The following is a 111206-nucleotide window of genomic DNA, read 5'->3' as shown; positions in this document are numbered from 1 at the left end:
CGGTCTTCGCCCTGTCCCTCGCCTTCTCGATCTGGCAGACCACGCACCACCAGGCGGCCGCATACTTCGACACCCGGTCCCGGTTGTGGGAGTTCGCGCTGGGCTCCCTGATCGCGCTGCTGCTGCCATATGCCCGGTTCGGAATACGTACCCGGGTGGCGCTCGGCTGGGTCGGGCTGGCCGCCATGCTCAGCTGCGGGCTGCTGCTGCAGGTGCAGCAGCAGTTCCCCGGCTGGATCGCCCTGTGGCCGACCCTGGCCGCCGCCTGCATCCTCGCAGCCGGCTGCACCGGGAGCCGCTTCGGCGTCGACCGCCTGCTGAGCGCGGCACCCCTGGTGCGCCTCGGCGACAACTCCTACGCCCTGTACCTGTGGCACTGGCCGATCCTCGTCTTCTGGCTCCTGACCGCCCGCAAGCCCGAGGCCGGACTGCTCGACGGCGCGCTCGTGATCGCTGCGTCGCTGCTCCTCGCCTTTGCCACCACCCGGTTCGTCGAGGTACCCGTGCGCTCATGGTCCTGGCCCACGCTGCGCAGGCGCCGCACCGGGCTCGTGGTAGCCGCGGCCCTGGCCGTCGTCGCCGTGCCCCTCTCGGGGTGGGAGCTGCAGGTCCAGGCCCAGGAAGACGCCGCCCGGATGCAGACGGTGGACGACAACCCCGGCGCGCGGGCGCTGGCCCCCGGGTTCGAGTACCGCGGGGCCGAGGACGCCGTGATCCTTCCCCTCGCCAGCGCCCTGGGCGACGAGTGGGCCGAGTACGACGGCCCCTGCGAAGGCACCCTGGTCCCCACCGACCCCCGGATTGAATTCTGCTCCCAGGCCGGCAACGCCAAGTCGCCGGAGCGCACCGTACTGATCCTCGGCGACTCCCACGCCCAGGTGTGGCTGACCGCGGTGGGCGCCCTGGCCACCGAGCGCAACTGGAACGCCGTCCTGGTGCACAAGCCCGCCTGCCGGTTCGGGGCGGAATCGCCCACCACGAGCCCTGAGTGCAATGCGCACAACGCCGCGGCCCTCGACTACGCCCTCGACCTCGCGCCGGACGCCGTGCTGACGGTCGGATCCAAGACGGACTGGAGCTCGCCCGCGGAAACCGTCCCGGACGGCTACGCCGCCGGGGTGCAGCCCTTCCTTGACCGGGGCATCGAGGTCGTGGCCCTGCGCGACACCCCGCGGTTCGAGTTCGACATGGCCAAGTGCATCGAGCTCAACAGCGGCGATCCCGACGCCTGCGCCCTGCCCCGCTCCGAACTTCTCGCCCCGGAGTCCCCGCTCGAGCAGGTCGCCCGGGACAATCCCGGAATCGGCGTGCTGGACCTGACCGACCAGGTCTGCACCGACACCTCCTGCCCGGGCCTGATCGGGAATGTGCTCGTCTACAAGGACCGCGACCACCTCACCAGGACCTACGTCAAGACCATCCAGCCGGTCTTCAACGAGCGGTTCCTCGCCCTCACCGGCTGGTGAGCCGCCGACGGCTGGTGATCACCCGTCGCCAGGACGCCGTCGTGCGGTCGGGGGAAGTCGTGCGGTCGGGGGAATAGGGCGCGGCGAAGATTGGTTTTAGAATGGTTAACAGCCGGACGGCAGAGCCGCCGATGGCACCCCACCCGCGGTGACACCCCCCGAAAGAGGACTATCAGTGACCCTGTCTGAGCAGAACGAACCCCACGATCCCTTCGGATTCATTGGCCTCACCTACGACGACGTGCTGCTGCTTCCCGGCCACACCGACGTCATCCCGTCCGAAGCCGACACCTCCTCGCGGGTCTCCAAGCGGATCTCCGTCCAGACCCCGCTGCTCTCCGCCGCCATGGACACCGTCACCGAGGCGCGCATGGCCGTCGCCATGGCCCGCCAGGGCGGCCTCGGCGTGATCCACCGCAACCTCTCGATCGCCGATCAGGCCGAGCAGGTCGACCGGGTCAAGCGCAGCGAGTCGGGCATGATCACGAACCCGCTGACCATCGGCCCCGACGCCACCCTCGCCCAGCTCGACGAACTGTGCGGGCAGTACCGCGTCTCGGGCCTCCCGGTCGTCGACGACTTCGGCCACCTCCTCGGCATCGTCACCAACCGCGACACCCGCTTCGTCTCGGAGCAGGACTACCCGCACCGTCTGGTGCGCGAGGTCATGACCAAGATGCCGCTGATCACCGGCCGCGTGGGCATCAGCGGGGATGAGGCCATCGCGCTGCTTGGCACGAACAAGATCGAAAAGCTTCCCCTCGTCGACGACGAAGGGATCCTGCGCGGACTGATCACTGTCAAGGACTTCACCAAGGCCGAGCAGTACCCCCTGTCCACCAAGGACGACGACGGCCGCCTCCGGGTCGGTGCCGCCATCGGCTTTTTCGGTGACGGCTGGGAACGCGCGATGGCCCTCGTCGACGCCGGTGTCGACGCGCTCTTCGTCGACACCGCCAACGGCTACAGCGCCGGGGTCCTGGAGATGGTCGCCCGGCTCAAGGCCGAGAAGTCCCTGGCGCACGTTGACATCATCGCCGGGCAGGCGGCCACCCGCGCCGGCGCCCAGGCCCTGATCGACGCCGGCGCCGACGGCATCAAGGTCGGCGTCGGACCCGGCTCGATCTGCACCACCCGCGTCGTCGCCGGCGTAGGGGTGCCCCAGGTGACCGCCATCTACGAATCCGCCAAGGCGGCCATCCCCGCCGGCGTGCCCCTCATCGCCGACGGCGGCCTGCAGTACTCGGGCGACATCGGCAAGGCGCTGGTGGCCGGAGCGGACACCGTGATGCTGGGCTCGCTCCTCGCCGGTTCGGCAGAGGCCCCCGGAGAGCTGATCTTCGTGAACGGCAAGCAGTACAAGACCTACCGCGGCATGGGTTCGCTCGGCGCCATGCAGACCCGCGGGAAGAACACCTCCTACTCCAAGGACCGCTACTTCCAGGCCGACGTCAGCGGGGACGACAAGCTCATCCCCGAGGGAGTCGAGGGCAGGGTCGCGTACCGCGGGCCGCTGGCCTCGGTGGCATACCAGCTGGTCGGCGGGCTCCGCCAGACGATGTTCTACACCGGTGCACGTACCATCCCCGAGCTCAAGGCCAAGGGCAAGTTCGTGCGCATTACTCCGGCCGGGCTCAAGGAGTCCCACCCGCACGACATCCAGATGACAGTGGAGGCCCCGAACTACGGTTCGAAGTAGGTTTCCGGCCCACCCGGTCGTTTAAGCAGGAGGCCCCCGCCACCCACCAGGGTTGCGGGGGCCTCTTCGTGCGTAGGGGTCGGGGCAGCCCGCGCCTCGCCGACGCCGCCCGGACTCCTATTCGGGAATCGGCACCGCACTGCCGCTGACCGAAACGCGCGCGTCCGTGGGGGAGACGTCAATATCGAGGGTGCTCGGCCGTCCCATGTCCTGGCCCTGGAGGATCGTGATCCGCTGCGGTGCGGTGATGAGTCCCAGTTCCCGCAGGTAACCGCCCAACGCTGCAGCGGCGGCGCCGGTGGCCGGATCCTCCACCACCCCGCCGACGGGGAAGGGATTGCGGGAGTGGAAGGTGACGGGGTCCTCGCGCCAGATCAGCTGCAGCGTGGTCCAGCCCCGCTCGGCCATGAGCTTCCCAAGGCCGTCGAAGTCGTAGTGGAGGTCGGCGAGGCGTTCCCGGCTGCGGGCCGCCAGCACCAGGTGCTCGTTTCCGGCGAAGGCCACCTGGGCCGGAAGCGCTGGATCGAGATCATCCGGCGCCCACCCGAGTGCGGCGAGGGCCCCGGCGGTCTCCGCGGCGGAGGCCGCCCGGCTCCGCGTCGGTGCACTGACCAGGGTGGCCCGGTGGCCGGAGGCCGTGCCGGCCGTTGAGACGGCGATATCCCCGACGGGGGTGCCGAACATCAGGTCTCCGGGCCCGATCCGCTCCGCCAGCGCAACGCCCGTGGCGATGGTCGCGTGGCCGCAGAACGGCACCTCCGCCAGGGGGCTGAAGTACCGAAGGGTGTAGTTCCGCCCGTCTCCGGGCCAGACAAAGGCCGTCTCCGAATATCCCACGTCGGCGGCGATGCGCTGCATTCGGCTCTCGTCCAGTCCGGTGGCGTCGAGCACGACGCCGGCAGGGTTCCCGCCGGCGGGGTCGCTGGTGAAGGCGGCGTACCTCAGAATCTCCATGGCACTACTTTGCCCCACCGGCCCCGTCCCGGGGGAGTACCGCGGCCGGCGGGGCCGGCGGCGGTTCGGCCTCGGTTCGGTCGCCAGCGTGGCAAGGTGCTGCGCGGCGGCACCCCGACGGAGGCGCCGCGCACCGGCCTACTCCCTTCCGGCGAGGAACCGCTCCAGGGCAGCCAGGTCGTCGGTGTTGATGTGGTCGACGCCGGCGGTGAGCAGTTCTGCCCACACCGCCTCGCGGGCAGGTCCGGGCAGGTCCGGAGTTGCCCAGAAGCGGACCCGCGCGCCCTGTGCGTGGGCGGCCGCGACGTAGGCCGTCAGCTTCTCCCGCTCCGCGGCGGGCATTGCGCCGGCCCCCTGCCAGGAGAAGAGCTGCTGCCAGTTGTTGCTGATCAGCGGCATGAGTTCCGCGGGAAGGGCGCCGCCAAGATCCGCCGCCCGCCCATCGTAGAAGCCGAACCGCTGTTCGGCGGCGCTCATGACGGACAGCGGGCGGTTTCCGCTGATCACCGCGGTCACGGCCCCCGGTTTGGTCTTCCCGTGCGTGTAGCGGGTGAGCATCGTGCGGTGCTCGGCGAGTTCCTCCTCGATCGCGGCGTAGGTCGCCGGGCCCTCGCTCTTGATATCGATGAGCAGCTGAAACTCCCCCTCCCACCCCGGGTACACGCTGCCTCCATGGCCCTTGACCAGCGCATCGAGAGGCTCCAGGTACAGGCTTTCGAGGGTCGCCCCCGCGCGGACGTCCTCGCGGTCGTGCGCGACGAGGAGTTCGCCGTCGACCAGCCAGACATCGGCCTCCACGCTGGTGAACCCGTGCCCGAGCGCATCGTAGAGCGGGCGGTCGTGTTCGTAGTCATTGTGGGCGTGGGCGGCGGCGCGGGGCACGCCCAGGTCGACGTCGTCCTGTGCCGCCGGGGCCGGTGCGGTGCCCAGAGCGGTGAGGGCGGTGAGGGCTGCCGCCAGTGCGGCCGTCCTTCGAAGGAGCATGGTCTTCCCTTTCGTTGCTGGCCCCGGGTCCGGGGCACCCTCACGCTAGGAGCCAGGGATGATCGATTGGCCTCCAGCAGGTGACGCGCCGGTGAACTCGGGAAGGACGACGCCGATGCGGGAAGAAACCGGGTCCAAGGGCCCTGTCGAACGCTCGGTCCCCGGAGCAGGATATGCGCAGGGCAGGCAGCGGAGGAGGGTCCATGGCCATCGACAATGACATCTACAACCGCCTCGGCGAGACCTGGTGGGACGAGGACAACGTCCTGAACATCCTCCACGGCAGCTGCACCCCGGGACGGATGGCCTACTTCCGTGAGGTCCTGCGGACGTTGCTGTTCGGCACCTACGCCGGCCGAACAGCGTTGGACGTCGGCTGCGGCTGCGGCTTCCTGGCCGAGGAGTTCGCCCGGCTGGGCTTCTCGGTCACCGGTGTGGACCCGTCCGAGGTGGCCATCTCCGCCGCCCGGAAGCACGCAGGACAGGCCGGGCTGAGCATCCGGTATGTCGTGGGCACGGGGGAGGAGCTGCCGGTCGGCAGTTCAACGTTCGACGTCGTCTACTGCTGTGATGTGCTCGAACACGTCACGGACCTTCCGCGCGTCCTTGAGGAGGCCGCCCGGGCCCTTCGACCGGGGGGCCTCTACCTGTTCGACACCATCAACCGGACCCGGACCAGCAGGTTCCTCGGCATCAAGGTCATGCAGGACTGGTCCCTCACGAAGGTCACCGACGCCGCCCTGCACGACTGGAATCTGTTCATCACGCCGGATGAGCTGACCGCCCAGCTCTCCCAAACGGGGCTCGGCGTCGAGGAGATCGCCGGGCTGGCGCCCCGGGCCCCAAAGCCGGTGGTGCTCAAAAGCTTCTACGACGCCCGCAGGGGCCGGATCAGCTACGGGGAACTCAGCCGGCGCCTGGATTTCGGCAGGGTCAAGAACACCCGGGTTTCCTATATGGGCTACGCCCGCAAGCCGGCAGCGGCCGGGACCTAACAGCGCCGGGAGGCACCGATGGCAACGTATCTTCTCTGCAGCTCCCCGATCTACGGGCACGTAGTGCCCCTGGTCGAGATCGGCCGGTACCTGCGCAGCCAGGGGCACCAGGTGGGCATGCTCACCGGTGCCCGGTTCGAGGATACCGTCACGGGTGCCGGCCTGAGGTTCCTCCGGCTGCCGGAGGCCTGCGACTTCGACGACCGGGACCTTGACCTCTCCTTCCCGGGGCGCGTCGGGAAGAAGGGGCTGGCCCGGCTCCGCTTCGACATGGCGGAAGTCTTCATCAAGCCCATGCCCCAGCAGTACCGCGCCCTGCGGGAGGAGCTCGACCGGACCCCCACCGACGCCGTCCTGGCCGAATCCAGTTTCACGGGCGCCGTCGTCCCGCTGCTGCGCGCGGAACCGCGCCCGTCGATCCTCTTCAGCGGGATCATCCCGCTCGCCTTCTCCAGCAGGGACACCGCCCCCTTCGGTCCGGGCCTGCCGCCCCTGCCGACGAAGGCCGGGGTGCTCCGCAACCTGATGCTCAACACCCTGATCCAAAAGGTCGTGTTCCGGCCCACGCACCGGGCGGCGAACCGGCAGATGAAGGCCGCCGCGGGGGTGCCCCTGCCCGTCCACTTCCTGGACGCGGCCTCCCTCGCGGACCGGTTCCTGCAGTTCACCTGCCCCGGCTTCGAATACCCCCGCAGCGACCTGCCGGCCAGTGTGCGCTTCGTGGGCCCGGTCCTTCCCACCGGGAGCGCTGATTTCACCCCGCCGTCCTGGTGGGGCGACCTCCGGGCCGGGCGCCCGGTCATCCACGTCACCCAGGGCACCATTGACAACAAGGACCCGGGCCGGCTCATCCTGCCCACGCTCCGGGCCCTGGCGGACCTGGACGTCCTGGTGGTCGCCACCACCGGCGGTGCGCCCCTGCCGCCCGGTGACGTGCCGCCGAATGCCCGCGTCGCCGGTTCCCTACCGCACGAGCACCTGCTGCCTCTGGTGGACGTGATGATCACCAACGGCGGATACGGCGGAACCCAGCGCGCGCTGGCGGAGGGCCTGCCGGTGGTCGTCGCCGGGGACCGCGAGGACAAGCCCGAGGTCGCGGCCCGGGTGGCCTGGGCCGGGGTGGGGATCAACCTGCGCACCGGCTCGCCGTCGCCTCGGGCGATCCGCAAGGCCGTCCGGCGGGTCCTGTCCGACCCCTCCTACAAGGAGGCGGCTGGACGGCTGGCCTCGGAGTATGCGCGGTATGCCGCATTGCCGATGATCGCCCGCGAACTCGAGACGGCCGAGGCAGGACCGCCCCGGGGCCGCGGTGACGCGGCCCGCCGGGGCCGTGGCCGGAAGGGTCTTGCCCTTGTCTCAGCGGCCCAGCTGGCCCTCGGTGTCGCAGGATTGCACCGGGCGTTGAGGAAACGCACGGCCTACGACATAGGATTTCTCCGTGGCTCAACGGACACCATCGAGCGTGACCAGTGGTTGACCGGCACCAACCTCTCGGCGCCCGGTGGAATGCTCGTGCTCCAGGCGGTCTGCACCGCCGCCCTGTTCCGGCGGCCCAGCCGCGCTGCCGCGAGAACCCTGGGCATCCTTGGAGCCATCATGACGGGCGGTTACCCCGCGGAGCGGTCGGTCCGGGCCAGTTGGCGGCGGCCCGACGACGGCGTGGCGCCCCTGACGGCGGCGGCGGCACTGCTCGCGGCGCTCATGGCGGCCCTGGGCTTCCGGACCGCCGGGAGGTAGCCCCGGCCGGCGGCGGGTGCGCACGCCGTGGCTGAGCGCTCCACCTCGCGCCTGGCCCTCGTCCCGTACGCCCGCGCTGTCGGGCGCATCCTGGCGCTGAGCGCCAAGGCTTCGCCGGGCGCCGTCGTCATGAAGGTCCTCGGCTCCCTGATCGGGGCGGTGCTGCCGTTGGTCACCACCTACTTTGCGGCGCTGACGACGACGGCGCTCGCCGAGGCCTACGCCGGTGAGCCCGAGGCCGGGCAGCGGGCCGTTCTCTATGTGGTGATCACCGCTGTGCTGGGGCTGTTCTGGGGCGCCTTCACCAGCGTCGACCGGTACATCCAGCAGGTCCTCAGCTTCAGGGTCGGCGCCATCGTGGGCGATTCGATGTACGAGAGGTTCCTCGCGCTGGAGTTCTGGCGTTACGACGACAAGGAGACGGTGGACCTCTACGACCGGGCGCGTCGGTTCTCCGACTCCTACCCCCGGGTCCTCGACCGGATCGCGGCCATCTTCACCCAGCTGGTCTCGGTGGTGCTGGCCATCGGGGCGCTGCTGCTGGTCAGCTGGTGGGTGGCGCTGATCGTCCTGATCGCGATCGTGCCCAGCGTGTATCTGCAGTTCCGCCTCTCGCGGGAGCAGATGGCGCACTGGAACACGCAGGTCGACTCCCGCCGTCAGCGCCGGATGATCGAGACGAACATCATGCGCCCGCAGTACATCGCCGAGATCCGGTTGTACGGGGTGGTGGACTATCTCATGCAGCTGCGGTCGCGGCTGCGTGACGCCGATGAAAAACGGCGGCTCGACTTCCAGCGGCGCTATATCCCCAAGCAGTTGCTCGCCGACGCGCTCCAGTACGGCGCGGAGGTCATCGCGCTGCTCTGGGTGGTCGGGCAGATCATTGCGCGGGCGCAGCCGGTGGGCCAGTTCCTCTACATTCAGCAGATCGTCAGCCGGGCCCTGAGCACAGCCAACGACCTCGTCAGTTCGCTCAGTTCCATTGACGAAGACCTGGCGAACCTGAACGACTACGAGCTGTTCATGGGGCTCCCGGTCCCGGCCGCGACGGGTGAACCGCTGTCCGGGCCGCCTTCGCGCGTCGAGCTTGAGGACATCCACTTCACCTACGCGGGCAGCGACCTGGAAGTGCTCAAGGGCATTTCGATGACGATCGAGCGCGGCCGGCATATCGCCATCGTGGGGGAGAACGGGGCGGGGAAGTCGACGCTGATCCGCATCCTCGCCGGGCTCTACGTACCGAGCGCGGGCAGTGTACTGCTCGACGGGCGGGACCTGCGCACCGTTGGCACGTCCTCCTGGCACCGGCACCTCGCGGTCATGTCGCAGGACTTCCTGAAGTACGAGTTCGCCACGGCGGGGAACAATATTTTCTTCGGCGACGTAGGTGCCCCCCGGGACGAGGAGCGCATCGAACGCGCGGCCGCCGATGCGGAGGCCGCGGACTTCATCCGCCGGCTGCCGAACGGATTCGAGAACCATGTCAGCAACTGGATGGAAGACCCGCGCGGGCGCAAGGGCAGCGGGCTGTCCGGCGGGCAGTGGCAGCGCCTGGCGATGGCCCGCAACTTCTACCGGGATGCCCCGTTCATTGTCATGGACGAGCCGACCTCGGCCATCGACGCCCTCGCGGAGCACCGGATCTTCACCCGGCTCTTCGAGGACCGGTCCCGCACCATCGTCGCCATCAGCCACCGGCTCGCCACGATCGAGAAGGCCGATGTGGTCTACATGTTTGAGGACGGGCGGGTGGTGGAGTCCGGGACGCACCGCGAGCTCGTGGAGCTGCGCGGCCGCTACTACCGGATGTTCGAGAGCCAGCTGCAGCCCACGGTTCCCTGAGGCCCGGCCGCAAGCCCACACCGACCCGCAGCCGAATTAAACCAAAAACCGGCCCCGCGCCGGGAAGGCGCGGGACCGGTTCAGGTGCTGCTGGGAGCCGGGTGCTGCTACGCGTCGACGACGATCGCGGTGATCACCGGGGTGCGGTTGTAGAACCGGCGCATCCAGTTCGCCGTGGCCCGCTCGATGACGGCCTCCGGGTCCAGATTGCGGGCTCCGCGGCCGCCCTGGCGGCCCGACGGGCCGTCGGTGAGGGCCTTCTCGACGGCGGTGCCTGCCTTGTCGAGGTCGGCCGGATCGCAGGAGAAGCCCTGGATGAAGAACTCCGGGGGCTCGGCCATGGTGCCGGTCTCGGCGTCGATGATCGCCAGGACGGTCACCGAGCCTTCCTCGGCGAGCCGGCGGCGCTCGCGCAGGGTCTCTTCCGTGATGCCTCCGACGCTGGCGCCGTCGACGAACACAAGCCCGGCGGGCACCTTGCCCGAGACGGTGGCGCGTCCGCGCTGGAGGTCGACGGTGACGCCGTCCTGGGCGATGATCACGTTGCGGGGCTCCACGCCCGTCGCGACGGCGATCTCGGAGTTGGCACGCAGGTGGCGCCATTCGCCGTGGACCGGCATGACGTTGCGCGGCTTGACGATGTTATAGCAGTAGGCGAGCTCGCCGGCGCTGGCGTGGCCCGAGACGTGCACCTTGGCGTTGCCCTTGTGGACGACGTTGGCGCCGATCTCGGTCAGGGCGTTGATGATGCCGTAGATGGCGTTCTCGTTGCCCGGGATCAGCGAGCTGGCCAGCAGGACGGTGTCGCCCTCGCTGATCTTGATGGCGTGGTCGTTGTTGGCCATCCGGGACAGTGCCGCCAGCGGCTCGCCCTGGGAGCCGGTGCAGATCAGCACGACCTTGTGGTCGTCGCTGCGCTCGAGCTTCTTGAAGTCGACGAGCAGGCCCTGCGGGATCTTCAGGTAGCCCAGGTCCGCCGCGATGGTCATGTTGCGGACCATCGAGCGGCCCACGAAGGCGACCTTGCGGCGGTGCTGGTGGGCAGTGTCGATGATCTGCTGGATCCGGTGGATGTGGCTCGCGAAGCTCGAGACGATGATGCGCCGCGGAGCGGTGCGGAACACGGCGTCGATCGCGGGGGCGAGGTCCTTCTCCGAAGTGGTGAAGCCCGGCACGTCGGCGTTCGTGGAGTCGGTGAGGAACAGGTCCACGCCCTCCGCGCCGAGGCGTGCGAAGGCGCCGAGGTCGGTGATGCGGCGGTCAAGCGGGAACTGGTCCATCTTGAAGTCGCCCGTGTGCAGCACCATGCCGGCGGCGGTGCGGATCGCGACGGCGAGGCTGTCGGGGATCGAGTGGTTCACCGCGACGAACTCGAGGTCGAATCCGCCCAGAGTGCGGCGGTCGCCTTCCTTGACCTGGATGGTCTTGGGGGTGATGCGGTGTTCCTTGAGCTTGGCCTCGATGAAGGCCAGGGTCAGCTGGGAACCGACCAGGGGGATGTCCGCACGTTCGCGCAGCAGGTACGGAACGCCGCCGATGTGGTCCTCGTGGCCGTGGGTGAGCACGACGGCGACGACATCGTTGATGCGTTCGCGGATGTAGGAGAAGTCGGGCAGGATCACGTTGACGCCGGGCTGGTGGTCCTCGGGGAACAGGACGCCGCAGTCGACGATGAGCAGCTTGCCGCCGAATTCGAAGACGGTCATGTTTCTGCCGATTTCGCCGATGCCGCCCAGGGCGACGATGCGCATTGCGCCCTTGGCGAGTGTCGGGGGAGTTTTCAGTGCGGCGGGTGTTTTATTCACGAATTGGTATTCTCTCGTCGATGTCGCGGCGGGCGGGCCGCCGCGTGGAATGGTCGTGCTCGAAGGGTGTTGCTCTAAAAATAATTCCGCGCAGTCCGCGGGACCGGTCGGTGCTGTTCCACCGGGTGGAGCGGTGCGAACCTCCGGGGCCCGGTGGCTGCGCCGGGTCGAATGGCCGAGGGAAACCGCCCGCTTCGTTGCGGTGCGGGGGTGCCGGCGCCCGCAGTTCTGCTGCCCGGCCGGTGTTTCACAGCGGTGTTCCTTTTTGCAACTCTATTCCGTACGGGGGTAAGAGGGTTAATTGGGTCGGCCCGGCGGGGGCACGGGAGGGGGCCGGAGGTCGGACAATATGCCCTGATGAGAGTGCCGCGCGGGGCTGGGATAACCTAGAGCAGTGACTTACGAGATTGAAATTGGCCGGGCCAAGCGTGGACGCAGGGCGTACTCCCTCGACGATGTCGCCGTGGTGCCCTCCCGGCGCACCCGCGACCCGCTCGATGTGTCGGTGAGCTGGCAGATCGACGCCTACCAGTTCGAGATGCCCGTCATCGCGGCGCCCATGGATTCGGTGATGTCGCCGGCCACCGCGATCGCCCTGGGCCGGCTCGGCGGGCTCGGCGTGCTCAACCTCGAGGGCCTGTGGACCCGCTACGAGGATCCGCAGCCGGTGCTCGATGAGATCGCCGGGCTCAGCACCGAGAACTTCAGCCCCGCCGCGACCGCGCGCCTGCAGGAAATCTATGCGGCGCCCATCCAGGCCGACCTCATCACGAGCCGGCTGGCCGAGATCCGCGAGGCCGGCGTGACCGTCGCCGGGTCGCTGACCCCGCAGCGCACCCAGCAGTTCTACAAGACCGTCCTCGCCGCCGGCGTCGACATCTTCGTCATCCGCGGCACCACCGTCTCCGCCGAGCACGTGTCGAAGAACGAGGAGCCGCTGAACCTCAAGCAGTTCATCTACGAATTAGACGTCCCGGTGATCGTCGGCGGCGCCGCCGGCTACACCCCGGCCCTGCACCTGATGCGCACCGGTGCCGCCGGGGTCCTCGTGGGCTTCGGGGGAGGGGCGACGACGACGACGCGGCGGGCCCTCGGCATCCACTCCCCGCTCGCCTCGGCCATCTCCGATGTGGCCGCGGCCCGCCGGGACTACATGGATGAATCCGGCGGACGCTACGTCCACGTCATCGCCGACGGCGGCATGGGCGCCAGCGGCGACATCGTCAAGGCCATCGCCATGGGCGCCGACGCCGTCATGCTCGGTTCGGCCCTGGCCCGCGCCGAGGAGGCGCCGGGGAAGGGCTGGCACTGGGGCCAGGAGGCCCACCACGCCGAGCTTCCCCGCGGCGACCGGTTCAACCTTGGAACCGTCGGCCCGCTGAAGGAAGTGCTGTGGGGCCCCTCCCACCACACCAACGGCACGTCAAATTTGATCGGGGCGCTGCGCCGGGCCATGGCGACCACGGGATACTCGGATCTCAAGGAGTTCCAGCGGGTGGAGGTTGTCCTTTCACCCTATGTTTCGAACGATTAAGTGCGTTCCGGGCGGTTGAGTGCCTAAGGTTGGGGTACGCAGAACTCAACGTTTCGGAGGGTTACGGCCATGGCAGCAGGCGCACTCAGTCCCCAGTACCGCAGCGAGGCGCTTGAGGCGCTGAAGGCCACGAGCCGGCCCGGCGGAGAACTCGACATCCTGATCGTCGGCGGCGGGGTGGTGGGCGTCGGCTCAGCCCTGGACGCGGCGACGCGCGGACTGACCACCGGCATCGTCGAGGCCCGCGACTGGGCCTCCGGGACTTCCTCGCGGTCCTCGAAGCTGATCCACGGCGGCCTGCGCTACCTCGAGATGCTCGACTTCGCCCTGGTGCAGGAGGCGCTGAAGGAACGTGGGCTGCTGATCCAGCGGATCGCCCCGCACCTGGTGAGGCCGGTGCCGTTCCTTTATCCGCTGGGCAAGCGCTTCGTCGAACGCCCCTACGTCGGGGCGGGCATCGCCCTCTACGACGCCCTGAGCATCGGCGGCGGGCACTCCCGAGGGGTGCCGTTCCACAAGCACCTCACCCGGCGCGGCACGCTGCGCGCGGCGCCCAGCCTGAAGAAAGACGCGATGGTCGGCTCCATCCGCTACTACGATGCCCAGGTCGACGACGCCCGGTACGTGGTGAACATGATCCGCACCGCCGTGCACTACGGGGCGCACGCGGCCAACCGGGTCACGGTGGTCAACTTCCTGCGCGAGGGCGAGCGGGTGGTCGGCGCCCAGGTCAAGGACCAGGAGACCGGCGAGGAGTTCAGCATCCGCGCCAAGCAGGTGGTGAACGCCACCGGAGTGTGGACTGACGAGACCCAGGCGATGGTGACGGACCGCGGGCAGCTCAAGGTCCGGGCCTCCAAGGGCATTCACCTCGTGGTGCCGCGCGACCGGTTCCAGTCCACCGTGGGCCTGATCCTGCGCACCGAGAAGTCGGTCCTGTTCGTCATCCCGTGGGGACGCCACTGGATCATCGGCACCACCGACACCAAGTGGGACCTCGATAAGGCCCACCCGGCGGCGTCGTCGCAGGACATCGACTACATCCTCGAGCACGTGAACCGGGTGCTGAACCGCCCGCTGACCCGCGAGGACGTCGAGGGCGTCTACGCGGGGCTGCGTCCCCTGCTGGCCGGGGAGAGCGACTCCACCGCGAAGCTCTCCCGCGAGCACATCGTCGCCCACCCGGTGCCCGGGCTCGTCGTCGTCGCCGGCGGCAAGTGGACCACCTACCGGGTGATGGCCAAGGATGCCGTCGACGAGGCCTCGCGCGCCCTCGACGAGCGGGTTCCCGAAAGCTGCACCGACTCCGTTCCCCTGCTCGGCGCGGAGGGGTACAAGGCAGCGTGGAACATGCGGGCGAGGATGGCCGAGGCCGCGGGGATCCATGTGGCCCGCGTGGAGCACCTGCTCCAGCGCTACGGCACGCAGGCCGACTCGGTCCTTGAGCTGATCAAGTCCGACCCCGCGCTGGGCGAGCCGCTGCCCGGCGCCGACGACTACCTCGCGGCCGAGGCGGTCTTCGCCGTCACCCACGAGGGCGCCCGTCACATCGAGGACATCCTCACCCGCCGCACCCGGATCTCCATTGAGTCCTGGGACCGCGGCGTGTCCGCGGCGCCGGTCGTCGCCGAGCTGATGGGGCCGCTCCTGGGCTGGAGCGAGCAGCAGGTCAACCGCGAGGTGAAGCACTACCTCGCCCGCGTCCAGGCGGAGCGGCTCAGCCAGGAACAGCCCGACGACGAGTCGGCGGACAGCGCCCGCACGGGTGCTGAGGACATCGTCCCGGTAAGCTAGGGAACGGCCGCGGCCGCGGTACGAACACCGCAGGGCATCGGCGGCCGCGGGCACGATGAGAGGCACAAATTGAGTGAGCTGTCCCTGGAGCTGCACGAGGCCGGGCTGACAACCCCGGACCTGGTGATCCTCGAAATGGAGGCCGAGTCCAAGGAGGACGCCAGCGCGCAGCTGGCCGCCCGCATGCACGCCGCGGGCAGGATCACGGACCTCGACGCGTTCCTCGATCAGGTCAACTCCCGGGAACACCAGATGGCCACCGGCCTGCCCGGCGGGGTCGGCCTGCCGCACGCGCGCAGCGAGTATGTCTGCCAGACCTCCATCGGGGTCGGCATCACCAAGTACGGGCACAGCCTCGACTTCGGCGCGGTTGACGGCCCCGCCACCCTGGTGCTGCTGATCGCCACCCCCGCCTCGTCGTTCTCCGAGCACCTGGAGGTGCTGGCCACCATCGCCCGCAGCCTGTTCAAGGAGAACTTCCGGGACTCCCTGCGGAGGGCCCACGACGCCGAGGTCATCGCGGAACTGATCAACTCCTCACTGGTGTTCTTCGACCACTGAGGGAGCCTGGCCGCGCCCGTTACTCGGTGCGCCAGGAGCGCCACAGCGAGGCGTAGGCGCCGTCGAGGGCCAGCAGTTCCTCATGGGAGCCGAGCTCGGTGATGTTGCCGTCCTCGACCACCGCCACCCGGTCGGCGTCGTGGGCGGTGTGGAGGCGGTGGGCGATGGCGATCACCGTCCGGCCTTCAAGGACGACACTGAGCGAACGCTCGAGGTCCCGCGCGGACTGCGGGTCGATGAGCGAGGTGGCCTCGTCGAGGACCAGGGTGTGCGGGTCGGCCAGGATCAGGCGGGCCAGGGCCAGCTCCTGCGCCTGGGCCGGGGTCAGCTCGTGGGCGCCGGAGCCGACCTCGGTGTCGATCCCCTCCGGCAGGGTGGCGGCCCAGGACAGCGCGCCCACCGACGCCAGCGCGCCGGTGATCTCTGCTTCGAGGGCATCGGCGCGCCCCAGCCGCACATTGTCGGCGACCGAGCCGACAAACACGTGGTGCTCCTGGGTGACCAGGGCGACCTCGCGGCGCAGGTCGTCGAGGGGGCGGTTTACCAGCGGCACCCCGCCGACGGTGACCGACCCTGAGGTGGGCGGGTGGATCCCGGCGATCAGGCGGCCCAGCGTCGACTTGCCGGCACCCGAGGGCCCGACGACCGCAAGGCGCTCCCCGCGCCGCAGGGCCAGGTCCACGCCGTGGAGCACGTTGTGCCCAGGCCGGTAGGCGTAGGTCGCCCCGGAGACGCGGATGTCCTCGTTCGCCGGCGCTTCGTCCGTCGCGGTGCGGTCCGGCGGCACCTCCTTCACTCCGATGATCCGGGCCAGCGACGCGGCCCCGACCTGGATCTCGTCGGTCCACATGATGAGCAGGTCGACGGGATCGATGAGGCGCACGGCCAGCAGGGCCACCGCCGCGACGGCCCCGGGGGTCACGATGTCGAGCGAGGCCAGCCAGCCGCCCCACACCAGCACCCCGGCGACCGGCAGCCAGAACGCGATGTCCGCCGCGGGGAAGAGGACGCTGCGCAGCCACAGCGTGTAGCGCTCGGCGCGGTAGCTGTCCGCCAGGGCGGCGTCGATGGTGGCCCTGCGCGCACCGCCCAGGCCCAGCGCGTCCACGGTCCGCGCCCCTTCGATGGTTTCGGTCACGGCACCGTTGATCACCGCGTAGGTCTCGCGTTCCCTCTGGTACCCGGCCGAGGAGCGGGTCAGGTACCACCGCGTCACCGGGTAGAGCAGGGGAAGGCCGGTCAGCAGGGCCACCGACAGCAGCGGGGAGGCGACGACGGCGGCCGCCAGCGTCAGCACGATGGTCACCGCCGACACCACGACCTGCGGCACGCCGAACCGCACCGTGTGCGACACGGCGTCGATGTCGTTCGTGGTGCGCGCCACCAGGTCGCCGGTGCCGGCCTTCTCCACCGTCGACAGCGGCAGTGCGGTGACCTGCTCCATGAAGTCCTCCCGCAGCCGGGCGAAAACGCGTTCGCCGAACACCATGCCGGACCGCACAGCAAACCGGCGCAGGAGGGACTGCAGGAGCAGGGAACCGAGCATCGCCAGCGAGACCCAGGTGATGAAGTCCCGGGTGGTGCCGGCGAGGACGGCGTCCACGACGACGCCCAGCAGCAGCGGACCGGCGAGCCCGGCCACGGCCGAGCCCACGTACAGGGCCACCACGGCCGCCAGGCCGCGGCGGTGGTGGCGGATCAGGCGGGCGGCCTCGGCTCGAACGGCACGTGCGCCGGCCACCGGGAGGCGGTCCGGTTCCCCGCCGCGCTGCACGGCGTCCGGGCCGGTGCGGGTTGCTGTATCACTCACTGCGGATCACAACATTTCGATAGTTCGGATTGCCTGCCATCAGGTCGCGGTGCGGACCGGCCGCGCTGACCCTGCCGTCCTCGAGGAAGACCACCGAGTCCACGACGCCCAGGAGCAGGGGACTCGCGGTCACCACCAGGGTGGTGAGGCCGGGGTGGGCCCGCTCCCTGCGGAAGCCGGCGGCGATCCGGGACTCGGTGTGAGCATCGACGGCGCTCGTCGGCTCGATCAGGATCAGGGTCTCCGCGCGGGTCAGCAGCGCCCGGGCCAGCACGATGCGCTGGCGCTGGCCGCCCGAGAACCCTCGGCCGCGCTCGGTCACCGCGGTGTCGAGTCCGTCCTCCACCCCGTCCAGGATGTCCAGGGCGCTGGCGGCCTGCAGGGCGTCGAGGATCGCGGCGTCGTCGTGGCGCTGCTGCGGGTCAAGCTGGGACCGCAGGGAACCGGTGAAGAGCTGGGGTGCCGCCTCGCTGACGACGATGCGGCGGCGGATCTCCGCCAGCGCCACCGCGCCCAGGCCCACGCCGCCCCAGCGGACGCCGTCCGCGCCGTCCGCGGCGTCGTCGAAGCGTCCGAGCCGGGTGGCGACGGCGGCTGCGCCGGCGGGGTCGGACGAGACCAGTGCGGTGATCCGGCCCGGCTCAAGGGCCAGCCCGCTCGCAGTGTCCAGCAGGGCCGCGCCGGGCGCCGGGGGCGGCACCGGCGCCGGGGCGTCGGAGACCGAGGATTCCACCCGGAGCACGGCGAGGATCTTCCGGGCCCCGACTTGGGCGCGGATGGTCCGCGACACGGCGTCGGCCGCGGTGCGGATCGGGGTCACGAGGAACACCGAGAAACCGTAGAGCGCCACCAGCTCACCGGGAGAGATGGTGCCGTCGAGCACCAGACCGGCACCGACCCAGGTGAACACCACGCTGAAGGCACCGGCGATGAACACCTGGGACGCTTCGAGGTCGGCGAGGGAGCGGGCCACGCGGATGCCCGAATCACGGGTCGCCGCGGAACGGGCACGGTAGCGGCGGACGAAGATGTGCTCACCGCCAATGCCGCGCAGCACGCGCAGCCCGGCGACGGTGTCGGCCCCCACCGCCGTCATCTTCCCCGAGTCGGCCCGCTGCTCGCGCTGGCGGGCCTGCAGCGGGCGCACCACGAACAGCAGCAGGGCGCAGCACGCCGGAACGCCGGCCAGCACCAGGAGCCCCAGCTCGGGGGAGGTGCCGAAGATCAGGGCGCTGACCACGAGCCACGCCGCGAAGGCGCCGGCCAGCCGGGCCGAGACGTCGAAGATCTCTCCGAGCCGGAAGGTGTCCGACGCGGCGGTCGAGACCACCTCGCCGGTGGAGAGGGTGTTCGGCAGGGCGTCACCGGTGCGGGTGACGTGGTGTCCGACCAGCTGGACCGACCGGAAGGAGGCCTGGAGCCAGTTGCTGACGGCCACGCGGTGCCCGAAGGTGTCGGCCGCGGCCTGCACCACCATCAACCCCAGCAGGATCAGGACCTCAACCGCGAGGGCGCGGGCGTTCCCGGCCAGGATGCCGCGGTCCACAGCCCGGCCGAGGAAGAAGGGCATGAGGGCCTGCGCCACCATCCATACGGCGCCGAGCAGGGCGCCGGCGGCCAGCGTGGCCTTCTGCTTCGAGGCAAGCCACACCAGGAACCGGGTGGGGGAGCGGAGGTCCGGAGGGCCGGAACCGGGGTAGGGAAAGGAGCGCACGAACAGTCATCCTAGACCGGTTTCCACCCCATTGATAGAGGTTTCCCAATCGCTTCGGCGGAGGCAGAAACGGGCGGCTCCCACGCTCCCTCCGGCGATGCTCTGGATATCCGCAGGATCGGCGCAGTATTTCAGTAGGAATTCCACGCTGTTTTTGCACCTCGCTATTTCGGCCCTGAACGTGGTCTTACTGTTGGAAAACCGGGAAATTCACCGGCCAACGCCTCCGGGGAACCGGGCCCCGGCCGGCGAAAATCCACAGCCACCGGCGCGGATTGCAAATCGTGTTTATGAGGGGATGTCCGAGTTGAACCGTGAAGAACGCAACAAGATGATTGTGGAGAATCTTCCGCTGGTTGGATATCTTGTCTCGGAAATCTGCGCACGGTCCCCGCACCTCTCCCGCGAGGACCTCGCCGGTGCCGGCGCCCTCGCGCTCGTCTCCGCCGCCCAGTCATTCGACCCTTCCTATGGCGTGCGGTTCGGCACCTTCGCCCGGCGGCGCATCCTTGGCGCCTTCGCCGACGACATGAGGGCCTCCGACTGGGCCAGCCGGGACACCCGCCGTCGGATCAAGGAGACCCTCGCGGTGTCCGAACTGCTCACCGGGGCGCTGCAGCGCAACCCCACGGTCGGTGAGATCGCCGAGGTGCTGGGCGTGGGACGGGACGCGGTGGCCGCGACCCTGGCCGACGCCTCACGCACCGTTTCCACACTCGACGAGAACGCGCCCGAGTCGCTCACCGCGGTCATGGCCACCCCCGAGGAATCCCTGCTGGTCTCCGAGCAGGCCCAGTATCTGCGGGCCGCGGTGCAGGCCCTGCCCGACAAGATGCGCTACATCATCGAGCAGACCTACTTCGAGGACCGCCCGGTTAAGGACCTGGCCGAGGAGTTCGGGTCCACCCACTCGGCGGTGTCCCAGCAGCGGGCCGAGGCCATCCGGTTGCTGCGCGACGGGATGGCTGCGGTGTATTCCGACACCGACGGCGCCGCACCCGCGCCGGAGTCCCGCGTCGCCCCCGCCCGGCGCACCGCCTATCTCAATTCCCTCGCGGCCCGGACCCGGGGTGGATCCACCCTGAGCGCCCCGGTGCGGCTGGCCGCCATGGCGCCTGTTTCCGCCTGAGGCCCCGGCGTATGCCGCAACGCCTGTTTTCGCCTGAGGCCCCGGCGTATGCCGCAACGCCCCCGGAGCCTGGAAGTCTAGGAGCGGGCGTCCGGCTCGGCGTCCGGTTCGGGGTCCCTACGGCCCAGCAGCGCCTTGAGCTGTGATTCGGCATCCGCATCGGAGACATTGGCCGAAAGATTCGCTTCGATCACGGCCTGGAGAATCTCGCCGCGCTGGATCTTAACGCCCCGCGGCGCCTCGATCCCAATCTTGATGCCATCACCGCGCGATTCGAGAATGGTAATGACGATATCCTCGCCGATATGAATTTTCTCGTTGAATTTCCGCGTTAGTACCAGCACAGTGAAAGCCTATCTTTGAATCCGCGTCGGAGGGAAAACTGCGGTCTGGTGGGCGGCCGAAGACGGGCCCGCGGGCCGCGCAGGAACCTCCGGGGCGTCGTCCACCCAACTGACCGGAAAGCGCAGCGCCTGAACCGTATCGGGGGTGGCGGTGTCCCGGCGGGAGAAGGCAGCAACGGCGTCGGGTTCGGCCACGGCCTCCACCGCCTCAACCCACGACACCGTGTCCCCGTGTTTGCGGGTGGCATCCACCGCCAGCCACAGCTGGTCGAATCCCACGAGGGCCAGCGCGGGCAGGTGGACAAAGGCCTCGGAGGGGTAGCCCAGCCCGAAGGCGACGACCACCGGCGCCCCGGCGAGCACCCCGGCGGCCCGCGCTTCGGTGGCCGCGCGCCGGTCGGCCACGTGCGCCAGCCCCTCGACCCGAAGCGCCCCGGCCGTCAGCAGGGCCGCCGGAGCCGCGGGAGCCAGCAGGGACCGGCCGGCCTCGAGGGCGTCGCGGCCGGGCCCTGCCACGACGATGAGGTCGCCCGGGCCGTCCAGCGGCCACGGCGGCCGGTGGGCGCCCGCGGCGGCAGTGGCCGGGGTCGACCCCGCGGCACCCGCGGCAGGGTCGACGGCGGACTCCAGGTCCTTCAAAAAGGAGGAGAACTCTCCGGATTCCGTTGACACCGGCACGGCGTTGAGCGCCGCCTCGGCGGTGTCCGCGTCCGCCAGCAGGGCGGCGATGCCGGTGCGCTTGACCACCGGAAGGGGATCGGTCGACGGGGCGGCGGCGTCGGGCAGTTCGACCGTGACCTCGTAGTGGTGGCGGGCCAGGAATCCGCCCAGCCCGCCCACCGTGACGGCCTCGGCCCGCACGATTACGGCCTCGGGTCCGTACTCGGCCCGGACCTGCCGGCGGAGCACCTCGATCGACGGGCCGCTAAGGTGAAACCTGTTCAGCGCCACGGACCACTCCTATCGTCTCGATGGGCACGTTGGCCGCCTGGGCCTCCTGATAGGACAATACCGGCAGTCCACCCACCCGGGCGGAGACCAGCCGGCGCACCGCGGGGCGGATCAGCGGCGCGCAGACCAGGACGGGCTCGTGTCCCTGGTGACCGGCCGCCGCCACGGTGGCGTGGAGGGAGGCCAGGACCGCCTCGATGCGGTTGGCGTCGAGGAGGATCTGGCTGCCTCCTTCAGCGGGGCGCAGGCCCTCGAGCATCGACTGTTCGAGGCCCGGCTCGATCATAACCACGCTCAGCTGGCCGCCGCTGAGATGACGCACCGCCAGCGCCGGCCCCAGGGCGCGCCGGGCCGCCTCGATGAGCCCCTCGGGGTCCGTTGAGACCTTGGCCCGAAGGGTGAGCGCCTCGAAGATGCGCGGCAGGTCGTTGATGGGCACATGCTCCTCGAGCAGGCCCTGCAGGACCCGCTGGACCTCGGCGAGGGAGAGCAGCCCGGGGACCAGTTCGTCGACCGCCGACGGGCTTGCCTCCTTGACGCTTTCGGTGAGCAGCCGGACGTCCTCGCGGGTCAGCAGGCGCGCCGCATTGGCCGTGACGATCGAGGAGAGGTGGGTGATGAGCACCGAGACCCGGTCGATGACCGTCGCCCCGGTCATCTGGGCGCTGTGCGCCATGCCGGCCGGCACCCATTTGCCGGGCAGCCCGAACACCGGTTCCATGGTCGCGGTCCCGGGGAGGGCGTCGAGCGCATCGCCCAGGGCGAGCACCTTGCCCGCCGGGGCCTCCCCGCGGCCGGCCTCCACCCCGCCGATGCGGATAGCGTAGGTCCCCGGCGGCAGGTCGATGCTGTCGCGGGCGTTGACCGGCGGCAGCACGAACCCGAGGTCCATGCCGATCTTCTGGCGCAGGCTGCGCACCCGGGCCAGGAGGTCGTCCGAGGCGCCGGTGACGGTGTCCACCAGGTCCGCCGCGAGCAGGATCTCCAGGGGCTGGACGCGGAGCCTGCGGATGAGCTCCTCGGGCGACTCCGGGGCGGGTTCGGCGGCAGCGGAAGCCTCCCGCTGGGCCGCGGCCGCGGCGGCGGTCTCGGTGGCCTTGATCTTCCGCGAGGCGAAGATCAGTGCCCCGCCGATGAGCAGGAACGGGAGTTTCGGCATGCCCGGGATCAGGGCCAGGGCCACGGCCGCCGTGCCGGCGATCAGCAGGGCGTTGCGGGACTGGGCCACCTGGTTCGAGGCGGTCGTGCCCATGTCGGCCTCGGCGTTGGAGCGGGTCACGATCATGCCCGTGGCCACCGCCATCAGCAGCGCCGGGATCTGGGTCACCAGTCCGTCGCCGATGGTGAGGATCGCGTAGGTGCGCAGCGCCTCGACGGCGGGCATGCCGTGCATGGCCATACCGATGGCGATCCCGCCGACCAGGTTGATGATCAGGATCACGATGCCTGCGATCGCATCGCCCTTCACGAACTTCGAGGCCCCGTCCATGGCTCCGTAGAAGTCGGCCTCGGCGGAGACCTCGGCCCGGCGCTCCTTGGCCTGTTCGTCGGTGACCAGGCCGGCGTTGAGGTCGGCGTCGATGGCCATCTGCTTGCCCGGCATCGCATCGAGGGTGAAGCGCGCGCCGACCTCCGCGACCCGCTCGGCGCCCTTGGTGACGACGAGGAACTGGATGACCACGAGGATCAGGAAGACCACGCTGCCGATGATGATGTTTCCGCCCACCGTGACCTGCCCGAACGCCTCGATGATCTTCCCGGCGTGGGCCTCCCCGAGGATCAGGCGGGTCGAGGCGACGTTCAGTCCGAGGCGGAACAGCGTGGCCACCAGCAGCAGCGAGGGGAACACCGAGAAGTCGAGGGGCTTCTGGACGAACATCGAGGTCAGCAGCACCACCAGCGCCAGCAGGATGTTTGCGGCGATCAGGAAGTCGAGCAGGCCTGCGGGAACGGGCACGATGAGCAGCATGATGATGCCGACCACGCCGATCGGCACCGCGAGGCGGGCGAGCTTGGAATTCATGGTGCGCTCCTTCGGGGGAGGACTCGGGGGTGGTGGTGAGGGGCGGGGGTCTCAGTCAAGGAAGGACCCCTTCCGGAAGGCCCGGTGGATGCCGGCCGCGCTGCCGCGCTGCTTCAGCCGCAGGACGAAGGCCAGGACCCCGGCGACGGCGGCGTAGAACTCGGCGGGGATCTCCTGGCCCAGGTCGCAGGCCCCGTGCAGGGCCCGGGCCAGCGGGATGTCCTGCACCAGCGGGACCTTCTCCTGTTCGGCCTTCTCCCGGATCTTCAGGGCCACCGGGCCGGCCCCCTTGGCGACGACCCTCGGCGCGGAGACCCCGGCCTCGTACTTGAGGGCGACGGCCACGTGGGTGGGGTTGACCAGGACGACGTCGGCCCCGCCGACGGCGGCGATCATGCGGTTCCGCGACAGGGCCATCTGCCGGGCGCGCCGCTGGGACTTGATCAGGGGGTCGCCGTCGGTGCTCTTGTTCTCGTCCTTGACCTCCTTGCGGGTCATCCGGGTCTTCTTCCGGTTCCGCCGGCCGACCACGAAGACGTCGGCGAGGGCGAGCACCACTCCGGCCAGGACGGCGAAGCGCAGCAGCGCGGCCACGCCCCCGCCGGTGGCCGAGAGCAGAGCGGCCACCGACATCCCGCCGGCGCTCATCAGGGTGGGCATGAGTCCCTGGACCACCCAGTACAGCACCGCTCCGAGGACGGCGGTCTTCAGCAGCGCCTTCACCCCGTTCCAGAGGGCCTGCGTTCCGAAGGTGTTCTTGACCCCGGTGACCAGGTTGAACTGCTCGAACTTGCCGCGGAACTTCTTGAACTGGATCCCGCCCTGGCCGGCCGCCCCGGCCAGGACCGCTCCGACGACGGCGAGCAGCATCGGAAGCAGCGTTCCGGCCATCGAGGCCAGGGCCTCGCCGAGGACGCCCAGGGCGATGCCGGGCTCCGGCGCCGCCGCGATGGTGCGGACGCTGAAGAGCTGGTCGGCGGCCGCGTCGGCGCCCCGGGAGATGGTCGAGGGAAGCATGACCGCGGCCGCGCCGATGCCGAGCCAGGCGGTCAGGTCGGAGGACTTGGACAGCTGCCCCTTCTCGCGGACCTCCTTCATCCGCTTTTCGGTGGCCTGTTCGGTCCGTTCCTGGGAGGAATCGTCGGCCATCTATCCCACACCTCCCAGCAGCGCCAGCGCCTCCTGTGTGAGCGCGGACACGACCCGCGGCAGGGCGAGCATGATGACAGAGCCGAGGACGAGGGCCAGCAGAATCTTCAATGGGAATCCGAGGGCGAACGCGTTGAGGGCCGGGGCGACCCGGTTGAGCAGGCCCAGGCCGACGTCGGAGAGGAAGAACACGACGAGCAGCGGCCCGGCGATCTGGACCGCGGCCAGGAACATCCCGGTGACCGCGGTGATGATCGCCGCGACGGGGTCGGTGAGGAAGACCCCGCCGCCCAGCGGGATGGCGGTGAAGCTGCGGATCAGCCCGCCGAGGATCAGCTGGTAGGCGTCGGAGGAGAACATCAGGGCCAGGGCGGTCATCTGGAACAGCCGGGTGAACTGGGCGCCGTTGATCAGCGAATGCGGGTCGAAGGCCTGGGCCATCTGGAACCCGCTCATCAGGTCGATCAGGCCGCCGGCGGACTGGATCGCGGCGAAGACCAGGTACACAAGGAAGCCCATGAGCACCCCGGCGCCGATCTCCAGCACGAGCGCGCCGAAAAACGCCGCCGTGCCGCGTTCGGTGTAGCCGGGGGTGACGGCGGGGGAGACGGCCAGTGCCAGCCCGAGGGCCAGCATGACCTTGATGCGCGCCGGAAACGCGGTATAGGAAAACGGCGGGGCGATGACCAGGAAGGACACCATGCGCACGCCGGCGAGCATCACCGGTTCAAGCCAGCCGAGGTTCAGCGCCAGTTCCACTCAGCCTCCCTCGAGCAGCGAGGGGATCTTGTCGAACAGGGCGTGGGTGAAGGACACCATCTCGGAGATCATCCAGTGTCCTGAGATCAGCAGCACGACGCCCACGGCGGCGGCCTTGGGGACGAAGGAGAGGGTGACCTCCTGGATCTGGGTGATCGACTGCAGCAGGGAGATCCCGAACCCCACGGCGAGCGCGGTGATCAGGACCGGCGCGGCGAGCTTGGCGGAGATCCACAGGCCCTGGAGGCCGATGTCGAGGACGGCGTTGGTGTCCATGGCTCAGGCGTAGCTTCGGATCAGTGCGGTGACGATCAGGCCCCAGCCGTCGACGAGGATGAACAGCAGGATCTTGAACGGCAGGGAGATGATCACCGGGGGCAGCATCATCATGCCCATGGACATCAGCGCCGAGGACACGACGAGGTCGATGACCAGGAAGGGGATAAAGATGACGAAGCCGATGATGAACGCGGCCCGCAGCTCGGAGATCATGAACGCCGGAATCAGGGTGGTCAGCGGCACGTCCTCGGGGGTGGCCGGGTTGTCCATCCCGGCGGCCCGGGTCATCAGGGCGATGTCCTCCTCGCGGGTGAACTGGAGCATCCACTGCTGGATCGGGCCGGCGGCCTCGGTGTAGGCCTCCTGGAACGTGAAGTCGCCGTCGAGGTAGGGCTGCACGGCGCCGCTGTTGATGTCCCCCAGCACCGGGCCCATGATGAAGAACGAAAGGAACAGCGCCAGCCCGGCGATCACCTGGTTCGGCGGGATCGAAGGCAGGGACAGGGCGTTGCGCGTCATTACCAGCACCACGAAGATCTTCGTGAACGAGCTCATCATCAGCAGCAGGGACGGCGCGACGGTGAGCAGCGTGATGCCCAGCAGCGTGACCACGGCCGAGGAGGGGGTGCCGTTGGGGCCGTTGATCACCACTGACCCGTCGCCGTCCGGCGCGGAAGGATCGGTGGGCGGGGCCGGAGGCGCCGGGTCCACCGGTGCTGTGGGGTTCAGCGGATCAGGTGAGGCCGGGGCGGGGGCCTCGGGGGCCGGCTGCAACGGGGCCGGATCGGCCGGGGCGGGGACCACGGGCGCGGGAACGGGCGGCTGCGGCGGGGGAAACTGGACGGCGGAGGCGGCGGGCGCCTGCAGGAGCAGCAGGAGCACCCCTGCGGCGAAGGCCAGCAGGGCCAGGGGCAACCGGAGTGCGGCGCGGCGCGGCGGCAGGCACCTCACCCCTTCGGCCCGCCGAGGCCAATGGTAAGGACCTGCTTCAGCGCCGCCGGCGACAGGATGGACCCGGTGGGCGCCGGTGAGCGGTGCTTGCCGGCGGTGGCCTGGTGCAGGACGCGCGAAAAGGCCTCGGCGCCCTGCCCGGCGGTCTCCGGGGCGGGGGCATCCGAGGTGGACAACACGGTGACCGAGTGTTCGGTGACGCCGAGCAGGAGGCGCTGGCCGCCGGTTTCGACGACCACGACGGAGGCCTTGGAGCCGACGCCCTGGCGGGCGAGGACCGTCAGCAGCTTCTCACCGGTCGCCGTACCGGCCGTACGCCGGGCGTACCGGTGCGCGAGCACAAGGACCGCCAGCACGGCGCCCAGGGCGAGCAGCACCCTCAGGATGAGGATGAGTGAATCCATCGTCAGTTGACGCCCTCTGCGACGTCGAGGATCTTGGTGATGCGCACGGCGAAGTCCTGGTCCACCACGACGACCTCGCCGTGGGCGATCAGCCGTCCGTTGAGCAGGACATCCGCGGGGGCGCCGGCCGACCGGTCAAGCTCAACCACTCCGCCGGGCTCGAGGTTGAGCACGTCGCGCACCGACATCCGGGTCCGACCGATCTCCACGGTCAGGGCCATCTCCACGTTGTTGATGCGGCCGAGCTTGCCGACCACCGAGTCCCCGGAGACCGGCGTGGGGTTGAGGGTTCCGTACTCGCGGACCCGGATGGCGAACCAGCCCGCCGTCCCGCCGCCGGAGGTCAGTTCGAACACCGTCGTCTCCGGGTCGGCGAACAGCGCCGACGCGTCCTCGATCAGGGCCTCGCCGAGCACTCCTCCGCCGAGCACTCCGGCCGCCGCCTCGAGGGCGGGGCGCAGCACGTCCTTGAAGGAGACAAGCGGGGTGTCGGTGCCGGCGGCAGCGACGAGGGATCCGGTGCCCTCGAGCACGACGGCGAGGTCCGCCGAGCGGCTCCCGACGTAGGCGGCGGTCACCGCGCCGGCCGCGCGGGCGGCAGCGGCGGTGCGGTCCGGGGCGGGAACCGCGCTGACCGGGGCTGCGGAGGGAAGCAGCCCGATCAGCGCTTCGGCGGCGGAGTCCTTGAGGGTGGCAACGGAAACGGTCATGCGGGGTTCTCCTCGGTATCGACGATCTGGGCCGCCAGGCGGGCGCCGTTCCGGCCCAGGCCGGCCCGGGCGATGCGCTGTCCGGCGATGCGGACCTCAAGGGGCCGCCGTTCGGGATGGTTCAGGGGAATCAGGTCTCCCACCGCGAGGCGGAGGATGGCCTCGGGCCTCACGGCCACCGGCATCAGGCCCACCGACACCTCGACGGGGACCCACGCCATCTGCTGGCGCAGCAGCTCCGCGGCGTTCTCGGGGGAAGTCGTCGGGTTCGTCGCCCCGAGCTGCGGCAGGACGGTCTCAGCCGGCAGGGCCACGGTCCCCTCGGCGGTGTTCTCCCCGACCCGAAGGGTGAAGGTGGCGACCACCATCAGGTCCGACGGTGCGGCAGCCTGGGCGAACTGGGCGTTGTACTGGATGGAGTTGAAATTCAGCGGCATGGGCAGCAGGGAACCGAAGGAGTAGCGCAGGTCCTCGAGGGCGTCTTCCATGAGCCGCTTCACGAGGGCCTGTTCGATCTGGGTGAACTTTCGGCCCGGCGCTGGCTGGCTGCCGTTGCCGCCGAGCATCCGCCCCACCCAGGCCAGCGCCGAGGAGGTCGGGAACTGGATGACCGCCTGCGACTCGTAATCCTCGAGCCGGCACAGCACCATGGCCGTGGTCGCGGGCAGGGAGGCGGCGTATTCGTCGTAGGTCTGCATCAGGACCTGGTGGGTGGTGACCTGCGCCTTGACGCGCACCTTCGCCGTCAGCTGCGTGCCCCACTGCCGGGCGAAGGTCTCGAAGGCCACTTCGAGGGCGCGGCTGTGCTCGCGGGCGAGCGTCGTGGGCCGGCGGAAGTCGTAAACCTCGACCGTGCGTGCGGGCTCGGGCAGGAGGGTTTCCTGAAGGTTGGAGGGGGTCACGATAATCACTATCGGCGGTCCGGCCCGGCCCGTAAGCCGTTGCCGCCTCCTCATCGGGCCGCAGCCCGTTCCGGGCGCCCGCCGCCGCCGTCGAGCTGCGGTCGAGCCGTCGCCGTCACCGTCAAGCCATGCCGGATGCCGGATGCCGGATGCCAGCGCCGGGGACACCTGCCCGCCCGCGGGCGGACATCCGCTGTCAGGGGCGCTGTCCGACAACTTCCGGGATCAGGGACCGGACGCTCTCCGGCTGGTCGGAGAGCACGACGATGTCGACCCGGCGGTTCAGCCTCAGGTCGGCCTCCGTGCGGCCCTCGTTCAGGGGCCGGGACTCGCCGTAGCCGCTGGCCTCCATGCGGGTGCTTTCCACCCCGCCCTGCTCGACCAGGTGCCGGACGACATTGACCGCACGCGCGGTCGACAGTTCCCAGTCGAGGACGTAGCGGTCGTCGGGGAGCTTGGCGGTGTGGCCCTCCACGGTGACCTCCCGCGTCGTCGTCTGCAGTTCCGGCGCGGTCGCGTCGAGCACCCGCTGGGCGGCGTCCGTCAGTTCCGCCCGGTCGGGGTTGAAGAAGGTCTCCGAGCTGACCATGCGGACGGTGAGGCCGCGTTCGTCGAGGGTGAAGCGGACGGTGTCCTCAAGACCCTCCTTCGTCAGGGCGGCCGTGATGCGCTCCTTAATGGCCTCGAGGTCGTCCACCTCCTGGATGGCGAGCTCGAGGTCGGTGAGGTCCTCGCCCTCCTCCTCGGCCAGCTCCGGCGGCAGGACGATGCCCTCGGCGGTGTCGACCTTGCCCACGTTCTCGACGCCGAAGCCGGTGGCCAGGGAGTTCTTGAGCTTCTCGAACTTCGCCACGTCCACCGAGGACATGGCGAACAGGACGATGAACAGGCACATCAGCACGGTGACCATGTCGGCGTAGGACACAGCCCAGCGCTCGTCGGCGTGGAACTCCTCGAGCTGGCTCGCGCGGTAGCCGCGGCGCGGGCCCCTACGGCTCACGCGGCCGCCTCAAGGTCGGAGGCGGTGGGGGGTCCTTCCTTCCGCTTCCCGCCCCGCTTATGGGGAGGAATCATGGCGGTGAGCCGTTCACCGAGGAGGATGGGCTGGGCCCCTTCCTGCACGGCGAGCAGGCCCTCCATCTGGAGGTTCATCTGTTCGAGCTCGAGCTCGGACAGCCGGGCGAGGCGCGCACCGATCGGCAGCCAGATGAAGTTGGCCGAGAGCAGGCCCCACAGGGTCGCCACGAAGGCCGCGGCGATCATGTGCCCGAGTTCCTCGGGGTTGGAGAGGTTCTCGAGGACATGGGTCAGAGACACGACCGTGCCGACGATCCCGACGGTCGGGGCGTACCCGCCGAGGCTGTTGTAGAACTTGGAGACGGCGTGGTTCGCCTTCCGGCGGGTGCTGATTTCGTCCTCGAGCAGGATGCGCAGGTCCTCGCCGTCGGTGCCGTCGGCGATGTTCTGCAGGCCGTTCTTCATGAAAGGATCGTCGGTTTCGGCCGCCTCGGCCTCAAGGGCCAGCAGGCCGTCGGCGCGGGCCTTCTCCGCGAACCGGATGATCTGGTCAACGCTGTCCTGCGGGGAGTCGGTCCGGCCGCGGAACGCCTTGGGCAGGGACTTCACCGCCTGGACGACATCCTTGATGGTCGAGCTGGCGATGCCGATGGCGATGGTGGCGCCAAGCACCAGGATCATCGGGGCGGGCAGCAGCAGGGAGCTGACGTGGGCGCCCTCCATGAAGATCATGGCGTAGAGGGAGCCGAACGCGAGGAGGAGACCGATCAGGGTTGCGGGATCCATGGCGCTACTTTCTGGGGCGCTGGCCGGCGGGACCGGGCAGGACGTCGTGCGGGTGGACAATGCTCAGGTGCGCCGGCTCCCGCCCGCTCTCGGCGCGGGCCTCCGTGCCGGTCGCCGGCCCGGTGAAGCTTCCCGCGGCGTCGCCGGCGTCGGCCAGGCGGTGGGCGTAGGTGAGGACCCGTGCGCGGAATTCCACGACGAGCGTGATCACCTCATCGAGGGACTCGGCGACGATGTGGCGCATCCCGTTGACCATGACGAGCGTGGTGTCGGGGCTGGCATGGATGCGCTCCACGAGATCGGGATTGATGCCGAACCGGTCTGTGCCGTTCAGCCGGGTCAGGACAATCATGGGTTCCGTTTCCGCGCGTTCTCGTGTCGGCGGCCCGGGCGGGCTGCTCCTTAGTAACAGTCGGCAGCCGAAGTGGTTTCGTAAGGTGCAGGGGCCCGGCCGGACGGCGGCCGTCGCATCCAGGGGTCGGCCCTGCGGGAGCGGTGCGGAGTCTCTGGCGTGCGCCCCGCCCTCCGCCGAAACTGCAGCTCTCCACGCATACGCGCCGCCGAAGGGTGGTTACGTGCCGTCTCGGCGGGCGGAGTCTCTGGCGTGCGGCGCGGAGGTGCCGAGCCGGGGCCTGGAATGCGCCGCTCCGGGGTGCCGAAAGTGCCATCTCCGGGAGCGTACGTGAGCGGTGCGCGTCATTTATGCTGAGCCGATGAGGAAGCGGGTGGTCTTCGCGGCGGCGGGATCGGTAGTTGCCGGACTCGCGGCGCTTCTGATTTGGCGAGGACCTCCTCTGCCGCCCGGCACCGTGAAAACAGTTGCTCGGATCCGCGCTGGCCCGGTGACGGGAGTCATCACCGGGGAATCCGGGTACGCCCGGTCCGGAGGGGTGCGGATCTGGTACGAGTCCATCCCTCCCGTTGGGCCCGAGAAGGGTGTTGTACTGCTCAACTCCTCCCTCGGAGTGGGCTCCCTATTTTGGCCGCCCGCGTTCCTCGGTGCCATGTCGGCGGCCGGATATCGGGTGGTCAGGTACGACCACCGTGGCGCCGGCGCGTCGAGTTGGATGACGGGCTGGAGCCGAAAGCATCCGTACTCTCTCATCGAGATGGCGAACGACGCGATTGCGGTGCTCGACGAACTTCGCATCGACCGCGTTCACGTGCTTGGACTCTCCCTCGGAGGTTTCGTCGCTCAGGAGGTTGCAATCGCGCACCCCGAGCGCGTCCTATCCCTCACCCTCATGTCAACATCCGCGGACCCAACCGACACCTCGCTGCCCGGACCCCGGACCTGGCCGCTGATCCGGTCCGCCCTAGCCAGTCTTCCTCTGCTCCGGTACCGCCTACTCGGCGGGGAATCGAATGTTGCGAAGGGGGTCCTCGCGGGGTTGGTCGCGCAAGGAAGTGACGAACCCGTCGACGTCGAGGCGTGGACCAGGATCGTTCTTTACGACCTGCGCGAACGCGGCGGGCTCAACCTCCGGGCGCTGAGGCAGCACCAGGCTGCCGTCGCCGTAACGCGCTCCCGATACCCGCTTTTGAACACGATTGCGGCGCCCACCCTCGTGATACATGGGACCGCCGATGCCTTCTTGCCGATCGAACACGGCCACCGACTCGCCGCAGCTATTCCCTCTGCCCACGGTCTCTGGCTGGAAGACGCTGGTCACCCGTTCCCATATCCAGGCATGCCCCGAGTGATGAGGGCAATCATGAGCCACCTCGACTCCGCGGCAACTGCGACTGGTTGCTCGGGCGCTCCTCTGTGAACTAGAGTGAGTAAGTACTCACTTACCACGTTCGGTCCGCCTTGGGTGTTTCTTCAAGACCCGCGGACAGAACATGGTCCAGTGCAACGAAGAGGAGATAGTAATGAGTAGTTCTGGAGCAGATTCGGGCACGGTTCTTGTGACAGGTGCAACAGGTACGACGGGGAGTCGGGTGCTCAGGCTCCTTCTCCGAGCGGGAGTAGCGGCTCGGGGTGCAACGAGGTCTCCTGGCAGCAACCGCGATCTCGTGAAGTTCGACTGGTCGGATCCGACGACGTACGCCGCTGCCAGCAAAGGGTGCAGTGCCCTCTATCTCGTTGCTCCCGTTGCCGAGCCGGCAGCGCTCGACCTGGTCAAAGCCTTCACTTCTGTCGCGAAGGCAAACGGGGTAAAACGGGTCGTTGTCCTGAGTTCTTCCTCGCTTCCGACCGATGATGAGTCCATCGGGCATCCTCTGATCGAGATCGCGCGGTACGTGCGCTCCGAGTTCGAACAAGTCGCCGTCTTGCGGCCCTCCTGGTTCATGTCCAACATGATCGGTTCCACACCGCTTGCACGCGCGATTCGTGACCGCGCCGTCGTTGTCTCCGCCACCGGCGAGGCGAAGGTGGCGTTCATCGATCCAGATGACATCGCCGAGGTCGCCGTGAAGATGCTGCAGGAGGACGAGGAAGCGTTCCCCGCCGGCGATGCTGTGCTGACAGGGCCCAGCACCCATAGCTTCCGTGAGGTGGCCTCGCTCATCTCGCGCGAGGTAGGGCACCAGATTTCTCATCTTGCCTTGGATATTGACGACTTTGCGTCGTTTTTGGTGGAGAGCGGTGTTCCCGCCATTCCTGCTCGTGAACTTGCCGCCTTGGACCGGGTCGTTGCCGCCGGCGCTGAGGATCGAGTCACAGACACCGTCGAACGGATCCTCGGGCGCCCGGCTCACCACCTCGAGCAGTACATCAGGTCACACGCCGATGAATTGCGGGACCAGGGAGGGGCGGGTCCCGACCGGGAAGCGGCGCGTGATGCACTGTCAACGATGGCGTGGCTCGTTGACCGGGGGCGGTGGCAGGACCTCGAAGCTCTCTTCACACAGGAAGTCAGCCTCGACTACTCACGCGCCCGAGGCACGAGCTCGATTATCAGCCGAACCGAACTCGTGAAGAACTGGCGGGAACGACTCGACCCGTTGGAGGCATCGCAGCATGTCCTCGGAGGCATTCGAGCGTCGGTGACTGGAGACGTTGCCCGCGTCTCGGCAAATGTACTGGCTTATCTCCTTGCTCGCCCGACCGACGGGGGAACCGGCGAACTTACAAAAAACGGAGGTCAGTGGGAAGTCGAAATGGTGGTCCGGGAAGGTAGTTGGAGAATTCAAAGCATGACGGCATCTCTGAGTTGGGCCGAGGGACGACAGGATGTCCTGGAGGGGGAACAGAGCCGCAGCTCACACGCCTGAGGCTCGAAGACTGTCGGCCCAGGCGCTCCTTTCTTCCGGGGTGGGATCCAACGCATTGACACTGTTGATGAGCTGACCGATGGCAAGATATTGCTGGATTTCTACGTCCGTCGCACCAAGGCGCCGACGGAGAAAATCGACCTGGTCGGAATAGCATTCAGCCACGGCCTGACGAAGCGCCGGCACCGAGGATGCGGCGGTCGCATGAAGCAGGACCATCGCCGCATTTCGATCAATCCCCGTACGCGCAGCGCGTTCTCGTAATACATCACCTGCCGAGAACGGGCGTCCGGACGCCTCGAAGCTTTCAAGGCTTTCCAGGATCGCTGCCCTCAACCGCAGCTTGACCTCCTCAAGGACCGCGACAAAGAGAGCCTCCTTGCTCGGCCAGATCTTGTAGAGGTAACCCTCAGACAGATTGGCTGCTCCGGCGATGGCGGCTGTCGTCGTGCCGTAATATCCACGAACACCGAATACCTCAAGAGCTGCATCGATGATCTCGGCACGCCGTTCGGTGCTTGTGGACAATCGACGCGACTTGGCTTCCATTCTGGAAGGGTAGCAAGTGTGGGAGGCGGTGCCCGCCACGCTGCTTGAGCTCGGAACTGCTGCCGATGGGACCTTCACCGCGCATCCCAGGCCCTCGCGGCCCTTCGCGGACCTCGTGAGAAGGCCCCGCCCTTATGGGCAGGGCCTTCTCACGCTGTCTTGCGCTCCGGTCGATGCTCAGATGCTGTTGGAGATGCGCTCGTAATCCAGTTCGCCGTCACGGGTCTGGACGCCGGCGGCGAGGAGTTTATCGGCCAGCTCGAAAACCTCGTCGCCGAATGCTGCGTATAGAGAGGTGTTTTCGACGGCGTAGGCGTCCAATGGCACTGCCGGTGCCATGGCGTTGACGGTTGTTTTAACTGCAGAGATGACCTCCGGGCGAAGCTGCGCGATGCGACGCGCAAGAGCATCAACGTGTGCGTCGATCGCATCGGCGGGCAGGGCCCGGTTGATAAGGCCGTACCGCTCGGCGAGCTCCGCGTCGACAAGTTCAGCTCCCAGGATGAGTTCCAAGGCTCGGGCGCGGCCGATGAGACGGGTCATATTCACGGTGCCGCCGCCGCCGGGAAGAATGCCCATCTGCACCTCGGGCTGGGCCTGTCCGGACCTGCCGATCGCCGCGAACCGCATGTCGAGGCTCATCAGGAACTCATTGCCCGCGCCGCGGGCGAAACCTGCGAGCTTGCCGATCGTTACCTGGGGCAGGTTCCGCACATCCTCGCTCAAAGCCTGGAGGATGTTCAGGCCCTCCGGGACATCCCAGCCGGGTGCGGCCGCGATGGCCGCGTTGGTGGCCGCTGGAAGGGCCTCGGGATCTGTCAGGTAGCCCATGTCCCCATGAGCGATGAAGAACTCCGGATCGGCCGACTGGAAGACGATGACCCGGACAGCGGCGTCGTCGTGCACCCGGTAGAGAAATCCGCGCAGCGAGGGCAGCAGGACACCATCCATCAGGTTCAGCGGCGGGTGGTCCATCGTCACCGTGGCAATCCCCTCGTCGACGGAAACGTGGAGTCCAGGCAGGTTGTCGTAAGTCAAAATATCTCGATTCGAAAGGGCCGCACGCAGCCGAAGGGTGGAGATGCCGCACCATGGGCACTCCAGCGTCATTCGTGACACTGAGTACCACTCTAGCGCGTGAATTCCATTCATGGAACACAGGGTAGAATGGAGGCATGCCTCCTAGTCCTGTCAGTGTTCGAGCCATCAGTAAGCACGCGGTCCGGGCAGAGCTCGCACGCGTTGCGTTCAACGAGTTCTGCGCAACCGGCTTCAATCAGGTCACTTTTGCTGACCTGGCGGGGGCTACCGGAGTATCGCGAAGCACGTTCCTGCGGTACTTCACGAACAAGGAAGACGTCGTCCTGTTTCTCTTCGATCCGATCGGCGACACCATCGTCGAAGCCCTGGCCTCCGATGCCCGGTCGGACGATGACTGGCATGCGCTGCGGCGCGCGTTGAATCCGGTAGTGGACTTCCTGCGGCGGGACACAAGCGAAGTCATGGCATTCCTGGACCTGATCTACGAGACACCAGCACTCAGCGCCCGGTTCCGGGAGAAGCAGTTCGACTGGCGGCCGAATATTGTCCGCGCACTGCAACAAACCCATGCCGCACGGGATGAGTTATTTGTCACCCAGGTTCGGGTAGCGGCGGCGATGGAGTGCTTTGCGGCGGCGCTGGCGGTCTGGCGGGAATCAGAAGGGCGGAAGGACCTCTCGACGCTGATCGACACTTCCTTCAGCGCCCTGGATCCCACCATCGCAGTTCAGACCAGTTAACCGGCTGCGCCGCTGCTGCCAACGTGCTGTAACCACCGTCAGCAGGTGCCCGAAGCCCACAAGTGCCGGGTCGTTGGCGCTGGATGCTGGTATCGGCGATGAACTGCGGCCAGGGCGGTCCCGGCGGCAGAATCCCCGGATCAATTACGGCTTGAGGCACCAATCATGCCGGGACCGACCGACCAGCACATCCTCATCCTGCAACGTGGCCTGGCTGTGACGAAGGCGACGGGGAGCCAGTGTGCATGCTCGCCGGTGTCGCTGCACGATCACGATCGGCCGGCGTCGGCAGGGTGAGAATGTCTGCGCCGCCCTCGGTGATGGCGATGGTGTGCTCGCTGTGCGCCGCCCGGCTGCCTGTCGCACTGCGCAGTGTCCACCCGTCGGCGTCGGTGATGAGCGTGGCGGTGTCGGCCATCACCCACGGCTCCAGTGCGAGCAGCAGCCCCGGGCGCAGTGTGTAGCCGCGGCCCGGCCGGCCGGTGTTCGCAACATGCGGGTCCTGGTGCATGGTTGATCCGATGCCATGGCCGCCGAACTCGGTGTTGATCGGGTATCCCGCCTCGCGGAGGACCGAACCGATGGCGTGTGAGATATCACCGATGCGGGCCCCTGGTCCTGCTGCGGCTATCCCTGCGGTGAGTGCCCGTTCGGTTGCGTTGATCATGGCGACGCCTTCCGGAGGCTTCGTGTCGCCCACGATGAAGCTGATGGCAGAGTCTGCTGCGATTCCGCCTTTGGTGATGGCAAGGTCCAGGGTCAGCAGGTCGCCGTCGGCCAGCGCGTAGTTGTGCGGCAGCCCATGAAGGACGGCGTCGTTGACCGACGTGCAGATGTAGTGGCCGAACGGGCCGCGCCCGAACGACGGTGCGTAGTCGACGTAGCAGGACGTCGCTCCCGCCTCGGCGATCATGGTCTTGGCCCACCGGTCGAGATCGAGCAGGTTCGTGCCGACCCTGCTGCGGTGCCGCAGCGTCTGCAGGACGTCGGCGACCAGGGCGCCGGTCTCCCTGGCTCGAGATAGTTCTGCCGGGGTGAGGATCTCGATCATGGGTGCACCTTCCGTGTGTGACCAATAACTATACCGGTAAGAGTATCCCGGATAGGATCGACGGCATGGTCAGGTTGCCGCTTACTCCCGAAGATCTCGAACGTGGACAGAGACTGGGCGCGCTGATGCGTCTCGCAAGGGGAGAACAATCCATGCTCCACACGGCCCTGGCTGCGGGTGTCTCACCGGAAACCCTCAGGAAGATCGAGTCGGGCCGTGTAGCGACTCCCGCTTTTCCGACAATCGCGGCGATCGCAGAGGTTCTCGGGCTGTCCCTCGATGCAGTGTGGGCAGAAATCAACCGCCCGGAGGGCGGTGCGGACCCGGCCCGGTAAGGACGATGCGCGCGAACCGCTCGCCTCCTGAGCTCCGTCTCCGCGGCGGTGCAGGAGGCACGCAGCGGAACACAAAAGCAGGGCTTCATGGTCACCTCATGTCCCGGACAGCCGAAGGGTGTGGTCCTGAGGGGCACTCTGCCCGTCCGGCCAATCCGGCAGGAGTCGAAGGCGCCGCACGTCAGTCGAGGATGGCGGTGGCTTCGACCTCGACGAGAACATCCGGTTCGAAGAGGGATTCGACTCCGATCAATGATGCGGGAGGCATCGGCAACGGCAGGGCGAGTTCCTCTGCGACGGAGTTGATGCCCGCCATGAAGGCATCAATCTTTTCAGGGGCCCAGCCCGTCACGTAAAAGGTGAGGCGGACGACGTCATCGAAGGTGGCGCCGGTGCTGGCCAGGCCTTGGTGGACGTTGCGGAGGGCCGAGGCGACCTGCCCGGCGAGGTCGCCTGAATTCTGTGGTCCTCCGTCCTGGTTCGTGGCAACCTGACCGGCGATGTGCACGTGGCGGGTGCCGGTGGCGACGGCGACGTGGTGGTAAGGGGTTGAGGGCATCATGCCCTTAGGCGATGACAGGCGAACGCTCAATGGAATCTCCTTCAGTGCGAATTGGTATCCTTAAGGTACTTGGTATGTTTTGGACACTTCAACGAGACTAGGTTTCATGTCGGATACTGATCCCCATCCCACGGAGCGCTTCGAGCTGAGTGCGCCGCATCGTGAGCTGCTAGATCAGGTGCTCGATAAGTGGTCGCTGCAGGTGCTGGGAGAGTTGTGTGAGCGGCCCTGCCGCTTCAATGAGTTGCGCCGGGCCATCCCGGCAGTCACGCAGAAATCGTTGACCGGCACCCTGCGCCGGCTTGAACGCAATGGCGTTGTCGAACGCGTCGTTCTCGACGCCCGGCCGGTGGCGGTGGAGTACCGCATCACGGCGTTGGGCAAGACCCTTCGAGCGCCCGTCGATACGATCCTGGAATGGGCGGCGGTTCATCTGCCCGGCATTGAGGCGGCGCGCGGCCGCTACGATGCGGATGTCCGCTGACGCGGAGACAGGAGAAGGACAGTACGCCGTTCCATCTCAAATCGGGCGTGACGAATCGATCGGTCACGGCTGGGAAGCGGCGAAACCGCCCCTGCGGTGGGCAGCTTGCCTCCCGCTGCGGTGTGGCTGGGCGCGCTGTCCGACCTGGGCGGTGGAGGGGTCTTTGGTCATCGCCTCGCCGGTTATCGAGATGGTGCCCCTTCCCGCGGGCTGCGCCGGGGTAGGGGGCACCATTGTGAGGAGACAACTCGGGCTCCGGACATAACCCTGGAGTGGAGCCATCCTCGTAGTTCCTCGGGAGACAGCCGATTCTTCCGGAAATCTACCGCTTGAGGTTCGTCAGTTCCTGAAGGACCTCGTCCGAGGTGGTGATGACGCGCGCATTGGACTGGAAACCGCGCTGGGCCACGATGAGGTTCGTGAACTCCTGCGACAGGTCCACATTGGACATCTCGAGGAAGCCACTGGCGATGGTGCCGAATCCCGGCGAGCCGGCCGTGCCGAGCGCCGGATTGCCGGAGTTGGCGGTGGCCCGGAAGGTGGAACCGCCGGCCTTCTCCAGGCCGCCGGGGTTGGTGAAGGTGGCCAGGGCGATCTGGCCGATGACAATCCGGCTGCCGTTGCTGAACGCGCCGGTGATGCTTCCGTCCTTGCCCAGGGCGAAGGACTCGAGGGTGCCAGCGGCGCGCCCGTCCTGCGCCGAGACCTTCACCGTGCTCAGGCCCGCGAACCCGGTCACCCCGGTGAGGTCGACGTCGACCCCGCCAACGGTCAGCGCGCCGCCTCCCGTGAGCTTGCCGTCGGTGAAGGTGAGGGCGGTGGTGCCCGTCGCGGCGCCGTCGGCACCGTTGACGTTCCAGCCACCGGCGGTGCGGGTGAAGGTCAGGGACAGGGTGCGTACGTTGCCCGATGCGTCGTAGACCTTGACGTCGCGCACCAGGGAGGACCCGACGGCGGATTCGGCCGGGAGGTTGCCGTCGATGGTCGCGCTGCTGGTCGCCACGGCCGGGGCGGTGTTCTGACCCAGGACGATGTTGCTGACGGCTCCGCCCTTCTGCACGACGCCGTTGACGGCAGGCCAGCCCTGGAGGAAGGCGCCGTCGGGGGTGACCAGGCGCCCGCGCTCGTCGAAGTCGGCGTCGAAGGAGCCGGCCCGGCTGTAGACCTGCTGGCCGCCGGAGTTCAGGACGAAGAAGCCGTCGCCGGAGATCATCAGGTCCGTTGCCTTGCCGGTGGCCTGAGCGGAGCCCTGGGCGAAGTTGGTCGAGATCCCGGCGACCTGCACACCCAGGCCGATCTGGGCGGGGTTGGTGCCGCCGCGGTTGTCGTCACCGCCGCCGGCTGCCTGCTGCAGCTGCGAGAGGGTGTCCTGGAACTGCACGGAGGAGGACTTGAAGCCGTTCGTGTTGACGTTCGCGATGTTGTTGCCGGTGACATCGAGCATCGTTTGGTGGGAACGCATGCCGGAGATGCCGGAGAAGAGTGAGCGGAGCATGGTGCTTCCTTCCGAAAGAGGGAGAGTGCGGGTGGATGGTGCTAGGAGACGATGCCGGAGATTTGGTCCAGGGGGACCGTAGCGTCACCGACCTTGACGCGGGGGACGGCGCCTTCGAAGGACACCGAGGACGCGGTGCCGGTGACCTCCGTGCCGTCCTCCTTGGCGTAGCTGACCTTCTTGCCGATGAGCGCGGCCGCGGCCGCGCGCATCTGCAGGCCGAAGGCCTCCTCGCCTTGAGCGGAGAGTTCGGTGAGCCGCTCCATCATGGCCAGCTGCGTGGTCTGGCCGATCATGGCGTTGGTGTCCATGGGGGAGCCGGGGTCCTGGTGCTGCAGCTGCGTGACGAGCAGGGTCATGAAGACCTTGCTGTCCATCTGCTGCTGCGGCGCGCGGGACGGCGCCGTGGCGTACATCCCGCCGGGGGCCGGCGCTGCTACTGGGTCGATGGGCACGAGTTCTCCATTTCTCAGGCCATCACATTCAGTGAGGGCGCGTCGTCGGAAAGGCGGGGGCGGCGGTCGGGCTGCGGGGCGTCGTCGTCCCGGCCCGCGGGGGACCGGCCCGGGTGCTGCTGGGCGGGACCGCGCCGCGAGCCCTCCGCCCCCGGTTCGCCGGGCTGGTTGCGGGAGGACAGGTCGAGGCTGGCGTTCAGGCCGGAGCCGGCCAGGTCCCGCTTGAGCTCAGCGAGCACCGCCTTCAGGGCGTCCCTGCCTCCATCGGTGGGAGCGAAGAGCTCAACCCGGACGCTGCTGTCCGCACCGATGAGTGCCCGGACCGTCACCGGGCCGAGGTCCTCGGGGGTGACCTTCAGCACCAGAACGTGCTCGCCCGGGGCCTTGCCCGCCAGGGCCGTCACCGGCCGGGACAGCTGGGTGGCGAGGGCGGCCGGCGGCGCGGCGGGGGCAGCAGGGTGCCCGGTGCCCGGAACTGGAGATACGGCCGGCGCTTGGAAGCTGCCGGCGGGGGGCTGAAGGCCCGGGGCCGGCCCCTGCAGGTGCGGCGCGGTTCCCGCGGGGGCGGCCGGTGCAAGGCCGTCGGGCGCGGGGGCACCGGGGGCCGGGGCCGCCGAGGTGGGCGTGCCGGGGGCAGTGCCTGCGGCGCCGCTGCCTGCCGGGCCGGGGTGGAACGCCGCACCGGCGGAGGCCGGTGCGGCGGGATCGGGAGCCACGACCGTGCCGGCTGCGGAGACCGGCTGCGCGCCCGTGGCCGGCACCGGTCCGGGGGCACCGGACGGCTGAGCCGCGGGTGCACCGGAAGTGGTGCCCGCTCCTGACGCAGCAGCATGGGATGCCGTGGCGGGTGCCTGCCCGGGCAGCACCGGGGGCGGTGGCGCCGGCGTCGGCATCCCGGATCCTGCGGCCGCTCCAGCGACGGCGGTTGCGGAAGCGGCTGCCGCGGCCGAGCCGGGAGCGGTTCCGGCGGGGGCCACCGTTCCAGTACCGGGCAGTACCGCTGTGGGCACCACGCGGTTGGCGGAGGGTGCCGCGTCCGCGTCCGCTCCGGTCGTCCCGGGTGCCTGGGTGCCGGCCGATGAATGCATGGTGTCGGTGGTTCCGGCGGCCGTGGTCCTCGCCGGACCGGTACCACCGCCTGCGGTGACGAGGCCCGGTGTGCAGAATTCGACCCCTGCCACCTCTGCTGACACCGTGCCGGCCGGAGCCGGATCGGCAGGAAGCGCGGGGGCGCCTTCGGTGGACGCGGCGGTGTCCTGTGATGGCTGCTCGGAACCGCCGTCAGCGGGTTCGGCCCCGCCGGCAGGTGCACCTTCCGGTGCGGTGCGACCGACCGCACCGGAAGTTTGCGGGCCAGTGCCGGGCCCGCTCACGCCTGCCTCACCGGGCGTCGTGCTTCCGGTGGGGCCGGTGCGGGAATCGGTAGGAGCGGAGAAGTCGGCCGGGCGGCGCGCTTCGGCAGGATCCGGACGCCCGGCATCGCGGTCGGCCAGAGCATTGCGGTCGGCCTGAGCATTGCGGTCGCCCGAGGGACGGGCGGCCCCGGCGCTGCGGTCGGACGCGGAACCCGGGCGCCCTGCAGGCCGGGCAAGCGCCTCGCCGAGGGCCGAGGCGAAGGCCCCGGCCTCGCCGGCACCCGACCCGCTGCGCGGCCGGGCCGCGGGGGCCGACGCCGGTGCGGACGCCCCTGCCGTCCCGCTCAAGCCCAGCGCCGTGCCGCTCATCCTGCGGCTCCGGCGGACGCCGCACCGAAGGAGGAACCGGCGGGCAGGATCCGCCGGATGGCCGTGACGTTCGAATCGTTCTCCCAGGCGTCCCGGATCTGGATGGTTGAGCCGGGCTGGGGGGCATCGACGGCCTTCCCGTTGCCCAGGTAGATCGACACGTGCCCGGTGTTGAAGGTGAACAGCAGGTCGCCGGGGCGCGCCTCGGCCATCGACGCCACGGGCGTGCCCTGGTTGACCTGGTCCCAGGTGGTGCGGGGCAGCTCGTAGCCGAGGTCCCGGAAGACGTGCTGGACGAAGCTCGAGCAGTCAAGGCCGGCCGCCGGGTCGTTGCCGCCCCAGATGTAGGGCAGGCCCAGGTATTTCCGGGCCGCAGCCTCCACTGAGGACGCCGACCCGCCGCCTGCGCCTCCCGCGGCCGGGGCGGCCGGACCGGCCGGACCAGTGAGGCCGGGTACGCCGGGGACCGCGGACGCACCGGCGCCGCCGGCGGTCACCCCGGCGTTCGACAGCGCCTCAGCGAACACCGAGGCGTTCGCCGCCGCCTCGGCGGCCGCTGCGGGGGAGGCCTGCCCGGCGCGGCCCGGGGCCTCTGCGGAGGCCGGGGTCCCCATTGAGGAATTGAGGGTACCGAGGGTGCCCTGGATCTGCTGGATCCGCTCGAGGGCGGTGGCCATGCTCATCGTCCGGCACCCCGCGCTGCATGCCGGGCCGACGAGGTGAGCTCATCGAGGAACAGCTGCTCGGCGCGGAGGTCGGCCGCGGCCTCGCGCACCGAATGCTTTGCCTCGAGTTTCTCAAGCCCGATCGAGCGCGCCCGGGCCGTCGAAAAGGCGGCCTGTGCCTGCTCGGCCGCTTCCCGGCGGGTGCGCTCGAGGTCCTCAAGATCCGCGAGCAGGGTGCGGGCCGCGGCCCGGGATGCGGCGATCGCCGCGAGGGTCTCGGGGCCCGTGGCCTCCGACGCGGTGGTCTCGAGGTCGATGCGTGCCTTCGCCTGCCGGTCGGCGGTTTCGGCGACCCTTGCGTTCGCCGCGGCGAGGTCGCCGGCGGCCTCGTCCTGTTCGAGCCGGCGCAGGCGGAGCAGCCCGGCGAGCCGGAAGGTCTGGGTCATGGAGTACCTCCGAGGGATTGGGCGAGGAGGGCGAGTCGGTTCCAGGCATCCGCCGTCGGCGTCTGGTCGTCCATGCCCTGCTGAAGGAAGGCGTTGATCTGGTTTTCGTGGGCCAGCGCCGCGTCGACGAGCGGGTTGGAGCCGCTGCGGTAGGCGCCGACGTCGATCAGGTCCTGGGCCTGGCGCCGGGCGGCGAGGACCTTCCGCAGGGTCAGGGCGAGGCTGCTGTAGTCCTTCGGGTTGACCTTCGAGGCGACGCGGGAGATGGAGCCGAGGACGTCGATCGAGGGGAAGTGCCCGGCCACGGCCAGCCGGCGGTCGAGGACGAGGTGACCGTCGAGGATGGAGCGTGCGGCGTCGGCGATCGGTTCGTTGTGGTCGTCGCCGTCCACCAGCACCGTGTACATGCCGGTGACCGAGCCCGAGGTGTCCGTGCCGGCGCGTTCGAGCAGCCGGGAAAGCACGGAGAAGGTGGACGGCGGGTAGCCGCGGGTGGCGGGAGGCTCCCCGACGGACAGGCCGATCTCGCGCTGCGCCATGGCCACCCGGGTCAGGGAATCCATCAGCAGGACGACGTCGGCCCCGCGGTCACGGAAGGACTCGGCGATGCGGGTGGCGGTGAACGCCGCCCGCAGGCGCATTAGGGCGGGTTCGTCCGAGGTTGCGACGACGACGATGGAGCGGGCCAGGCCCTCGGCGCCCAGGTCGTCCTCGAGGAATTCGCGCACCTCCCGGCCGCGCTCGCCGACGAGCGCGATCACCGAGACCTCGGCGTCGGTGCCGCGGGCGATCATCGACAGCAGCGAGGACTTGCCGACGCCGGAGCCGGCGAACAGGCCCATCCGCTGGCCCTTGCCGATGGTGGTGAGGGTGTCGACCGCGCGCACGCCGGTGGCGAGCACGTCGGTGATCCGGGCCCGTCCCATGGCGCTGGGGGATTCCTTGTCGAGCGCCACGAAGCCGTCGGCCTCCACCGGGCCGCGGCCGTCGATGGGCTGGCCCAGCCCGTCGAGCACCCTGCCGAAGAGCCCGGCACCGGTGGGCACGAGGACGGCCGCCGTGGCGGCGCGCACGGGCAGGCCGGTGCCGAGGCCGCTGACCGGGGCGAGCGGCATGCAGCGCAGCCGGGGCCCCTCGGCGGCGACGACCTCGGTGATGACTTCCCGGCCGCCGTCGCCGACGGTCAGCAGGTCCCCGACGGCCCCGGCGAGCCCCGACACCTCGAGGCCGAGCCCGACGACGGAGGTCACGGTGCCGACCTGTTCCGGGGCGCCCACGCGGACGGCGGTGGCGAAGCGTCCGGCGTGCGGCCGCCACGCCGTCGTACTCATGCGGCACCGCCGGCGAGGGCGGCGCGGACCCGGGCCACCGCGGTGCTGATGCGGGCGTCGAGGAACCCGTCGGGGTATTCGGCCACGGCGTCACCGGCGGCCAGGGCCGGGTCGGCGACCAGCTGCACCTCCGGCGGGCACACCCCGGCCGCGGTCAGCCGCGCCAGGTCGGCCGGGTGGAGCCGCACGGTGTGGACGGCGAAGGGCAGGGGCGCGTTCAGCGCCCGGGCCACGATGGACCGGGTGGAGTTCCCGCCGTCGGCCAGCTCGTAGCCGATCACGGCCTCGGCCAGCTCGAACGCCGCGGCGGCGAGGGCGTCCTCGACGGAGTCGATCACCGGAACGGAGGCTGCGGTGAGGGCGGAGGCCGCCGAGCGCAGCACTCCGAGGGCCGCGTCGATGCGCGCGGCGGCCGTGCGGGCGGCCGCGAGCCGTTCCTCGTCGGCCTGCTCCGCTGCCGCGGCGGCATGGGCCGCCGCTTCCCGCAGGCCAGCGGCGTAGCCTGCGGCGTGGCCGCGGACTCGGCTTTCGGCCTCGAGGCGTTCGCGCTCGGGGTCGCGCAGCGAAGGGTAGGCGAGAGGGGAGAAGGCTTCCTCAGTAGACAAGGTCGTCCTCCTCGCCGCGGCGCACGGTGATCGAGCCCTCCGCCTCGAGGGCGCGGATGGCGCGCACAATGTCAGCGCGGGCCTCCTCGACCTGGGAGGCGCGCACCGGCCCGGTAGCGTTCATCTCGGCCTGGAGCATTTCCTTATTGCGCTCGGACACGTTCTTCTGGATGGTCTCGACGACGGCGGCGGGGGCCCCGCGCATAGCCACGGCGAGCAGGGCCGGATCGATGCCGCGCAGGATGGCCTGGATGTCGCGGCGTTCGAGCTTGACGATGTCGGCGAAGGTGAGCATCCGGGAGCGCACCTCCTCGGCCAGTTCCGGGTCGCGCTCCTCGAGTTCCTGGAGCAGGGCTTTCTCGATGGCGACGTCGGAGCGGTTGATGATGTCCACGAGGGGCTGGATGCCGCCGACGGCCTCGAAGGTCTTCCGCGGCGCGAGAATCGCACCGGCCCGAAGCTTGAGGATGTCGGCGACGATCGTGAGCGCCTCCGGGGACGCCGCGCCCATGGTGGCAAGGCACTGGGCGACGTCGGCGCGCTGGGACTCGCCCAGGCCCGCCAGCACCGCCGACGCCGTGTCCGGCCGGAGGTGGGCGAGCACGAGGGCGATGGTCTGGGGGAGCTCGCCGTCGAGGATGCCCAGCAGCTGGCCGGGTTCGGCGTTGGCGAGGAACTCGAAGGACTTCCCGGCCATGGTGGAGGCCATCCGGGTCATCAGCCCGGCGGCCTTCTCCTGCCCGAAGGACGCCTGGAGCAGGCCGGCGGCGAAGTCCCGCCCGCCCCGGGCAGGCCGCTTGCCCTGGACCGTCACCTCGTGGAAGTCGATGATGACCTTCTCCGCGGTGTCCGGGTTCACCGAGCGCAGCTTCACGATCTCCGAGGCGACGTCCTCGGCCTCGGCCTCCGTGAAGTGCTGCATCACCTGCACCGCCCGCTCCTGGGACATCTGCATCAGGATGACGGCGGCCTTCTGGATCCCGGTGAGGTCGATATCCGTTTCGCTCATACCGGGACCTTTTCGTCCATCAGGTCACGCAGGTAGTCGGCGGTCTTCTTCGGGTCACGGGCGGCGAGGGATTCGATCTCGTTGCGGGCCAGTTCGGCCGCGGCCGGTTCGGCCGGCGGCAGCGGGGCCGGGGCCGGGGCCGACGGCAGCACCACGCCGATTGACGACGTCGTGGGCGCCGGCTCGATCGGGGTGACGGCGGGCAGGTCAAGCTCGAACGGCGCCGCGAGCGGCCGCTCGCCCAGATCGATCAGCTCACGGCGCTGGCGGCGGTTCCGCACGGCGAAGACGATCACGACGATGAGCACCAGCAGCACGGCGCCAATGGCGTAGAACCCGGTGCGCAGCAGCTCGGCGTTCCGGGCGTCCTCCTCGGCGGCCTTGGCCTCGGCCAGGGCGGCGGCGGCCTCGTCGGCTCCGGCGGTATTGAACGGCAGGACCTCGACGGCGACGGCGTCCCCGCGCTCCTCGTCGATGCCGGCGGCGGTGTTCACCAGCCCGGTCAGGGCGGCCAGGTCGAGGCCGCGGGCGGCCTCGGCGTCAAGGGCCACCGAGACGGTCTGCCGGTTGAGGGAGCCGGCGGGGATCGCCGTCGTCTCGGTCGTCTTGTTGAGCGCGTTGTTGCGGGTGCTTGTTTCGGAGTCGAAGGTGCCGTCGCCGTTGCCGCCGTCGGGCACGGCGATGTTGTCCGGGCCCAGCACGCCGGCTCCGCCGCCGCCGGTCCCGGTGTAGGTCTCGGTGGTCGTGGACTCGTTCAGCGCCGGTGCGTCCTCGGGGGTGGTGAAGGTTTCCTCGAGCCGCTCCCCGGATTCGTTGTTCATGTCCGCGGCGACGGCGACCGACGCGTTGCCCGGGCCGAGCACCCGGTCGAGCATCGCCTGCACGGCGCCGGAGACGCGCTGTTCATAGTTGGAGGCCTGCTTGTCGGAGGAGCCGGTGGCGCCGACGCCCACGGCCGACAGGACGGTGCCGCGCGAGTCGATGACGGCCACGTTCTTGGCCTGCATCCCCTCGAGGGAGGCCGAGGTCAGGTGGACGATGGCCTGCACCTGGTCGTCGCTGAGTTCGGCGGCGCTGCGGGTTTCGACGAACACCGAGGCGGTGGGGTCGGCCTTTTCCTTGGTGAACACCGTGGCCTCGGGAATGGCCAGCTGCACGGAGGCGGTCTTGACGCCCTCCATCCCCTCGATGGTGGCGGCGAGTTCCCCTTCGAGGGCGCGCTTGTAGGTGACGGACTGCTGGAACTCGGAGGAGGTCACGCCCATGTCGTCAAGCAGTGAGTAGCCGCCGGTCGACTCCGAGGGAAGCCCCGCGGAGGCGGCCTTCAGCCGCTGGTCGTAGACGTTCGCCTCGGGCACGAGGATGGTGGAGCCGCCGCTGGTGATTTCGTAGGGCACCCCGTCGGTGCGCAGCTGCTCCACGATGATGCTTGCATCCTCCGCCTGGAGCCCCGAGAACAGGGGGGTGTAGGCGGGCTTGGTGAGCCAGGAGGTGAGCAGCACCGAACCGAGGACGAGCACGGCGACCCCGAGCAGGGCCAGGGTCTTCTGGGCCAGGGAGAATTCCCGAACCGTCCCGGCCACGCGCGCCATCGAGGCCGGCAGGAGGGAGGCCATCAGGCCTGCATCCGCATGATCTCATTGAACGCGTCGACGCCCTTGTTGCGGACGGCGGCGACGAGTTCAAGGGACACCGCGGCCCGCGTCGAGGCGATGGTGGCGTCGTGGATGTCGTCGAGGTTCCCGCTGGCGGCCTTCAGCGACAGGGTGTCGGACGCACCCGAGAGTGCCTGCACGTTGTCCACGGCGGCGGTCAGGACTGAGGCGAAGGCCGACCCGTCGGTCGAAGGGGCCGGGGCGGTGGCGGGCACGTAGCCCGTGGCGGTGATCGCCTGGACGGGGGTCAGCGGTGCGGGGGCCATCAGGACCTTCCAATCTGGAGTGCGGCTTCGTAGGTGGTTTTGGCGCGGTCGACGACGGCGGCGTTGGCCTCGTAGCCGCGCTGGGCCATGATGAGCATCGACATCTGTTCGCCCATGTCGATGTCGGGGTAGCGGACGTACCCATCCTCGTCGGCCAGGGGGTGGTCGGGTTCGTGGACCATGCGCCCCTCGGCGTCGCCCCACTCCGCCCCGCGGACGTACACCCCGCCGACGCCGGCGCCTTCCTGCGCGACGATGTAGCGGGCCTGGAAGGCAGCACCGTCGGTGCTGGTGGCCGTGTTGATGTTGGCGAGGTTGTCCGACACGGCGTCGAGCCACTTGCGGTGCACGGAGAGGGAGGTCCCGGCGATGCCGATCGCGTCGAAGGTCATCAGTGGGTCCTCATCGCCGTGCGGACATTGTTGAACGTTCCTTCAACGGCGCGTGCCGCGAACTGGTACCGCAGCACCGTGTCGATATTCGAGAGGGTTTCGGTGTCGAGGTTCACGTTGTTCCCGTTCAGCTTCGTCGGCTCCAGGGACCGCTGCATCTCGCTCTGGGCCGCGCCGCTGCCGGCGCGGACGGAGGCGGTCAGGGCCTCTTCGAACTTGACGCGGCGTGCGGTGTAGCCGGGGGTGTTCACATTGGCGATGTTGCTGGCGATGGCCTTTTGGCGCAGCGCCAGCCCGTCGAGCGCACTGTGAAGTCCCAGAGAGGTGATGGATTCGAACACGGCGGCCTGCCTTGAGGTGGAGGTGCAGGCCGGTCGACGGCCTGGGGAGGTGAGCAACGGCTGCTCATCAATATCTATCGGCGTCGGCCGCGGATTGGTAAGGAAACTCCCCGAGAGAATCTGGGTTCCGCCCGGGAGCGACGCAGCTGAACCCGGACCCTGACGCTGGACGGCGCCGCCGGTCCCTGACACCCTTGGAAACGTGGCAACCGAGGACGACGTGCGGCGCGTGTGCCTTTCCCTGCCGGGAGTCACCGAACGGTCGAGCTGGAACCAACCGGCGTGGTTTGCGCGCACCCTGATCGCCCGGATGTGGGCCGAGGGGGTGCTCACGGTGAAGACGCAGGAACGCGACGCGCTGCTCGCGGCCGATCCGGACACGTACTACATCACTCCGCATCACCGGCGATCGCCTGAACTGGTCCTGGTCCGCCTCGCCCGCATTGACGTCCGGGAACTGGAGGAGCTGCTCGACGAGTCCTACCGGATCGGGGGAGGGGGGCCCTCCTGATCAGCTGCCGGCGCCATGCGGGCGTGCCTCGGCCGTTCCCGAACCGGACCGATCCTGGTGCCGGCGGCGCCACGAAGCGGCCTCTGCACCCGAAAGCGACATTCGGGCCCGATATTTCAGCCGCGCTCGTCGTTTTGTGGTCCGCTGGTCGCATTGGGTGCGCCGGTCGTTCGTGGCCGCGCCCGACGACGTCGGTGGGTGCCACCGCCATCCGCACCCAGCAACGACGGCGGCGGTGCCCTGAAAGCGACTGCCGTACCCGATAGCGACGTCCGAGCCCGTTTTTTCGGCCGCGCTCGTCGTTTTGTGGCGCGCTGGTCGTTTTCGGCCGTGCTGGCCGCATCGGGGCGGCACTAAGGGGGGGAGGGCTCAGCCCGTGACGTCGAGGCTGCCCGTCCTGGCCAGATCGGCTGAGGCTGACTCCACGGCCCCGAGATGGCGGGCCACCGTCGCCCGCGCCTGACCCAGTGCGGCCAGTGCGTCCATCTGGGCCTCATTCACGCGGCGCGCATGCTCGCGGAGGTCGGCCGGCAGCGGGCCCAGGCCCTGCGGCGGTTCCCAGGCGGCGATGGCGGGAGCGGGAAGCTGCGGGTCGGAGGCGGCGCGCTGGGCCTCGAAGACGACGTCCTCGAGCTGGGCCAGCGCCGCGGTCCAGCCTGCACGCCCGAGGGCGCCGGCCCCCTCGGCTCCCGCGGCGTCAGGCCACACCAAGGCTCCCGGCGGATCGGGCCGGATCCCAGGAGTTCTGGGCCGGCAGAGATGCCGAGGCCTCGTGCCAGGCCTCGCGCAGCGGCTCGAGCAGGGCGATGCATTCCCGGGTGGCCTGGATGTCGCGGTGCATGTTGGCCGCCATCAAGGCGTTCGACACATAGGTGTAGAGCCCGAACAGGTTCTCCGCTCCGTCCCACGCGTCCTTTTTCAGGGACGAGGACAGCTCGGCGATGATCTCCTGCGCGTGGAGCAGCTGCGCCGACGCGGCCTGCCAGTTCTCGGCCGCCTGCGCCTGTTCGGCACGGGCCAGGTCGAGCAGCAGCCGGTCGTAGAGCATGGTGAGCAGCCGTGCCGGTGTCGCGGAGAGGACCGATTCCCGCAGGTACTTCCGGCGCTGGTCGGTGGAGGTGTTCATCATCATTTCTTTCCGTCACTTCCCTGGGTCGGCAGTGTGGCGAGCTGGGCGGTGAGCCAGCTGGACTGCGCGTTCATTGCCTGCATCGCCACTTCGAGCGCCGCGTAGGTGCTCTTCAGGCGTGCCTCGCGCGAGGCGAGCCGGATGTCCCAGTTCGCCACCTGATCGTTGAGTTCCCGGACCTGGCCCTCGCCGCTGGTGATCTTCGAGGCGATCACACCGCCGTACTTATCCGACGCCGTCTTCCCCGCCGCTTCGAGGCGCGAGCCGATGGTGCGCACGGCTGCGTCCACCGCCGCGGGGTCCTTCGCCAGCGCGGCCTTGAACTTGGCGGGGTCGAACTCCATGGTGCCGTTCTTGGTGATGCTGATGCCGTATTCGGACGGCGAGACACCGCCGATGGGGGCAGACGCCGCCGTGAGCAGGCTCTGGCCGATGCTCCGGACCGCGCTGTCGGTGGTGAACACCCCGAGGGTGGTGACCGGCTTGCCGTTTGCGTCGGGCGTGGTCGAGGTTTTCTGCTTGCTGGTGATGTAGGCGAGCACATCGTTGAGGCCCTTGACCAGTGCTTCGGCCTTGGCCGCTATGCCGTCGGCGTCCTGGGCGACGCTGACGGTGACAGGCGTCGCCGAGACCGCCGCAACGGTGACGGAGAGGCCGGTCTGCAGGTTCGCGAAGGTGTTGGTGCCCGAGGTGACCGGCTGTTCAGCGGCTGTTCCCTTCCACAGGGTGATCTGGGCGTCCTGGGCCGATTGAATCTGGGTGAAGGTTCCCGCGGTCCCGGAGAGCGTGAAGGCCCCGGCCGCGCCGGTGGCCTTGGAGGTGAGCTGGAGCCGGTAGTTGCCGTCACCGGTGGAGACTTTGGTGGCGGTGACGTTGGCGGTTGAGGCGTTGACTGCCTGAACGACGTCGTCGAGGCTCGTCGACGCGGCGGTGACCGTCACGGCGGTGCCGTTGGCGCCGGTGATGGTCAGGGAGGTGTCCGGCCACTGGGTGAGCGGGGCCGAGACGGAGCTCTGCTTGGTGGCGAGCCGGTCGATCGTGAATTCCACCGAGCCGGCGGCGGCGCCGGTGCCTGCGGAGGCCGTCGCCGCGGTCGAGGTTGACGTGGCCGTGAACAGGGAAAGGGCGCCTGGCTTCGCGGCGGCCGTTGACAGCGTGGTGAGATTGGCGATCCCGGTATTGAGCGCCTTCAGGGCGTCGACGGTGGCCTGGGTGCGCACCGATTTGTTGTAGAGGATGTTCTGCGGGATGCGTTCGATGTCCATCATGGCCTTGATGAGCGCCGTCGTATCCAGCCCGCTGGCCAGCCCGTCCAGTGAAAGTCCCACGAGTGTTCTCCTCCGAAGCGTCGATCTGGGTATTGAGGGTGAACAGGAACCGCCGGCGGCGGCACAGGCGGGCTGGGGTGCCCCGCCCGGCTGCCACCGGCGGTTCCGTTACGAAGCAGTCGGTTTAGCCGAGGAGCTTCAGGACGCTCTGGGTGGACTGGTTGGCCTGGGCGAGCATCGAAACGCCGGCCTGGGAGAGGATGTTGGCCTTGGTGAACTTGACCATCTCCTCCGCCATGTCGGTGTCGCGGATGCGGGATTCGGCGGCGGCCAGGTTCTCCTTGGAGACCGCGAGGGACTTGCCCGCGGACTCAAGGCGGTTCTGGGAAGCACCCAGCTCCGAACGCTGTGCCGAGACGGCGGCGATCGCGACGTCCAGTGCGGCGACCGTGGTCGTCGCGCCGGCCGAGGTGGCGACGTCGAATCCGGTTGCCCCGGCGACGCTGGAGAAGACCGGGCCGGCGCCGTTGATGCTGGCGTTGGCGTCGCCGAGGTTCACCGAGATGGTGTTGTCGGCGGCACCGTCGGCGCCAACCTGCAGGCTAATGACACCGGCGGTTCCAGCGGTACCGTCGAGGAGCTTGATGCCGTTGAAGTTGGTGGACGAGGTGATGCGGGCAAGTTCCTCACCGAGGGCATCGGCTTCGGTCTTGATCGCGGTGCGCGACGACGCGTTGTTCGAGTCGTTGCCGCCCTGGACAGCCAGGTCGCGCATACGGTGCAGGATCGAGTGGACCTCGGTCAGTGCGCCTTCAGCGGTCTGGATGACGGAGATGCCGTCCTGGGCGTTGCGCTGGGCAACCCCGAGGCCCGAGACCTGCGAGCGCAGGCCCTCGGAGATGGACAGGCCGGCAGCGTCGTCGGCAGCACGGTTGATGCGGAGGCCGCTGGAGAGCTTCTCCAGGGACTTGCTCAGGTCGTTCTGCGTGTTGGACAGGGCGCGGAAAGCGTTGTTCGCCGCGGTGTTGGTATTGATCTGCATACCCATGATCTATTCCTCCATGAATTGTTGTGTAGCGTCGGGCCCATCCTTGGGCCTTACGCAGAGAACAATCGGCGGCTCCGGCGGCGGCGTTAGCAGAACGCGAAAAGTTTTTTCCCATCGGGCTCGAGCCGGGCCCGACGGCGGCGCCGCACCTTACATCGGCCGGCATCCCGCCGATGGTTTCTACGTAAGGTGCGGCAGCAGGAAGCGACCGCTGAGCCAATCTAGGAGAGTCTTAGGCACTATGGGAATCCAGGAGCTATCAGCCCAGCTCTGGCATGAGCGTGAACTGCTTGAACTTCTGATGTTCAAGCTTGAGGAGGAGCAGCTCCTGCTCACGGCCGGGAAGACGCGCTGGCTGCAGCATGCAACCCGCGAGGTCGAGGGCGCCGTCGCCCTGCTGCGGGCCAGCGGCCTGGCACGCGACGTCGAGGTGCTTAATGTCGCGGCCGAGTGGGGTGCCGGGGAGAACGCAACGCTGCGCGAACTGGTGCAGCACGCACCCGTTGGCCCCTGGGCGGACATCCTCTCGCGGCACCTGCAGGTGATGACGGAGCAGACCGAGCGCATCAAGGAGCTCCGGGACGCCAACGCCCAGTTCCTCCGCGCCGCGGCCCGGTCCACCCAGGAGGCCCTCGCCGGGCACCGTGCGGAGGCCGGCACCTACGATGCCCGCGGCATGACCGCCGGCGTCGACACGTCACGGCTGATCGACACGAGGGTATGAGGGAGGCGTCATGGGCAGCACATTCGGAGCACTGAACACCGCGCTGAGCGGACTGAACGCCGCACGCCAGGGCTCGGCCGTGACCGGCCAGAACATCGCCAACGCCGCCACCGAGGGGTACACCCGCCAGCGGGTCACCACCTCGCCGATGGGCCCGCCCGCGCGCGTCGGGCTCTTCTCCTCGGGCGTGACGCCGGGCCAGGGCGTGCAGGTCGACGGCATCCGTCGCCTGGGTGACATCTTCCTCGACGCCAGGGTCCGGGCGACTTCGGCCGACGCCGGGTTCGCCGGGGCGCGGGTCAAGGCGCTCGACGGGCTCGAGGGGATCCTGCAGGAACCCGGCAAGAACGGCACCTCCGCCGCGCTGCAGAAGTTCTGGACCTCGTGGCAGGACGTGGCCAACAACGCCGGGGCGCCGGCGCCGTCCGGGGTCCTGCTCGAGGAGGCCGGCGCCCTGGCGGCCAAGCTCGCCCACGGGTACACCCAGATCGAGGCGCAGTTCTCCACGGACCGGCGCCAGCTGGACCTGCTCACCTCCGAGGTCAACGCCGCCGCCGTCCAGGTGGCCGAACTCAACGCCGGCATCCGCTCCGCCCTGAACGCCGGCGCCTCCGCGAACGAGCTGATCGACAAGCGGAACCTGCTCACCGCGGACATCGCCTCCCTCGTCGGCGGGACCGTCCGGCCCCTCGGCGACGGCACGGTCGAGGTGCTCGTGGGCGGGAACGTGCTCGTCTCGGGTGACTCGGCAAATGCCCTGCAGGTCAGCGGAGGCTACCGGCTCGAGGACGCTACCGCCGCCCCGGTCCGGCTCGAATGGGCCCACCGGCCCGGCAGCGCCGTTCCGCTCGACGGCGGCAGGATCGGCGGGATGGTCTCGACTCTCGCCCCGGCCAACGGCAAGGCGGCCGGCGGCGACCTCGCCGAGGCCGCGGCCGCGTACGACGCCTTCGCGGTGCGCCTCGCCGAATCGGTCAACGCGGTCCACCGCGGGGGAGAGACAGCCGACGGCCGCACCGGCCTCGACTTCTTCCGGTTCGATCCGGCGCTGCCGGCGGCCAAGGGCCTGCGGGTCGCGGCGGCCTCCGCCGCGGACCTCGCCACGGGCCGGCCCGGCGCCGGCGGAAAGGACGGCTCCAACGCGGACGCCATCTCCCAGATCCGCCATGCCACCGACTCCCCGGACCGGCTGTGGAGCGGCTTCGTCACGGCATTGGCCGTCACGGCGCGTGCCGACAACCAGCGCGAGGATCTCGCCGGGGTTGCCGCCGCGTCGGCGCTCGGCCTTCAGCTGTCCCAGTCCTCGGTCGACATCGATGAGGAGAGCGTCAGCCTGCTCACCTATCAGCACGCCTACCAGGCGTCCTCGCGGGTGATGACGGCCATCGACGAGATGCTCGACGTCCTCATCAACCGCACCGGATTAGTAGGAAGGTAACCAATGCTCAGCCGCGTCACCAACACCACCATGACGAACACCGCCCAGCGCAACCTGCAGGCCAGCATGATGCGCCGCGCCGAGGCCCAGGAACACGCAATGACCCTGAAGCGGATCAGCAGGCCCTCCCAGGACCCCATGGCCGCGGCGGATTCACTCCGGGTCAAGGCGGACCAGCAGTCGGCTGCCCAGTACACCCGGAACATCGACAACGGCAAGGGCTGGCTGACGGCCCTTGACTCCGCCCTGTCCAACACCAGCAAGCTGATGACGCGGGTGCGCGAGCTGACCATTCAGGGCGGCAACGAGACCCTGTCCCCGGCCGCGCGCAATGCGATCGCCGTCGAAGTCGAGGGGCTGAAGCGGGACCTGCTCGGGCAGGCCAACACTCGGTTCCTCGGGCGCAGCGTCTTCGCGGGCAACTCCGATGCGGAGGCCGCGTTCACCGGCACCCCGCCGGTGTTCACCGGAGCCCCCGGCAGCACCGTCGAGCGCCGGGTGGGTGAGGGGCAGACCATCCGGGTCGACGCCGACGGCGCCGCCGTGTTCGGCAACGGACCCGGTTCGGTCTTCGACCTGCTGGACGGGATCGCCGCCGACCTCCGCGCCGGCATCAGCACCTCGGCCCGCCTCGGCGCCGTCGACGCCCAGTTCAATCGAGTGTCGGCCGGCCAGGCCGAGATCGGGGCGCGGCATTCGCGCCTGCTGAACGCCGAGGACACCAACAAGGTCCAGGTGGCGGCGCTCGAGGAGCAGCGCGCGGGCATCGAGGACCTCGACCTGGCCGAGATGCTCACCAACCTCAAGATCCAGGACCTGAGCTACCAGGGCGCCCTGAGCGTCACTTCGAAGGTGCTCTCGCCGACCCTCCTGGACTTCCTCCGATGAGCGCTGCCGTAAGCTTCACCGCTCCTCCGCCGGGTTTCGAACCCCACGTCGAGTTCACCCTCGCCGCCATCGACGGCGCCGACGGGCTGTATTCGCTGACCGCGGCCGCCGACCGCGGGCTGCGGGTCTTTGTCGTGGATCCGGCGATCTACCTGCCGGAGTATCTTCCCCGGTTCTCGGCAGAACTCCTCGAGGCGATTGGCCTCGGGTCCGCACAGGACCCGCAGGTGCTCGTGGTGGCCCGCCCCGGCGGGGAGGCCACGACCGTCAACCTCCTGGCGCCGGTGCTCCTCAACCCCGAGACGGGGCAGGGCTCACAGGTGATCCTCAGCGACCAGCACTGGCCGGTCCAGGCCGAACTGCGCGCCTGAGGTTCCGCGCCGGGTGACGGCCTCCGCCGCGGCCCTCCGCCCCCGGGGTCCTCAGGGGCGGAACACGATCCGCACCCGCGGATCGGCGGCCGGGCCGCTGATGAAGGCGTCGACGGGAACCGGATCGAGGATCTCGCGGAAGCCCTCGGCGTCGGCCTCGGGGGCGAGCGCCCCCGCCGCGGGCTCCGGGCGGCGCGCCGCGCCGGAACGGGCAGGGCCGGAGCGGGCTGTGCTGCCGAAGGTGGCGACGCCCACCGGCTGGGAGATCAGCGCCGGGATGTTGGCGGTGAACCGGTCAAGGACGTAGGTTCCGGTCCGGCTCTCCCCCGTGCGCGGGTCGGTGTACTCGACCCGGACCGGCACGCGGATGTTGTTCCGGTCGCGGTCGAAGTGGGTCTGCGGGCGCACCGCGACCACCCGGCCCGACGCCCGGGTCCCCTTCCGCCGCGGAGCCGCCTCCTGCTGCTGCGGGCGGGGCCTGCGCAGCAGCAGGGCCGTCCCTCCGGTGAGCAGGGCAAGGCCGACGGCGGCGGTGAGGGGAATCCAGATTTCCACCCGGCCATCCTAAACCGGCCGGACCGCAGGTCTGCCCATTCCGCATTGCGGACCGGCCCCGCCGGCCGCACACTGTAAGGGTCCTAAAGCACACCAGAGATGGGGAGCAGCACATGGCCAGCAAAGTCTTCATCAACCTTCCGGTCAGCGATGTGGAGAGGTCCAAGGCCTTTTACACCTCCCTGGGCTGGACCCTGAACCCGTCCTTCAGCGACGAGAATTCCGGATCGCTCGAGGTCAACGACAGCATCTACGTGATGATCCTCAGCCACGAGCACTACCGGCAGTTCACCGACAAGCAGATCGCCGACACCTTGGCGACGTCGGGGGTCATCAACGCCCTCAGCGTCGACGACCCCGGGGAGGTCGACGCCTTCCTCGACCGGGCCCTGGCCGCCGGCGGCGCCGAGGGCAAACCCCAGGACTACGGCTTCATGCGGTCCCGGAGCTTCAGCGACCCGGACGGCCACGCGTGGGAGGTCTTCTGGATGGACCCGATCGCCTCGTCGGGCGACTGGGACGCCGTGCAGGAGAAGTACCCGCAGGCCCCTCCGGTCCCGTCCTGAAACCTGCCCTCCGGGCCGGCCGCCCGGCGCACCGCCGGCCGGACCTCCTGCTGTTGGTGGTGCTTGGAGGTTCGCTGGGCACCCTCGCCCGCTACGGCCTCGACCTGCTCCTGCCCGCGCCCGGCGGGCTTCCCCTTGCCACCTTTCTCATCAATCTCTCGGGGGCGTTCCTGCTCGGCTGGCTGCTCGAGCGCCTCGCCGCCGCCGGCCCCGACACCGGCCGGCTCCGGGCGGCGCGGCTGACCGCAGGCACCGGGTTCCTGGGCGGTTTCACCACCTACAGCGCACTCACCGTGGAGGCCGTGCTGCTGCTCGACGCCGGGCGCACGGCGCCGGGCCTGCTCTACCTCGCCGCGACGTTCCTGCTAGGCGCCGGAGCTGCCGCCTGCGGTGCCGCAGCGGGGTCGGCGGCCCGACGGCGCCCGGCCGCCGAGCGGTTGCCGGCCGACCCGCGGCAGGGGGGTGTTCCGTGACCGGTGCCGTGTTCGCGATCGCAGCCGCCGGAGGCCTCGGCGCCGGCGCCCGGTTCCTCCTCGACGGGATGATCTCCTCCCGGATGCGCTCCGGGTTCCCGCTCGGCACCGTGCTGATCAATATCTCCGGATCGTTCCTGCTGGGACTGCTCGCCGGGTTCGCCGCGTCCGCCGCCCTCGAGCGGTCCGTCGTCCTCGTCGTCGGCACGGGATTCCTCGGGGGCTACACGACCTTCAGCACCGCGAGCGTTGACACCGTCCGTCTCCTGAAGGCCGGCCGGTGGAGGCTGGCCCTGCTCTCGGGCCTCGGAACCCTGACCGCCGCCCTGGGCGCGGCGGCCGCCGGCTTCGCCCTGGCCGCGGCCTGACGGCTCCGAGGCCGTCGGCGCAGGTACCCCCTCCTTGCGCTCGATAGGTGAAGTGTGCTTCACTAATTGAACGCGGAGGGGAGTATCCCCCAATGTCCCGTCGTCAGTCCGGCCGCCCCTGAGCGGCTCGGCGGGACAGGCTCCATCACGAGCCGGGAAAGACCTCCAGTTAGTTGACCTGACTGGAAAGGCAAGACCCCATGACTGTTCCCTTCTGGGCATGGCTGGCAGTGATCGGCGTGATCGTCGCCATGCTCGCCATCGACCTGTTCGCCCACCGCCGCGCCCACGTGATCGGCGTCCGGGAGGCCGCCCTCTGGTCCGCCGTCTGGGTTGCCTTCGGTGTCGCCTTCGGAGCGCTCATCTGGCAGGTGTACGGCGCCGAGTTCGGCCAGCAGTACTTCGCCGGATACCTCATCGAGAAATCCCTGGCCGTCGACAACGTCTTCGTCTGGGCCATCATCTTCAGCTACTTCGCCGTCCCCCGCGAATACCAGCACAGGGTCCTGTTCCTCGGGGTCCTGGGTGCGCTCGTCTTCCGCGGCATCTTCATCGCCGCCGGCTCCGCCATCATCGCCTCCGCCGGCTGGGTGCTCTACCTGTTCGCGGCCTTCCTGCTCTACACCGGCTACCGGATGATCCGCCAGCGCAACGAGCATATGGAGCCCGAAAAGTCCCGCGCCCTCAAGCTGTTCCGCCGCTTCGTCCCGATGACCGATGCCTTCCACGGCCAGCGGTTCCTCATCCGGAAGAACGGCGTCCTCCTCGCCACCCCGCTGCTGGCGGTGCTCGTCCTCGTCGAGGTCACGGACATCATCTTCGCTGTCGACTCCATCCCGGCGATCTTCGCCGTCACCGACGAGGTATTCCTTGTCTTCACCGCCAACGCCTTCGCCATCCTCGGCCTGCGGGCCATGTACTTCCTGCTCGCCGACCTGATGCACCGCTTCATCTACCTCAAGGTCGGCCTCGCGCTGGTGCTGATCTGGGTGGGCATCAAGATGCTCCTGAAGATCGACATCTTCTACATCCCCACCCCGATTTCACTGGCCGTGGTCGTGACCATCCTGGCCGTGTCCATCGGTGCCAGCCTGCTCGCCACCCGCGGACAGGCCCGGCAGCCGCTGGCGTCCCCGGTGAACCCTCCGTTCCGGGTCGCCGATCCGGCCGAGACGGCCGAACTGGACCCGCTGTGGCGGCGTCCGGTACCCGCCGGGAAGGGCTCAGGACCCGACGGTGGTTCGACCCTCTAACGGGGAGCCGGACGCCGATCCGGCCGCAGGACAGGGAACCCCGCCGGTGCGCTCCGACCGGCGGGGTTCGCCCGCGTCGCACCCTTGGACCTTCCTGACCCACCACGGCCACGTGCTGCTGGCCGTGGCCGGCGATCCGGACATGCGGGTCGCCGACCTGGCGGACCTGGTCGGAATCAGCCCCCGCGCCGCGCTGTCGATCCTCAAGGACCTCGAGACCGCCGGATACCTGCGCCGGATCCGGATGGGGCGGCGAACCCACTACGTCATTGAGCCGCACCGGCACTTCCGGCACCCCGCCACGGCCGGCCACGAGGTCGACGAACTCATCAATCTGTTCACCGGGCACGCACCGGCCCCCGGCGGCGCCCCCGCCGCCGGGCCGTCCAGTCCGGGCGCTGTCCGCCCCCATTAGTTTTTCTACACGGGTGCGAAGTACCTTTAATGGGTGCTGAAGACCGCGCTCAAGCCCCGCTGGATCCTGACGCTGATCCTGGTGATGGCCCTTGCCGCGGTCTTTGTCCTGCTCAGCCAGTGGCAGTTCTCCAACTCCCGGCAGCAGGGGCCCGAGGCTCCGGCCGCCACCGAGACCGTCCGCCCGCTGACCGGCGTGATCGCCCCCGGCTCGCCCCTGACGGGAACGTCCGCCGACCAGATGGTCTCGGCCGAGGGACAGTTCCTGCCCGGCACCCGCCTCCTGGTCCGCGAGCGGCTCCAGGACGGGCGCGAGGGGCTGTGGCTGATCTCGGCGTTCGCCGTCGACGGTGCCCCGGGCTCCACCGCGGAAGCCGGCGGTGAAGCGCAGGAACCGGTGGTCATCCCCGTGGTGCATGGGTGGGTGCCCGACGCCGGCGCCGCGGCGCGCGTGCCCGAACTCACCGGCCCGGCCGCCCTCACCGGACGCCTCCTCCCCGCCGAGGGTCCGGTTGCCGCGGATCCCGTGGAGGGCCAGGTGGCCGCCCTGGCCACCGCGGAACTCGTCAATGTGTGGGACCGCCCCTCCTATGCGGCCTTCATCGCGTCCGCCTCCATCACCGTTGACGGAGAGGCGGTCCCCGTGCCGGCGCCGCTGGCGGCCGTGGAGGTGGCGCCCCAGCCGCAGGAGCGGCCGGTCAACTGGCTCAATATCTTCTACGCCGTGGAATGGGTCGTCTTCGCCGGTTTCGCCTTCTTCCTCTGGTGGCGGCTCGTCGCCGACGACTACCGGCGGAGCCTCGAAGACGACGAGGACGACGAGGACGGAGTCGGGAACCAGGACGAAGAGCCCGCCGCGGCCGGCGCCGGCAGCACCCGGAATGACTTCGACAACGACACAGCGTCGGATGAACCGGCCGCCGCGGTCCCCGCCGAAGCAGACGACGACGGCGCCGCCCGCCCCGGCGCCACCCACCCAACGGAAGCAGGAACACGTGAATAAGCAAGGCACCTCCCCGAAGCCCGCCGCGAAACGGAGGTTCGGGGGGACCCACGCCCAGATCCGCTCGGCCCTCAGCTTCTACAAGCTGCTCGCCTACGCCACCGGTGTCATGCTGCTGCTCGTCGTCGTCGAAATGGTGGCCAAGTACGGGTTCAATGCCGAGATCGTCGCCGGCGGCGGAGCGGGCGTGCAGTTCCTGTCCGAGGCGGAGGCCGACGCCTCGGGCGGCTTCAACCTCTCCAAAGCGGTGCTGATCGTCCACGGCTGGCTCTATGTCGTGTACCTGATCGCCGACTTCCGGCTGTGGCAGTTCCTCCGCTGGCCGTTCTCGCGCTTCCTCCTGATCGCACTCGGCGGAGTGGTGCCGCTGCTGTCCTTCATCGTGGAACGGCGCGTCCACCGGGAGGCCGAGGCGGACCTCGCCTCCCACCCCGAAGCGGCCCCCCGCTACTGACCGGCCGGTCCGGCGCGGGCCCAGACGGCGGCCCGGCGGCACCGGAGGACCGGGTCCGCCGCCGGGCCCGTCCCCTGCCAGCCACCGGCCCGTCACCAGGTCACCGATCGTCCGGGGACCGAGGGTGCCAATGTGCGGGGCGCACCCCGCCGCGACTATTGTTAATGCGTGACTACACCTCCCCCCAGTCCTGAACACCGCCCGGTCCTCGTCGTCGATTACGGCGCCCAGTACGCCCAGCTGATCGCCCGGCGTGTGCGGGAGGCAGACGTGTACTCGGAGATCGTGCCCTCGAGCCTCACCACCGAGCAGATCCTGGCTAAGAACCCGGTGGCGATCATTCTCTCGGGCGGCCCGGCGAGCGTGTACGCCGAAGGCGCCCCCAAGGTGGAGGCGGACCTGTTCGAGGCCGGTGTTCCGGTCCTGGGCATCTGTTACGGGTTCCAGGCCATGGCCGCGGCCCTCGGCGGCACCGTCGCGAAGACCGGGCTGCGCGAGTACGGGTCCACCGATGTCACCGCCGAAGGGGAAGCACGCTCGATCCTCAGCGGCACCCCGGAGAACCAGAACGCGTGGATGAGCCACGGCGACAGCGTCCAGGCGGCTCCGGCCGGGTTCGAGGTGCTGGCCAGCACCGCCGGCGCACCGGTGGCGGCCTTCGCCCACGAGGAGAAGAGCCTGTACGGGGTGCAGTGGCACCCCGAGGTGAAGCATTCCCGGTACGGCCAGCGCGTCCTCGAAAACTTCCTGTTCGAGGGTGCGGGCCTCCGCCCCAACTGGACCACCGGGAACATCCTCGAGGAGCAGGTCGAGCGGATCCGCGCCCAGGTCGGGGACGCCCGCGTCATCTGCGGCCTCTCCGGCGGTGTTGACTCCGCCGTCGCCGCGGCGCTCGTGCAGCGCGCGGTGGGGGACCAGCTCACCTGCGTCTTCGTCGACCACGGGCTGCTGCGCGAAGGCGAGGCCGAACAGGTCGAACGGGATTTCGTGGCCGCGACCGGCGTCAAGCTCTACGTCGCCAACGAGCAGGAGCGCTTCCTCAAGGCGCTCGAAGGGGTCTCTGACCCCGAGACCAAGCGCAAGATCATCGGACGCGAGTTCATCCGCGCCTTCGAGGAGGCCGAGCGGGCCATCATCGCCGAGGCCGAGGCCCACGGCGAAAAAATCCGCTTCCTCGTCCAGGGAACCCTCTACCCCGACGTGGTGGAGTCCGGCGGCGGCGAGGGCGCGGCGAACATCAAGAGCCACCACAACGTGGGCGGGCTTCCCGAGGACCTCCAGTTCGAACTGGTGGAGCCCCTGCGCACCCTGTTCAAGGACGAGGTCCGCGCCGTCGGAGCGCAGCTGGGGCTGCCCGCCGAGATCGTCGGGCGCCAGCCGTTCCCCGGCCCGGGACTCGGCATCCGCATCGTCGGCGAGGTGACGCACGAACGCCTCGAGCTGCTGCGCAAGGCCGACGCCATCGCCCGAGCCGAACTGACCGCCGCGGGACTGGACAACGAGGTGTGGCAGATGCCGGTGGTCCTGCTGGCCGATGTGCGCAGCGTGGGCGTGCAGGGCGACGGGCGCACCTACGGCCACCCGATCGTGCTGCGCCCGGTCTCCAGCGAAGATGCCATGACCGCCGACTGGTCCCGCCTGCCCTACGACCTGCTGGCCCGGATCTCCAACCGGATTACCAATGAGGTGGAGGGCGTCAACCGGGTGGTCCTCGACGTGACCAGCAAGCCGCCGGGAACCATCGAGTGGGAGTAGCCCGCGGCCGCTGACGGTTCTCCAACCAGCGGATTTCGCCGTGCGCCGCGTTGCTATGCGGCCGCTTCGGATTCATTTCGGATAGCTTGAAGATATGCCAATTTGGTCAAGATCAGCGCGTGACGATGCAGGGAAGAGGACAGCCGTGCCAGAGCAGGACTCCGGGGATTCGGCTGAGGATTTCCTCCTGCCCTGGCTGGATCAGCTCGGTCCCCAGGTCTCCGGGGACACGCTCCTGCATTTCCGGCCCTCCGCCGGCACGAGCATCGACCTGACCCACGCGCACCCCTCCGGGCTGGCCCAGCTGCTGGCGGGACGCCGGACCCGGCTCTCGACCCTGCTGCGCGATCCGGTGCAGTACAACGCGGCGAAGTCGGCGGCCCGTGCGCTGCGGGCGAAGATCTTCGAACTGGGCACCGAACGCGGCATCGACGTCGGCCACCTCGCGGCAGGGACCGCGTCCTGGCGCACCGTCGACGACGCCGGCCGGTCGGAGACGCTCAATGCCCCGGTGCTGCTGACCGGAATGTCGCTCACCGTCCACCCCTCCCAGGACGACTACGAGCTGCAGCTGACCGAGCAGGCACGCCTGAACCCGGCGCTGGTGCGCCACTTCGGCGACATCCAGGGCATCCACCTCGACGCCGAGGCGCTGCCCCGGCTCGCCTACGGCACCGCCCGGTTCGATCCGCACCCGGTGCTCGACCGCCTGCGGCACCTCACCGACGGCGTCCGCGGGATCTCCGTCGAACACCGCCTGCTCGTTTCCACCTTCGCCGACCTCGCCGACATAGTGGAGGACGAGGCCATCCAGCCCGACCACCCCGTCCTGTCCGCCCTGCTGTCGGCCGCCCGCGACGGGGGCGTCGAGGTGACCGAGCCCGAGGCCGACTTCAGTCCGGTCGACGAGCGCGACCCGGCCGATGAACTGCTGATCCTCGACGCCGACACCGCCCAGCAGGGCGTCCTTGACCTGATCGGCGCCGGGCATTCGGTGGCGGTCGCCACGCCGCCGGGCACTGGACAGACCCAGACGGCCCTCAACGCCGCCGCGTTGCTGGCCGGCCAGGGCCGGAGCGTCCTCGTCAGCGCCGAGCGCCGTGGAACCCTGCACGAGTTCGTGCAGGACCTCGAAGCGCTCAACCTCGGCTCCCTGGTCCTCCAGCTCAACGGGCAGGTCGACCCCCAGCAGCTCAAGGACAGCGTGATCCGGGCGATCGTGCGCAACGAGAAGGCCGCCGCGCCGTCGGTGGAGACCCTTCACGCGACCCTCGTAGGGCACCGGCATAAACTCCTCGAGCACGTGCGGTCCCTCCACAATGTCCGCAGCCGCTGGAACTGCTCGCCGTACCAGGCCATGCAGTCCCTCGCCGCGCTCACCGCCCTCGATCCGGCACCCTCGACGACGGTGCGGCTGAAGCGCAGCGTGCTCGACAACATCGCCGACCGCGCGGAGCTGGCCACCCGGCTGCGGCGCGCGGCGGAGCTCGGCAGCTTCAGCAAGGCCTCGACCGAGAGCCCCTGGTTCGGGGCGCAGCTGCTGAACCGCAAGGAGACCGAGCACGCCCACGCCCTGGCCTCCGACCTGTCCCGCGACATTCCGCTGCTGCGTGCGAAGGTGCTGCGCGTCGCCGAACACTCCCACATCACCTTGGGCAGGACCTTCCGGGAATGGGGGGAGCAGCTCGAACTGCTCGTGGCGGTCCGCGCCAGCCTCGACAAGTTCACCCCCGACATCTTCGACCGCCCGGTGACCGACCTCATCTCGGCCACCGCCCCCTCGTCCTGGCGGCGCGAGCGTGCCATCGAGATGACTTCGATGACCCGCTCACGGCTGCGGCGGGTCGCCAAGGAGTACGTGCGTCCCGGGGTGCACATCGCCGACCTCCACTCCTCCCTGGTCGACGTCCAGGACCAGCGCACGCTGTGGACGCGGTACGCCAAGACCGAACGCCACCCTTCGGTGCCGACCGGCCTGGCCGAGATCAACAGCTTCTACAAGGGCGTCCAGGGCCGGCTCGAGGAACTCAGCCGCATCCTCCGTGCCGCCCAGGGCACCCCGGATCTGCCCTCGTGTGAGCTCGATGACCTCGAGAAGCGGCTCGCGGCCCTCGCCGCGGACCGGGAAACCCTCGAGGCGCTCCCGGAGCGCACCCTGCTGCTCGACGAGATGAGGGAACACGGGCTCGGCGAACTGCTCGAGGACCTTGCGGCGCGCGAGGTGTCCGAGGACCGGGTTGCCGACGAGCTCGAACTGGCCTGGTGGCAGTCGGCCCTCGAGGCCATGATCAGCGGGGACGATTACCTCGCCATGTCCGACGGCGCCAGCCTGCGCCGTCTGGAGGCCGAGTTCCGGCTCGCCGATACGGCCCATATCTCCTCCGGGGCGGCCCGCCTGCGGTGGCGCCTGGCCGAGCGGTGGAACACGGCGATCGCCGCGCACTCCGCGGATGCCGAACGGCTGCGCAGCCACCTGCGGGAGGACACCCTCACGCTCGAATCGTTCAGCGCGCTGCACCCCGACCTCACCACGGCGCTGCTCCCCGTGTGGGCCGTCAGCCCCCTGATGGCGCCGATGATCCTGCCGGACGGCGCCGCCTTCGACTCCCTGCTGCTGCTCGACGGGGAATCGGTATCGCTGCAGAGCGCCGTCCCGGTGATCGCCCGGGCCCGCCAGACCGCCGTCTTCGGGGACACCCGCCTTGCCGGGCCGACGCGCTTCAGCATCGAAATCCAGTCGCCCGAGCGCCCGCGCACCGAGTCCGACCCGCTGCCCAGTGCCTACGAGGAGCTGCGTGCCGTCCTGCCGGAGCGCTCCCTGGCCGTGGTCTACCGGGGAGTGGACCGCGCACTGGGCAGCTACCTCAGCGCCACCTTCTACGAGGACCGCCTCACGCGGCTGCCGCAGGCCTCCGAGGTCTCCGGGGCCGGCCGCGGCCTGGTCGTCGAATACCTTCCCGACGGCACCGGCATGCCCAGTTCGGACCACGAGGGCGTCGAGAGCGTCTCGGCGGAGGTGAACCGGGTGGTGGACCTCGTCTTCGAACACATCCGGCACCGGCCCAGCTTCTCCCTGGCCGTCGTCACCACCAGCCCCCGGCACGCCGCCCGGGTGGGGGAGGCGATCCGCCTGCAGATGGCGAACTTCCCGTGGGCGAATGATTTCTTCGCCCCCGGCCGGGAGTCCTTCCGGGTGGTCCCCGTCGACCGCGCCGCGGGCCTGGTCCGCGACGACGTCATCTTCTCGCTGGGATTCGGCCGGACGCCGCACGGGCGGGCGCTCCACTCCTTCGGTCCGCTGTCCGGCCCGGACGGCCGCCGCAAGTTCGTGATGGCCATGACGCGTGCCCGCCGCAGGCTGCACGTGCTCTCCTGCTTCCAGCCGGCGGACCTCGACCCCGAGCGGCTGACCAACGGAGCGGCCGACTTCTACGAGCTGCTCCGCAGCGAACTGGCACCCTCCTCCGCTCCGGCCGGGAAGCAGGCCCCGGACAACGCGGACCCGCTGGTCGCCGACCTCGTCGAGCGGCTGCGTGCCCGCGGTGCCAAGGTCAAGGACTCCTACGGCGGCGTCCTCGACATCGTGGCCACCCGGCCCCCGGCGGCAGCGGCCCCGGAGCGCGACTACCCGGTGGCGCCGCTGGCGATCGAGTCGGACGGCACGGCCCGCTACGGGGCGATGACCGTGCGCGAGCGGAGCCGGCTCCGCCCCCAGCAGCTGGAGCGCATGGGCTGGCGGTACATGCCGCTGTGGACCATCGAGGTCTTCACCGATCCGGAGGGCTGCGCCGAACGGGCGGCCCGCGAGCTCGGCCTTGACCTGCTCGAAGCGAACGAACCGCCCCGGACCCGAAGGGACGCACTGCGGATGAGGAAGAACGAAACCGACGAGGGCCGCGCCCCACGGCCGTCCGCCGCGGTGCCCGGCGCGGACGACCCGGTGCTGCCCAAGACCGCAGCAGAGGACGATCCCCGCGCCTGGGGCGACTCCCGGACCGACAGCGACGAGTGGCTCAAGGAACAGCGCCCGCCGCACTGGAGCTGACCCGGCCCGGCCGGCTCAGCGTCCGGCGGTCAGGACCAGGTGGACCTGGCCCGCGGTTGAGGATCCGGCAAGGGCGGCGGCATCCTCCGGGGAGGCGGCCACCACCACCAGTCCCGCCTCGGCAGGGGAGGCGGACCAGGCCGACGACGGATCCTCGCCGGGTGAGCTCCACAGCACCGCGAGGTTCCGTGCGATCACTTCGGAGGCGGCGGCCGTCTCGTAGCCGTTGCCGGTGCTCACCACGACGTCGACCCGCTGGCCCGCCCCCACGAGCCGGACGGTTGAGGGGTCGGCCGGGCGCAGCGGCACCGCGACGGTTCCGGGGGCGGTGCCGGTGAGCAGCCCGGGTCCGACGAGCCGGGTGTCGGTGATGATGTCCCCGCGCCGCAGGGGCGCAGCGAGCCGTTGCCCGAGGAGGTCCTCCCGCCGCGTCTGCGCTCCCGGCGGGACGGCGCTCGAGGGAAGGGCCAGGATCCTCAGGTCCGCTGCAGCCAGGACGGTGCCCGCAGCGAGGTCGGAAGCAGCGGCGATGACCGGGGTGCCGGGTTCGGCGCGGGGCAGGAACGCTTCGACGCAGGTGCCCGCCGCCGCGCACAGCAGCACCGCGGCCAGCAGCCGGCGGTGCCGGAGCAGGGCCCTGCGCATCCAGGGAAGCCGAAGCGTTCCGCCCGGCCGGCGCTGCGTCGAAAACATGAAGACCACCCTAGGGCGGCGGCTTGCGCCGCCGGCCCCGGGGTGGTCTATGTGGAAAAGCCCGGGATCGGCCTGGTGGTCAGGAAGCGGCCTTGCCCGCCGCGGGCGCGGCGGCGGCGGCTCCGGAGTCGGCCTTCTTGGCCGGCGCCTTTGCCGCAGCCGGTGCCGGCTTCGCGTCGGAAGCGGCCGGCGTTGCTTTCGGGTCGGAGGAGGAGCGGGTGTCGCGGGAATCGTTGCGGTAGAACCCGGAGCCCTTGAAGACGACGCCCACGCTGTTGAACTTCTTGCGCAGCACACCCGAGCAGACGGGGCAGACGGTGAGCGATTCGTCGGAAAAAGCCTGCTGGATGTCGAAGGTATGGCCGCAATCCTTGCAGGCGTACGCGTAGGTAGGCAAAGGTCTCTCCTGGAATTCGACTTCTCATGGGCGCGCCCTGCCAAGGCGGATTGGCACTCTAGGGCGGCGAGTGCTAAGTCTACACCGATGCCGGGGGTGTCCCGAATCCGTGGTATGCGCCCGGGGTGAACACGCCGTGCAGCGGCACGTCGTGAAGCTCCACCGGGAAGCTGCCGGCGGCGACGAACTCATCGGGGTAGACCATGCCCGCGGTGGGCACCCTGGGGCGCTCGATCGAGAGTTCGGCGAGGAACCGGTCGTAGTAGCCGCCGCCCTGGCCGAGCCGGTAGCCCGCGGCGTCCACGGCGAGGCCCGGCACCAGGACCAGGTCGAGGGCGGCCAGCTGCCCCAGGGGAGTACGGGTGCCTTCCGGTTCCATCACCGGTGCCCGGGGCGACTTCACCAGTGGGACCCCCGGCCACCACCGGCTCCAGGAGAGCCGGTAGTCGGGCTCGCAGATGGGCACAATCACCGTGTGACCCAGGCCGGTCAGGGTCTGCAGCAGCTCCTCGGTCGAAGGCTCCGGCGGCACACCCAGGTAGGCCGCAATCACAAGGGATTCCTCCGTGCGGTTCGGCCCGGTCAGCCGGGGCAGCTGCTCGAGCACCGCCTCGGCGAGCCGCCGGGACAAGGCCTCCCGGGCCTCCGGGGCGCGGTGCCGGCGCCGGGCGCGCAGGTCGGCTCGCACCTGAATTTTGGAGGGTACCGCCGGGTCGATATTCATGCACCTATTGTGCACAGCTCCCAGAATGGGCCTGCGCGTTATGTAGTGTGGTCCCATGACTTTGCGACCAAAAGTGAACAAGGCCGTCATTCCCGCCGCCGGCCTGGGAACCCGCTTCCTGCCGGCAACCAAGGCGATGCCGAAGGAAATGCTGCCCGTGGTGGACAAGCCCGCCATTCAGTACGTTGTGCAGGAGGCAGTCGACGCCGGGCTCCATGACGTCCTGATGATCACCGGGCGTAACAAGCGGGCGCTTGAGGACCACTTTGATCGCGTCCCCTTCATTGAGCAGACCCTCCTCGAGAAGGGCGACCTGGAGAAGCTTGCCGCGGTCCGCCTGCCCTCGGAGCTCTGCGACATCCATTACCTGCGCCAGGGCGATCCGAAGGGCCTCGGGCACGCGGTCCTGCGCGCCAAGCAGCATGTGGGCAGCGAGCCGTTCGCGGTGCTGCTCGGCGACGACCTGATCGATGAACGCGACCCCCTGCTCGAGACCATGATCGAGATCCAGCAGAAGACCGGAGGGTCCGTCATTGCCCTGATCGAGGTCGATCCGGCGCAGATCAGCTCCTACGGTGCCGCGGACATCTCCGCCATCGAGGGCGAGGACTACGTCCGCGTCAATAAGCTCGTCGAGAAACCGCCGGTGGACGAGGCGCCGTCGAACCTCGCCGTCATCGGCCGGTATGTGCTCCACCCCCGCGTCTTCGACGTCCTGGAGACCACCGAGCCCGGCCGCGGCGGCGAGATCCAGCTGACCGATGCGCTGCAGACCCTTGCCGCGTCCGACGGCGAGGGAGCCGGTGTCTACGGGGTGGTCTTCCGCGGCCGCCGGTACGACACCGGGGACAAGCTGAGCTACCTCAAGGCCGTTGTCACTCTGGCTGCCGAGCGCGACGACCTAGGCCCGGACCTGCGCGTCTGGCTGAAGAACTTCAGCCAGGACATGACGGGCTAGCCCTTCCGTGTGGGCGGAAAGTGGCTGGCCGGTCTCCCTCAGCAGCGGGAATCTGACCCTCAGGCCCATCCGACACGCGGACCGGCGCGAGTGGACGGCCGTCCGGCGGCACAATGCCACCTGGCTTGCGCCCTGGGAGGCGACGAATCCGGAACCGGGGGGGTACCTGCCGGATTACCACGAGATGGTCCGGGGGCTCAAGCGGCAGGCCCGCGCGGGCACGGGGCTTCCGTTCGTCATCACCGAACGCAAGGACGAGGGGGGCCGGGCGCCGCTGGTGGGCCAGTTGACGGTATCGAGCATCATCTGGGGATCAGCAATGACGGCGACCCTGGGCTACTGGGTCGATTCCCGCCGGGCCGGCCGGGGAATCGCCCCGACGGCGGTGGCGCTCGCCACGGATTACTGCTTCAGCACCCTGGGCCTCCACCGGATGGAGATCAACATCCGGCCCGAGAACAGGGCCAGCCTGCGCGTTGTGGAGAAGCTGGGTTTCCGGGACGAAGGACTCCGCCCGCGGTACCTCCACATCGCCGGACAGTGGGCCGATCACCGGAGCTTCGCCCTCACCGTCGAGGAGGTGCCGGAGGGGCTGCTTGAGCCGTGGCTTGCCCGGCAGCGGGCAGGTGGATAGGGCAGCGACCGGTACGGCCTGCGGGCCGGTCGATGGAACGCCGCCGTGGGCTCCGACACACCCGTCCGGAATGCGCCGCGGGGGCCCCTGTTTCTCCTACGTTTAGAACGTGGACTTCTCCCTGAACAGCTCGGTGGTACTGGCGGCAATCGTCGGTCTCTGGCTGGTGTGGGTGGTCCCGTTTTTCCTCCGCCGGAGCGGCCCCGTGCCCGCCCCGGCGGCGGCATCCACACCGACTGCAGGGGAACATCCTCCCCAGGGGAGCATCATGGAGAAAACGGCCACCGCCGGCAGCGCATCCGCACACCGGACCGGTTCGTCCGCCGTTCCCGGCCGCCGGCCTGCCCTGAAGATCCGCCGCGGGCGGGCAGCGGTCGCCCTGGTTGGAGCCGCCGCACTGCCGGCAGCCCTCGTAACTCTGGTCCTCGCGGTGATTTCCGTCGTGTCCTTCTGGTGGCCCGTCGCCGCCGTCCTTATTGTCGCCGCGGCCGTCGCCACCCTGCGCACCCTGGCGGTACGCGACCGGCGGGCCCGGGTGAATGCCGCCTTCGCCGCCGCCATGTCCTCCCGCCCGCTCCACCAGGCCCCGCCGTCGACCGGTGACGCCGTCCTGCCGGGCACCGCCACACCGGAAGCCGGCGGCAAACCCGCCCCGGTCCGCCCGACCACCGTGTTCGACGCCGAGAAGCCTGCCGGTGCGATTGAGGCGTCCGCTGGAACCCCGGAGACACCCGCGGCCCGCCTGACCGCGGCCGACCTCAAGGCAGCAGCCCTGGCCGTCGCCGCAGCAGGCGTGCCGGTGGCCGACGCGCCCGCGGCATCGACCCAGGCTCCGGTACCCGGCACCGACCCGTGGGAGCCGGTCGAGGTGCCCCTGCCCACCTATGTCGCGGCCGAAAAGGCGCAGCGCTCGGCGCCGGCACCCCTGGAGCTGCCCGCGGAGCCGAAGCCGACCGTCCGGACCCCGATCAAGAACTCGGCCCCCAAGGCGGCGAAGGAAGCCGCGGCGCCGGCTCCGGCCGGGACCCGCCTCAACCTCGACGACGTCCTGCAGCGCCGCCGCGCCTGACCGTCCCCGCGGCCGGCGCTGAGGGGCCCGGCGCTGAGGGGCCCGGCGTCAGGCCTTGAGGCGCCCGGCGTCAGGCTTTGACGGGCCTGGCGGCCCGTCCGCGCCTCCTGTACGCGGCTACAGCCGGGGCAGCACCGAGGTGGTCATCGTGAGCACGGGCGTGCCGTCAACCTCCTCCAAGGCGAGGGACGCCTGCACGCTGGAGAATCCGGCGAGCGATTCGGCGTGCGTGCCGCCGCAGGGGATGTGGACGGAGCCCTCGGGCAGGTCGCACTCCCAGTACCGGCGGTCCGTGAGCCGCTCTCCATCGCGGGCGATCCGGATGGCCCCGCCCGATGCCAGCCATCCGGAGAGGGTTTCGTTCAGGGCGGCTTCGACCGGCGCCGGATCGAATCCCTCGGTGATGAAACCCTTGCGCCGCAGGGAGCGGCCCAGCCGGTAGACGTCCAAAGAGCCGTACTCGGTGATCGTGGAGGTCTCGATCGCCACCGCATCGAAGTTCGACGTGCCGAGGGCGTCGGCCGGGGCCTCCTTTTTCCACCGGTCGGCCAGCGCCCGGTTCAGGGCGAGTGAGGCGAGATGGCACCCGGTGTGCCCAGCTGAGAGGGCCGCCCGGTGCGTCCCGTCCACCCGCACCACCGCGCGCTCACCTTCGGCCGGCGGCGGTCCCTGGATCAGGTGCGCCACCACGAAGGCCCAGCCTTCCGTGCCCTTGCGCACGGGGATGTCCGCTCCGAGGAACAGTTCCCTGCCGTCCGTGGCGCCGACCACGCAGTCCGTGATGGGCAGGCTGGACCCGCCCACCTCCAGGACCGCCCGGTCCGGGCCCTGGTCGGGCCACGCCGCGTCGACGGGGTGGCAGGCCGTCGCGTCGAGCAGCACGGCCACGGAGCCGTCCGCCCGCTCCTCGACGTGCAGGACTGTGGCTTCCGAGGTCAGCGCCCCGGCGGGGTAGCTGACGGCCGTGTCGGAGGATGGCAGGCTCATGGGTTCCTTCGGGGGGTAGTGACGCTGAGGTCGTGGTGGATGCGGGGGTCGGGTGGTCTCGGGGTAGTCGACCCGGCGGGCGGGTCCGGAGGGAATGGGCGCGGTGCGGCCCCGGCCACACCGCCGGTGGCCGGGCGGGGCTCAGGTGCCGGCGGAAGCGTCGGTGAGCCTCTGCAGGAGCGGCTCGGTCCGGTAGGGGATGTGCTCGTGCAGGGCCAGGACCGTCTCGGTGCGGATGACGCCCTTGATCCGCAGGATCGAGCGGAGACCCGACTGCAGGTGGTGGGTGTCCGTCGCCGCGACCCTGCACCAGACGTCGCCGCGGCCGGAGATCTCGTGGACCTCCAGGACCTGGCTGAGCTTGCGTAGCGCCGCAATGACACCGTCGAGTTCGCGGTGGGACACCTCGATGGTTACGAAGGCCACCACATCGTAGCCAAGGGCCTCGAGGTCCAGCTCGCGCCCGCTGGCCCGCAGGGTGCCGGCCCGCAGGAGCCGCCGGATCCGGCTCTGTGCCGTATTGCGGGCGATTCCGAGGGTCTCGCTGAGCTCGCTGATCTGCGCCCGCGGGTCCCGGACCAGTGCAAGCAGCAGCCGCAGGTCCAGGGCATCGAGTTTGCTCATGAAGCTCACTTCCCATCAACTTCGGCCGTCCGTGTTGCCGCTTTTGCTCAGCTTGCGCGGCTCGACTGTCTCTAAAGCTTCAAGATAGCCCATTCTGGAGACTGCCGCGCCACCGGGTGCCGCACGGGTTTGGGAAAAGGAACGGGAAGTACATGAGTGTCCTGCGTGAGCTGCGCATGCAGCCATCCGCCGCGGCGCGCTGGAGCTGGGACGCCTCGCTCGCTGCGCGGCTGGTCCTCGCGGTCACTGTCATCTCCACCCTGCTGATCGGCGCCAACCTTGCCACCCCGCTCTATCCGCTGATCTCCGCGAACCTGGGCCTCACCTCGTTCGACATCACGATGGCGTTCTCCGCCTACGTCCTCACGCTCGTGGCGGGGCTGCTGCTGGTCGGCCACTGGTCCGACCACATCGGCCGGCGGGCGGCCCTCGTCCTGGCGGTCCTGGTCGGGCTGCTCGGAGCCGCGGTCTTCGCCGGCGCGTCCTCGCTGGGCGGACTGGTTCTGGGACGGTCCCTGCAGGGGGCCGCGGTGGCCCTTGCCACCGGCGCCAGCTCGGCCGCGCTGCGCGACCTGCTGCCGCACCGCCCCGACTGGGCGTCGCGCTTCACGCTCCTGGCCTCCGCCGGGGGAGTGGCCGCCGGTCCGGTGATCGGCGGCGCGCTGTCGCTGCTGCCGGATCCCACCCGGACGCCGTTCCTCGTCTACACAGCGGTGCTCGCGGTGCTGCTCCTGCCGCTCCTGCTCCTCCGCGCCCGCCCGGCGATCCAGCCGGCCGCCGCCGCACGCCCCCTCACCGCCCTGCGTCCGCGCCGCCCCACCGTGTCGCGTGCTGCCCGCAACTCCTTCTGGATGGCCGCCGCCGTAGGTTTCTTCAGCTTCAGCATCTTCGGGTTCACTCTGAGCCTCGCGCCCACATGGATCGCCTCGCTGGCCGGGACCGACGCCCGGCCCGTCATCGGAGTCCTGGCCGCACTGGTGCTCGGCGCATCGGCGGTGAGCCAGCTGCTCTTCCTCCGCGGCCGGTTCGTAGTGCCCGCCGGACTGGCCGCCATGGCCGCAGGCGTGGGCCTCCTCCCGGTGGCGGGCGCGCAGGGAAACCTGCCCCTGCTGATCGGCTGTTGCGTCGCCGCCGGCCTGGGGCAGGGCATGGCCTTCCGGGTCGTCTTCAACCGGGTCTCGCTGCAGGTGGAGGCGGCACTCCACGCCCAGATCATCAGCACCCTCTACGTCATCACCTACCTCGGCAGCGCGGTGCCCGTCCTTGGCCTCGGTGCCGCCGCCGCTTTCTGGGGCATCGACCCCGCCGTCGCGGGCTATGCCGCGGTGGTCGGCGGCGCCTGCACCGTCCTGGCCGCGGTGGCCCTCGTGGGTGCCCTGCGCCGGCCCGCCATGCCAGGCCCGGAGCGGCCCGCCGGCTGACACCGGGACCGGACCGGCTGACACCGACCGGCTGACCCGGATTGGCTGCCCCCGATTGGCTGACGCCGGGCGGCAGGGACCCCTGCCCGCGCGGACGGGCGGCCGCACCCCGCCGCCTGCAGTGGTGCCGTGCCGGAGCCGGCCTGGCCGGTTTGTTTTGTAGGCTGGTCGGTATGCAGCCCCACGAGCCGGACGCCGGCGCCCCCGAGGAATTGGTCGGACTCGATATCGGCGGCTCGAAGACCCACGGAATCCTCTGGCGGGGCTCCGTGGTGGCGGCCGAGGCGAAGGCCGGCAGCGCGAACGTGCAGAACGTCAGCGCCGCCGAGGCCTCCGACAACCTCGCGCAGCTCTTCGCCCAGCTCGGCGGGCGGCGGATCGGCTCGGTCATCGCCGGCTCCGGAGGCATCGACACGGAGGACGACGCGGCCCGGCTGCGCGGACTCATTGCGCCCTTCGCGCTGGGCGCGGTCATCGACGTCGTCCACGACACCCGCCTGATCCTGGCCGCGGGCGGGGCGGCCACCGGCATCGCCGTGATCGCCGGTACCGGATCGGCAGCGTGGGGGATCACCGCAGACGGGCGCGAGGCGCGCTCCGGGGGCTGGGGCTACCTCCTCGGCGATGAGGGAAGCGGCTACTGGCTGACCCGCGAGGCCATCCGCCGCACGCTGCGCCGCTTCAACCTCGCCCAGGAGGCGAGCGCGCTCGGCCGGCGCATCCTCGAGGCGAACTCGGTGACCTCCCCGACCGAACTCATCGGCCTGTTTCACTCCGACCTGGGCCGCCGGCACTGGGCCTCCCAGTCGCCGGTGGTCTTCGCTGCCGCCGCCGCCGGTGACGATGAGGCGCGTTCTCTCATTGAGACGGCCGGCGCCGACCTGGCCGGGCTGGTCGCGGACATCGTGTCGGTCATCGGAGTGCCCGGCCCCGTGGTTATCGGGGGCGGCCTCGCCGTGCACCAGCCAGTGCTCCAGCAGGCTATCCGGCGCCCGCTCGCGGCGGCCGGCGTCACCGACGTGGTGTTTCTGACCCAGGATCCGGTGCTCGGGGTCGACTTCCTCCGCCGGACCCGCAGCGGCGGGTCCGCGGCGGGTGAAGCGGCCCCGCTCTAGACTGCTCCGATGAGCGAAGTCGAAACCGGACCGCCGGCCTGGGATGTCCGGGTCGGCGCCTACGGCGTGATCGTTGACGGCAGCCGGATCCTGCTGGCCCATTGGAACGAGAGAGGCGCCTCGGGGTGGACCCTGCCCGGCGGCGGCCTGGAGTTCGGCGAAGATGCCCCTGCGGCCGCCGTCCGGGAGATCCGGGAGGAGACCGGGTACGACGCCGAACTGGGGAACCTGCTCGGGGTGGACAGCTTCTTCGTTCCCCCCGAGCGCCGCCTCAGCGGCACCCCCCGCCCGCTGCACGCCCTGCGCATCATCTACGCGGCCCGCGTGGTCTCCGGAGCGCTGACGCACGAGGCCGGGGGGTCGACGGACGAGGCCGCATGGGTGGAACTGGGCGAGGTGGGTGCCCTGCGCCGGGTGGAGCTGGTCGACGTCGGACTCCGGCTCTATTCCCAGCAGGCCGGCCGCGGATTAGCATAGGCACCGGCGGCGCAGGGCCGGAACGGGCCGGTCGCCTGAGGGGAGGCCCGGACCGTTGGCCACGCTTGAGGACTACGGATACACGGACGGGGTGCGCGGCCGTTTCGAATCCCACTTCCACGCGCCCTTTCCCGCCCCGCGTCCGGCTGCGGACCCCGGGCACGCGCCCGAGCTCGAGCCTGTGCCCGTGACGGAGCAGGAGCGGCTGCGGCCCGCCCGCGTGGTGCGCGTGGACCGCCGGCAGCTGCTTGTGGCGGAGGCCGGCAGGCTCGTGAGCGTTCCGGCCGCCGGGTCCGCGGCCATCGGTGACTGGGTGGCGCTGAGCGGGAGCCCCGACCAGGTGGAAGGGGTGCTTCCCCGCACCGGGGTCCTGCAGCGCAAGAAGGCCCACGAGCCCTTGTCACAGGCCCAGGTCGTCGCGGCCAATGTGGAGGTGGCCCTGATCGTGGTGCCCATCGACCGGCCCCTCTCAACGAACCGGCTGGAGCGCACCCTCGTGGCCGCCAGGGACTCGGGGGCGCGGCCCCTGGTGGTGCTGACCAAGGCGGACCTCACCGGCGTGCACGACGCCGTGGTGGGCGCCACAGTACAGCAGGCGGGAACCGCCGAGGTGATCACCACCTCCGCCCTGACCGGGGACGGCTGCGACACCCTCGCCGACGGCCTCCGGCCCGGGGAGACCTGCGTGCTGATCGGACCATCGGGGGCCGGAAAATCCTCACTGGTCAACGCCCTGGTGGGTGAGCCGGTGCAGGACACGGGCCGGGTGCGGGCCGGCGACGGAAAGGGCAGGCACACCACCACCGCACGCACCCTGATCCCCCTGCGGGGCGGTGTGGTGCTGATCGACACGCCCGGGCTCCGCGGATTCGCCCTCTGGGACGCCGACGAGGGGCTTGACGCCGAATTCGGCGACATCACCGACCTCGCCTCCGGCTGCCGGTTTCGAGACTGCGCCCACGACGGCGAACCAGGGTGCGCCGTCGCGGCGGCCCTCGCGGACGGATCGCTCGAACCACGCCGCTTTGCCAGCTATCAGCGGATGGCCAGCGAGCTGGCGGCCCTGCACCGGCGCCAGGACGCGGCTCGCCCCCGTCCTGCCGGGCACGGCCGGCCCGCCGGGCGCCCCCGGTAGGCAGCCCCTCCGCCTGCGCTCGGTAGGCATGCCCTCCGCCTGCGCTCGGTAGGCATGCCCTCCGCCTGCGCTCGGTAGGCAGCACCTCCGCACGTCCGACCGCCTGCGCTCCGCCGGCGCCCCGGCGCCATTCCAATGTGATGACCTTCACATTCGACGAGATAGGGCAGTACGGAACCTTGATTGCCGCGAACCCCTCGCTAGACTTCTAATTTGAACCGATTGACAAGACCCAGTCCGGTGGTGATGGGCCGGTCAGCCGGCAGGCTCCTGCCACGAAAGGCAAGGCTCCAATGACATCCGAGACTTCATCGCGCAGCGTAGGGGGCGCGGCCCGCAGGCCGATGATCGAACTGCGCGGAGTGACCAAGACGTATCCCGGCGGCCAAACAGCGGTAAACAACCTCAGCCTGGACATTGACCGCGGAGCCATCACTGTCCTCGTTGGCCCTTCCGGCTGCGGCAAGACCACCACCATGCGCATGATCAACCGCATGGTGGAGCCGACCTCCGGGGCCGTGTTGGTCGACGGAGAGGACATCGCGGACCGCAAGGCCTCCGACCTGCGGCGCTCGATGGGGTACGTCATGCAGTCCTCCGGCCTCCTGCCGCACCGCACCGTCCTGGACAACATCGCGACCGTGCCCCGGCTTAACGGCGTGCCGAGGAAGGACGCGCGGGCCCGCGCGACCGAACTGCTCGAAGTCGTCGGGCTCGCGCCGGACCTCGGCCGGCGCTATCCGGCTCAGCTGTCCGGCGGCCAGCAGCAGCGCGTCGGGGTCGCCCGGGCGCTCGCCGCCGACCCGCCGATCCTGCTGATGGACGAACCGTTCAGCGCCGTGGACCCCGTGGTGCGCCAGGAACTCCAGGAGGAACTGCTGCGCCTGCAGCGCGACCTGGCCAAGACCATCGTTTTCGTTACCCACGACATCGACGAGGCGACCATCCTCGGTGACAAGGTCGCCGTCCTGAACATCGGGGGAATCCTCGCCCAATACGCCACCCCCGAGGAAATCCTGCGCGCGCCGGTCAGCGACTTCGTGGCGGGCTTCGTCGGGCGCGACCGCGGATTCCGCCACCTGTCCTTCCAGGAGGGCGAGGGCGTGCGCATCCACCCCATCCAGACCATCGAGGTTGACCGGCTTGGTGACCCGGACGCGGCCGTCACCTCCCCGTGGACCCTCGCCGTCGACGCCGGCGGCCGCCCCGAGGGGTGGGTGCCGCAGAACCAGCGCTCCGCCATCCGGAACACGGCGGACCTCGTTCCCGGCGGGTCCCTGTACCGGCGCGGGGACACCCTGCGGCGGGCGCTGGACGCGGCACTCTCAGCGCCCTCCGGCCTCGGCGTGGCCGTCGATGACGAAGGGCGCGTCGTGGGGGCGGTCCGGGCCGGCGAAATTCTCGAACTCATCGAGGATGCGCGGGTCAACCGCGGCCGCGCCAACCACAACACGGCGGTGTAGGGGATGGACTGGTTCCTCGCGAACATCGACTTCATCGCCGGCCTCACCGGCCAGCATCTGATCCAGTCCGTGGTGCCGCTGGTCCTCGCAGTGGTTTTTGCCGTGCCGCTGGCCCAGCTGGCCCGGCTGAACCGCACGGTCGGCGGGGTGATCCTGACCCTGTCCTCGATCCTCTACACCATCCCGTCCCTGGCGATGTTCGTCTTCCTGCCCCTGATCCTCGGCACGAGCATCATCAGCCCGATCAACGTCATCGTCGCGCTGACCATCTACGCCGTGGCCCTGCTCGTGCGTTCGACCCTCGATGCCCTGGAATCCATCGACGACGGCGTACGCCAGGCCGCCGTCGCCATGGGCTTCACCCCGGTGCGGCGCTTCCTCACGGTCGACTTTCCCCTGTCGATCCCGGTGCTCTTCGCCGGGCTGCGGGTCATCTCGGTGACGAACATCTCGCTGGTCAGCGTGGGGGCGCTGATCGGCGTCTCGAGCCTCGGGACGCTGTTCACCGACGGGCTCTTCCGGTCCTTCCCCACGGAGATCGCCGTCGGCATCCTCATCACGCTGGTGCTTGCCCTGGTCATGGACCTGGTGCTGGTCGCGCTGGAGCGGCTCGTCACCCCGTGGCGCCGGCAGGCCCCGGCGAAGGGACGCGCCCCCGGAACCGTCGCGGTCGAAGCGTACCGGGTGGGTGCCTGATGGATTACACAAGCGACAACCTGTTCGCCCAGATGGGTCAGTGGCTGGTTGCCCCCGAGAACTGGTCGGGGGAGCGGGGGATCCCCATGCGGATTCTCGAGCACCTGGGCTACACCGGCCTCACCATGCTCATCGCGCTGGCGATCGCCGTCCCAGTCGGGCTGTATGTGGGCCACACCGGCAGGGGGCGGGTCGTCATCGTCTCCGGGATCGGAATCCTGCGGGCGCTGCCGACCCTCGGCATGGTCTTCCTGTTCGTGCTGCTGGCCGGGCTTGGCCTGCTGCCGCCGATCTGGGCACTGGTGCTCCTCGCGGTGCCGCCCGTGCTCAGCGGCGTCTACGCCGGCATCTCCTCGGTGAACCGCGACACGGTCGACGCCGCCCGGGCCATGGGCATGAGCGAGGCGCAGATCCTTTTTCGGGTCGAGGTGCCCAACGGGCTGCCCGTCATCCTGGGCGGGGTGCGGGCGGCGGTGCTGCAGGTCGTGGCCACCGTCGCCGTCGTCGCCTACATCAACCTCGGCGGGCTGGGCGTGTTCCTCGTCGAGGGCACCCAGCTGCGCGACTACGGGCGCCTTTTCGGAGGTGCGGTGGTCATCGGCGTTGTCGCCATCGCCGTCGACCTCCTCATGGCGCTGGTCCAAAAATTTGCCGTTTCACCGGGGCTGCGGGCACGCCGCGCACCGGTGCGGACACAGGATTCTGGCCGGCAGAAGGCCGTCGCCAGTGCACAAGGAGGAACAACATGACGAACCTGTCAGTACACCGCGCCGGACGGCGCGCTTTGACGGGGCTGGCCCTGACGGGCCTGCTGGCGTTGACTGCCTGCGGTGCGAACAGCGACCCCGCGGCCGAGCCGGAGGAAACTTCGGGCGGCGGCGGTTCCGTTGTCATCGGGTCTGCGGACTTCCCCGAAAGCCAGATCATCGCCGAGATTTACGCCGGCGCGCTGAAGGCCGAGGGCATCGACGCGAGCACGAAGCTGAACATCGGGTCCCGGGAGATCTACTACAGCGCCGTTGAGGAAGGCTCGGTCGACATCGTGCCCGACTACAGCGGCAACCTCCTGCTGTTCGTGGATCCCGAGGCGACGGCGGAGTCTGCCGAGGACATCGCGGAGGCCCTGCCGGATGCGCTCGAGGCGAAGTCGGCGGACGTCAACCTCGGAATCCTCGAACCGTCCGAGGCCGAGAACAAGGACGCGATGGTGGTGACTCCGGCCACCGCCGAGGAATACGGACTGAAGTCCATCGCGGACATGGGCGAGGTCTGCGGTGAGCTCACGATCGGTGCCCCCAGCACCTTCCAGGAGCGCTCCTACGGCCTGCCCGGCCTTAAGGAAAAGTACGGCTGCGAGCCGGGAGGCTTCGAGTCGATCAACGACGGCGGCGGGGCCGTCACCCTGGAGGCGCTCCTCAACGATGACGTCCAGGTGGTTGACATCTACACCACGACCCCGTCGATCGAGGACAACGACCTCGTGGTCCTTGAGGACCCCGAGAACCTGTTCATCGCCCAGCAGGTTCTTCCGCTGGTCAACCTCGACACGGTGAACGAGGACGCCCGGAACGTCCTCAACGAGGTCTCGTCCCAGCTGACCACCGAGGACCTCATCGACCTCAACCGCCAGGTCAGCGGCGACGAGAAGCGCAATCCGGCAGACGCGGCAGCGGACTGGCTGGAGGAAAAGGGCCTCGCCGGCTAGGAGTCCGGGCAACCGGTCTCCCCGGCGGGCAGCACCTTCGGCAGGGACACGACGGGTCCCTGCCGAAGGGGCGGTGGTCCCCGGCGTGTTCCTCATCGCCGCGGGCCTCCTCACGAGCCGGTGCACGATCCGCCCCGCCGGCGAAAACGGCGGGGCGGATCGTGGACCGGTGGCACTACAGGAACCTGGCCGGCGGTCCGCCGCCGCCAGCGGACTCGGAGGAACACCATGAAAAATCTTTCTGCCCTGCACGCCGGACGGCTCACCCTGTCGGGGCTGGCCCTGACGGGCCTGCTGGCGGTGACGGCCTGCGGCGGGAACAGCGACCCCGCGGCCGGACCAGGTGGCGATGGGGCCGGCGGCTCTATCGTCGTCGGATCGGCTGACTTCCCCGAGAGCCAGATCATCGCCGAGATCTACGCCGGCGCCCTGAAGGCCGAGGGCATCGACGCGGGCACGAAGCTGAACATCGGGTCCCGGGAAATCTATATGGCGGCCGTGGAGGAGGGCTCGGTCCACGTCGTTCCCGACTACAGCGGCAACCTCCTGCTGTTCGCCGACCCCGAGGCGACGGCGGAGTCCGCCGAGGAGATTGTGGCGGCCCTGCCCGAGGCGTTGGACGCCCGGATCCCCGATGCCAACCTCGGAGTCCTCGAGGCCTCCGAGGCCGAGAACAAGGACGCGATGGTGGTCACCAAAGAGACGGCCGAGAAATACGGCCTAAAGTCAATGGCGGACATGGGCGAGGTGTGCGGGGAGCTTATCATCGGCGCGCCGGGCACGTTCCGCGAGCGCTCCTACGGCCTGCCCGGACTGAAGGAGAGGTACGGCTGCGAGCCCGCAGGGTTCGAAGCCATCAACGACGGCGGCGGAGCCATCACGCTGGAGGCGCTGTTGAACGACGACATCCAGGTGGCCGATATCTTCACCACCACGCCGTCCATCGTGGACAACGACCTCGTGGTGCTCGAGGACCCCAAGAACAACTGGCTCGCCCAGCAGGTCGTGCCGGTGGTGAACCTCGACACCGTGGGAGAGGACGCCAGGGCGGTCCTCAACGAGGTTTCGGCCGAGCTGACCACCGAGGACCTGATCAACCTCAACCGTCAGGTCAGCGGGGATGAGAAGCGCAACCCGTCCGACGCGGCGGCGGGCTGGCTTGAGGAGAAGGGCCTGGCCGGCTCCTGACTCCGGCCGGCGCGTCTTCGGGGGCCCGGTACGCGGCAATTCCGCGTACCGGGCCCCTGCTGTGGCATCCTGAACGAATGGCAAAGTACAGGCAGTCCGACAAGCTCCACAATGTGCTCTACGACATCCGGGGGCCGCTGCTTGAGCACGCGAAGATCATGGAGGCCCAGGGCCACCGGATCCTGAAACTTAACATCGGCAATCCCGCGCCGTTCGGCTTCGAGGCCCCCGACGCGATCCTCGTGGACATGATCCGCAACCTGCCCAAGTCCCAGGGGTACAGCGACTCCCGGGGGATCTTCTCGGCCCGGACCGCCGTCGTGCAGTACTACCAGGGCCGCGGCATCCAGAACATCGACATCGACGACGTGTACCTCGGCAACGGGGTCAGCGAGCTGATCACCCTCTCGCTGCAGGCCCTGCTCAACAACGGCGACGAGATCCTCGTGCCCACCCCCGACTATCCGCTGTGGACGGCGTCGGCGAGCCTGGCCGGCGGCACCGCGGTGCACTACCTGTGCGACGAGGAGAACCACTGGTGGCCCGACCTCGAGGATATGGCCGCCAAGATCAGCCCTGCCACCAAGGGGATCGTGCTGATCAACCCGAACAACCCGACCGGCGCGGTCTACCCGCGGCACGTGATCGAGGGCGTGGTGGCGCTGGCCCGCGAGCACGGTCTGATCATCTTCGCCGACGAGATCTACGAGAAAATCCTTTACGACGACGCCGTGCACGTGAACGCCGCCTCGGTCACCGGCGACGACGTGCTGTGCCTGACCTTCAGCGGGCTCTCCAAGGCCTACCGCATCGCCGGGTTCCGCAGCGGCTGGATGGCCATCTCCGGCCCGAAGGAGGACGCCGAGGACTACATCGAGGGGATCAACCTGCTGGCCAACATGCGCCTGTGCGCCAACGTTCCGGCGCAGCACGCCATCCAGACGGCCCTCGGTGGCTACCAGAGCATCAACGACCTGATCCTGCCCGGCGGGCGGCTCAAGGCGCAGCGCGATAAGGCCACCGAACTTTTGAACGCCATTCCCGGGGTGAGCTGCGAGCCCGCGGCCGGCGCCCTCTACCTCTTCCCGCGCCTCGACCCCGAGGTGTACCCGATCCGGGATGACGAGAAATTCGCCCTTGACCTGCTCAAGCAGCAAAAGATCCTGATCTCGCACGGACGGGCGTTCAATTGGATCAACCCGGACCATTTCCGGATGGTCACCCTGCCCAGCGTCGAGGTCATCGAAGACGCCGTGGGGCGGCTCGCCGAATTCCTGGGGTCATATAAGCAGTAACACCAACGGCAAGGAGACACCATGGACCGTTCCGTGTTCGATACGGACCCGCGCACGCTTCTGTTTGCCGGGCCGGACTTCCGGCTCGCGGATGCGGACCCGCAGTCCACTCCCGGCTTTCAGCACGGCAAGAAGAAGGGCAAGGCCGCGCTGGAGAAGGGGACGAAGGCGCTGTCCCACGCCCAGGAGCAGCTGTTCGCCGAGAGCCGCCAGGGCGGGGGCTCCTCGGTGCTGCTGATCCTGCAGGCGATGGACACCGCAGGCAAGGGCGGTATCGTGCGGCACGTCATCGGGGCCGTCGACCCCCAGGGCGTGCACCACCACGCCTTCAAGGCCCCCACCGCCGCCGAACGCCGGCACGACTTCCTGTGGCGGATCCAGAAGCAGCTGCCCGGCCCGGGCATGATCGGCGTCTTCGATCGTTCACACTACGAGGATGTGCTCGTCCACAAGGTCCGGGGGCTGTCCTCGGCGGAGGAGGTCGAACGCCGGTACGGTGCGATCACCGAGTTCGAGGAGGGACTAGCCGCCGCCGGCACGCGGGTGCTGAAGGTCATGCTCCACATCAGCAAGGAGGAGCAGAAGCTCCGCCTCGCCGAGCGCCTGGACCGGCCGGACAAATACTGGAAGTACAACCCCGGCGACGTCGACGAACGCGCCCACTGGGAGGACTACCAGGAGGCCTATGCGACGGCGATTGCACGCACCAGCACCCCCGAGGCGCCCTGGTACGTGGTGCCCGCGGATGCGAAGTGGTACGCCCGCCTGGCCGTCCAGCAGCTGCTGGCCTCGGCCCTGGCCGACCTGGAACTAAGCTGGCCGGAGGCGCACTTCGACGTGAAGGCCGAAAAGCAGCGCCTGGCCGCGTCCTAGGGGGAGGGCCGGGTGCCGTTCTCGGCCCGGTCTCGCGCCGCGGCAAGGCGCTTCTTGGCCCCTTCGAGCCAGTCCTCGCAGCGGTCCGCCAGCGCCTCGCCGCGCTCCCACAGGGCGAGCGACTCCTCGAGGCTGACGCCGCCGGCCTCGAGCCTGGACACGACGTTCACCAGTTCCTCCCGTGCCTGCTCATACGACAGGGAGGAGATGTCTCCAGGTGCGGTTTCGGCCGGCTGGCTCATGGGTTTTCCTTTCCTGGCGGCTCCGGGCTTTCCGGTGCCGCCGTCGTGCGGGTGGCGGGTGGCTCCCCGGGGGAGCCCCCTGAGGTGGGGTCGGGCAGAGTGCCGGTGGCCCGGGCGGACAGCCGCCCGACCGCCACCTTGATCGATAGGTCGGTTCCGGCCGGCACCGTCGCCGCCTCGAGCACCACGCTCCCGTCCCCGCGCTGCACGACGGCGTAGCCGCGGTCGAGGGTGTTCTGTGGTGAGAGGGCGCGCACCTGGGCGCGCAGGTGCCGCACTCCATCGGCGTGACGGGTGACGGCGGAGTCCACCGAAAGGTGCGCGCGGTTGCGCAGCCGTTCGATGTCGGCTTCGCGCACGTCGATCATCCCCTCCGGCCGGGCCAGGGAGGGCCGGGACCGCAGCTGGTTGAGTCCCTCGGTTTCCCTCGCCAGGAGCTGCCCCAGGGAGCGGGTGAGTGCCGACCGGGCCTGGCCGATCCGGTTCAGCTCCTCGGCCACATCGGGGACAACCCGTTTGGCGGCGTCGGTGGGGGTGGAGGCGCGCAGGTCGGCCACCTCGTCCAGCAGCGGCCGATCCGCTTCGTGCCCGATGGCGCTTACGACCGGGGTGTGTGCGGCGGCCACCGCGCGGACCATCTCTTCGCTGCTGAATGGCAGGAGGTCCTCGAGCGAGCCGCCGCCACGGGCAATGATGATCACGTCGACGTCGGCGAGGGCGTCGAGCTCCGCGAGCGCCGCAGTCACCTGGGGGACGCAGCCGGGGCCCTGGACGGCAACCTCGCGCACCTCGAAGTCCACGGCCGGCCAGCGCAGGGCGGCATTGCGCATCACGTCCTTCATGGCGTCGGAGCCGCGGCCGGTGATGAGGCCGATGCGGTGCGGCAGCAGGGGGAGCCGCCGCTTGCGCTGGGCCGAGAAAAGGCCCTCGGCGCTCAGCAGCCGCCGCAGCCGCTCGATCCGGGCCAGCAGGTCCCCGAGCCCGACCGGGCGGATGTCCCGGGCCTGCATGGACAGCCGTCCCGTTTTGACCCAGAAGTCAGCCTTCAGCTGGGCGACCACGCGGGTGCCCTGTTCAAGGGGCAGGGCGAGCCGGTCCAGGACACTGCTGAAGACCGTGACAGAGAGGGACACTTCGGTGTCGACGTCGCGGAGGGTGAGGAAGGACAGCCCGTTGCGGCGGTTGAACTCGATCACCTGGCCCTCGACCCAGGCGGCCGGGGCACGCTCGATGTGGGCCTTGAGCTTCTCAGACAGGACATGCAGGGGCCACGGGGTGGCCGCCGAGGTCTCGCCGGCCGTGGCAGGCAGGGTCGAGTGGGTTCCCGGTTCAACGGCCGCCTCGGTGCGGCTCCCGGTCGGCACGGTGCCTTCGGTGGTCATCGGCGCGCTGCTCCTCACCTTGCTGTCTGGGTGCCGACGCTGCGGCTGTGGCCCGTCCGCGTCGGCAACGGGGCCCGTCCTGTCCACGGACTTATGTCTACCAGCTTCCCACGACACCGCCGAGCCGGGGTGCCGGATGGGGAGAGAGGGCCCGCGCGGGCGGCCCGGGCGCGACTGATCTGTGCCCTCCGGGCCCAAAAGGGCATAACCTGATCGTCACGCACCCAACCGACCCCAAGGACCCTATGCGCACGCTGGCCTCCGCCTTCTTCGCCCTCGCCGCGCTGGCGCTCACCGGAGGGGCCCTGACCGCGGCCTGGACCGAGAGCCGCCTCGTCGACGAGCAGGGCTTCGTGGACCTGGCCGGGCCCCTCGCCAAGGACACCGAATTCCAGCAGGCCCTGACCGGGGCGCTCGCCGGGGAGGTGTCGAGGGGCGCCGGGCTGTCGGGGCCCCTGCAGAACCTGGTGCGCCCTGCCATTGAGAACGCAGCCTCCTCCGTGACCCGCATGTCGGGGTACCCGCGGGCCTGGGAGGAGACTCTGCGCATCTCCCACCGCTTGACCCTCTCTCGAGCGCCGTCAGACCCTGGTGCGCAGAACCCGGCCGTGGTATCCCTCGATCTGAAGCCCCTGGCCGGGCTGCTCTCCCAACAGGTCGGGACCGGGCTGGGCTTCAACGTGCCGGTACCCTCCAACACGACGGTGGAGGTCGGGCGGCTCGAGCGCGGCGGTGCGCTGAGCCTGGTGAGCAGGATCGCCCAGCTCTGGCCCGCGTTGGCCTGGGGCGCCGGGACCTGCGCGGTGCTCGCCCTGGCTCTCGCCCGGAAGCGCTCGACGACCCTCGCCCTCCTGGGAGCCGGCGGTGCGGGCCTCGGGGTCCTTGGCTGGCTGGGGGCCGGACTGATTCCGGACGCCGCGGCCGGAGCTGCCGGGTCCAGCGCCGTCGCGCGGATTTTCGTCCGCGGCTTCGCCGGCAGGGTCTCTGCCGACCTGGCCGAGGCCAGCCTGCCTGTTCTCGCCGGCGGGGCGATGGTGCTGGCCGTGGGGGTGGCCCTGAGGTTCACCTTTGGGCGGCGGCGGAGTATGCGCTAGACCACACCCGCGCCCCCGGTGGGCTCGTTGTCGAATGAAACCGTTAGCATTGAACCATGACCAGCACAGCAGTTCAGGTCCCCATGCCCATGGTGCCCCGCCGGCGCCGCTCTCCCGAGGACGTGCAGGCCGCTGCTCCAGTCGAGGGCAGGCGTCAGGTGCTGCTTGCGGCACCGCGCGGCTACTGCGCCGGAGTCGACCGTGCGGTCATCGCCGTCGAGAAGGCGCTCGAGCACTACGGTCCGCCGGTCTATGTCCGCAAGCAGATCGTCCACAACCTCCACGTGGTCTCGACCCTCGAGGCGAAGGGCGCCATCTTCGTCGAGGAAACCGACGAGGTCCCCGAGGGCGCGCTGCTCGTCTTTTCCGCCCACGGCGTCTCACCTGCCGTGGTGCAGTCCGCCGAAGACCGGGGCCTGCGGACCATCGACGCCACGTGCCCGCTGGTCACCAAGGTTCACCGAGAGGCCCAGCGCTTCGCCCGCGACGACTTCGATATCCTCCTGATCGGCCACGAAGGCCACGAGGAGGTCGAGGGGACCGCCGGCGAGGCCCCTGAACACATCCAGATCGTCAACGGCCCCGAGGACGTCGACAAGGTCCACGTCAGGGATCCCGAACGGCTGATCTGGCTCTCCCAGACCACCCTGAGCGTCGACGAGACCATGCACACGGTGAACCTGCTCAAGGAGCGGTTCCCGACCCTGCAGGATCCGCCCAGCGACGACATCTGCTACGCCACCTCCAACCGGCAGGCGGCGATCAAGAAGATTGCCCCGACCTCGGACCTGGTGATCGTCGTCGGCTCCGCCAATTCCTCGAATTCGGTCCGGTTGGTCGAGGTCGCCCTCGAGTACGGAGCGAAGGCCGCGCACCGCGTGGACTTCGCCAACCAGGTCGATGAGTCCTGGTTCGAAGGCGTTCGGACGGTCGGCGTTTCCTCGGGCGCCTCGGTCCCCGAGAATTTGGTCCAGGACGTGCTGCGGCTGCTCGCCGAGTACGGCTACGGCGAGGTCGAGGAAGTTGTCACGGCCCAGGAGGACATCATCTTCTCCCTGCCGAAGGAGATCCGCTCAGCCCTGAAGGCGATGGGCGATTCCTCGCAGGGACGGGGTGGGCGCGGAGGCCGCCGCGAAGCGGGGCCCCTGAACTAGCCGCTTCGCCCGGCCGGCCGCCGGGCGCGCGCTCGAACGGTGTCCCGACCGGCGTCACCGTCCGGGGCGCCGGCGCGGAGCTAAGCGCTGCGTTCCACGGGACCCTCGGGAGCGTCGGCGGTTCCGTGGGCGGCGCGGTCGAGGAGGTCCTGGCCGTCACCACTGACACCCACACTGCTGATTCCCGCACCGCCCTGGGCCCACCCGCGGCCTGCGGGTCCGCCGGGCTCGGCCGTGGAGTCTTCGGCGCCGTCGAGCAGTTCGGGGGCACCCAGCAGCCGCGGCGTGGCCTCGACGGCCTGGATGCCGGAGAAGGCGCTCTTCTCCGGGCCGGCCCCGGCAGGGACGGCGTCGAGCGAGGCGGCGTCGAACGCTCCTATCCGCCGTGCCGTCGGAAGGACCCGGGTTTCGAGGGTGCCGACGAAGGAGTTGTACTTCTCGACCGACGCCTTGAGGGAGGATCCGAGTTTGGCCACATGCCCGCCCATGGTTCCCAGCCGCTCGTAGAGCTGACGTGACAGCTCGAAGAGCTCACGGGCATTGTCCGTCAGGACCTCCTGGCGCCAGCTGAACGCCGCGCTCTTGAGGATCGCCAGGAGCGAGACGGGGGAGGCCAGCGCTACATTGCGGCTGAACGCGTAGTCGAGCAGCCCCGGGTCGGCCCGTAGGGCGGAGGCCAGGATCGACTCCACCGGGATGAAGCAGATCACGAGTTCGGGGGAGTTGTTCGTGCCCTCCCAATACTTCTTCTTGGCCAGGGTGTCGATATGGGCGCGCAGGGCCTTGGCATGCTGCTGGAGCAGGACGGTCCGTTCGGCCTCCCGGCCTGCCCCCTCTGTTCCGTCCTCGTCGAGTTCCTGCGCCTGGAGGAATGCGCTCAGGGGCACCTTCGCGTCAATGACCAGCTGCTTGTTGCCGGGGAGCTGCACCACCATATCGGGCCTGGACGTCGACCCGGCGCCACCCGAGGAGGTCGTTTCCGCAACCTCGGCACGGGCCAGCGTGGCCTGCTCAACGAAGTCGACGCGGGCCAGCATCCCGGCGGCCTCGACCACCCGGCGCAGCTGCACCTCGCCCCACTGGCCCCGGGCACTGTTGCTGCGCAGGGCCGCCGCGAGTGAATGGGTCGTCGAGAGCAGCCGGGCGTCGGCGTCGCGCGCCTCCTGCAGCTGCTGGGCCAGCTGCCCGTACTGCTCGACGCGGTCCCGCTCAAGAAGTCCCACCTGGCGCTGGACCTGGGTCAGCTTCTCCGCCACGGGTGCCAGCGCCCGCAGCACGTTGGTCTCGTCGGCCGACCGTGCGGAGAGGGCTCGGTTTTGGGAGGCCAGGAGGTCCTTCTCGGCTGATGCCGCGGCCAGCGCCGCCGTCGCGCTGCCCAGCCGGTTCACGGCGTCGTCGAGCTCTTCCCGGAGCTGGTCCGCCTGCCCGCGTCCGCGCGCGGCAAGGAGGAAAGCGCCCGCGATGCAGCCGAGAACAAAAGCGAGGATTACGAGCACAAGCGTGAAACCGTCCATGAAATCACTGTGGCAGGATGCGCCGACATTTTCGGGAAGGCACCCCGGCGGCGCGGTGCGTGCGGGCCGGTAGACTGTACTCCCGTGGCTCTTACTATTGGCATCGTCGGACTGCCCAACGTCGGCAAATCAACCCTTTTCAATGCGCTGACCCGCAACAACGTGCTGGCGGCGAACTACCCGTTCGCAACGATCGAGCCGAATGTCGGAGTGGTCAACCTGCCCGACCCGCGCCTGGCGCAGCTCGCCGAGGTCTTCGGCTCCAAGCAGATCCTCCCGGCGACCGTCTCCTTCGTCGACATCGCCGGCATCGTCAAGGGCGCCTCCGAGGGGGAGGGGCTGGGCAACCAGTTCCTTGCGAACATCCGCGAGGCCGAGGCCATCGCCCAGGTTATCCGGGTCTTCGACGACCCCGACGTCGTCCACGTCGACGGCAAGGTCGACCCGCGCTCCGACATGGAGACCATCAACACCGAGCTGATCCTGGCCGACCTTCAGACCCTCGAAAAGGCGATCCCGCGTGTCGAGAAGGAAGTCAAGATCAAGAAGCGCGAAGCAGCGCAGCTGGCCGCCATGCAGGCAGCCCAGGCGGTGCTGGAGCGCGGCGACACCATCTTCGCGTCGATCAAGAGCGACAAGCTCGAGATGGAGCACCTGCGCGAGCTCAGCCTGCTCACCGCCAAGCCCTTCATCTACGTCTTCAATGTCGACGACGCCGTCCTCGGCAGCCCGGAGCGCCAAGAGGAGCTGCGTGCCCTCGTTGCCCCGGCGGACTCGATCTTCCTCGACGCCAAGCTCGAGGCCGACCTGGTTGAACTCGACGAGGCCGAGGCCCGCGAGATGCTCGAGATGAACGGCCAGGAGGAGTCAGGGCTGGACCAGCTGGCGCGTGTGGGCTTCCACACGCTCGGCCTGCAGACCTACCTCACCGCCGGCCCGAAGGAAACCCGCGCCTGGACCATCAAAAAGGGCGCCACCGCGCCCGAGGCGGCAGGCGTGATCCACTCCGACTTCCAGCGCGGGTTCATCAAGGCCGAGGTCGTCCACTTCGAGGACCTCATGGAGGCCCGGTCGATGGCCGAGGCCAAGGCCAAGGGCAAGGTTCGCATCGAAGGCAAGGAATACGTCATGGCCGACGGCGACGTGGTGGAATTCCGCTTCAACGTGTAGCCGCCCGGAGCAGGGCAAGAAGTCGGCCGCGCCTCAGCGCCCGTGCGTGCAGTCTGTATTTGATGTCGAAGGATGAGCACGACGTTCTGGTGGAGACAAGCTACCTGCTGCTGGATTGTGACCAGCGGCGCGAAGAACCGGATCTTCACCGCGGTCTCGGTGTAGACCGAGGCGTGCGCCTGGACCCGGATGGCCTTGGAGGGATAGCGGATTCACGCGTACACCCGCCGAGGCTCGGAGAAGTCCACGGGTGGGGTGTTGTCGAGGTCGAGTTCAGCCGCGGTGAGCATGATCAGCTCCTCGCGCATCACGAATTCCTCGATCCGGGCATCCATCAGTTTCGCGTAGTAGGCGCGGTACCTACTGCTGGAACCCATGACCGGTATCCGCCCACCGGTTGCTGTCCGGTCAGAGGCCGGTGGCGCCTGCGACGCGGTGCAGCCGCCAGCCCTGCCAGCGCGGATCGGCGCTGATATCGAACTCCAGGACCGGGGAGGCCGGCCCGGTCTGGGCCTGGAACCGCCAGGACCGGGTGGTGATCACGCTGCCATGCCCGCCACGGGCGGTGCTGTCTGGTTCCCACCAGTTGCTCGAACTGGACCATTGGACGGGTTCACCGATGACCTGCCAGATGCTGCCTCGCCACCGCAGGGCCAGCGGTTCTCCGGTGCCGGTGAACCGCACGGCCGCCGGTTCATCGAGCGTCTGCCGGTCGGTGCTGGGGTTACCCATGGATGGACCCGATGGTTGTGCTGTCATCGCCTCTCGTCCTTCACCTCAACGCTCGTACTTCCGGGTTAAAATAGAACACAGATTCGATTGTTTTGGAAGCAGGTAGTCCGGCAGGCCGGGCGGTGGCCTCCGAAGCAAGTGTGCCCGTTGGGGCCTGCACTGAGAAAGCCTCCGCTTGGATGTCCGCGACGTCCGGGGACTGGATTTTCTGTCGAAGCTTGGTTGGGGCGCAGTGGGCCGCTGGCCCGACGAATTCACCATCGATGGGCAGCGCCGGGATGAGGGCGTTCGGAAAGATTTCCTGGACAGGCCGGTCGGTTTGAGGCTGCCGATCCTAGGGCGGGCCCGTGAGCACCCTGTCGAGCCTGTTGAGGGACTCTAACGGCAGCGGGCGTCAGCGCGCCGGATCCAGGCCATCGCCCAAACCAGGGGAGTGCGGGTCACCAATACCTCGATCTCCAAGTACCTGCGCGGGGAACCGGAGACCCCCTCGGAAAAAGTCCTGCAGGCGTTTTCGGTGGCTCTGGGGATTTCTATGATCCGGTTGCGGGAGGCCGCCGGAGTGTGGGCGCGTGAACCGGAGCCCTTCATCCTGCCCGAGAACGCCAACCGGCTCACCACCAGGCAGCGCGAGCTCATCCTGCACACCATCCGGGTTCTCCTTGAGACAAATGAGCGGTCCGTTCACCGGCCACCGGCCGGGCCCTGAGACTCCGGCTCCACCGTGCCGGCGGAGAGCGGTCATGGTCCTCTCGGTTGTCCGGTTCGATCGGCCCTGCGATGCGTTGTTGTCTGGAAGATGAGTGCCCCGGCGCCGGGCTGGATGGTCCGGGCCAGGGCTTTCCGGTCGCCGTGCTCGACCCACCACAGGGTCACCGTCAGCGGCACCGTGACGGTGCCCGGTGTGCGGGGGTCCCTCAGGAAGTAGGTAGCCAAGCGAATCGCGACCGGGCGATCATGTAGGCCACGACGAGTATTGGTTGATTGCTACCTTGCGTGGCTTCCTGTGCGAGTACCTGAGCAACTTCGAGCACTGTCAGGTAGCACTCCCCACCGTTCAGGCCGCTGAAGCCGCCACCGGCGGAAGGAGGGCCTGAACGATGGGTGACCTGACGTACTGTTGTTAGGTTGTTGGGACTGTTCCGCCGTCGATCACGTACTCCGCGCCCAGGATCGATGACGCCCTGTCGGAAACGAGGAAGCCGACGAGGTCTGCGATTTCTTCGGTCTCTGCGAAGCGGCCCAGAGGGACGCCTCCAAGCGAGTCCATCACTCGCTGCTCGGCCTCGGGCCGGGTGATCGAGTTGCCTTCGGCGATCCGCTCAATGAAGCGGTCGTAGGCATCAGTCTTGATTCCGCCTGGGCTGATGGCGTTGACGCGCACGCCCTTGGGTCCGACCTCGTTGGCGAGTCCCTTGCTGTAGGTGCGCAGCGCAGCTTTCGCGGCCGCGTAAGCGAGGGACGCTTCGTACTGAGGCAGCTCGCGCTGAATCGAGGTGAAGTGGAGGATGACTCCCGAACCCTCGCTGATCATGCCGGGCAGAAGCGCGCGATCCAATCGCACAGCACCGAGGAAGTTGAGCTGGAGCTCGATGAGCCATTGCTCGTCGGTGATGACTTTGAAGCCACCCGCTGGTGTTGATGCACCGCCGACAACATGCACGAGGATGTCGACACCGCCGGCTTTGCTCATCTGGGCCGCAACGAGGTCGGTGCCCTCCGTCGTCGAGGTGTCGGCTGCAATGAACCGGTCGGGGAACTCATAGCCGTCGGGCATCGACCGAGCCGTGACGTATACATCCGCGCCGAGCTCACGGAGCCTCTCTGCGACTGCTTTACCGGAGCCCTTTGATCCTCCGGTGACCAATGCTCGGCGACCGTCCAGGCGATCGCGGTCTGTGTTCGACATGTGTGATTCCTATCCTTCAATGCAGTTTCGTGGCATCGACGCGCGATGGTGGTCGAGCCGAGTACCGGTGACTCCGTAACTCCGCGTCAAAACCCTGTCGCACAGGACAGTATCACAAGTAATGTCCCACAGGACAATAATATCTGATGGATGAAGTTTCAGTCCTGGGGAGGTAGGAGGCCTCGTTCGAGCATTCGTTCTGCTGATGCGATCGCATCTGCGACGAATCTCGCTGTCAGATCGGTATACGCGCGGACGTCGCTGTCGGACCACTCGTCGAGAACCTCGGCGATCATGCGGTCACCGAGGGCGTACACGCCGTGAGCTGCGGCTTCGCCGGCTTCCGTGAGGCTGATGAGGGTCGCGCGACCATCGGCGGGGTCGGTCGTCCGCACTACCCAACCATTACCTTCGAGTCGGCGCACGATCTTGCTCACGTGTGACGCGCCGGTGGCGAGCACTTCGGATAGGGATGTCGGGCGCATCGGGCCCCAGGCGAGTAGGTGTCTGAGGGTCGCATGCGACTGCTGATCGATGCTCTCTCCGCTTTTCGCTAGAACTTCGCCCTGAAAGGTCGGGGAGTCCCACAGAAGGATCAGCGCGCTCAAGTTGGCAAGCAACTCGGAGCGGTACGGGAAGTCACTCGCGCGACGGGGTCGCGCTGCGCCGGAGTCTGCATTGTTGCTCATGTCAAAACTCTACTGAGTAGAAATGAAATTATTGTCATTCAGGACAGTGTTTTGTGTTACTGTCCTATACGACAGGAAGTCGATGGCGCGGAGGCGAACTTTTCGCTCTCAAGGCCGTGGGCGTTCTGCCGATCACACCACCCATACGGGCGTGTTCGCGCCCAGACAAAGAGAAAGAGAAGACGATGAGCGCCATCACTCTCCCTAAGGCGATCGAGGACTTCGTCGCCGCGAACAACGCACATGACGTCGATGCACTGATGGCGACGCTCGCGGCGGACGCGGTGGTGTCTGATGACGGCAAGACCTACACGGACGACGCTGGCATCCGCACCTGGATCGGGAGCCACTTGATTGCCCCCAAGATCGTCATTACCCCGACGTCTTTCGGGAACAGTCGGATGATTGCATCGTCCGCCGGCGACTTTCCAGGAAGCCCGCAGCCATTCGCATTCAACTTCATCATCGAAGGCGATCTCGTCAAGGGCCTGTCCATCGATCTGGCCTAAACCTTCGTCGGCCGGAGTAACGCACACGTTGCTCCGGCCGAAGATCGGAGTCTTCTCATGGGAACTATGGACGAGTTGATCAACCCGACGGTTGTTGGTGCACTTAGCCGTAGCCTGATGGCTGCTGAACCCCAATTGCAGCCCCGAGCCTTGAGCGAGGCAATGAAAATCCTCGCTGGACAGCGCCTACGGGACAGGGTCAACATTGTCCGAGACGCGTTCCTTGCGGATGCACCGGATGATTTCTCAGAGCTGGAGCAACTGGTGAGAGCCGCGCTCGAGCAACCAAGCTTCACGGGCTGGATGATCTGGCCGGTGACAGAGGCAGTCAGCTCACAAGCCCTGGCCAGTCACTCGACCCCGGATTTTGATACTGGCATGGACTTGCTCGCCAGCCTGACGCCACGTCTGAGCAGTGAGTTCGCTGTGCGTAACCTTCTCAACGCACGGCCTGAGCGGGCGCTCTCAAAAATGACGGTCTGGGCCCGCGACGAGAATGAGCATGTGCGACGTCTTGCAACGGAGGGATCGCGCGCATACTTGCCTTGGGCACGCAGAGTGCCCTGGCTGATCGAACACCCGGGCGCAACGCGCGCAATCCTTGACGCTACCTACCGCGATACCTCGGAGTATGTGCGGCGGTCGGTCGCAAACCACCTCAATGACCTCAGCCGAGTCGACCCCGCTACCGTCACTCGCACGGCTCGGAACTGGGCTGAGAACGCCGACGCACACACCTCCTGGGTCATCCGTCGCGGCCTTCGCACCCTGATCAAGAACGCCGACCCGGAGGCACTCACGCTGGTCGGATACTCCGGTCGTCACCTGCGCGTGGACCGACCTGAACTATCGAACGACACCGTGCACCTCGAGGGTGCGCTGACCTTCACCGCGGTCATCACCAACGAGGACGACGCAGAGGCGGCTGTCGCGATCGACTACTCCATCGGATTCCAGCGCTCCAACCGGACCATCAGTCCCAAAACCTTCAAGCTCACCTCACGAAAGATCGCGCCAGGCGAAAGTGTCACAGTCACCAAGACACACTCCTTCCGCCGGATCAGCACCCGCACCTACTTCCCCGGGGCACACTTCGTCACCGTGCAAGCAAACGGCACACGCTCACTACCAGCGGACTTCACGGTGGTCGGCGCGAGCACAGACGAGTCTGCATCTGACGCATTAGAGAGAAGACAGCCCGTGAATGCCCTGACAGAACGAGTAATCCACACAGCACCACGCCATGCACAGCCGTTGCGGGACCTGGATGGATGAAGGACCTTTGATCGTCTGGTTACGGAACCAGAAGTCACCGTAATATATTGCATATTAGGCTCAGCTGGGCTTTGCTGGGAAGCCAAAAGGGCACCTCGTGAAGGCAGTTCCACCGAGATGCCCGAATGACTGCACCTAGACCGACAGGAACACAATGAAGAACGCTCACCCCGAGAGGGTGCCTGACATAGTGCACAGGCGCTTCGATGCTGCACCGATGCTTGAGAAACTCATAGCGACGAGAAGACAGCTTCATCGTCACGCTGAGATTGGCCTCGATCTTCCACTGACACAAGTTCTTGTACTCCAAGAGCTCACAGAACTCGACCTGGAGATAACAGCAGGTCGTGACCTGTCGTCAGTGACTGCGGTCCTGCGTGGGGGCAAGCCGGGCCCGGTCGTCTTGTTGCGTGCTGATATGGATGCGCTGCCAATCACCGAGCCCAGCGGTTTGCCGTTCGCGTCCAGTACCGGTGCGATGCATGCGTGCGGGCATGATCTGCATGTGGCCGGTTTGCTCGGCGCGGTTCGCCTGCTGCACGAGCGTCGCGACGAGCTTCCCGGAACCGTAATTTTCATGTTTCAGCCCGGAGAGGAGGGCTATGCCGGGGCGCGGACGATGATTGAGGAAGGTGTGCTCGAGGCCGCAGGTGAGCGGCCCGTTGCTGCCTACGCCGTACATGTTGATTGTATGAAAGACTCCGGCACGTTCTTCACCCGCAGCGGCCCGATGCTTGCCAGCTCCAGTTCGCTACAGGTGCATGTTTCCGGAACCGGAGGCCACCCCGCCTTCCCAGAGCATGCAATAGACCCGATCCCAATCGCTGCCGAAATTGTGCTCGCAGTACAGAGCTTCGTCGCTCGGCGGGTCCCGGCAACTGATCCTGCCGTGGTGTCCATTCTGAAAATCACGAGTGAGCAACTCGCGCCGAACGCACTTCCGATCGGCGTAACCATCGGCGCGAGTGTTCGCACGCTTTCCCGTGACACCTTCGCCTTGATGCGCGAGAAGCTCGTGCCTCTCGTATCGGCCATCGGCGAGGCACATGGAGCACCGACAACAACGGATTACCAGGATTCGTATCCGGTCACGATCAATGATCCGCACGAGGCGTCCTTCGCCCTCGATGTCCTCGAACGGTTGCATGGCCGGGACGGCGTGCAGGTCCTGTCCGCGCCGCTCATGGCAACGGAGGACTTCGCTTACGTTCTCGAGCAAGTACCGGGGGCTCTCGTCGTTCTTGGTGCTCGCCCGACCGACGTGCTAGTCGAAAGCGCCCCAGGCATGCACTCTGCCGGCGCAATCTTCGACGATTCCGTGCTCGGCAAGCAGGCAGAAACGCTTGCTGAACTTGCCTGGCGACGGCTCCAGTCGACCTGACCGCAAGCGCGGTCCGCTTCACTGTGCCGTGCTTCTAAGCTTAGGAGAAATGATGCTTGAAGAAGGCGACTCTAATGCGTTCGAGGAACTTATTGAAAGGGAGGGGTACCTTCTTCGTTCGTCTGACGAGGTTGACCGGCAGTACAACGCGGCCATCATCTCTGGATCATCGGTAACCGTGGGTTCAATCCCCCTCCTCGGTCACCACCTCCTCGCGGAGGGCCCCATTAGGGCCCCGAGGGTCTCCGCGGGTAGCGCCGCCGGTCCGCAGAGGGCATCTGAATGCTCGGGGGAATTGCAGCACGGAGTGGAAGCGGCTCAGATCTGTGTGATCAATGGACTTGCCCTCATCAGGAGCAAAGTTGCATCACTTTCGGAACTGAAGGCAGTTACCGAACTTACACTATTTATAAATGCAGATCCGGACTTTACGCAGAAAGACGAAATCCTGGAGGCGGCGATCAGCCTGCTCTCCTCCCTTTATCCTCTAAGCCCGGACTTTGTTGCGGACGTCCTCGATTCCTCCTATTTGCCCATGAACTCGTCCGTCTCATTGGCTATCACTTTCAGCATGGACGATGAAGCGGCATGAATCGGCTGCAACGACAAGAACTGTTGACGTTGGTGATTCTGTCGAGAACCCCGTCATCGAGCGTCGCCTGGCCTCAAACCAGTTACTTTCACCGGAAGCGGGGTGACCCGGTTCCCCGCTGGTCCACCCGGCCTTCCGGTTGCTTGATAGGACGCAGCTCGGGGGAACGGGTCTCGCCGCGTCGTCCTAGGAACGAAACAAGGCGCTGTAGGCGTTTAAGGCCAGCTGGCCGCCAAGGTGCGCGTACAGAACGTTGCTCGTTGCTGGGATATCGCGGCTTGTAACCAGATCAATAAGGCCGGCCAAGGATTTGCCTTCATAAACAGGGTCGGTGATCATGGCTTCTATCGAGGCGCCGAGGCGTATTGCGTCAAGCGTTGAATCGACGGGAACTCCGTAACGATCCCCGGCCCAGCCCTCCAATACGTTGATCTCGTCGTCCCGCAGCTCCCGATCAAGCCCAATCAATCGTGCTGTCTGTCTGGCAATGCGTTCGACCTGATCCCGGGTCTTCTGAAGGGTGGCGGAAGCATCGATACCGATGACCCTGCGTGGGCGGTCCTGACCCGCGAACCCGGCGATCATGCCCGCATGAGTGGAGCCGGTGACTGTGCACACGACAATGGTGTCGAAGAATATTCCCAGGCCACGTTCCTGCTGTTCCACTTCATAGGCCCAGTTGGCGAAGCCCAACCCGCCAAGCCTGTGATCCGAAGCTCCAGCGGGGATCGCATACGGCGTGCCCCCGGCGGCCTTCACTTCCTCAATGGCAGCTTCCCAGCTGCTTCGTACTCCAATGTCGAACCCTGCACCGTCCAGTTGGACATCTGCGCCCATGATCCTTGAAAGGAGGATATTCCCGACTCGATCCGATGAGGGATCAGGCCAGTCAACCCAGTTTTCCTGTACTAGGCGGGCCTTCATTCCAAGCTTCGCAGCCACGGCAGCGACCTGGCGCGTGTGGTTTGACTGGTAGCCCCCGACAGATACCAACGTGTCTGCACCTTGTGCCAGAGCCTCCGGGATGAGGTACTCGAGCTTTCTGGTCTTATTGCCACCGAATGCAAGGCCGCTGTTCACGTCCTCTCGTTTAGCCCATATTTGGGCGCCACCCAGATGAGAGGTCAGTCGGGGAAGGTGGTGAATCGGACTGGGCCCAAAGGTCAGAGGGTAGCGCTCAAAATCTGCAATGGCCACAAGCGACCCCTTTCCGAACAGTGGGCAGGACCGTTAGCTGTTTAGAGTCAGCGCACGCATCTCGGCAAAAGACTTCCGGCCAGGCGAATTGCCTGTCCGATGAGGCACGGCCTAACCAGCACAACGAGCCGGCATAATGATGGTAAGGACGATATGCAACATATTGCGCCTTGCGAAGGTTCTCGTCAACTTCTTTGTGGTGCTATTCACGCGGTGTTGTTCGGAAGGAGAGCCGAGGGCGTTGCAGTACCGGAGCCGATGAGCTCGGCTTCCGCTGCGGGCATGAGGCCACTCACCGTGCCTCGAGTGCCAGCGAACATCTGGTTCACGGTCGCTCGAGCAATGCGAGGTATGACACCAGCGGTACGGGCGCTCACGTTTCTAAATGGAGTATTCCGGTGGCTCCCACACGGTGATACCCGCACCAGGCTGGAAATAGTAGCCCTTGCTGCGCGCGATTCACATTTTGTGCGGCGGGACCCAGTTTTACGATCCCTCGAACGCGACGGACTCGTCGAGCGCACCGTGTATGCGGAGGTTCCCCGGTGCCCCTCCGAGTCTGACGGCAGCCACCGTCGAAGTGAGGACCGCCCTGGCCCAATCACGCAACTTCTTGCGGCGTAGGACGCGGATCTGGGCCCGGTTGGCTAAAGTTATCCGGCGAACACCTGGACCCAGTGGAGGGGGCAGGCGCTCGTATCGCGGTGTCGCGGGAGTCCGGGAGGGCGCGGCCCCCGCACCCTGTGCCAGTTGCTATTGAATTGAGGAAAGCTTGTGAAGAGTCGTTCGTTCGGACCGGTGACGTTCGTGCAGACGGAGCACGTGAACTGGAGCATTTACGCCGGCGATGACGGGACCGTGTTGATAGATACCGGATACGCCGGTCAGCGCGAAAACCTCGTTCGCTCGCTCGACAGCGCAGGGGTTGCGATCGAAGAATTGAGTGCGGTGCTCATCACGCATGGTCACGCCGACCATATCGGCGGGGCGCGGTGGCTCTCCAGCGACTACGGCATCCCCGTCTTCAGTTCCGAGGCAGAAGTACCCCATCTGCAACGAAAATACCTGCAGCAGGTTGGGATACGAGATATTGCCTGGAACATTGCAAGGCCCGGGGTCCTTCCCTGGGTGGCCGCCATCGCCCCCCTTCTGAAGGACGACGCAAAGACGAAGGTGGCGGATGCCCGGCCTGTACCGCTCACCCCCGAAGGTCGCGCAGGGGTGCCGGGACTGCCACTCGTAGTGCCCTTGCCTGGACATACGAATGGACATACGGGCTACTACTTCGAAGCTGCACAGGTACTCATCACTGGAGATGCGCTGGTCACGGGCCACCGCACACTGCCTAGGACAGGTCCCCAACTGCTGCCGGCTATGTTCCACCACGATCTCCCGCGGGCTCGACAGGCGCTGCAGGAGCTTCCTCACCTTAAAAATGTGACGGTGCTGCCCGGACATGGCGAAGCATGGTCAGGCTCGCTCGACAACCTTGTCGGGCAGGCCCTTGCACAGTAGCTCAGCAGGACGGTTCAAGTCGGGTCAGTACTGACAAGTCCACCTCTGCGGTCTGCCTATGCTCGTTCACCGTCAGCCAGACTGGGGTTGCGCCACAGAGTCGATGGAACTTGGCAAGCTCTTCCACATGTCAAACGCAAGACGCCTTGCATCCTCAGCCTTACCGCTCGCACACAGTTCGATGAGTTTGGTATGTCTTTCCAGTGAGGCCTGGCCATCGGATGACCGGAAGCGTAGAAGCTCGGCCCTGCGGACAACGGGCCCGAACCGGTCAAGTACAGCTTGTAGCGCTTGGTTACCTGAGGCTCGGACCGGGACGGCGTGCAGCTCGTCATCTGCCTTAAGAGCCGCTATGGCGTCACCGGCCTCAAGGGCTTTCTGAAAGCGGCTATTGGCTGAACGCATGCGATCGATGTGCACTTCGGTGAGCTTTCCGATCGTCTCGCGGACGGCCAGTTCGTGCATTGCGGCCACGACATCGCGCGCATCGGAAAGTGCCTGCGTCTCAATTGTGCTCACGATTGTTGACCGACCCGGCTGGGTCACGACCAGCCCGCTATCGGCGAGCTTAAGCAATGCTTCCCGTACAGGTGTTCGGCTGACACCGATCCAGGCAGCGAGATCAGAGTCTCTTAGCTGCTCCCCCGGTTTGAACGTGCCGTCAACGATTGCATCACGAAGCCGCAGGTAAACATCGTCCCGCAGAAGAGAGCGGTCAACAGAAGGAGTGTCTTTGGGAATCGGCATTCAATATATTGGTCACAAGCCTGTGGAAGTTACAACCTACCCCTCCCTACATGCAGCATCCTGCTTCCCCGCTCCTCGGAAGATCCTCATCCGGCGGCTGGCCGTAGGGATGGCCCTTAAGATCCTTCAGCCCCCGCATGTGCGCCGCGCTACCGCACTGATTACCCACAAGGTCCCCGGTAGGCATCTGACCGATCGCTGCTGGCTCCGGATGTAGCGCTGCCTTGACAAGCTTCATCACCGGACTAATATATTGCATATCGGGTCCCCGGTTCCCTCTCCTTCAGCCGGTAGGATCCGTGGACCTCTTCAGGTTCCCTAGTGTCAGGAGATTTCGGATGATGCCACTCTCACCCTTCGAAATTCCCTTATGGATCGAGCTTGCAGCAGTGGCTCTTGGGGCATTGCAGGGCGCACTCTTCGCAGGGCCCTTCTCCGATCGGCGAATCGATGTCCTGGGGGGAGTGCTGATTGGAGTAGGGGTAGCACTTGGCGGCAGCCTGTTGCGGGACGTGCTCCTCGGCGTTCCACCCGTGGCCATCTACGGGGACTGGTACATCCTGGTGGCTGCAGCAGTTGCGTTCCTAGGCATCGCGTTACAACGCCTTTTCATCCGGCTCGACCGGCTCATTCTCGTGCTTGATGCGGTGACGATAGGACTTTTCGGGGCCATTGGAACCTCAAAAGCTCTCGCGCTCGGCGTACCTGCCGTGCCGGCGGTATTCGTCGGAGCCGCGGCCGCGGTGGGCGGATCCGTGGTGCGTGATGTCACTCTTGCTCTTCCGGTAGCTCTGCTGCACGTGGGATCGCTCTATGCGGTTGCAGCCGCCGCCGGAGGGGTGCTGCTCATCCTCCTTGTCAACAGCGGTGTAGCCGTTTTCCATGCCGCTATTGCCTCTGTAGTGCTAACAACGGTGGTGCGACTTCTGGCCGTCAGTCTCGGCTGGAGGTTCCCTGAACGCTCAGCAGTAGTCGTCCGCCGTCGGGCACGGGCCTGACCCGGTGACATTGAGCGCTTCCGTCCCACCTCGGGCCGCTCGCTTCATCCGGCTCAGCCGTCCTTCTAAAGGCTGGCCCGCCCAGGACTCCGCCCAGCGGCGGTCATCCGTCAATGCCCGCTCTCGGAAACTCCTATCGGCAATGCCTGGAGAAGAACTGATGCGAAAGCGGTCGCTCTCCAGACCGATATATCGCAAGCGAACGACCGTGTTCAAACAAATTAGGAAATGTCATGCCAACGCTCAACACCAAAATCGGCTTTGTCCTTCATACCGGAGCCCGGTATAGGAGGGGAGTCATCGTCGCCCTCGCTGCCCTGGTAGCACTTGCACTGCTGCTTCCCGCTGCAGTCAACGCGAGCCCACAGTCGGTTCCCGCCAACTCTCCGACGCCTGAGGACAAGCCCACTGTCGTCCTTGTACATGGTGCCTTCGCCGATTCTTCGAGCTGGAACGGTGTCATTCCACGCCTGAAGCGCGAGGGGTACCCCGTTATCTCTGTGGCCAACCCCCTGCGTGGCCTGCAGGAAGATGCCGCACACTTGCGCAGTGTTCTCGACAGCGTCGATGGGCCGATTGTGCTTGCCGGACACTCATACGGCGGGTCAGTCATGAGCGAAGCAGCCGAAAGCCAGCCCGATGTGAAGGCGCTGGTCTACGTCGCCAGCTTCCAGCTCGATGTCGGGGAGAGCACCGGGGAGCTTGCTGCGAAGTTCCCCGGCGGGGAGCTCGGGCCAGCCCTCCAGCCTGTGGCCTTCGAGACCCCCGACGGGCGGACTGGCAATGACCTCTACATCAAGCAGGAGGAGTTCCGCCGCGTCTTCGCCGCTGATATCTCAAAAATGATCGCGGAGCTGATGGCTGCAACGCAGCGCCCGATCGCCGAAACCGCCCTCCAGGACACCGCGACGAAGGCCGCATGGAAGACCATCCCCGCTTGGTCGATGATCACCACCAAGGACCTGGCCATCCCCGCAGAGTCCATGAGGTTTATGGCCGAACGCGCCAACGCTGAAGTCGTCGAAATTGATGCCTCACACGGCGTGACGGTCTCCGAACCCCGCGCAGTCGCCGATCTGATCACCAAAGCAGCCCACGAAGTCACCCAGTAAGAAAAGCGTGCGAAGTACAAAAAGCACACGAAATTTATTCAGAAATCGAGAGGATGAGGACCATGACTGAGAACGTTACAATCACCAAAGCAGGGCAGAAGGTCACGAACGTCGTGCTGGTGCACGGGGCCTTCACCGACGGCGCCGGATGGCGCGGGGTGTACGAGAACCTCACCGCGCGCGGATACAAGGTGTCGATCGTGCAGAACCCGCTGACCTCGCTCGAGGACGACGTCGCGGCCACCCGCCGCGTCCTGGACCAGCAGGATGGCCCCTCGATCCTCGTCGGTCACTCATGGGGAGGCACCGTCATCACCGAAGCCGGCGTCCACCCGAACGTCGCCGGCCTGGTCTACGTCTCGGCGCTGGCCCCCGACACAGGGGAAACAGCAGCAGAGCAGTACGAGGGCTTCGCTGAGACCCCCGACTTCGTTATCGACGTCGGCGACGACGGGTACGGCTACATCAACCGGCACAAGTTCAAGGCTGGCTTCGCGCACGACACCAGTGACGCTGACGCAGCCTTCCTCAGGGATTCGCAGGTACCCATCAACATGGCAGTATTTGCGACCCCGGTCACCAACGCGGCGTGGCGGAACAAGCCCAGCTGGGCCGTCATCGCAACCGAAGACCGCGCCTTCGACCAGGCCATGCTGCAGCACATGGCCAAGCGCGCCAACGCTGCGATCACCGAGGTCGCGGCCAGCCACGCCGTCTTCCTCACGCAGCCGGAAGCGGTGGCCGACACCGTCGATGAGGCGGCACGTACCGCGGCTTGACCCGAGCACCTTTTGGGGTGTGCGGCGCCCAGCGCCGCACACCCCAAAAGAGCACCGCGGAACAACCCGCCCCGTTACATAATGTCAGCTGTCCGACCCACGGGGCGCAGTCGCTGGCGAAAACGCCGATCGGTTCATCCCGGTCGGCCTGGGCGAGCATCCAGTCGTGGAACGGAGCCGGATCTTCGACCGCGGGGGCCGGCCGGACCCAGCGGTCTGCAACCGGCTCGCCCGCGGCGCACTGCGCGAGGGCTGATTGCAGGTGCTCGTAGCCTGGCGGCCGGTAGTGATGCCCCTGCGGCCGCGTCTGTCCGGAGCGCACCGCCCTGAATCCGTAGTCGTGCTCGTGTTCCGGGACCCCGACCAGGAGGTTCGGTCCACCGGCGCGTTCATACTCGGCGATGGGAAGACCCGGAGCCGCTCCTGCCGAGATCAGCCGGCCGTTGGTCACGTAGTGGGCAGGGGTTTCCTTGAGGACGGCTTCCGCGGTGTGCTTCAGCGTATAGCTGCCAATCTCGGGCGTCTCTGATTCCGCCAGGGGGGTGAACATGCGAAGCATCTCGGTGATCAGCGAAGGACCGCTTAGACGCCAACTCGACGCGACTCGGGGCGAGGGGTTTGTGCGCCGGATCGACGCGAGATTGGCGGGAATATACCAGTGGCCCATCAATATCGACGTGGAAGAAGAATCGAACAGCTTGGGCAAGTCGAAGTTCCAACTCAAGTTCGGGCCGTCCGCGTGGTTCGCCAACGAACAGGATCCGAACTGGACCCGAGCGCTCATCTGGAAAAGGCTGTGCCCGTAGAAGCTGCTCAGGCCGCGTCGGGCGCCGCCTGAGGGGCGGTGGCCGCGCCGGCCAGACAACTGGTAAGAACTTCGTTCCGCTGCCGCACCAGCGGGCCGCGGTGGCCCGTATGATTTCTGAATCGTCCGCGGCGCCAAGACCTGTTCACGGCCAAAGAACCTGCGCCCTGGCCTACTCGAAAAGGTCCTCCGGTTCCGGGTGAGCTGCTTCTACCCGGGTGAACCGGCTGCTCCGTAGATCTGGAGGAACGCGGCTGCGCCGATGACGGTCAAGCCGACGCTTAGGGCTGTCGGAGCGGGCGAGCGGAGTCGGATGAAGCTCACTGCGGCCACGAACGCGACCCCGGATGCGATCGAGATTATCCAGTACACAGGGCTGGTCGTTTCAGCCACGACGGTCAAGCCGTAGATTCCCTCACCTATCAGCACTGCGGGAAACGCCGAGCTCGCTATGGCCACCACCCACGTGGACCGGCTGCGCATCCAGGCCGCAGCCAGTCCAATTGGAGGCCCAGCGACGAAACTCATGAGGACGAAGAAGTTACCCAGGCTCAGTGACCAAGAATATCCGCGGAGGTCGGAGATCACTGCGTACCCGACGTTGAGGAGGTAGAAGGAAGCAACCCCAAGGACCATCCCACTCAGGTACCTGCTCCGTGAAAGCCACACCAACGCGAACGCCATGGCCGACCACCCGCCGGCGGAGTTCGCTACCGAACTCAGCGACTCCGGCAGAAAGGTTTGTCCCAGCGAGGTGAGTGCGCCCAGAACGAATGACAACGGCAGAACGATGGCCGAGGAACGAAAACGATCTCCGACCCGAGACGCCCGGGTCGGGCCGGTGGGCGGCGGCTCGGCGAAGGCCGGCGCGGTCTTAGCCCTTATGAATCCGGAGAGGGAGCGCTTATCGGCAGCGGGGACGCCTGATGAGTTCGCCATGGTGTTAATGGTAATCATGAGAACTTCAGCGCCTGTAAGCGGGTCGGATCCTGTTCGCAGTATGAAGATCGAGATTATGGCGGCTTAGCTGGATCCTCGAAACCGGTGTGCTTCAGGTCCTTCCATGGTCAGTACACCGACATGGGCAGCGGCTCCGGCGGGCCCTGGAATGCTGCGAGCAGAACGGCGAGCAGCACGGCCACCGGGTCTACTTCAGGTCGTCCTCGAGAGCCTTGGCGTCAAGGTGCTGACCCGGTTTCGGGGTGCGAAAGATCGGCTCCTGCAAGCGGTTGAGTTGCCTTTCGGCGGCGAGTTCGGCGTCTGGGTCCACCGTCCCGGCGTCAAAAAGAACGTCGACGTCGATGTCAAGATCGCGGTCCGAGGGCTCACCTGCCCTGTGCTGATCGGGGCTGTGGTGTTTCGGCGTAAAGAAGATCATGGGACATTCTGACACCTTTGCGGCGCCCGTAGCGATCCCTCAACCAAGCCGAACCGGCTCCCTTTCACGCTTTGCGCCATGTCGGCGTCTTTCTGCTGATTCCTGTCAGCGCCCCGAGCGTACTGCGAGCCGGGTCCCTCGGTACATGAGAGTCTCGAGTGCGACGAGGACGGCTGCTGCGGCAGATACCAGGACCAGGGCGGCCAGCGGAGGGATCTGAGCTGCGGCAGGGATCAGGGCCGAGAGGACAGCTGCACCGCCGAGCCGCAACCTGTTCCAGCCCCCGCCGATCCGCCGCCAGAACCCCGCACTTCCCAGCAGGTACAGGGCCGCGCCGCCGAAGAGGGCGACGGCCCCCAGGGCGCCGAACGGCCCGGTCTCGTAGACGTGCGCCAGGACGTCCTCCACCCCGAGCGCCGACAGGACGATCCCCGCGACGAGAGGCAGGTGCAGGTAGGTGTAGGCGTCGACGGCGGCGGAGGCCCTTTCGGCCCCGCGCAGCGCGGCGAATCTGTGCTCGGCGGCGATGGCGGTGACGTCGAAGTGAAGCCACCACAGGCAGACGGACAGTGCGACGCCAAAGACGGCACCGACGAGGATAGGGGTGCTCACGGGTTCCTGCGAGGCGCCGACGCCGATCGCCACGATCGATTCGCCGAGCGCCAGGATAACGATGAGGCCGTACCGCTCCGTCCAATGCGCCGCCGAATGCACCCGCCAGTTGCCATGCTGGGAGGTGAGGTAGGTGATGGCAGCGTCCACGCCGACTCCGGCAAGCCAGAACCAGGTCTGCGCCGGACCTCCCACCAGGGCCCCGGTCACAATCAGGGACGACCCGAGCACCACTCCCACGGCGGTCTTTGCGATCTGCCGGCGCAGGGGCTCGTCATCGCCGGCCGCATAGGCGTACAGGGTCAGGTGCAGGACGCGGACGACGACGTAGGCCAGCGCCAGCACCAGGGGACCGCTGAGGCCGCCCTCGAGGTCATGGAAGGCCTCCGGGATGGCGAGGGAGGCGAGGAACATGGCCACCATGACCACGGACAACCCCAGCCGCATGAGGCCCTCATCGACATGGGTCTGGTTGGACAGCCACGAGAACGACGCCCAGGACCACCAGAGCAGGGTCAGGATGATCATCCCCTGCAGGACGCCGACGAACGAATGTTCGTGCGTCATGAAACCGGTGACCCGGGTGAAGGCGAAGACGAAGACCAGGTCGAAGAAGAGTTCGAAGGTGGTCACCCGGTGGGATTCGTCCGAGACCCGTGCGGCCGGAAGTGAATTTCGCGGTGATGCCATGGATCCAAGAATAAGTGTCGGCGCGGCCTCGACCGGCCTGTGGGGGAGTGGACGCACCCCCGCGTGTCCCGTATTCAGCGTTGGGATGCGGCTCGAACGATCACGATGTCTCCACTCCTCGGCGAGATTCCCCAGGCAGGAAGACCGTTGGTCATAAAACGTAAGATTCGTCTGATCGTATGTTTGGCGAATTGTCGATGAGACGATGCAAACGCCAAGAGAGGAGGACCCCTCTCTCACATCAAACGAGGAAGTAGGACATGGGCTTTATCAAAGTCGGCACCGAAAACAGCACCGATATCGAGCTTTACTACGAGGACCACGGAAGCGGACAGCCCGTCGTGCTGATCCATGGCTACCCGCTCGACGGAGGCTCCTGGGAGAAGCAGTCAGCCGCCCTCCTGAACGCCGGATACCGGGTCATCACCTACGACCGCCGTGGGTTCGGCAAGTCCAGCCAGCCCACCACCGGGTACGACTACGACACCTTCGCCGCCGACCTCAATACCGTCCTCGAGACCCTAAACGTGAACGACGTCGTCCTCGTCGGCTTCTCGATGGGCAGCGGTGAGGTGGGCCGCTACATCGGCACCTACGGAGAGGCCCGCGTCGCCAAGGCTGTGTTCCTCGCATCCCTGGAGCCCTTCCTCCTCCAGACCGACGACAACCCCACCGGCGTTCCCTCCACCGTGTTCGACGGCATCCGAAGCGCCGCCGTCGAGGACCGCTATGCCTGGTTCACGAACTTCTACAACGACTTCTTCAACACGGACAACTTCCTTGGCAACCGGCTGAGCGAGGAAGCCCTGCGCAATGCCTGGAATGTCGCCTCGGGCGCGTCCTGGTACGCCTCCTTCGCCGTCGTCGACTCGTGGCTCACCGACTTCCGCCCGGACATCGAGAAGGTCACCGTCCCGGCCCTGATCGTCCACGGCACCGATGACCGCATCCTCCCGATCGACGCCACCGCCCGGGAATTCACCAAGCGCCTGCCCTCCGCGGAGTACGTCGAAATCGAGGACGCGCCGCACGGCATGCTCTGGACGCACGGAGCGGAGATCAACGAGGTCCTGCTGCGCTTCCTGGCCAAGTAACCCCGGCCGCAACAACAACACGGCGCCCAACCGTCGCCGGCTGTCAGGACGCTCCGTCCTGACAGCCGGCGACGGATCACGAGATGCTTAACCCATGCACCGCGGCGGGTACGTGCCGCTGAGCAGCCTCCCGTCGGCTGTACATAGTGGAGTTTTCAACCGTTCCAGGCACAAAGCCGAACTCGTGGATACTTCAGCGTTGGTGACCGTAGGTGGCGCGATCACGGCCGTTTCCTTCCGGATCGAGCCGGACCCTTACACACCTTTTTCTTATAGTCCCAATCGAGCGATTCTATTCGGCCATTTGCGCCTTGTACGAACAAACGAAATATAGGTGGAAATCCGTTGGATGGACCGAAAGTTCCATCGCTTGGCGAATCTACACTGAACCGCATGACAACACTTGCCGATATCAGCCATTGGATCGACGAACGCCTGGCCACCCTCGCGGAGCAGTACAACGTCCCCGCCGTTTCGGTGGCTGTCTACGCCGACGGAGAGGTGATCGACCGTTCTGCGGGCATCCTCAATCTCTCCACCGGGGTCGAGGCCACCACCGACAGCGTGTTCCAGATCGGATCGATCACCAAACTGTGGACGGCGACTCTGGTCATGCAGCTTGCCGATGAGGGCCTGGTCGATATTGACCGACCCGTCCGCGAGTACCTGCCGGAGTTCCGGCTCGGAGACGAGTCAGCCGCCGCTGTCATCACCATTCGTCAGTTGCTGAGCCACACCGCCGGGTTCGAAGGCGATATCTTTACTGACACCGGCCGCAATGATGACGCGGTCAAGTTGCTCATCGCCGGCCTCGGCGACGTCCCGCAGCTTTTCCCGCCGGGTGAACAGTTTTCCTACAACAACGCCGGCTACTGCGTCCTGGGCCGACTGGTGGAGGTCCTCAGGGACAAGCCGTTCAGCACCGCACTGCGCGATCACCTGATCACGCCGCTGGGGCTGGCACACGCGTCGACCGGCGCCGATGAGGCGATCATGTTCCGGGCCGCGGTGGGCCACGTCCAGCCCGAGGCCGGCGCGGCGTACGTTCCGGCTCCATTTTGGGCGCTGGCTTACTCCAACGCTCCTGCCGGTACAACGCTGACGATGCGGGCACGGGACCTGATCACTTTCGCCAGGATGCAAATGAACGGTGGTGCCGCCGATGACGGGACCGTCGTGCTCTCACCCGGAGCGGTCTCCGCCATGCAGGAACGTCAGGTGGAGCTGCCCTACTTTGGCCTTCTCGGCGATGCGTGGGGCCTGGGCTGGGAGATCTACGATACGCCGGCCGGTGAGATCATCGGTCATGACGGCAGCACGCTCGGGCAGAACGCTTTCCTCCGGATCGCCCCGAAACAGGGTGTCGCCGTCGCCCTCCTGACGAATGGAGGCGAACCGTTCGGTCTCTACCACGAGATGATTTCCCACGTTCTCTCGGAGCTCGCCGATGTGGAACTCCCACCCATGCCGGTGCCCCCGTCCGAGCCGAAGACCATCGACCCAGAGCGTTTCCTCGGCACGTACAGCTCCCGGATGGTTGACCTCGATGTCACCCAGGATGAAGAGGGCCGGGTGTGGATGACCATCACCGCGACGGACGCCGGAGAGGAAATAGGGGTGGACAACGAGACCACCGAGTTGGTCTGGCTGAAGGAGGACACCCTCATCCCGCTCAAGGGCCAGCAGGGAATGCACCTGCCCCACGCCTTCCTGGGCGATGACGGCACCGGCCGCGCACAGTACCTGCACCTCGGCCGCGCAGTGCGCCGGGCTGCCAGCCACTGATTATTGGCAACCGCAGCGTTTCGGTGTCGGTGCACCCGAACACATTCCGCTATCGGCTCAGGAGAGCCGTCGACTTGAGCACAGCCGACCTTGCCGATGGAAACGCCCGTTTCCGCGCCATGCTGGAGCTGCGAGTTCTGCTCCGCGATGAGGGCACACCCGCTGTCGCCGCGTCGGTAACGAAAACCCGCTTGTGACACCTAAGCAACCCCATGTCCTTGGACATGGGGTCGCTTTGTCATGCGAAAACCATTCGGGTTGGAGGGTTCGTTGGTGGGGGTTGGGTGGTGGGTTAGAGGCTGCGGCGTTTGAGGGTGAGGGCGGCGCCGGTGAGCAGGATCCCGGCCAGGACGCCGAGGAGGATGACGGCGATGAGGACGACCCCGAGGGAACCGCTGCCTCCGAGGGGGTTCAGGGCTGTCAGCTGCTCGGAGGCCAGCGTCATATCGATGACTGGCAGTTCG

114 protein-coding genes and 1 pseudogene (1 of these 115 running past the window's edge) are annotated in these 111206 nt (G+C 68.3%); 58 read left to right on the top strand and 57 right to left on the bottom strand.

Annotated features, from left to right (window positions below; translation table 11 throughout):
• Both GVV77_RS07980 and guaB read left to right on the top strand, forming a co-directional pair.
• Positions 1-1466: the 3' portion of an acyltransferase family protein gene (locus GVV77_RS07980; protein WP_246199704.1), read on the top strand. 577 nt of this gene lie to the left of the window's left edge; only the last 1466 of its 2043 coding nucleotides appear in the window; its start codon lies beyond the left edge, outside the window; the stop codon is at positions 1464-1466.
• Positions 1467-1641: 175 nt separating this feature from the next.
• Complete coding sequence (gene guaB / locus GVV77_RS07975; protein WP_246199703.1) at positions 1642-3165, top strand: IMP dehydrogenase; 1524 nt, start codon at positions 1642-1644, stop codon at positions 3163-3165.
• Positions 3166-3282: 117 nt separating this feature from the next.
• On the opposite strand, the gene GVV77_RS07970 is transcribed toward guaB, so the two are convergent.
• Positions 3283-4119, bottom strand: coding sequence for a PhzF family phenazine biosynthesis isomerase (locus tag GVV77_RS07970; RefSeq protein ID WP_159617606.1), 837 nt, complete (start codon positions 4117-4119; stop codon positions 3283-3285).
• Between the two features lie 138 nt (positions 4120-4257).
• Positions 4258-5103, bottom strand: coding sequence for a phosphatidylinositol-specific phospholipase C/glycerophosphodiester phosphodiesterase family protein (locus GVV77_RS07965; RefSeq protein ID WP_159617605.1), 846 nt, complete (start codon positions 5101-5103; stop codon positions 4258-4260).
• A 203-nt stretch (positions 5104-5306) separates the two neighbouring features.
• Here GVV77_RS07965 and ubiG point away from each other — a divergent pair, with 203 nt between their 5' ends.
• The 3 genes from ubiG to GVV77_RS07950 are packed head-to-tail and all read left to right on the top strand — an operon-like array spanning position 5307 to position 9680.
• On the top strand, positions 5307-6098 hold the full coding sequence (ubiG, locus tag GVV77_RS07960; protein ID WP_159617604.1) for a bifunctional 2-polyprenyl-6-hydroxyphenol methylase/3-demethylubiquinol 3-O-methyltransferase UbiG: 792 nt from the start codon (positions 5307-5309) through the stop codon (positions 6096-6098).
• 18 nt (positions 6099-6116) lie between these two features.
• Complete coding sequence (locus GVV77_RS07955; RefSeq protein WP_159617603.1) at positions 6117-7835, top strand: glycosyltransferase; 1719 nt, start codon at positions 6117-6119, stop codon at positions 7833-7835.
• A gap of 27 nt (positions 7836-7862) precedes the next feature.
• The gene (locus GVV77_RS07950) at positions 7863-9680 is read left to right on the top strand and encodes an ABC transporter ATP-binding protein (RefSeq protein ID WP_159617602.1); all 1818 of its coding nucleotides are present in this window, start codon (positions 7863-7865) and stop codon (positions 9678-9680) included.
• A 107-nt stretch (positions 9681-9787) separates the two neighbouring features.
• Here the strand turns inward: GVV77_RS07950 and GVV77_RS07945 are convergent, their stop codons facing one another.
• Positions 9788-11431 (bottom strand): ribonuclease J, encoded by a 1644-nt coding sequence (locus GVV77_RS07945; RefSeq protein ID WP_159617874.1) that lies wholly within the window; start codon positions 11429-11431, stop codon positions 9788-9790.
• Positions 11432-11879: 448 nt separating this feature from the next.
• Here GVV77_RS07945 and GVV77_RS07940 point away from each other — a divergent pair, with 448 nt between their 5' ends.
• From GVV77_RS07940 to GVV77_RS07930, 3 genes are all read left to right on the top strand, one after another.
• Positions 11880-13019 carry a GuaB3 family IMP dehydrogenase-related protein gene (locus GVV77_RS07940; protein WP_120164870.1) on the top strand — a complete coding sequence of 380 codons (1140 nt, stop codon included), beginning with the start codon at positions 11880-11882 and terminating at the stop codon, positions 13017-13019.
• A gap of 69 nt (positions 13020-13088) precedes the next feature.
• The gene (locus GVV77_RS07935) at positions 13089-14813 is read left to right on the top strand and encodes a glycerol-3-phosphate dehydrogenase/oxidase (RefSeq protein ID WP_159617601.1); all 1725 of its coding nucleotides are present in this window, start codon (positions 13089-13091) and stop codon (positions 14811-14813) included.
• A 69-nt stretch (positions 14814-14882) separates the two neighbouring features.
• On the top strand, positions 14883-15374 hold the full coding sequence (locus GVV77_RS07930) for a PTS sugar transporter subunit IIA (protein WP_159617600.1): 492 nt from the start codon (positions 14883-14885) through the stop codon (positions 15372-15374).
• A 19-nt stretch (positions 15375-15393) separates the two neighbouring features.
• Here the strand turns inward: GVV77_RS07930 and GVV77_RS07925 are convergent, their stop codons facing one another.
• Positions 15394-17184: an ABC transporter ATP-binding protein gene (locus tag GVV77_RS07925; protein WP_246199702.1), complete on the bottom strand. Its 1791-nt coding sequence runs from the start codon at positions 17182-17184 to the stop codon at positions 15394-15396.
• Positions 17177-18898: an ABC transporter ATP-binding protein gene (locus GVV77_RS07920; RefSeq protein ID WP_159617599.1), complete on the bottom strand. Its 1722-nt coding sequence runs from the start codon at positions 18896-18898 to the stop codon at positions 17177-17179. Before GVV77_RS07920 ends, GVV77_RS07925 begins: the two co-directional genes overlap by 8 nt.
• A 307-nt stretch (positions 18899-19205) precedes the next feature.
• On the opposite strand from GVV77_RS07920, the gene GVV77_RS07915 reads away from it, so the two are divergent.
• Positions 19206-20027: a sigma-70 family RNA polymerase sigma factor gene (locus GVV77_RS07915; protein ID WP_159617872.1), complete on the top strand. Its 822-nt coding sequence runs from the start codon at positions 19206-19208 to the stop codon at positions 20025-20027.
• A 77-nt stretch (positions 20028-20104) separates the two neighbouring features.
• On the opposite strand, the gene csrA is transcribed toward GVV77_RS07915, so the two are convergent.
• The 13 genes from csrA to GVV77_RS07850 all read right to left on the bottom strand — a co-directional run bounded on the left by csrA (position 20105) and on the right by GVV77_RS07850 (position 30654).
• Positions 20105-20371, bottom strand: coding sequence for a carbon storage regulator CsrA (csrA, locus tag GVV77_RS07910; protein ID WP_159617598.1), 267 nt, complete (start codon positions 20369-20371; stop codon positions 20105-20107).
• A gap of 9 nt (positions 20372-20380) precedes the next feature.
• Positions 20381-21322 carry a hypothetical protein gene (locus GVV77_RS07905; RefSeq protein WP_159617597.1) on the bottom strand — a complete coding sequence of 314 codons (942 nt, stop codon included), beginning with the start codon at positions 21320-21322 and terminating at the stop codon, positions 20381-20383.
• Entirely contained in the window at positions 21297-23345 is a 2049-nt protein-coding gene (locus tag GVV77_RS07900; protein WP_159617596.1) for a flagellar biosynthesis protein FlhA, read from the bottom strand. Before GVV77_RS07900 ends, GVV77_RS07905 begins: the two co-directional genes overlap by 26 nt.
• Positions 23346-23396: 51 nt before the next feature.
• The gene (locus GVV77_RS07895) at positions 23397-24494 is read right to left on the bottom strand and encodes an EscU/YscU/HrcU family type III secretion system export apparatus switch protein (protein ID WP_159617595.1); all 1098 of its coding nucleotides are present in this window, start codon (positions 24492-24494) and stop codon (positions 23397-23399) included.
• Positions 24495-25253, bottom strand: coding sequence for a flagellar biosynthetic protein FliR (locus tag GVV77_RS07890; protein WP_159617594.1), 759 nt, complete (start codon positions 25251-25253; stop codon positions 24495-24497). It lies immediately after the preceding gene.
• Positions 25254-25529 carry a flagellar biosynthesis protein FliQ gene (gene fliQ, locus GVV77_RS07885; protein ID WP_159617593.1) on the bottom strand — a complete coding sequence of 92 codons (276 nt, stop codon included), beginning with the start codon at positions 25527-25529 and terminating at the stop codon, positions 25254-25256. It lies immediately after the preceding gene.
• A gap of 3 nt (positions 25530-25532) precedes the next feature.
• Positions 25533-26261: a flagellar type III secretion system pore protein FliP gene (fliP, locus tag GVV77_RS07880; RefSeq protein ID WP_246199730.1), complete on the bottom strand. Its 729-nt coding sequence runs from the start codon at positions 26259-26261 to the stop codon at positions 25533-25535.
• 218 nt (positions 26262-26479) lie between these two features.
• The gene (locus GVV77_RS07875; RefSeq protein ID WP_159617591.1) at positions 26480-26887 is read right to left on the bottom strand and encodes a FliO/MopB family protein; all 408 of its coding nucleotides are present in this window, start codon (positions 26885-26887) and stop codon (positions 26480-26482) included.
• Between the two features lie 2 nt (positions 26888-26889).
• Positions 26890-27597 carry a flagellar motor switch protein FliN gene (gene fliN / locus GVV77_RS07870; protein WP_159617590.1) on the bottom strand — a complete coding sequence of 236 codons (708 nt, stop codon included), beginning with the start codon at positions 27595-27597 and terminating at the stop codon, positions 26890-26892.
• A complete protein-coding gene (locus tag GVV77_RS07865) occupies positions 27594-28499 on the bottom strand; it encodes a flagellar motor switch protein FliM (protein WP_246199700.1) in 906 nt (301 codons plus the stop codon). The genes fliN and GVV77_RS07865 overlap by 4 nt, the downstream gene beginning before the upstream one ends.
• A gap of 196 nt (positions 28500-28695) precedes the next feature.
• On the bottom strand, positions 28696-29499 hold the full coding sequence (locus tag GVV77_RS07860; protein WP_246199699.1) for an OmpA/MotB family protein: 804 nt from the start codon (positions 29497-29499) through the stop codon (positions 28696-28698).
• The gene (locus tag GVV77_RS07855) at positions 29496-30302 is read right to left on the bottom strand and encodes a motility protein A (RefSeq protein WP_159617588.1); all 807 of its coding nucleotides are present in this window, start codon (positions 30300-30302) and stop codon (positions 29496-29498) included. Before GVV77_RS07855 ends, GVV77_RS07860 begins: the two co-directional genes overlap by 4 nt.
• Before the next feature lie 4 nt (positions 30303-30306).
• Positions 30307-30654 carry a flagellar FlbD family protein gene (locus GVV77_RS07850; RefSeq protein WP_159617587.1) on the bottom strand — a complete coding sequence of 116 codons (348 nt, stop codon included), beginning with the start codon at positions 30652-30654 and terminating at the stop codon, positions 30307-30309.
• 361 nt (positions 30655-31015) lie between these two features.
• Here GVV77_RS07850 and GVV77_RS07845 point away from each other — a divergent pair, with 361 nt between their 5' ends.
• Entirely contained in the window at positions 31016-32074 is a 1059-nt protein-coding gene (locus GVV77_RS07845; RefSeq protein ID WP_159617586.1) for an alpha/beta fold hydrolase, read from the top strand.
• A gap of 73 nt (positions 32075-32147) precedes the next feature.
• Positions 32148-33524, top strand: a complete 1377-nt coding sequence (locus tag GVV77_RS07840) for a nuclear transport factor 2 family protein (RefSeq protein WP_343033048.1) — start codon at positions 32148-32150, stop codon at positions 33522-33524.
• Here GVV77_RS07840 and GVV77_RS07835 read toward each other — a convergent pair.
• Together GVV77_RS07835 and GVV77_RS07830 are read right to left on the bottom strand one after the other, a co-directional pair.
• Entirely contained in the window at positions 33513-34073 is a 561-nt protein-coding gene (locus tag GVV77_RS07835) for a TetR/AcrR family transcriptional regulator (RefSeq protein WP_159617584.1), read from the bottom strand. The two genes, GVV77_RS07840 and GVV77_RS07835, sit on opposite strands and share 12 nt — an antisense overlap.
• A 177-nt stretch (positions 34074-34250) precedes the next feature.
• Entirely contained in the window at positions 34251-35111 is an 861-nt protein-coding gene (locus GVV77_RS07830) for an enoyl-CoA hydratase/isomerase family protein (protein ID WP_159617583.1), read from the bottom strand.
• Positions 35112-35248: 137 nt separating this feature from the next.
• Between GVV77_RS07830 and GVV77_RS07825 the strand changes: the two genes are divergently transcribed.
• Positions 35249-35854, top strand: a complete 606-nt coding sequence (locus GVV77_RS07825) for a TetR/AcrR family transcriptional regulator (protein ID WP_159617582.1) — start codon at positions 35249-35251, stop codon at positions 35852-35854.
• 193 nt (positions 35855-36047) lie between these two features.
• Here the strand turns inward: GVV77_RS07825 and map are convergent, their stop codons facing one another.
• Entirely contained in the window at positions 36048-36905 is an 858-nt protein-coding gene (gene map / locus GVV77_RS07820; protein WP_159617581.1) for a type I methionyl aminopeptidase, read from the bottom strand.
• A 65-nt stretch (positions 36906-36970) separates the two neighbouring features.
• Between map and GVV77_RS07815 the strand changes: the two are divergent.
• Positions 36971-37271 (top strand): annotated as a pseudogene (locus tag GVV77_RS07815) (helix-turn-helix transcriptional regulator).
• A 150-nt stretch (positions 37272-37421) separates the two neighbouring features.
• Here GVV77_RS07815 and GVV77_RS07810 read toward each other — a convergent pair.
• Positions 37422-37832 carry a RidA family protein gene (locus tag GVV77_RS07810; RefSeq protein WP_159617580.1) on the bottom strand — a complete coding sequence of 137 codons (411 nt, stop codon included), beginning with the start codon at positions 37830-37832 and terminating at the stop codon, positions 37422-37424.
• A 76-nt stretch (positions 37833-37908) separates the two neighbouring features.
• Here GVV77_RS07810 and GVV77_RS07805 point away from each other — a divergent pair, with 76 nt between their 5' ends.
• The gene (locus tag GVV77_RS07805) at positions 37909-38286 is read left to right on the top strand and encodes a winged helix-turn-helix transcriptional regulator (protein ID WP_159617579.1); all 378 of its coding nucleotides are present in this window, start codon (positions 37909-37911) and stop codon (positions 38284-38286) included.
• Between the two features lie 322 nt (positions 38287-38608).
• On the opposite strand, the gene GVV77_RS07800 is transcribed toward GVV77_RS07805, so the two are convergent.
• From GVV77_RS07800 to flgB, 12 genes are read right to left on the bottom strand one after another with little or no spacing between them, the layout of a single operon-like run.
• The gene (locus tag GVV77_RS07800; protein WP_159617578.1) at positions 38609-39781 is read right to left on the bottom strand and encodes a flagellar hook protein FlgE; all 1173 of its coding nucleotides are present in this window, start codon (positions 39779-39781) and stop codon (positions 38609-38611) included.
• A 41-nt stretch (positions 39782-39822) separates the two neighbouring features.
• Complete coding sequence (locus GVV77_RS07795) at positions 39823-40236, bottom strand: flagellar hook assembly protein FlgD (protein ID WP_246199698.1); 414 nt, start codon at positions 40234-40236, stop codon at positions 39823-39825.
• Between the two features lie 14 nt (positions 40237-40250).
• Entirely contained in the window at positions 40251-41960 is a 1710-nt protein-coding gene (locus GVV77_RS07790; protein WP_159617577.1) for a flagellar hook-length control protein FliK, read from the bottom strand.
• Positions 41957-42643: a C40 family peptidase gene (locus tag GVV77_RS07785; protein ID WP_159617576.1), complete on the bottom strand. Its 687-nt coding sequence runs from the start codon at positions 42641-42643 to the stop codon at positions 41957-41959. Before GVV77_RS07785 ends, GVV77_RS07790 begins: the two co-directional genes overlap by 4 nt.
• A complete protein-coding gene (locus tag GVV77_RS07780; RefSeq protein WP_159617575.1) occupies positions 42640-43071 on the bottom strand; it encodes a hypothetical protein in 432 nt (143 codons plus the stop codon). Before GVV77_RS07780 ends, GVV77_RS07785 begins: the two co-directional genes overlap by 4 nt.
• Complete coding sequence (locus GVV77_RS07775) at positions 43068-44402, bottom strand: FliI/YscN family ATPase (protein WP_159617574.1); 1335 nt, start codon at positions 44400-44402, stop codon at positions 43068-43070. Before GVV77_RS07775 ends, GVV77_RS07780 begins: the two co-directional genes overlap by 4 nt.
• Complete coding sequence (locus GVV77_RS07770) at positions 44399-45007, bottom strand: FliH/SctL family protein (RefSeq protein WP_159617573.1); 609 nt, start codon at positions 45005-45007, stop codon at positions 44399-44401. The genes GVV77_RS07775 and GVV77_RS07770 overlap by 4 nt, the downstream gene beginning before the upstream one ends.
• On the bottom strand, positions 44997-46016 hold the full coding sequence (gene fliG / locus GVV77_RS07765) for a flagellar motor switch protein FliG (protein WP_120164896.1): 1020 nt from the start codon (positions 46014-46016) through the stop codon (positions 44997-44999). The genes GVV77_RS07770 and fliG overlap by 11 nt, the downstream gene beginning before the upstream one ends.
• Positions 46013-47632: a flagellar basal-body MS-ring/collar protein FliF gene (gene fliF / locus GVV77_RS07760; RefSeq protein ID WP_159617572.1), complete on the bottom strand. Its 1620-nt coding sequence runs from the start codon at positions 47630-47632 to the stop codon at positions 46013-46015. Before fliF ends, fliG begins: the two co-directional genes overlap by 4 nt.
• Entirely contained in the window at positions 47632-47937 is a 306-nt protein-coding gene (fliE, locus tag GVV77_RS07755; protein WP_159617571.1) for a flagellar hook-basal body complex protein FliE, read from the bottom strand. The genes fliF and fliE overlap by 1 nt, the downstream gene beginning before the upstream one ends.
• On the bottom strand, positions 47937-48329 hold the full coding sequence (locus GVV77_RS07750; protein ID WP_159617570.1) for a flagellar basal body rod protein FlgC: 393 nt from the start codon (positions 48327-48329) through the stop codon (positions 47937-47939). Before GVV77_RS07750 ends, fliE begins: the two co-directional genes overlap by 1 nt.
• Complete coding sequence (gene flgB / locus GVV77_RS07745) at positions 48329-48670, bottom strand: flagellar basal body rod protein FlgB (protein ID WP_159617569.1); 342 nt, start codon at positions 48668-48670, stop codon at positions 48329-48331. The genes GVV77_RS07750 and flgB overlap by 1 nt, the downstream gene beginning before the upstream one ends.
• A 202-nt stretch (positions 48671-48872) precedes the next feature.
• Between flgB and GVV77_RS07740 the strand changes: the two genes are divergently transcribed.
• On the top strand, positions 48873-49181 hold the full coding sequence (locus GVV77_RS07740; protein WP_159617568.1) for an MmcQ/YjbR family DNA-binding protein: 309 nt from the start codon (positions 48873-48875) through the stop codon (positions 49179-49181).
• 369 nt (positions 49182-49550) lie between these two features.
• Here the strand turns inward: GVV77_RS07740 and GVV77_RS07735 are convergent, their stop codons facing one another.
• From GVV77_RS07735 to GVV77_RS07720, 4 genes are all read right to left on the bottom strand, one after another.
• The gene (locus tag GVV77_RS07735) at positions 49551-49889 is read right to left on the bottom strand and encodes a hypothetical protein (protein WP_159801092.1); all 339 of its coding nucleotides are present in this window, start codon (positions 49887-49889) and stop codon (positions 49551-49553) included.
• Positions 49879-50313 (bottom strand): flagellar export chaperone FliS, encoded by a 435-nt coding sequence (gene fliS / locus GVV77_RS07730; protein WP_343033047.1) that lies wholly within the window; start codon positions 50311-50313, stop codon positions 49879-49881. The genes GVV77_RS07735 and fliS overlap by 11 nt, the downstream gene beginning before the upstream one ends.
• A complete protein-coding gene (fliD, locus tag GVV77_RS07725; protein WP_159617566.1) occupies positions 50310-51638 on the bottom strand; it encodes a flagellar filament capping protein FliD in 1329 nt (442 codons plus the stop codon). Before fliD ends, fliS begins: the two co-directional genes overlap by 4 nt.
• 124 nt (positions 51639-51762) lie before the next feature.
• Positions 51763-52626, bottom strand: a complete 864-nt coding sequence (locus tag GVV77_RS07720; protein WP_201291322.1) for a flagellin N-terminal helical domain-containing protein — start codon at positions 52624-52626, stop codon at positions 51763-51765.
• A gap of 241 nt (positions 52627-52867) precedes the next feature.
• On the opposite strand from GVV77_RS07720, the gene GVV77_RS07715 reads away from it, so the two are divergent.
• Genes GVV77_RS07715 through GVV77_RS07700 form a run of 4 tightly spaced genes read left to right on the top strand, consistent with a single transcriptional unit; the run spans position 52868 to position 56047 of the window.
• Entirely contained in the window at positions 52868-53350 is a 483-nt protein-coding gene (locus GVV77_RS07715) for a flagellar protein FlgN (protein ID WP_159617565.1), read from the top strand.
• A 10-nt stretch (positions 53351-53360) separates the two neighbouring features.
• A complete protein-coding gene (gene flgK, locus GVV77_RS07710) occupies positions 53361-54788 on the top strand; it encodes a flagellar hook-associated protein FlgK (RefSeq protein ID WP_159617564.1) in 1428 nt (475 codons plus the stop codon).
• Positions 54789-54791: 3 nt separating this feature from the next.
• Positions 54792-55676, top strand: a complete 885-nt coding sequence (flgL, locus tag GVV77_RS07705) for a flagellar hook-associated protein FlgL (RefSeq protein ID WP_159617563.1) — start codon at positions 54792-54794, stop codon at positions 55674-55676.
• Positions 55673-56047 (top strand): flagellar assembly protein FliW, encoded by a 375-nt coding sequence (locus tag GVV77_RS07700; RefSeq protein WP_133404027.1) that lies wholly within the window; start codon positions 55673-55675, stop codon positions 56045-56047. The genes flgL and GVV77_RS07700 overlap by 4 nt, the downstream gene beginning before the upstream one ends.
• A gap of 51 nt (positions 56048-56098) precedes the next feature.
• On the opposite strand, the gene GVV77_RS07695 is transcribed toward GVV77_RS07700, so the two are convergent.
• On the bottom strand, positions 56099-56602 hold the full coding sequence (locus GVV77_RS07695) for a hypothetical protein (RefSeq protein ID WP_159617562.1): 504 nt from the start codon (positions 56600-56602) through the stop codon (positions 56099-56101).
• 113 nt (positions 56603-56715) lie between these two features.
• On the opposite strand from GVV77_RS07695, the gene GVV77_RS07690 reads away from it, so the two are divergent.
• The 9 genes from GVV77_RS07690 (at position 56716) to GVV77_RS07650 (ending at position 66933) form a co-directional block, all read left to right on the top strand.
• Positions 56716-57168 (top strand): VOC family protein, encoded by a 453-nt coding sequence (locus GVV77_RS07690; protein WP_159617561.1) that lies wholly within the window; start codon positions 56716-56718, stop codon positions 57166-57168.
• Between the two features lie 56 nt (positions 57169-57224).
• A complete protein-coding gene (locus GVV77_RS07685) occupies positions 57225-57641 on the top strand; it encodes a fluoride efflux transporter FluC (RefSeq protein ID WP_246199697.1) in 417 nt (138 codons plus the stop codon).
• Positions 57638-58009, top strand: coding sequence for a fluoride efflux transporter CrcB (gene crcB, locus GVV77_RS07680; RefSeq protein ID WP_159617560.1), 372 nt, complete (start codon positions 57638-57640; stop codon positions 58007-58009). The genes GVV77_RS07685 and crcB overlap by 4 nt, the downstream gene beginning before the upstream one ends.
• Positions 58010-58209: 200 nt before the next feature.
• Entirely contained in the window at positions 58210-59262 is a 1053-nt protein-coding gene (locus GVV77_RS07675) for a TerC family protein (RefSeq protein ID WP_159617559.1), read from the top strand.
• Positions 59246-59677: a winged helix-turn-helix domain-containing protein gene (locus GVV77_RS07670; protein WP_343033046.1), complete on the top strand. Its 432-nt coding sequence runs from the start codon at positions 59246-59248 to the stop codon at positions 59675-59677. The genes GVV77_RS07675 and GVV77_RS07670 overlap by 17 nt, the downstream gene beginning before the upstream one ends.
• Before the next feature lie 33 nt (positions 59678-59710).
• A complete protein-coding gene (locus tag GVV77_RS07665) occupies positions 59711-60679 on the top strand; it encodes an SURF1 family protein (RefSeq protein ID WP_159617558.1) in 969 nt (322 codons plus the stop codon).
• On the top strand, positions 60672-61133 hold the full coding sequence (locus GVV77_RS07660) for a DUF3817 domain-containing protein (protein ID WP_246199696.1): 462 nt from the start codon (positions 60672-60674) through the stop codon (positions 61131-61133). The genes GVV77_RS07665 and GVV77_RS07660 overlap by 8 nt, the downstream gene beginning before the upstream one ends.
• Before the next feature lie 168 nt (positions 61134-61301).
• Positions 61302-62888, top strand: a complete 1587-nt coding sequence (gene guaA, locus GVV77_RS07655) for a glutamine-hydrolyzing GMP synthase (RefSeq protein WP_159617556.1) — start codon at positions 61302-61304, stop codon at positions 62886-62888.
• A 94-nt stretch (positions 62889-62982) separates the two neighbouring features.
• On the top strand, positions 62983-66933 hold the full coding sequence (locus GVV77_RS07650) for a DUF4011 domain-containing protein (protein WP_159617555.1): 3951 nt from the start codon (positions 62983-62985) through the stop codon (positions 66931-66933).
• Positions 66934-66948: 15 nt separating this feature from the next.
• Here the strand turns inward: GVV77_RS07650 and cpaB are convergent, their stop codons facing one another.
• The 3 genes from cpaB to GVV77_RS07635 form a co-directional block, all read right to left on the bottom strand.
• Positions 66949-67626: a Flp pilus assembly protein CpaB gene (cpaB, locus tag GVV77_RS07645; protein WP_246199695.1), complete on the bottom strand. Its 678-nt coding sequence runs from the start codon at positions 67624-67626 to the stop codon at positions 66949-66951.
• Between the two features lie 79 nt (positions 67627-67705).
• Positions 67706-68023, bottom strand: coding sequence for an FmdB family zinc ribbon protein (locus GVV77_RS07640; protein ID WP_159617554.1), 318 nt, complete (start codon positions 68021-68023; stop codon positions 67706-67708).
• 79 nt (positions 68024-68102) lie between these two features.
• Complete coding sequence (locus tag GVV77_RS07635) at positions 68103-68747, bottom strand: 5-formyltetrahydrofolate cyclo-ligase (protein ID WP_159617553.1); 645 nt, start codon at positions 68745-68747, stop codon at positions 68103-68105.
• 55 nt (positions 68748-68802) lie between these two features.
• Here GVV77_RS07635 and galU point away from each other — a divergent pair, with 55 nt between their 5' ends.
• The 3 genes from galU (at position 68803) to GVV77_RS07620 (ending at position 71408) form a co-directional block, all read left to right on the top strand.
• The gene (galU, locus tag GVV77_RS07630) at positions 68803-69705 is read left to right on the top strand and encodes a UTP--glucose-1-phosphate uridylyltransferase GalU (RefSeq protein ID WP_159617552.1); all 903 of its coding nucleotides are present in this window, start codon (positions 68803-68805) and stop codon (positions 69703-69705) included.
• Between the two features lie 7 nt (positions 69706-69712).
• Entirely contained in the window at positions 69713-70339 is a 627-nt protein-coding gene (locus GVV77_RS07625; RefSeq protein ID WP_159617551.1) for a GNAT family N-acetyltransferase, read from the top strand.
• A gap of 109 nt (positions 70340-70448) precedes the next feature.
• Positions 70449-71408 carry a hypothetical protein gene (locus GVV77_RS07620; protein ID WP_159617550.1) on the top strand — a complete coding sequence of 320 codons (960 nt, stop codon included), beginning with the start codon at positions 70449-70451 and terminating at the stop codon, positions 71406-71408.
• A 117-nt stretch (positions 71409-71525) separates the two neighbouring features.
• On the opposite strand, the gene GVV77_RS07615 is transcribed toward GVV77_RS07620, so the two are convergent.
• Together GVV77_RS07615 and GVV77_RS07610 are read right to left on the bottom strand one after the other, a co-directional pair.
• Positions 71526-72395: an alanyl-tRNA editing protein gene (locus GVV77_RS07615; protein ID WP_159617549.1), complete on the bottom strand. Its 870-nt coding sequence runs from the start codon at positions 72393-72395 to the stop codon at positions 71526-71528.
• Between the two features lie 141 nt (positions 72396-72536).
• Positions 72537-73019: an Lrp/AsnC family transcriptional regulator gene (locus tag GVV77_RS07610; RefSeq protein WP_201293195.1), complete on the bottom strand. Its 483-nt coding sequence runs from the start codon at positions 73017-73019 to the stop codon at positions 72537-72539.
• 152 nt (positions 73020-73171) lie between these two features.
• On the opposite strand from GVV77_RS07610, the gene GVV77_RS07605 reads away from it, so the two are divergent.
• The 11 genes from GVV77_RS07605 to GVV77_RS07555 all read left to right on the top strand — a co-directional run bounded on the left by GVV77_RS07605 (position 73172) and on the right by GVV77_RS07555 (position 84387).
• Positions 73172-74440: an MFS transporter gene (locus GVV77_RS07605; protein ID WP_159617547.1), complete on the top strand. Its 1269-nt coding sequence runs from the start codon at positions 73172-73174 to the stop codon at positions 74438-74440.
• A 173-nt stretch (positions 74441-74613) separates the two neighbouring features.
• Positions 74614-75555, top strand: coding sequence for an N-acetylglucosamine kinase (locus GVV77_RS07600; RefSeq protein WP_159617546.1), 942 nt, complete (start codon positions 74614-74616; stop codon positions 75553-75555).
• A gap of 9 nt (positions 75556-75564) precedes the next feature.
• On the top strand, positions 75565-76032 hold the full coding sequence (locus GVV77_RS07595; protein WP_159617545.1) for an NUDIX hydrolase: 468 nt from the start codon (positions 75565-75567) through the stop codon (positions 76030-76032).
• Between the two features lie 55 nt (positions 76033-76087).
• Positions 76088-77167 (top strand): ribosome small subunit-dependent GTPase A, encoded by a 1080-nt coding sequence (rsgA, locus tag GVV77_RS07590; RefSeq protein WP_246199694.1) that lies wholly within the window; start codon positions 76088-76090, stop codon positions 77165-77167.
• Between the two features lie 344 nt (positions 77168-77511).
• The gene (locus GVV77_RS07585) at positions 77512-78630 is read left to right on the top strand and encodes an ABC transporter ATP-binding protein (RefSeq protein WP_159617863.1); all 1119 of its coding nucleotides are present in this window, start codon (positions 77512-77514) and stop codon (positions 78628-78630) included.
• Positions 78631-78633: 3 nt separating this feature from the next.
• Complete coding sequence (locus GVV77_RS07580) at positions 78634-79326, top strand: ABC transporter permease (protein ID WP_159617544.1); 693 nt, start codon at positions 78634-78636, stop codon at positions 79324-79326.
• Complete coding sequence (locus tag GVV77_RS07575) at positions 79326-80075, top strand: ABC transporter permease (RefSeq protein WP_159617543.1); 750 nt, start codon at positions 79326-79328, stop codon at positions 80073-80075. The genes GVV77_RS07580 and GVV77_RS07575 overlap by 1 nt, the downstream gene beginning before the upstream one ends.
• A complete protein-coding gene (locus GVV77_RS07570) occupies positions 80072-81031 on the top strand; it encodes an ABC transporter substrate-binding protein (RefSeq protein WP_159617542.1) in 960 nt (319 codons plus the stop codon). The genes GVV77_RS07575 and GVV77_RS07570 overlap by 4 nt, the downstream gene beginning before the upstream one ends.
• 228 nt (positions 81032-81259) lie before the next feature.
• A complete protein-coding gene (locus tag GVV77_RS07565) occupies positions 81260-82219 on the top strand; it encodes an ABC transporter substrate-binding protein (RefSeq protein WP_159617541.1) in 960 nt (319 codons plus the stop codon).
• Positions 82220-82296: 77 nt separating this feature from the next.
• On the top strand, positions 82297-83514 hold the full coding sequence (locus GVV77_RS07560; RefSeq protein WP_159617540.1) for a pyridoxal phosphate-dependent aminotransferase: 1218 nt from the start codon (positions 82297-82299) through the stop codon (positions 83512-83514).
• A 21-nt stretch (positions 83515-83535) separates the two neighbouring features.
• Positions 83536-84387 (top strand): PPK2 family polyphosphate kinase, encoded by an 852-nt coding sequence (locus tag GVV77_RS07555; RefSeq protein ID WP_159617539.1) that lies wholly within the window; start codon positions 83536-83538, stop codon positions 84385-84387.
• Here GVV77_RS07555 and GVV77_RS07550 read toward each other — a convergent pair.
• The gene (locus GVV77_RS07550) at positions 84384-84629 is read right to left on the bottom strand and encodes an exodeoxyribonuclease VII small subunit (protein ID WP_159617538.1); all 246 of its coding nucleotides are present in this window, start codon (positions 84627-84629) and stop codon (positions 84384-84386) included. The genes GVV77_RS07555 and GVV77_RS07550 overlap by 4 nt on opposite strands.
• Positions 84626-86011, bottom strand: a complete 1386-nt coding sequence (gene xseA / locus GVV77_RS07545; protein WP_159617537.1) for an exodeoxyribonuclease VII large subunit — start codon at positions 86009-86011, stop codon at positions 84626-84628. Before xseA ends, GVV77_RS07550 begins: the two co-directional genes overlap by 4 nt.
• A 245-nt stretch (positions 86012-86256) precedes the next feature.
• On the opposite strand from xseA, the gene GVV77_RS07540 reads away from it, so the two are divergent.
• Both GVV77_RS07540 and GVV77_RS07535 read left to right on the top strand, forming a co-directional pair.
• On the top strand, positions 86257-87105 hold the full coding sequence (locus GVV77_RS07540; protein ID WP_159617536.1) for a hypothetical protein: 849 nt from the start codon (positions 86257-86259) through the stop codon (positions 87103-87105).
• 56 nt (positions 87106-87161) lie between these two features.
• Positions 87162-88259: a 4-hydroxy-3-methylbut-2-enyl diphosphate reductase gene (locus tag GVV77_RS07535; RefSeq protein ID WP_159617535.1), complete on the top strand. Its 1098-nt coding sequence runs from the start codon at positions 87162-87164 to the stop codon at positions 88257-88259.
• An 80-nt stretch (positions 88260-88339) separates the two neighbouring features.
• Here GVV77_RS07535 and GVV77_RS07530 read toward each other — a convergent pair whose 3' ends face one another.
• A complete protein-coding gene (locus GVV77_RS07530) occupies positions 88340-89773 on the bottom strand; it encodes a DNA recombination protein RmuC (RefSeq protein ID WP_159617534.1) in 1434 nt (477 codons plus the stop codon).
• Positions 89774-89857: 84 nt separating this feature from the next.
• Between GVV77_RS07530 and ychF the strand changes: the two genes are divergently transcribed.
• A complete protein-coding gene (gene ychF, locus GVV77_RS07525; protein WP_159617533.1) occupies positions 89858-90943 on the top strand; it encodes a redox-regulated ATPase YchF in 1086 nt (361 codons plus the stop codon).
• A gap of 212 nt (positions 90944-91155) precedes the next feature.
• On the opposite strand, the gene GVV77_RS07520 is transcribed toward ychF, so the two are convergent.
• Positions 91156-91320 carry a hypothetical protein gene (locus GVV77_RS07520; protein ID WP_159617532.1) on the bottom strand — a complete coding sequence of 55 codons (165 nt, stop codon included), beginning with the start codon at positions 91318-91320 and terminating at the stop codon, positions 91156-91158.
• Between the two features lie 31 nt (positions 91321-91351).
• On the bottom strand, positions 91352-91702 hold the full coding sequence (locus GVV77_RS07515; RefSeq protein ID WP_159801126.1) for a hypothetical protein: 351 nt from the start codon (positions 91700-91702) through the stop codon (positions 91352-91354).
• A 406-nt stretch (positions 91703-92108) separates the two neighbouring features.
• Here GVV77_RS07515 and GVV77_RS07510 point away from each other — a divergent pair, with 406 nt between their 5' ends.
• Positions 92109-92384, top strand: coding sequence for a hypothetical protein (locus GVV77_RS07510; RefSeq protein WP_159617530.1), 276 nt, complete (start codon positions 92109-92111; stop codon positions 92382-92384).
• Positions 92385-92798: 414 nt separating this feature from the next.
• Here the strand turns inward: GVV77_RS07510 and GVV77_RS07505 are convergent, their stop codons facing one another.
• Positions 92799-93584: an SDR family oxidoreductase gene (locus GVV77_RS07505; RefSeq protein WP_159617529.1), complete on the bottom strand. Its 786-nt coding sequence runs from the start codon at positions 93582-93584 to the stop codon at positions 92799-92801.
• Between the two features lie 158 nt (positions 93585-93742).
• A complete protein-coding gene (locus GVV77_RS07500) occupies positions 93743-94273 on the bottom strand; it encodes a MarR family winged helix-turn-helix transcriptional regulator (protein WP_159617528.1) in 531 nt (176 codons plus the stop codon).
• A 185-nt stretch (positions 94274-94458) separates the two neighbouring features.
• Between GVV77_RS07500 and GVV77_RS07495 the strand changes: the two genes are divergently transcribed.
• From GVV77_RS07495 to GVV77_RS07480, 4 genes are all read left to right on the top strand, one after another.
• Positions 94459-94782: a nuclear transport factor 2 family protein gene (locus GVV77_RS07495; protein WP_159617527.1), complete on the top strand. Its 324-nt coding sequence runs from the start codon at positions 94459-94461 to the stop codon at positions 94780-94782.
• Between the two features lie 66 nt (positions 94783-94848).
• Positions 94849-96057 (top strand): DNA alkylation repair protein, encoded by a 1209-nt coding sequence (locus tag GVV77_RS07490; protein WP_246199693.1) that lies wholly within the window; start codon positions 94849-94851, stop codon positions 96055-96057.
• Between the two features lie 217 nt (positions 96058-96274).
• On the top strand, positions 96275-97438 hold the full coding sequence (locus GVV77_RS07485; RefSeq protein ID WP_159617525.1) for a M20 metallopeptidase family protein: 1164 nt from the start codon (positions 96275-96277) through the stop codon (positions 97436-97438).
• A 49-nt stretch (positions 97439-97487) separates the two neighbouring features.
• Positions 97488-98030, top strand: coding sequence for a RidA family protein (locus GVV77_RS07480; protein ID WP_159617524.1), 543 nt, complete (start codon positions 97488-97490; stop codon positions 98028-98030).
• Positions 98031-98216: 186 nt separating this feature from the next.
• Here GVV77_RS07480 and GVV77_RS07475 read toward each other — a convergent pair whose 3' ends face one another.
• The gene (locus GVV77_RS07475; RefSeq protein WP_159617523.1) at positions 98217-99227 is read right to left on the bottom strand and encodes a 1-aminocyclopropane-1-carboxylate deaminase; all 1011 of its coding nucleotides are present in this window, start codon (positions 99225-99227) and stop codon (positions 98217-98219) included.
• A 774-nt stretch (positions 99228-100001) separates the two neighbouring features.
• Here GVV77_RS07475 and GVV77_RS07470 point away from each other — a divergent pair.
• Positions 100002-100742: an MBL fold metallo-hydrolase gene (locus tag GVV77_RS07470; protein WP_159617522.1), complete on the top strand. Its 741-nt coding sequence runs from the start codon at positions 100002-100004 to the stop codon at positions 100740-100742.
• Positions 100743-100814: 72 nt separating this feature from the next.
• Here the strand turns inward: GVV77_RS07470 and GVV77_RS07465 are convergent, their stop codons facing one another.
• A complete protein-coding gene (locus GVV77_RS07465; protein WP_159617521.1) occupies positions 100815-101489 on the bottom strand; it encodes a GntR family transcriptional regulator in 675 nt (224 codons plus the stop codon).
• Between the two features lie 299 nt (positions 101490-101788).
• Here GVV77_RS07465 and GVV77_RS07460 point away from each other — a divergent pair, with 299 nt between their 5' ends.
• The 3 genes from GVV77_RS07460 to GVV77_RS07450 all read left to right on the top strand — a co-directional run bounded on the left by GVV77_RS07460 (position 101789) and on the right by GVV77_RS07450 (position 104378).
• On the top strand, positions 101789-102487 hold the full coding sequence (locus GVV77_RS07460; RefSeq protein WP_246199692.1) for a trimeric intracellular cation channel family protein: 699 nt from the start codon (positions 101789-101791) through the stop codon (positions 102485-102487).
• A gap of 233 nt (positions 102488-102720) precedes the next feature.
• Positions 102721-103599, top strand: coding sequence for an alpha/beta fold hydrolase (locus GVV77_RS07455; RefSeq protein ID WP_159617520.1), 879 nt, complete (start codon positions 102721-102723; stop codon positions 103597-103599).
• A gap of 62 nt (positions 103600-103661) precedes the next feature.
• The gene (locus GVV77_RS07450) at positions 103662-104378 is read left to right on the top strand and encodes an alpha/beta fold hydrolase (RefSeq protein ID WP_201293194.1); all 717 of its coding nucleotides are present in this window, start codon (positions 103662-103664) and stop codon (positions 104376-104378) included.
• On the opposite strand, the gene GVV77_RS07445 is transcribed toward GVV77_RS07450, so the two are convergent.
• Positions 104320-104928 (bottom strand): hypothetical protein, encoded by a 609-nt coding sequence (locus tag GVV77_RS07445; protein WP_210252843.1) that lies wholly within the window; start codon positions 104926-104928, stop codon positions 104320-104322. The genes GVV77_RS07450 and GVV77_RS07445 overlap by 59 nt on opposite strands.
• On the opposite strand from GVV77_RS07445, the gene GVV77_RS18205 reads away from it, so the two are divergent.
• The gene (locus tag GVV77_RS18205; RefSeq protein WP_210252842.1) at positions 104927-105184 is read left to right on the top strand and encodes a hypothetical protein; all 258 of its coding nucleotides are present in this window, start codon (positions 104927-104929) and stop codon (positions 105182-105184) included. The genes GVV77_RS07445 and GVV77_RS18205 overlap by 2 nt on opposite strands.
• A gap of 209 nt (positions 105185-105393) precedes the next feature.
• Here GVV77_RS18205 and GVV77_RS07440 read toward each other — a convergent pair whose 3' ends face one another.
• The 3 genes from GVV77_RS07440 to GVV77_RS07430 all read right to left on the bottom strand — a co-directional run bounded on the left by GVV77_RS07440 (position 105394) and on the right by GVV77_RS07430 (position 107863).
• A complete protein-coding gene (locus GVV77_RS07440; protein WP_159617517.1) occupies positions 105394-106122 on the bottom strand; it encodes a DUF6518 family protein in 729 nt (242 codons plus the stop codon).
• Between the two features lie 208 nt (positions 106123-106330).
• Complete coding sequence (locus tag GVV77_RS07435; RefSeq protein ID WP_159617516.1) at positions 106331-106561, bottom strand: hypothetical protein; 231 nt, start codon at positions 106559-106561, stop codon at positions 106331-106333.
• A gap of 105 nt (positions 106562-106666) precedes the next feature.
• Positions 106667-107863 (bottom strand): low temperature requirement protein A, encoded by a 1197-nt coding sequence (locus GVV77_RS07430; RefSeq protein WP_159617515.1) that lies wholly within the window; start codon positions 107861-107863, stop codon positions 106667-106669.
• 260 nt (positions 107864-108123) lie between these two features.
• Here GVV77_RS07430 and GVV77_RS07425 point away from each other — a divergent pair, with 260 nt between their 5' ends.
• The 3 genes from GVV77_RS07425 (at position 108124) to GVV77_RS18555 (ending at position 110939) form a co-directional block, all read left to right on the top strand.
• Positions 108124-108957, top strand: coding sequence for an alpha/beta fold hydrolase (locus GVV77_RS07425; RefSeq protein WP_159617514.1), 834 nt, complete (start codon positions 108124-108126; stop codon positions 108955-108957).
• A 393-nt stretch (positions 108958-109350) separates the two neighbouring features.
• The gene (locus GVV77_RS07420; protein ID WP_159617513.1) at positions 109351-110742 is read left to right on the top strand and encodes a serine hydrolase domain-containing protein; all 1392 of its coding nucleotides are present in this window, start codon (positions 109351-109353) and stop codon (positions 110740-110742) included.
• Between the two features lie 23 nt (positions 110743-110765).
• The gene (locus GVV77_RS18555) at positions 110766-110939 is read left to right on the top strand and encodes a helix-turn-helix domain-containing protein (protein ID WP_425483348.1); all 174 of its coding nucleotides are present in this window, start codon (positions 110766-110768) and stop codon (positions 110937-110939) included.
• Positions 110940-111206: the final 267 nt, after the last annotated feature.

Source organism: Arthrobacter zhaoguopingii, assembly GCF_009828605.1.
In the GTDB taxonomy this organism is placed as follows: Bacteria; Actinomycetota; Actinomycetes; order Actinomycetales; family Micrococcaceae; genus Arthrobacter_D; species Arthrobacter_D zhaoguopingii.
The sequence above is the reverse complement of the archived record's forward strand: the minus strand, read 5'-3'. Positions and strand labels throughout refer to the sequence as shown.

What these genes read in the sequence shown, in the direction of transcription:
- GVV77_RS07970 (WP_159617606.1), bottom strand. Translation starts at nt 4,119, where the DNA reads ATGGAGATTCTGAGGTACGCCGCCTTCACCAGCGACCCCGCCGGCGGG.
- GVV77_RS07965 (WP_159617605.1), bottom strand. Translation starts at nt 5,103, where the DNA reads ATGCTCCTTCGAAGGACGGCCGCACTGGCGGCAGCCCTCACCGCCCTC.
- ubiG (WP_159617604.1), top strand. Translation starts at nt 5,307, where the DNA reads ATGGCCATCGACAATGACATCTACAACCGCCTCGGCGAGACCTGGTGG.
- GVV77_RS07955 (WP_159617603.1), top strand. Translation starts at nt 6,117, where the DNA reads ATGGCAACGTATCTTCTCTGCAGCTCCCCGATCTACGGGCACGTAGTG.
- GVV77_RS07945 (WP_159617874.1), bottom strand. Translation starts at nt 11,431, where the DNA reads ATGCGCATCGTCGCCCTGGGCGGCATCGGCGAAATCGGCAGAAACATG.
- GVV77_RS07935 (WP_159617601.1), top strand. Translation starts at nt 13,089, where the DNA reads ATGGCAGCAGGCGCACTCAGTCCCCAGTACCGCAGCGAGGCGCTTGAG.
- GVV77_RS07900 (WP_159617596.1), bottom strand. Translation starts at nt 23,345, where the DNA reads ATGAATTCCAAGCTCGCCCGCCTCGCGGTGCCGATCGGCGTGGTCGGC.
- GVV77_RS07895 (WP_159617595.1), bottom strand. Translation starts at nt 24,494, where the DNA reads ATGGCCGACGATTCCTCCCAGGAACGGACCGAACAGGCCACCGAAAAG.
- fliQ (WP_159617593.1), bottom strand. Translation starts at nt 25,529, where the DNA reads ATGGACACCAACGCCGTCCTCGACATCGGCCTCCAGGGCCTGTGGATC.
- GVV77_RS07875 (WP_159617591.1), bottom strand. Translation starts at nt 26,887, where the DNA reads ATGGATTCACTCATCCTCATCCTGAGGGTGCTGCTCGCCCTGGGCGCC.
- fliN (WP_159617590.1), bottom strand. Translation starts at nt 27,597, where the DNA reads ATGACCGTTTCCGTTGCCACCCTCAAGGACTCCGCCGCCGAAGCGCTG.
- GVV77_RS07855 (WP_159617588.1), bottom strand. Translation starts at nt 30,302, where the DNA reads ATGGATCCCGCAACCCTGATCGGTCTCCTCCTCGCGTTCGGCTCCCTC.
- GVV77_RS07850 (WP_159617587.1), bottom strand. Translation starts at nt 30,654, where the DNA reads ATGATTGTCCTGACCCGGCTGAACGGCACAGACCGGTTCGGCATCAAT.
- GVV77_RS07845 (WP_159617586.1), top strand. Translation starts at nt 31,016, where the DNA reads ATGAGGAAGCGGGTGGTCTTCGCGGCGGCGGGATCGGTAGTTGCCGGA.
- GVV77_RS07840 (WP_343033048.1), top strand. Translation starts at nt 32,148, where the DNA reads ATGGTCCAGTGCAACGAAGAGGAGATAGTAATGAGTAGTTCTGGAGCA.
- GVV77_RS07835 (WP_159617584.1), bottom strand. Translation starts at nt 34,073, where the DNA reads ATGGAAGCCAAGTCGCGTCGATTGTCCACAAGCACCGAACGGCGTGCC.
- GVV77_RS07825 (WP_159617582.1), top strand. Translation starts at nt 35,249, where the DNA reads ATGCCTCCTAGTCCTGTCAGTGTTCGAGCCATCAGTAAGCACGCGGTC.
- map (WP_159617581.1), bottom strand. Translation starts at nt 36,905, where the DNA reads ATGATCGAGATCCTCACCCCGGCAGAACTATCTCGAGCCAGGGAGACC.
- GVV77_RS07805 (WP_159617579.1), top strand. Translation starts at nt 37,909, where the DNA reads ATGTCGGATACTGATCCCCATCCCACGGAGCGCTTCGAGCTGAGTGCG.
- GVV77_RS07800 (WP_159617578.1), bottom strand. Translation starts at nt 39,781, where the DNA reads ATGCTCCGCTCACTCTTCTCCGGCATCTCCGGCATGCGTTCCCACCAA.
- GVV77_RS07790 (WP_159617577.1), bottom strand. Translation starts at nt 41,960, where the DNA reads ATGAGCGGCACGGCGCTGGGCTTGAGCGGGACGGCAGGGGCGTCCGCA.
- GVV77_RS07785 (WP_159617576.1), bottom strand. Translation starts at nt 42,643, where the DNA reads ATGAGCATGGCCACCGCCCTCGAGCGGATCCAGCAGATCCAGGGCACC.
- GVV77_RS07780 (WP_159617575.1), bottom strand. Translation starts at nt 43,071, where the DNA reads ATGACCCAGACCTTCCGGCTCGCCGGGCTGCTCCGCCTGCGCCGGCTC.
- GVV77_RS07775 (WP_159617574.1), bottom strand. Translation starts at nt 44,402, where the DNA reads ATGAGTACGACGGCGTGGCGGCCGCACGCCGGACGCTTCGCCACCGCC.
- fliG (WP_120164896.1), bottom strand. Translation starts at nt 46,016, where the DNA reads ATGAGCGAAACGGATATCGACCTCACCGGGATCCAGAAGGCCGCCGTC.
- fliF (WP_159617572.1), bottom strand. Translation starts at nt 47,632, where the DNA reads ATGGCCTCCCTCCTGCCGGCCTCGATGGCGCGCGTGGCCGGGACGGTT.
- fliE (WP_159617571.1), bottom strand. Translation starts at nt 47,937, where the DNA reads ATGGCCCCCGCACCGCTGACCCCCGTCCAGGCGATCACCGCCACGGGC.
- GVV77_RS07750 (WP_159617570.1), bottom strand. Translation starts at nt 48,329, where the DNA reads ATGACCTTCGACGCGATCGGCATCGCCGGGACCTCCCTCTCCGTGCAC.
- fliS (WP_343033047.1), bottom strand. Translation starts at nt 50,313, where the DNA reads ATGATGATGAACACCTCCACCGACCAGCGCCGGAAGTACCTGCGGGAA.
- GVV77_RS07720 (WP_201291322.1), bottom strand. Translation starts at nt 52,626, where the DNA reads ATGGGTATGCAGATCAATACCAACACCGCGGCGAACAACGCTTTCCGC.
- GVV77_RS07715 (WP_159617565.1), top strand. Translation starts at nt 52,868, where the DNA reads ATGGGAATCCAGGAGCTATCAGCCCAGCTCTGGCATGAGCGTGAACTG.
- flgK (WP_159617564.1), top strand. Translation starts at nt 53,361, where the DNA reads ATGGGCAGCACATTCGGAGCACTGAACACCGCGCTGAGCGGACTGAAC.
- flgL (WP_159617563.1), top strand. Translation starts at nt 54,792, where the DNA reads ATGCTCAGCCGCGTCACCAACACCACCATGACGAACACCGCCCAGCGC.
- GVV77_RS07700 (WP_133404027.1), top strand. Translation starts at nt 55,673, where the DNA reads ATGAGCGCTGCCGTAAGCTTCACCGCTCCTCCGCCGGGTTTCGAACCC.
- GVV77_RS07690 (WP_159617561.1), top strand. Translation starts at nt 56,716, where the DNA reads ATGGCCAGCAAAGTCTTCATCAACCTTCCGGTCAGCGATGTGGAGAGG.
- GVV77_RS07675 (WP_159617559.1), top strand. Translation starts at nt 58,210, where the DNA reads ATGACTGTTCCCTTCTGGGCATGGCTGGCAGTGATCGGCGTGATCGTC.
- GVV77_RS07650 (WP_159617555.1), top strand. Translation starts at nt 62,983, where the DNA reads ATGCCAATTTGGTCAAGATCAGCGCGTGACGATGCAGGGAAGAGGACA.
- cpaB (WP_246199695.1), bottom strand. Translation starts at nt 67,626, where the DNA reads ATGTTTTCGACGCAGCGCCGGCCGGGCGGAACGCTTCGGCTTCCCTGG.
- GVV77_RS07635 (WP_159617553.1), bottom strand. Translation starts at nt 68,747, where the DNA reads ATGAATATCGACCCGGCGGTACCCTCCAAAATTCAGGTGCGAGCCGAC.
- galU (WP_159617552.1), top strand. Translation starts at nt 68,803, where the DNA reads ATGACTTTGCGACCAAAAGTGAACAAGGCCGTCATTCCCGCCGCCGGC.
- GVV77_RS07615 (WP_159617549.1), bottom strand. Translation starts at nt 72,395, where the DNA reads ATGAGCCTGCCATCCTCCGACACGGCCGTCAGCTACCCCGCCGGGGCG.
- GVV77_RS07610 (WP_201293195.1), bottom strand. Translation starts at nt 73,019, where the DNA reads ATGAGCAAACTCGATGCCCTGGACCTGCGGCTGCTGCTTGCACTGGTC.
- GVV77_RS07605 (WP_159617547.1), top strand. Translation starts at nt 73,172, where the DNA reads ATGAGTGTCCTGCGTGAGCTGCGCATGCAGCCATCCGCCGCGGCGCGC.
- GVV77_RS07600 (WP_159617546.1), top strand. Translation starts at nt 74,614, where the DNA reads ATGCAGCCCCACGAGCCGGACGCCGGCGCCCCCGAGGAATTGGTCGGA.
- GVV77_RS07595 (WP_159617545.1), top strand. Translation starts at nt 75,565, where the DNA reads ATGAGCGAAGTCGAAACCGGACCGCCGGCCTGGGATGTCCGGGTCGGC.
- GVV77_RS07585 (WP_159617863.1), top strand. Translation starts at nt 77,512, where the DNA reads ATGATCGAACTGCGCGGAGTGACCAAGACGTATCCCGGCGGCCAAACA.
- GVV77_RS07580 (WP_159617544.1), top strand. Translation starts at nt 78,634, where the DNA reads ATGGACTGGTTCCTCGCGAACATCGACTTCATCGCCGGCCTCACCGGC.
- GVV77_RS07575 (WP_159617543.1), top strand. Translation starts at nt 79,326, where the DNA reads ATGGATTACACAAGCGACAACCTGTTCGCCCAGATGGGTCAGTGGCTG.
- GVV77_RS07570 (WP_159617542.1), top strand. Translation starts at nt 80,072, where the DNA reads ATGACGAACCTGTCAGTACACCGCGCCGGACGGCGCGCTTTGACGGGG.
- GVV77_RS07565 (WP_159617541.1), top strand. Translation starts at nt 81,260, where the DNA reads ATGAAAAATCTTTCTGCCCTGCACGCCGGACGGCTCACCCTGTCGGGG.
- GVV77_RS07560 (WP_159617540.1), top strand. Translation starts at nt 82,297, where the DNA reads ATGGCAAAGTACAGGCAGTCCGACAAGCTCCACAATGTGCTCTACGAC.
- GVV77_RS07555 (WP_159617539.1), top strand. Translation starts at nt 83,536, where the DNA reads ATGGACCGTTCCGTGTTCGATACGGACCCGCGCACGCTTCTGTTTGCC.
- GVV77_RS07550 (WP_159617538.1), bottom strand. Translation starts at nt 84,629, where the DNA reads ATGAGCCAGCCGGCCGAAACCGCACCTGGAGACATCTCCTCCCTGTCG.
- xseA (WP_159617537.1), bottom strand. Translation starts at nt 86,011, where the DNA reads ATGACCACCGAAGGCACCGTGCCGACCGGGAGCCGCACCGAGGCGGCC.
- GVV77_RS07540 (WP_159617536.1), top strand. Translation starts at nt 86,257, where the DNA reads ATGCGCACGCTGGCCTCCGCCTTCTTCGCCCTCGCCGCGCTGGCGCTC.
- GVV77_RS07535 (WP_159617535.1), top strand. Translation starts at nt 87,162, where the DNA reads ATGACCAGCACAGCAGTTCAGGTCCCCATGCCCATGGTGCCCCGCCGG.
- GVV77_RS07530 (WP_159617534.1), bottom strand. Translation starts at nt 89,773, where the DNA reads ATGGACGGTTTCACGCTTGTGCTCGTAATCCTCGCTTTTGTTCTCGGC.
- GVV77_RS07520 (WP_159617532.1), bottom strand. Translation starts at nt 91,320, where the DNA reads ATGGGTTCCAGCAGTAGGTACCGCGCCTACTACGCGAAACTGATGGAT.
- GVV77_RS07515 (WP_159801126.1), bottom strand. Translation starts at nt 91,702, where the DNA reads ATGACAGCACAACCATCGGGTCCATCCATGGGTAACCCCAGCACCGAC.
- GVV77_RS07505 (WP_159617529.1), bottom strand. Translation starts at nt 93,584, where the DNA reads ATGTCGAACACAGACCGCGATCGCCTGGACGGTCGCCGAGCATTGGTC.
- GVV77_RS07500 (WP_159617528.1), bottom strand. Translation starts at nt 94,273, where the DNA reads ATGAGCAACAATGCAGACTCCGGCGCAGCGCGACCCCGTCGCGCGAGT.
- GVV77_RS07495 (WP_159617527.1), top strand. Translation starts at nt 94,459, where the DNA reads ATGAGCGCCATCACTCTCCCTAAGGCGATCGAGGACTTCGTCGCCGCG.
- GVV77_RS07490 (WP_246199693.1), top strand. Translation starts at nt 94,849, where the DNA reads ATGGACGAGTTGATCAACCCGACGGTTGTTGGTGCACTTAGCCGTAGC.
- GVV77_RS07485 (WP_159617525.1), top strand. Translation starts at nt 96,275, where the DNA reads ATGCTTGAGAAACTCATAGCGACGAGAAGACAGCTTCATCGTCACGCT.
- GVV77_RS07480 (WP_159617524.1), top strand. Translation starts at nt 97,488, where the DNA reads ATGATGCTTGAAGAAGGCGACTCTAATGCGTTCGAGGAACTTATTGAA.
- GVV77_RS07465 (WP_159617521.1), bottom strand. Translation starts at nt 101,489, where the DNA reads ATGCCGATTCCCAAAGACACTCCTTCTGTTGACCGCTCTCTTCTGCGG.
- GVV77_RS07455 (WP_159617520.1), top strand. Translation starts at nt 102,721, where the DNA reads ATGCCAACGCTCAACACCAAAATCGGCTTTGTCCTTCATACCGGAGCC.
- GVV77_RS07450 (WP_201293194.1), top strand. Translation starts at nt 103,662, where the DNA reads ATGACTGAGAACGTTACAATCACCAAAGCAGGGCAGAAGGTCACGAAC.
- GVV77_RS18205 (WP_210252842.1), top strand. Translation starts at nt 104,927, where the DNA reads ATGCGAAGCATCTCGGTGATCAGCGAAGGACCGCTTAGACGCCAACTC.
- GVV77_RS07445 (WP_210252843.1), bottom strand. Translation starts at nt 104,928, where the DNA reads ATGTTCACCCCCCTGGCGGAATCAGAGACGCCCGAGATTGGCAGCTAT.
- GVV77_RS07440 (WP_159617517.1), bottom strand. Translation starts at nt 106,122, where the DNA reads ATGGCGAACTCATCAGGCGTCCCCGCTGCCGATAAGCGCTCCCTCTCC.
- GVV77_RS07435 (WP_159617516.1), bottom strand. Translation starts at nt 106,561, where the DNA reads ATGATCTTCTTTACGCCGAAACACCACAGCCCCGATCAGCACAGGGCA.
- GVV77_RS07430 (WP_159617515.1), bottom strand. Translation starts at nt 107,863, where the DNA reads ATGGCATCACCGCGAAATTCACTTCCGGCCGCACGGGTCTCGGACGAA.
- GVV77_RS07425 (WP_159617514.1), top strand. Translation starts at nt 108,124, where the DNA reads ATGGGCTTTATCAAAGTCGGCACCGAAAACAGCACCGATATCGAGCTT.
- GVV77_RS07420 (WP_159617513.1), top strand. Translation starts at nt 109,351, where the DNA reads ATGACAACACTTGCCGATATCAGCCATTGGATCGACGAACGCCTGGCC.